Source organism: Klebsiella pneumoniae (genome assembly GCF_000742135.1).
Classification (GTDB): Bacteria; Pseudomonadota; Gammaproteobacteria; order Enterobacterales; family Enterobacteriaceae; genus Klebsiella; species Klebsiella pneumoniae.
In genome coordinates, this window is record NZ_KN046818.1 from 4,014,903 (window position 1) to 4,126,695 (window position 111,793).

Genomic DNA, 111,793 nt, shown 5'->3' on the forward strand with positions numbered 1-111,793 from the left:
CCTCTCTCCGGCAGAGCGTGAAGAGTTCGCAAGTGACGCCGGCACGACCAGCCACTACATTCAGGTTCACCTGACTGGCCGTACAAGAATTCCACGTAAGCCTCTGTTAGAAAGACTGTTTAAAGCCTGCAAATCCCGTAAGTGGATAACCGCAAAATCCGACCTGGTCCTCTGGTTCCACGAACGTTAATCCTTAAAACTCACCCTCGCCGCCAACCACAGGCGGCTCCTGCCTCTCCCTGTGCACCAATTTGGTAACAATTATCCAAATACGGTTGATCTTTTTTTGGCTTGCTGCAAAATTACCGTAACCACAACCAGAGTGAGACAGGAACTATGGAGATCATTACTCGCGTCGAAGCGGCAAAGGCAGGACTAAAGCGCTACTACACCGGTAAGCAATGTAAGCACGGCCATGACAGTGAGCGATGGGTATACAACGGGCATTGTGTCGAATGCACCCTCGAGACTAACCGCCGCCGCCATGCTGAGATAAAACGGCTAATGCATGAGGCCTCAAGAGGTAATGCCGTGGAGGTGATCTGATGGCCCGCATTCGTACCATTAAGCCCGAGTTCTGGACCGATGAAGACATGGCAGAGGTATCAGAACCAGCCTGCTTGCTGGCTATTGGTCTGCTCAATTACGCAGATGATGAAGGCTATTTCAATGCAAACCCGAAGCTTATCAAAGCTGCAGTTTTCCCTATCCGAGAACCATCCGTTCCTATTCCGGTACTAATACGGGAGCTTTCCAACTGTGGCTATTTATCCATGTTTTCCACCCCTGATGGAAAGCATTTTGGGGTCATAACGAATTTCCTTAAACATCAGGTAGTGAATAAGCCAAAAGAAAGCAAAATCAAATGTTTACCCTTAGTACCGTATGAGTACGGTACTGATACGGTACAAGTACCATTAGGAATGGATCAGGGATCAGGGATCAGGGAAATAAAAACCCCTCTCTCTGCGCGCGAAGTAATTCAAGTCCCTCCGGTTGTCGTTGATGGTATCGGAGAGCCAATTGGCAAATTCACCATGCATGAAAACTGGAAGCCGTCAGAGGACTTTGTCATGCGCGCCAGAACATGGGGCCATGCGCTACCAGCTGACGGTTACAAGAAATCAGACCTGATCGAATTCATCACCTACTGGATGGCAGAAGGCAATGTGATGCAACACGTGCAGTGGGAGCAGAAGTTTGCCCGGCTGCTGATGAACAGGAAAAAAAGAGCGGCAGGAAAGCGCGGTGAAAGCTCTGACGATGAAGTACCACACTGGAACAGCCCTGAAGGCTGGAAGGATTTCTTATGAGTAACGTATTCGCAGCAATTCAGAATCGTGATGCCGGCGCCCTGGCTCGCATGATGGGTCCGGACAATCACCAGGCTCAGCAAGACAATGTTGTGAACATCAGCGCAGAGAGACTTGTCGATGCCCTGTTTAAACAGCTCAAGCAACTGTTTCCGGCAGCAGAGCAGACCAACCTTAAGACCGCACAGCAGGAGACCGACGCTAAGCGCCAGTGGATCGCCGCGTTCGCCGAAGGTGGTATCCGTACCCGTGAGCAGGTATCAGCAGGAATGCGCCATGCCCGTGCCAGTGAATCACCGTTCTGGCCGTCACCAGGTCAATTCATCAAGTGGTGCAAAGACAGCAAGATGGTGCTTGGCGTGAGTATCGAAGATGTGATGGGGGAGTTTCACCGCTATGCCAAGGAGAAAAGCCTACAGCCTGGCGGACCAGAACAATTCCCGTGGCGCCACCCTGTCATGTACTGGATTGTGTGCGATACCAGGCGTGCGATGTACCAGCGTCAGTTGAGTGAGATTGAGGTTGAGAAACATGCGCGTAAGCTTCTGGACGAATGGGCGTCGAAGGTCGCGGCAGGGCATCAGATACCCGATCCGATTCTGAGCATCCAGGCGAATCCAGAGCCTATAAATACCCCTCCAGACCCCGGTGGCAATACCTACCATCCGCCAGGTCGAAGTTTCGGATGTATGCCTAACGCGGCGACACTCGGAGGTATAACCCCGGCACAGTGGCTGATGGAGGAATACCGGCGAGGGAAGGCAGCAGGACTCATCAAGTAATACCGGCGCGGAAGCGCGTTTTTTTACGCCTCAATGTTTACCAAAAGGGTAATAAAATATGCGCAATACTATTGATATTGATCCGTTTATGGTTATAAATTACCAATAAGGTAAAAATCATGCGAAAGACACTACAGGCACTTGGCCGGCTTAAAGCGGGCCAGATGAACAAAACCGAAACGGCGTATGCGCAAGAGCTTGAGCTGCGTAAGCGCTACGGGGAAATCGCCTGGTACCGGTTCGAAGGCATCAAGCTGCGTCTGGCTGACAACACGTTCTACACGCCTGACTTCGCCGTGATGCTGGCAAACGGCCAGATGGAATTGCATGAGGTGAAAGGGTTCTGGACTGACGATGCCAGGGTGAAAACCAAAGTCGCAGCCGATCAGTACCCATTCAGGATCATCGGAGTAACGAAGCTCCCGGCAAAAGCCGGCGGCGGGTGGAAGGTCGAAGAGTTCTAAAACAACGATCTTCATTGATATCAATTGAATCAATAAGTTAAACGGGTAAGCGGGGGTAAGTATGGATTTTGATTTCGTGAATTACAGCCGGCGGTCACTGCTGCTGTTCGTGATGGTGGCAAACATCATTGGGTGGGTGGCAATCGTCGCCATCCTGTATGTGGCTTATCTGGCGATCGAGTGGGTGACAGCATGAACATCGAAACAGTAAACGAGCTCATCGCTTCCCTGGAGAGCGCAGGCGAGCTTTCGATCAGAGAGCAGAAGTTCCTGAAGCTGGCGAAAGCGTACCAGCAACTGGCTGCGGAGAATGTGGGGCTGAAGGCAGCATTTAGCCCGGAAGAAATTCCAGCTGAAGCTGTCGACGCGTTCATGGATACCGCCGTCATGGACCACGACTGGAATGATACTTCCGAATGGTCGTGGGTTGAGAACGAAGCCGAAGTTATCCGTGCGGTGCTGGATGCACTTAAACCAGAAACCCCCGCCACCGATCGCATCGTAGCCGGGATTAAGGCTGATGGGGTGGATGAGTTTGTCGAAAAATGCCGAGAAAAATCCAAGCAGGCCATTTCTTCAGATATCAGGGACAACTGGTGGCTTGCCGGTGAGCACGCTGATGACTTCGCCAAGCAGCTGCGCGAGGGGGCCGACAAATGAGCAAGCACCTAAAACTAACTGACGCTCAAATCTTCACGCTTCGCCGTATGTATAACGGAACACGGTATTTCATGCGCGGCGACAAACAAAAAGGTGAGCAAGATAAAATCTCCCACCGCGTTAATTGCCCCTCTATTCCGGTGCTTTTTCGTGAGGGGCTAGTGAATTGGCGTAATCCAGCGTGCAGAAAATTTGATGGCCTGTATTACAGCGTGAATTTAACCCCTTCAGGCTTCGATGCAGTCGTAGATGGAAAAACCAGCAAGGAGCGTGCCGCATGACAACTGATATCACCGCACTGGCGAAGAGCCTGAAAGCGGCGGCCAATACAACTGCCGATGCTATCGACCGCCTAAAAGCATTCCCAGGCGACGAAATAATTGACCTTTCACAGCATGAGGATGAACAGATCGACATTGATATCACAACGATCAACGAGTGGTACGAGTTATCAAGTCCTGCCAACATCCTCGCGCTGGTAGAGGTGCTGGAGAAGGCGCAGCGCTATACCGAAGAATTGCGGGAATGGAATGCTGGTCTGGCGCAGGAGTCATGCGAGCCTGTGGCGTGGATGCACAACAATAACGACATTGGCATACCAGCGATAACTGTAAGCCAAAAGGTAGGCCATTACTGGATGGCTGAATTTGAGAATGTACAACCGCTCTATCGCCACGCGCAGTCAGCGCCGGAACTGACCGCGATTGTTGATCGCCTTAACGGCAGCGGTTACGAGTATGAAGGCTGGGAAGTTACTCCGCAAAATGCTGCCGCCGTGGTCAATATTCTCCTGCAACAGCTTGATGACGCTGTACAAAGTGCAAACAGCAAGCCAGTGAAACGGGTTAACGCTGACCAGATGCAGCGAGTTTGCCTGGAGGCTAATCGTCACTTGGACAAATACGGCGCAATGGCGAGGGAAGTGAACAAGCTACTTGGGCATATCCCCGCGCAGCAGCCAGCGCCGGTAGTGATGGATGATAGAAAATTAAGGGCGCTATTTGACTCCTGGTTTGCTTCTGATTGTTCTTTTGACCTGTCCCAGGAAGCCTCAGAGGCAGATAACATCGCCTGGCGAGAATCCTACTGGTACGTATGGAAACGTTGCCGCGCCGCCATGCTCGCAGCCGCGCCGCAGTCACCCGGTAGTGAACCCGCTACCGTGCCGGGTAAATGGATTCCAGTAAGCGAGCGGATACCTGAAAAAGGGCAGGCGGTGCTTGTGTACAGGCCTAAAGCGCATGAAGGTGGCGACTCGGATGTAAGGATTGCTGTATACGGTAGACATAATTTTGAGCATGGTTTTGGTTGCTATTGGGAGCCGTCGCACTGGATGCCATTGCCAAATCCGCCTAAGGAGTAACTCATGAAATTCTTACCAGTTGTTGGTTGGGAAGGTATTTACCAGGTTAATGAGTGCGGAGATGTCATTAGTCTGCCAAGAGTGATTTTGAGGAGGGATGGAACTAAGCAGCGCTTTAATGGCGGACCGCTAAAACAATTTCTTAATACCAATGGATATTGCGTTGTTAGGCTGAGTGATGCTTCAAATGGGAGGAGGGAAATTGCAAGAGTGCATAGACTAGTTGCAGAAGCATTTCTACCGAATCCTTATGGTAAGCCCGAGGTAAATCATATAGACGGAAATAAGGCCAACCCACACCTAATAAATCTTGAATGGGTCACGCCACAGGAGAATAGAAAGCATGCATGGGAAGCAGGGCTGAGAAACAGGTCACATCTTCCGGCATATAAAGGGGAAATGCAGGCCAACTCAAAGCTAAACAACCAAAGCGTAAGTGAAATAAGGATGTTAAGGGGGTTGGGCGCCTCTTTTGGGTCGCTAGCCAAAATGTTTAACGTTTCCAAAAGAACAATTAGGAGAGTGGTTAGTGGTGAGTCGTGGTCTCATGTATCGCTGCCAGCCGCCCCGCAGGAGGTTAGTGATGCCTAAATCCCCCGCAGAACGTAAAGCCGCGCAGCGCGCGCGGCAGTCCGCCGCCGGTGAGCGTAAAATTGAACTGGTGCTGGATGAGCAGGAGCAGGAGATGCTGGCCCGTAACTGCGCCGCCCGGCGCCCTGGTCGCGATCCCTACGAAATGGCCGAGTACATCGCGTTGCTTATCCGCCAGGATGATGCCCGGGTGCGCGGCCGGATTAACGCCATCAGCAAGCGGCGCTGCGGAAAGTGCGGCGATCAACTGCCGGTGGCATCCTGCCCTTGCGCTGGTGACTCTCAGTGCTGGGCCACTCTTGGCTGGCACGAAACGAAATTAATAGTGTGACATGTCACGAGTAGATTATGCATGATGAATTTGATGTGTTTTGAATACTGCCGCCAACTATGGCGGCTTTATTTTGCATGGTACTATTACCACAACGGTAACTATTACCACGGTGGTTATGATGCCTGCTGAACCTAAAACCTATAAACGCAAATCAACGCAATTTAAGCCACTAACAGCAATGCAGGAGGCTTATTGCCAGTCATACATCAAAACGCCTGAAAACCAGACTCAGGCAGCGATTAACGCAGGATTCTCCCCAAATACAGCGGCAGTTAAAGCCAGCGTCATGATGCGCGATGAACGCATTCAAAAACGGATTGCCGAGTTGATGGAAGAGCGCAACAAACGAATGCGCGTCAGTGCTGATTACGTTCTCATGCGCCTGGTGGAGATCGACCAGATGGATGTGCTGGATATCCTGAACGATGACGGCGGGATGAAGCCGATCGCTGAATGGCCGAAGGTCTGGCGTACCTCTCTCAGTGCTATGGATATCGCTACCATCAAGACGACCCAGGCTTCTCTGCAAAAAGAGAATGGCGAGGCTGATCTCTCTGTTGAGGATGTCGAGCATATCCTGAAGAAGGTGAAATGGCCCGACAAGGTGAAGAACCTCGAGCTAATCGGTAAGCACGTCGACGTTAACGCGTTCAAAGAGCGCATGGAAGTTAACGTGAACGTCACTATCGCCGACCGCATGGCCGCCGCGCGCAAGCGCCTGAAAGAGCGCAATGGTGGTGACCAGTGACAGACGCCGATTTATCCCCGGAAGAACAGCTGATCGACGATATCGCCAGCTTCACCCATGACCCGCTTGGCTATGCGCTGTATGCGTTCCCGTGGGGTGAGGATGGCACCGAACTGGCGCACGCCTCCGGGCCGCGACAGTGGCAGGCTGACGCATTCCGCGAGATAGGCGAGCACCTGCAGAATCCCGCGACACGTCACCAGCCGCTGATGATTTCCCGCGCATCCGGCCACGGCATCGGCAAATCTGCATTCATCTCGATGCTGATTAACTGGGCCATGTCCACCTGTGAAGATTGCAAGGTGGTGGTGACCGCCAACACCGACAACCAGCTGCGCACGAAGACCTGGCCGGAAATCATCAAATGGTCGAACCTGGCTATCACGAAAGAGTGGTTCACCTGCACTGCCACCGCGATGTACAGCAACGATCCGGGCCATGACAAACGCTGGCGCGCCGATGCTATTCCATGGTCTGAGCACAACACAGAGGCGTTTGCAGGCCTGCACAACGAGCGTAAGCGCATCGTTGTGGTATTCGACGAAGCATCCAACATCGCAGATCTTGTCTGGGAGGTTGCCGAGGGCGCGCTGACGGACGAAGACACCGAAATCATCTGGGTGGCATTCGGTAACCCGACGCGCAACACTGGGCGATTCCGCGAGTGCTTCCGCAAATACAAGCATCGCTGGAAGTGCGCGCAAATCGACAGCCGCACCGTCGAAGGCACCAACAAGCAGCAGCTGCAGAAATGGGTGGACGACTACGGCGAGGACAGCGACTTTGTGAAGGTCCGCGTGCGCGGGATCTTCCCGGATGCTTCAGAGCTGCAGTTTATCCCTACCGGGCTGACTGATGAGGCGATGAAGCGTGTAGTGACCGCTGCGCAGGTGGCGCACGCCCCGCGGATAATCGGCGTCGACCCGGCTTATTCAGGCGTGGATGATGCAGTGATCTATCTCCGCCAGGGGCTGCACAGCAAAGTGCTCTGGACCGGCAACAAGACCACGGACGATCTGATTATGGCGAAGCGAATCGCCGACTTTGAGGACCAGTACCAGGCTGACGCGGTGTTTATCGACTTCGGTTACGGTACCGGGCTGAAGTCCATCGGTGACGGCTGGGGCAGAACGTGGCAGCTTGTGCCGTTCGGCGGCGCATCGGCAGACCCGCAGATGCTGAATAAGCGCGGAGAGATGTTCAACGCCTGTAAGACGTGGCTCAAGCTCGGCGGTGCGCTGGATGACCAGGAGACAGCAGACGACCTGTCCGCGGCAGAGTACAAGGTGAGGGTGGACGGCAAGATCGTCATGGAGCCGAAAGAGGATATCAAAGAGCGTTTGGGCCGGTCGCCTGGCAAGGGTGATGCGCTGCTTCTGACGTTCGCATACCCGGTGACGAAGCGTTCAGATTTCCCTGCTGCCGGCGGAAAGCAGCCCAACGTGATCAGCGAGTACGACCCGTGGGCGTAAAAAAGCCCGCTCAACGGCGGGCTGATTGTGACATGTCACGGCGTTATTGTTCGCTTAATTTCTGCTTCAGCAGATAGCCTTCCAGCGGCCAGATCTTCGCCACCGCATTCTCGCGGGCAATCTTACGCCCGATCTCCTCGTCGAAGTTTTCCGGGCTGGCGCAGGCGCTTTCGCCGGTGACGGTAAAGCCGTTTTGAAGCACCAGGACACAGAAGGTAATCAAATCTAAAGACCGTACTGATTTATCGCTAGGTGCGCTGCCAACGTAAACGTCATCGTTGTTTTTGTAGGCACCCAGTACACCATCAGAGCCAGTGAAGTAATGCTCGCTGGCAATAATGCTTTCGATATGGTTGGGCGTAACGCGGGGCGCCGTTAAGCCTTTAGCCTGAATTTCAGATTCAATGTCTTTGTCACTCATAGTCTAATCTCACCTTAAAAAAATGCCCGGCGAACCGGGCGAAACAGGGATGATGGAAAGTGCCGTCCTTGGCTGGGTGTCACAGGGTTTACAGCATGAAGTCATTGCAATGGCGTCCTGCTGTAAAAAGGGCGGTGGTCATAAAGGGAATAACTGCCACCGCCAAACTTGCACTTGAACTACGGGTATCACGGTCCTGAGGCGTGATTTTGTATGTGATGGCTGGAGTCGAACCAGCTTCCATCGGTGCGCTGCCGATTGGGTTACGCGCATCCTGCGGTTAGTTATCTAGAATCTTCACCGCAAAACTATTCCCTAGCTCGCCGTTGAGCTTCACCACAACGAAGAGAGTACTTAGCCAGTTAAGGCGCCACACTTTGTCGCGGCTCCATAAATACTCTCTCCTGTTGTGCCCTCGTCTCTTCCGAGGTGTCACACCGTACCGCCACGATGGTGAGTCGCTGTCGTGCATGCAGGGCATGGCTTGCACATTCCGGCTACCCGCTGGGCCATGTACCAAGGAGCCCCCGGACCGCTATCGACGCATGTGCCATACGCCGGATGCTTTCACACCTGGAAGCGCACTCCGCCATCTGAGTAACGACAAAGCCACCAATGGAAGGGAATGGGGTGCGCTTTCATGTTGTGTTTACCAAAAAGGTAATAATTTATCGTCAAAAGGTCAATACACTACGACAAATAAATCATATATGGTTAAATTGGTAATAATTTAAACGCGTATGGAGCGCAGCAAAATGTGCATCAGCAAGCCGAAAGTGAGTTCTCCGCAGGTTCAGGCGGCGCCGCAGGTTTCCGATTCTGCTGTACAGAACGCCGCTGATAGCGATCGTCGTCGCCGCGCCGCAGCGGGCGGGCAGAAATCAACAATCCTGACGTCGAGCCAGGGTGTAACGCAGCCTTCTGGCGGTACTCAGGGTAAGACCCTGCTCGGGGCGTAATCCATGGCCGAACTCTCTCCGAAACAGCATTACCTCAAACACCTGGGGCAGCTCAAAAATGAGCGCACCAGCTTTGAGGAGCACTGGCGCGAACTGGCGGAATTTATTGATCCGCGCAGCACGCGCTTTCTTACGACGGAGAGAAACAACGGCAGCAAGCGTAATACCCGCATCGTTGACCCTACCGCCTCCAAAGCTGCCCGCACTCTGCAATCAGGCATGCTGTCAGGTATCACCAGCCCAACCCGCCCATGGTTTAAGCTGGCAACGCCGGATCCGGAGATGATGCAATATGGACCGGTAAAACGCTGGCTTGATGTGGTCATGACCAGGATGAACGACGTCATGAACCGCTCTAACGTCTACCAGTCCCTGCCGATTATCTACCGGCACCTTGGTGTTTTTGGTACCGCGGCTATGGCGGTTCTCGAAGACGACGAAGATGTGATTCGTACTCATCCTCTGCCGATCGGAAGTTACTACCTGTCAAACTCGCATCGTTTGTCAGTCGATACCACGTATCGCGTTTTCTCCATGACTGCCCGCCAGATTGTTATGCAGTTTGGCCTGGACAACGTCAGTAACGCCGTGCGCGGCGCCTGGGATAACGCGAACTATGAAGCATGGTTCGATGTGGTCCATCTGACAGAGCCCAATATCGATCGTGTGAATGGCAAGCTGAACTCCCGCAACAAGGCATTCAAATCGGTGTATTTCGAGTTGTCCGGAGACGGTGACAAGCTCCTTCGTGAGGCTGGTTTTGATGAGCCGCCGATCCTTTCACCGCGCTGGGAGATTAACGGGGAAGACGTTTACGGGAGTAACTGCCCGGGAATGATGGCGCTCGGTACTGGTAAGGCTCTGCAGCTGGAGCAAATTCGCAAAGCTAACGCGATCGATAAGCTTGTTAACCCGCCAATGGTGGCCCCGACAGGTCTTAAAAATAAGCTGATCAACCTTGCCCCTGGCGGAGTTACTTATGTCGATGAAGTTGATGCTACCAAGCTAGTGCGTCCGGCTTACGCCGTCAGCCCGCAGCTTAATGACATGCTCGGCAGCATTGCTGATGACCGCCAAATGATTGAAGCCTGCTTCTTCTCTGACCTGTTTAACCTGTTCAGCACCATCAACACCAGGAGCATGCCAGTGGAAGCTGTGGCCGCAATGCAGGATGAGAAACTCCTGCAGCTTGGTCCAGTACTTGAGCGACTTAATGATGAATTCCTTGATCCTTTCGTTGATCGCACATTCAACATCATGGCGCGCCGCAACCTCTTTCCTGAGCCTCCGGAAGAACTGCAGGGCACTCCTCTGAAAGTTGAATATGTCTCCATTTTGGCACAGGCCCAAAAATCCATAGGGATCAGCAGCGTTGAGCGCTTTGTTGGCTTTGTTGGGAATCTTGCAAAAGCCAATCCTGCGGCGCTCGACAAACTCAATATCGACCAGACGATTGACGAGTACGGAAATATGCTCGGCGTCCCGGCCACGATCGTTAACTCTGATGATGAGGTGCAAGCTACGCGCGAGCAGCGTGCTCAAATGGAGCAACAGCAGCAGATGATGGCTATGGCCCAGCAAGCTGGCGCAACCGCTAAGACCCTGAGCGATACCAACACCGCTGACCCTAGCCTGTTAAAAACCCTCTCTGATGCTGCTCAGCAGCCGGCGGTGACGCAATGACTGATTACCTGAGCGAAGAAGAGCGTGAAGAACTGGCAGCAGATGAGCTCAAAAGGCAGCAGTTACGGCGCGAGAACGAACTTAATGACCTGCGCCTCATCTGCGAGACAGAACACGGCCGCCGTTTCATCTGGCGCCTGATTGAGCAGGCTGGAGTGTGGCGTACGACTTATACCGGTGAGGCGCTCTCGGCAGCCTTCGCCGAAGGAAAACGTAACACGGGACTGAAAGTCTTTTCCGACGTGATGGAGGCGTGTCCCGATCAGTATCTGGCAATGGCCAAAGAGGCCAGCGAGGAATAGCGATGAATTTATTTGAGCGTCTGATGTATCGGCGTTTGTGCAATGAGCAGCCTGCAGATGGTGGGGCAGCTCCAGCAGCATCCGAACCATCCCCGGCTCCTGCGGCTGAGCAATCTGAAGCAGCGCAACAACCAGCAGCAGATCCAGAACCTTCGCCAGCTGATGGTGATAAACCTGAGCCGACTGGCGATAAGCCAACTCCTTCTGCTGAACCATCGGTTCCAGAAAAATATGAACTAACGGCACCTGAAGGCACTGAGCTGGACTCAAAAGCTGTTGAGTTGTTTGAGCCCGTGGCGCGCGAGCTTGGTCTTTCTAATGACCAGGCGCAGAAGTTGGCTGGACTGTGGCCACAACTGCAGGAGCAAATCCAGAACCGCCAGGCTGAGTCGTGGGGGCAGCAGGTTGAACAGTGGGCAGCTGACACGAAGGCTGACAAAGAAATCGGTGGCGACAAATTAACGGTATCCGTAGGGCACGCGCAGAAGGCGCTGGATACCTTCGCATCGAAAGAGTTCCGCGAATTCCTTGACTCGACCGGCCTGGGTAACCACCCGGAAATGGTTCGGGCGTTCGCAAAGGTAGGCAAGTTGATGAGTGAAGACAGTTTCGTCACTGGCCAGGGTAACGGATCGCCGAAAAACGATCTGGTCGAAGCGTTTTATCCAAGCAAAAAATAGTGAGGTGTAATCATGGCTTTAATTGGTCAGACGCTGCCTTCTCTTCTTGACGTGTACAGCCGTACCGACAAGAACGGGCGGATCGCTAAAATCGTCGAGCAACTGGCGAAAAGCAACGATGTCATTACCGATGCGATTTACGTGCCGTGTAATGACGGTTCCAAGCACAAAACCACCATTCGTGCCGGTATTCCCGAGCCGGTGTGGCGCCGTTACAACCAGGGCGTGCAGCCTACCAAAACCCAGACCGTCCCGGTGACTGACACTACCGGTATGCTGTACGACCTTGGCTTTGTGGACAAAGACCTGGCCGATCGCTCCGGTAATGCGGACTCGTTCCGCGTGTCCGAGAACATGGGCAAGCTGCAGGGCTTCAACAACAAGGTTTCCCGCTACACCTTCTACGGCAATACCGATGCTGAGCCGGAAGCGTTCATGGGCCTGGCTCCGCGCTTCAACACTCTGAGCACTTCCAAAGCGGCCAGCGCGGAGAACGTATTCAGCGCCGGTGGTAGTGGTTCTACCAATACCTCCATCTGGTTCATGTCCTGGGGTGAGAACACTGCGCACATGATCTATCCGGAAGGTATGGTCGCCGGGTTCCAGCATCAGGATCTGGGTAATGACCTGGTCAGCGATGCGAACGGCGGTCAGTTCCTGGCTTACCGTGATGAGTTCAAATGGCATCTCGGCCTGTCAGTCCGTGACTGGCGTTCGATCTCGCGCATCTGCAACATCGATGTCACCACGTTGACTAAAGACGCAGCCAGCGGCGCAGACCTCATCAGCATGATGGTCGATGCGTACTACGCGCGTGATGTAGCAATGCTGGGCGATGGCAAAGAGGTCATCTACTGCAACAAGACCATCCATGCCTGGCTGCACAAGCAGGCTATGAATGCGAAAAACGTTAACCTGACGATCGACGAATATGCCGGTAAGAAAATCGTTTCTTTCCTGGGCATTCCGATCCGTCGCGCTGACGCCATCCTGAATACTGAATCAGCCGTAACGGCGTAAGGGGGGGATCATGCTGCTCGACCAGCAAGCGCTTTTTTCCGCAGCTCAGGCCATTACGGCCACGGCTGCTTCGACTAACGTCATTGATACCGGCAGCAATAAAGATGTCGGTAAATATGGCGATATCCCGCTGCTTATCCAGGTGGTTGAAGGTTTCAACAACCTGACCAGCCTGACTGTGACGGTGCAAACCGATGACAACTCTGCATTCAGTTCCGCTGCGGACGTGCTGTCCATGACGATCCCACTGGCATCTCTGGTGCTGGGCTATAAGTCGCCGGTTATCACGTTGCCGATGAAGATGGAACGCTACATCCGTCTGAACTATACGGTGACTGGTACTGCGCCGACCACTGGCAAAGTCACTGCGGGTATCACCGGAGGCGTGCAAACCAATGCCTGAGTACAAAGTCGCTAAGCGGTCATTCATCAATGGCCGCCTGCATGAGCCGGGCGATATCGTTACCTACGACGGTGAGCCGGGAAGTAATCTGGTTTCCGTTGATGCCAGCCTGAGCGAAAAGATTATTCCGGTCAGTGCAGAAGAGTTAACCGAGCTTGATGATTTGCGCAAACAGTATGAAGAAATGTTCGGCGAAGCGCCGCATTTCAATACCAAAGCGGAAACTCTGAAGGCGAAGATCGCCGAAAGGCGGAAAGAACTCGGGGTGTAAGCCCTCATAGCCAAAGGGGCGAAAGCCCCTTTTTAGTTGGTGGATGATATGGCATCAGTGATCAATATCTGCAATATCGCGCTGGCACGTATAGGCAACAGCCGGACGATTAATAGCCTCACCGAAAAGACCAAAGAGGCATATACCTGCAACCTGTTTTACGAGTCCATGCGCGACGCAGTTCTGGCAGACAACGACTGGAACTTTGCCATGTCGCGCGTTGTCCTGGCTGACCTTGGCGACCCCGCGCCGGGATGGTTGTTCCGGTATCAGTACCCGACCGACTGCGCGCGTATATCTGCCATATTACCGAAGTGGTTCACTGGGTCTCATATCGTTCTGCAGGATAAGCCTGTTTTTGAAGTTGGCAGCAATGAAGATGGCACTGGCCGCGTCATTCATACCAATGAGTCTCAGGCGGTACTGCTATACGTGAAAAGCATCACTGACCCGACGATGTTTGATGCCCTGTTCGCTGATGCTCTTTCGTGGCGTATGGCGGCAGAGATAGCCATGCCGATCGCGGCAAATGCCAGTCTCGGTCAGCAGGCAATGGCCAATTATCAGCAGGTGCTTACGGCGGCCATGCAACGCTCTCTTGATGAGGCTCATGAACCGCAGCAGGCGATGTCAGACCTTGCCAGTGCGAGGATCTGCTGATGGCTTATTCACTGGTGCAGCCGTCGCTTGCCGGCGGCGAGATATCGCCTTCACTGTATGCTCGAATCGATCTTGAAAAATACCAGACGTCATTGCGCCGCTGCCGCAATTTCATCGTCCGGCAGTCAGGCGGCATTGAAAATCGTCCCGGGTTCCGGTTCCTGGGGAGCGCGAAATATGCAGACCGTTACTGCCGGCTAATACCTTTTCAGTTCAGCGTATCGCAAACCTATGCGCTCGAGCTCGGCGATCACTATTTCCGTGTCTGGTCTAACGGCGCGCTGGTTACGGACGGCGGCAGCCCTGTTGAAGTGGCTACCCCATGGCCGGTGAGCGTCATCTCTGAGCTGAAATTTACGCAGTCTGCCGATGTGATGACAGTGTGCCACAACGATTATCCGCCGCTTGAGATCCGGCGTTACGGAGAGGCTGACTGGCGCACCGCCGCAGTGACAACAACCAGCGGGCCATTCCAGGACCTGAACACAGACGACTCGGTAACTGTGTACGCCTCAGGCCGAACTGGATCCGTAACGTTGACTGCCAACAGCCCGATTTTCAAAAGCCAGCACGTGGGAAAACTGTTCTACATGGAACAGAAAGCGGTAGATAGTGTTGGTCGGTGGGAAACCGACAAAGACATCGGGATCGGTGACGAGTGCCGATATCAGGAGAACTTTTATCGCTGTGTTGACGGCGGTTCTAATGGCACCACCGGCACTGTTGCTCCGACCCATACAACGGGAGATTCCTGGGATGGCTGGGGGCTTGGTGGCCGTAACGGTGTGTTGTGGCGCTATCTGCATAGTGGTTTTGGCGTGTGCCGTATTACCGCCGTCGCCGGAGATGGACTAACTGCAACGGCCGACGTTGTGCCACGTCAGGATGGTGAGATCGAGCTGCCAGCGCAAGTGGTAGGTAGCACCTTCGCCACTTACAAATGGGCGCATTATGCCTGGAACGATACAGACGGCTACCCGGGTACAGTTACCTATTACCAGCAGCGGCTGATTTTCGGCGGCAGCCGGGCATTTCCTCAAACTATATGGTGTAGCCGTACCGGTGATTATCACAACTTCTATCGCAGCAACCCGAAGGTTGACGACGATGCGATCACCTATAACTACGCCGGTCGCCAGCTGAACAAAATCCTGCACCTTCTCGATGTCGGTCAGCTTATCGTGCTGACCAGCGGCGGAGAGTTCAAGGTGACAGGCGACAGCAACGGCAACCTGACGGGAACCGGTGGCTTTGCGATGTCCGGTCAGTCGTTCAACGGTAGCAGCGATCTGGCGCCAATCAACGTTGGCAGCGTTGCACTGTACGTTCAGCAGAAGGGCTCCATCATCCGCGACCTGTTTTACTCATTCGACCAGGACAGCTATCAATCCAGTGATCTGACCCTCCTTGCCAGTCATCTGTTTAACGGTTACAGCATCAGGGATTGGGCCTTGTCTGTACAGCCGTTCAGCGTTGCATGGTGTGCGAGGAGTGATGGCATGCTTCTTGGGCTGACTTATCTCCGTGAGCAGCAGGTATATGCCTGGCATCCGCACCCGATGACTAATGGCTATGTCGAATCGATCTGCAGTATTAGCGAAGGGCAGGAAGATGCGGTCTATGCGCTTATTCGCCGTACGGTGAATGGATCGACAGTTCGTTATGTTGAGCGACTGAATACCCGGCAGTTTACAGAGCAGCAGGATGCATTTTTCGTAGATTCCGGGCTGTCATACAGCGGAGAAAATACCGATTCGACACGCACGATGACGATTAGCACCGCTGGTGGCTGGACATATCAGGATGAGCTAACCCTGACCTGCAGCACTGCAATTTTCGATTCCTCCAGTACCAGCCAGGAAATTCACATTCCGTATACAGAGGACGGAATCAGTAAGTCGATGCGCATAAGCATTGCTGAAGTCGTTTCTTCAACCGTCGCTACCGTGCTGGTAAACCGTGATGTACCGGCAGCACTGCGCAATAGCGCGCAATCCACCTGGTCGATAGCACGTCGGACATTTGCGGGACTGTCTCACCTCGAGGGGCAGACGGTTAGCATTCTTGCCGACGGTAACGTTGAACCTCAGCAGGTTGTATCAGGCGGCGAAGTGACGATCGAAAACCACTCGTCAGTGGTGCATATCGGTTTGCCGGTAGCCGCGGTTATCGAAACGCTGGACGTGAACGTTGCAGGGCAGTCTACGCTGCTGGATAAGACCAAACTTATCAATCAGCTTTGCGTAATGCTCAACAGCGGGCGCTCGGTTTGGGCCGGAACAGATGATGCTCACTTACTGGAGTATACCCAGCGTGAGTGGGAATTCTACGACGACCCGGTAGGGCTAAAGACGGGCATCATCGATATGAACCTCGATGCAAACTGGGAGCGTAACGGGCGAGTTGTAATTAGCCATTCCGATCCGCTGCCGCTTGGCATTCTGGCCATTATACCACGCGTAACGGTAGGGGGCTGATATGCGAAAAGTTGAGATAGTCAGCGTTACTGACGAGCATATCAGCGCAATTCTCCCGCATGTCCGCCAGGCAGACCACGATGAGTTTATGGCTGCCGCTGGGATGACTCCGGCGGAGGTCATAACTCGCGCTATGAAAAGCGCTTCGGTAGCCGCTGCAGGGATGATTAACGGCGAGGTGGTAACCATCTTCGGTATATCTCCGGCATCGATCATTACCGGGCGCGGTATTCCGTGGCTTGTAAGCACCGACCACATTGAGCATCAGCCACTGACATTCCTCCGCCACTGCAGACCGATTCTTCGTGACATATCACGCGGATATCGCGTGCTTGAAAATTACGTAGATGCGCGTAACCACGCAGCAAAATCCTGGCTTCACTGGATGGGGTTCACGCTTGCTGACCCTGAGCCATACGGATTAAAGGGCATGCCATTTCACCACTTTACGAAGGAGATCGACCATGTGTGAACCAGCTACCGCAGCACTAGCCGTAACCGCAGTTGCTGGCGGTCTCAGTGCTTACAGTCAGATCCAGACAGGCCGCGCTAACGCCGCGCTGGCGAACGCTAACGCCGACGCTCAGGAGCAGGCCGCCCGCGACACTATCAACACAGCTAATGACCAGGCATACCAGCAGCGGCAGCAGGCCCGGCGGGTTGCCGGACAGCAAACCAATGCACTGGCTGCTAACGGCGCCGACCTGACGAGCGGTAACGCATTGGACCTGACAACTGAAACCATGCAGCAGGGCACGCTCGACGCGCTGACCACCATCAACAACGGCCAGCGACAGGCCGCCGGGTTGCAGTTCCAGGCTGATACCAGCCGCGCTCAAGGGAAAATTGATAAGCAGTCCGGAATGCTTGGCGCAGGTTCAACACTGCTCAACTCCACGCTGACCGGTCTTAATGCATACAAGACACTGGGCGGTACCTGGAAGCCGCTTTCCGCTAAGTAAAAGGAGCTGACTATGCCAACCGTTCCGCAATATCAACGCCAGAGCCAGACGCAAACCGCACCGGTGATGACGAGTAATCTTCGTGTCCCGGAAAATCCACTGGTGCAGGGCATCCAGCAGGCTGCTGATACGTCGATCAATATGATGGCTGATGCAAAGCGCAAGGCTGATGTAGCGCTTAGCCAGGATGCATCGCTGCAACTGACGCAGACCGCAAGCGATCTGATGACCAACCCGCAGAATGGCCTGCTTAACCTGCAGGGTAAAAATGCCCTCGGCAAGGGGCAGGAATACACACAGCTTTTTGACGCAAAGGCGCAGGAGCTGGCGATGCAGTTGCCGGAGTCGGCGCGTCAGGGATTCCTGCAGCAGGCTCAGCAGCAGCGCATCCAGTTTACGTCTCAGGCTGGCCGGCATGAGATAGGGCAGCTCAATGCGTATGAAGAAGGTCAGTTCCAGGCAACGCTGACCACCGGCGCCAAAACCGCTTCGGCAATGTATGGCGATAACGCCAACTATGTGCTGGCTAATCAGCAGGCGTTTCAGCAAATAGAAAGCTTCGGCGCTGCACATGGGTGGAGCCCTGAGCAGATCCAGGCCAAAAAGGTGGAATTCAAAGAGAAGGTAGCTGATGGCGCGCTTTCTCAGTGGTCAGCAAATAACGCGATCGGATTCATTCAGAGCAACGGTGAGCTGAGCGATACGGCCGCCGGTTCACGCCGTGCTGTCGCCGGCGGTGGTGAAGCATCAGCAGATGGCCCGCGAGGGGTACGCAACAATAACCCAGGGAACCTCGAAGCGAGTTCATCAAACCCGTGGATTGGCCAGACTGGTAGTGATGGCCGGTTTGCAAAATTCGAGACCCCTGAGCATGGGATACGCGCGCTGGGCCGCAACCTCATATCCTACCAGCGACAGGGGATTGATACCGTTGGCGAGATCATTAACCGCTTGGCACCGCCGTCTGACAATAACGACACGGCCGCATACATCAAAGCGGTTTGCGCGCAGCTCGGCGTCACTGCTAACCAGCCGCTTGACGCTTCCAATCCTGACACGCTGCAGGCGCTCTGTGCCGCCATCATTAAGCATGAAAACGGCAGTCAGCCATACAGCCAGGATCAGTTGTCCACCGGCGTCAGCGCCGCGCTGGGCCTCTCTCAGTTGCCAACCAGCAATAAACGCTACACCGGCAATGCAGCATTCGACGCCGCCACGCCGGAAGCGCAGGCCACTTTTCTGCGCCAGGCTGACCAGATCCGCCGGCAGCAGCAGGCCGAATACAGAACGGCTATCGATAGCCAGGTTCGTGATGCTACTGCCGCCTATATGCGCGGTGTAGAGTTTCCGGATCCTCCAGGAGAGAAGGAGTTTCTGGCGGCGTATGGCGTGCGAGAAGGTAACCAGAGATATACCGAGTTCAAAAATACGCAGATCGCCGGGCAGTACATTGGCTCATTCCGCAACATGCCGACCAGCAGCATCACAGCCTATGTTAAACAGCTTGAGCCGACTCCGGAGCAGACCGGGGAAGGGTATGCGTCGCGGGCCGCGCTTTATGACAATGTTGTCACCGCTGCTAACCAGGTGATCAAACAGCGTCAGGCCGATCCTATTCAGTTTTCTCTGTCTTCCGGCCAGAGTAAGCCTATAGACATGACCAACCAAAATAACTTTGGCCAGAGCATTGCGCTGCGTGCTTCTCAGGCAGCCGAACTGGCAAAATCATACGGCACGCCGTTAACTTTTTTTTCAAAAGATGAGGCCAGCCAGATCGGGACTTTCTTCCGCGATGCCCCATTTTCACAGCAGTCTGCATACCTTGATACGATCAGACAAAGCACCGGTGGAGGGCAGGTCTATATGGCTGCGCTGCAACAAATAAGTACCAACGCCCCTTCTGCTGCGGTCGCCGGTATCCTGATGGATAAACCTGGCGGGATTGTTGCAGAGAAAAGCTGGTTTAGTCCTGACGTCAATGTGTCTCCGGAATCGGCGGCACAAACTATTCTTTCTGGCTCAGCTGCACGCCGTGGTACCAAAGATGCTAAAGGCATTGCTATGCCGAAGGATACAGAATTACTCCCTGATTTTACTAACATAGTCAAAGACGCATTCGCTGGTGATGCCAATGGCGCATCAATGGCCTATGAGATCGCCAAAGATTATTACGCTGGAGTCATGGCTAAGAAAGGAGTTGTATCAGGTGAAGTTGATGCTGACACATGGAAGCAAGCTATTAACGTCGCTACTGGCGGCGTGCATGACTATAACGGCATGGGTAATGTCCTGCTGCCGTGGGGCATGTCTTCTGAGCAGTTCGATAAAGAGGTTAATCAGGCATGGGAAACGCAGGTTACCGGTGCTGGCGTTAAGGCTCCGCCTGGGCAGTACGGCCTGCAAAGCTACGGCGACAGCCAGTATCTTGTGAAACTTGGTACCGGATACCTTCTGAAACAGGACGGAACACCGGTAGTTATCGATCTCACGCAGCAGCGTCAGCGCTTCTCTGGAGATATCCCTCAATGAGTTACTTCGGACTTAACCCTGTAAACCAGAATCAGAAGCTGGACCAGGCCGCATCAAACCCAGTAGGCAGCCCTAAAAACGATGTTGGGTTTTTCGATGGATCAGTCAGCGGTGCCGCATCAGGTCTTTATTCCGGCCTTGTTGCAAAGCCTGACCAGCTTTTGTGGGCTGGTGTTGATGCCGTTGTATCACCCATCGCTCAGTTTGTTAATGACAATACATCGTTTCGTGACACGTCACCTGAATACATCGCCCGACAGAGAGAGCTTGCTGCATCACAGGTTAAACGCCTGACGCCGGATGCCGCCACTACAGGCACCGCCGGACAGGTGCTGTATGGTCTTTTCGATATGGGATCGCAGGCAGTAGTAAGTACGCTGGCAGCCGGTCCTGCTGGCGCCGCTGCTGCTGTGACCAGCTTGCAGGGGTTCTCCGAGTTTGAGCGACTGCGCGGCGAAGGCGTAGATTACAGCACCGCCCAGGAAGTGGCGCTGGTACACGGCCTTACAGCTGGTGCCGGTACAGTCATACCGATGAGCATCGGCCTGCGTGCTGGTGGCGCACTGGCTGAAGGTGTCGGCGCTCAGTTATCACGATCGGCGCTTGGGAATGCTGCTGGTACCGTTGTGCGAGCTGCGCCTGATATCGCTTATGCGGCAGGCACGAACGTCGCCTTTGGTATGGCTATGCGCGGCAGCACCGCCTCCATTCTGCGCAATAATGGCTATGAGGATATGGCCTCGCAGTATGACGTTTTCGATAAGCAGGCGATGGCGATCGATGCAGTTCTCGGACTGGCATTCGGCGGTGTAGGCCGGTTCGTAAACTCGCGTGGGGAAAATGTTCGCCCGCCTGATTTTATGCCTGCCGACGTCGATGCAGCTCTGGCGGCCAATGCTGCTCATCATGCTGAGTTTGATATCGCTCCAGGGATTCCGGTTAATGTGCTGTCACGCGATGCGCATACCCAGGCACTACGGCAGGCGATGCAGGATGTCAGTGCAGGCCGATCGGTTGATGTGGCGAGCATTGTTGAGCCGGCGGCATTCACCAGCATACCGGCACGGCGCAGCATTATATCGCAGGCACTGGATGAGATGCTTTCTCAGGCAGATGAGGGTGCAACATCCAGAGCTATTGAAATGCGGACGCTTGAGGATCAGGCTGCGCAAATTCTTCCGCGTGGCGACCGCAAGGTTTACCAGTCAGAAATAGCCAACAGCGAACGCATTATCACTAACCTCACTGAGCAGCGTAACCAGATACTGGCAGAGCAACCCGCGGGAAGCGGCAAAGCGCTGTCCCGTGCCCGAGCCGATAAGCAGGCAAGGCTGAGAGATGTCGATCAGCGGATCAGTGAAGCACAGGGGAGGCTGGAATTCTCTCGTAACGCACTGGCCCCGCATGAGCCCGGTGGTGAATTCTTCGAGGCAAGAGCAGAGATCGCCCGCATGCAGCAAGCAGAGGCCGAGCTTGATGCTCAGGCTCTTTCATTTTTCCGCACGGCAGAAGTGCGCTCCGCCGATGAAGTCGCACCGCTGGAGCCCAACGCGGCTCTCCGGGATATGGAAAGCGCGCCAGCGACAAGAACGGTAGAGAATCAGCAGGACATTGATGTGATGGCCGCTGAAGACTCGCTGGCATCATCGCCAGATATGGTGATCACCGTGCTTGACGATGAGGGAAATCCACAGTCAAGAAGCGCGCGCGAGGTGCTTGATGATGCCGCGCGGGAAAATGAGCAGGCTGTGCAGGACTCCAGACTTTTCGATGTCGCTGTTGCGTGTTTCTTAAGAGGATAAATTATGCGTCAGGAATGTATTAACGCCGTGCAGCAGGCCGCAAGCCGCCGACTCACGCAGCAGGAAATCCAGAATATTGAAGACCGTATTTACCGGAACATGCGACAACTGGCCCGCAATGATCCGGCATCCTGGCGGGCGATGACTGACGCTGAACGCCTGCGCCGGGCCGGGCAGTTAGCAGCGAACGAGCTGACCAACGAAGCAGCGCTTAAGAGGCGCCGCGTTGCGCTCACCATTGCGGCCAGGCAACGTCTCGACGCCTTCATAAAGACCTACCAGGGGAAAGACGGCAAGCTTGAGGCGCTTAACCGCACCATCGCTTTTCACGCTGACGGTAAATCAAATTTCCTGTCGGTAGAATCACGCGGCAAAGCCACCCGCGACTATGCACTAAGCCAGATTCAGGAAGCATTTGAAGCGGTAGACCCGCGATTCTTCCATCTGTTTGAGGACGAGGCCAGCGTGCGCGATCTGGTTTACGAGATGCGCGGGCAGGACACCGGAAACGTGAGAGCGAAGAAGGGCGCAAAAGCATGGGCTGGCGTTACTGAATTGCTGCGCCAGCGCTTCAATGACGCTGGTGGTGATATCGGCTACCTGGAAAACTGGGGCATCCCTCAGCACCACTCAATGGAGAAAGTCGGCAGGGTCTCACAGGATAAGTGGATTAGCGACGTCATCGGCAAACTGGATCGCAAGTACTACATCAAAGATGACGGCCAGCTGATGAGCGATGCTGAGTTGAAAACCTTCCTGGGCGAGGCATACAACACCATCGCCACCGGCGGGCTGAACAAATTAAGCGACACCGGCATGCGCATTTCCGGCGCGCGCTCTAATCGCGGTAATGCATCCCGTCAGATCCACTTCAAAGACGCAGACTCCTACCTTGAGTATCAGCGCGAATATGGCGATCGCTCTCTGTGGGAAGTAATGGTCGGGCACCTGGAAGGGATCAGCAAAGATATCGCTCTGGTTGAGACATACGGACCGAACCCCGATCACGTTTTCCGCTCAATCCTGGACGAGGTTACAGCTGAACAGGCCACTGCCAACCCTGAGCGCACAGGCAGGATTAAGCGCCTGGCCAACAGCACCGAGAACCTTTACAACTTTATCGCCGGTAAGACTCAGCCGATCGCCAACCCGCACATCGCACGGTGGTCGGATAATATCCGAAACTGGATGGTGGCGAGCCGACTTGGTTCCGCGCTGCTGGCTTCCTTCTCAGACCTTGGCACGATGTACATGTCGGCGAAGGTAGCGAACATCCCTATGAACCGGCTGTTTATGAACCAACTTGAGGCTATGAACCCGGCGAACCGCACGGAGCTTGCCCGCGCCCGCCGTGCTGGCCTGGCAATGGAATCGTTGCTCGGCAGCGTTAACCGCTGGGCGATGGATAACATGGGTCCTTCGGTTTCACGCTGGGCGGCAACGGCGGTGATGCGCGCTAGCGGCCTGACAGCATGGACCGATGCGCACAAACGTGCCTACGGCGTGACGATGATGGGAAGCCTTGGGGAAGTGGTCAGCAGGGCACCTGATCTGCGGAGCCTTGACGACAGCGATTTCCGCATACTGAAAAGCAAAGGAATCACCGAGCAGGACTTCAGTGTATGGAAGCTGGCGCAACAGGAGGACTGGGGTAACGGCAATACGACCATGCTCACTCCGGAAAGCATTATGCGGATCCCTGATGCTGCTGTAATGCACTTAGGGCCCCCGGAACGAGTAAGGTTTGAGGCCATGCGCCGGCTGCTGGCCGCAGTATCTGAAGAAGTCGACATGGCGGTGATTACGCCTGGCGCGCGTGAGCAGCTTTTTACTGGTGGTGGCCTGCAGCGCGGAACATGGAAAGGCGAGTTAACCCGCTCGGTTTTCCTATTCAAATCGTTTCCGATCTCTGTTGTGCTGCGGCACTGGACGCGTGCAATGGGCATGCCTTCCGCTGGCGGCCGGGCCGCTTATATCGCCGCATTCCTCGCCAGCACCACGATGCTCGGCGCGCTGTCTCAGCAGCTAAACGACATGGCATCCGGGAGGAATCCCCGAGAGATGGCCGGGAAGGATGCTGGTAAATTCTGGCTCGGCGCGCTGCTGAAAGGTGGTGGTCTTGGCCTCTATGGTGACTTCCTGCTTTCTGACCATACGCGCTACGGTGGTGGCGCGCTGGCGTCAATGCTGGGGCCTGTGGCTGGTCTGGTTGATGACGTAGTTAAGCTGGCGCAGGGCATCCCGCTTAATGCCGTTGAAGGAAAGCCGGAACAGACAGGTGGTGATCTGGTTAAACTCGGCAAGGGCCTTATCCCCGGTGCCAATCTTTGGTATGCAAAAGCTGCGCTTGACCATATGATATTTAACCAGCTTCAGGAATACTTTTCTCCTGGATATCTGCGCAAGGTAGAGCAGAGATCCAAGAAACAGTTCAACCAGACATACTGGTGGCGACCGCAGGACGTAACGCCGGAATAAGGGGGATCCTTGTTTTTAATTATTTTGTCTGTGATAGTTTCTGGTTGGTTGTTATTTGCTGACCGATACAAATATTTCCTTAGTCCCCCAGCGCAGGCTATCTGCTGGTTTATTTTTGTTGTGCAGGGAATAATTCTTGTGGCGAGCCTTATTCAAGGTAAACCTCTAATTTTTTCTGAATAAATAGGTGACTACATGCAAGCTATTGGCTTTATCGTTTACATCGTGGTGGGGATTTTCCAGTTAGCGGCTATTATGGCCGGCCTTGAGTCGTGGTGGGGCTTGCACTGGATAATAGCGGCACCGATTGCATTCATCGTCAGCTATATACCACTGGTTGGATCTATCGTGGGAATGGTTGGAGCCATGGACGTATGGCGCTGGGAGTGGTGGCAGGCTGGGCTTCTTTTCTTTGGTGGCCTGGTTTTTGCTATTGCCTGCGGAGGAATGTCTTCGTTCTTGGAATGGTTATCTTTCAGGAAAAGAGTGTGACATGTCACAAAGGCCGCTTTCGCGGCCTTATTTATCATTGCCCGCCGGGGCGAGAATCAGCAGAACGGCCGCCGCAGCGTGAGCCGTCAGCTGCAGTATCATCAGGATGCTGGCAGTTACCAGCGAAAGCCTGTGCGGAAGAACCCAGAGACAACAGAACAAACAGCACTGCTAATGCTTTTTTCATTTTCACTTACCATGTGTAGACCACTGAACCGTGGCTTTATGATTGTAGCGCTGTGCTCAGATTTCATCCATTAAAAAGCCCGCAAGGCGGGCTTAATTAATTTCTAGGATAATAGGATCCTTGGATTTGAAATCAGCCTTCCTCATTACGGTTACAACTGATTGCACTATCCATTTTTTCCCATATCTAAGGTCATGAACAACCGAGCAAGGAAAATGCAGTTTTGTCTTATTGCATTTAATTGTGAAAGTTGTTCCTTCCGGGTAGCTAAGCAACGTAGTGAGATGAATTTTTATGAATTCCTTGAAGACATCCTCAAGCTCATTAAGAGATATTGCGGGATTGTTTCGAGGATCATTAAGCCTTTCGTATGCTGCATGAAAGGTAAATTTAACCTCTGCACAATCCTCCTCAAGGATGTCATTTATCTCAGCTTCCAGATCAAGAATCGCCCGCTTTGTTATAGTCATAAGTACTGCTCAGCAAGATCTTTCAGTTTTGAGTTGAGCTCTTCATCTGTTTCTGCATGCACAGTAGCTACATGATGACTTTCACGCAAGGTCCCTACACGCACATCGAACTCAACATTGTCAAAGCTATCAACGAAAACAGCCTTTCCACTGTCTGGGTTGTAGAACGATGCGTAGTTCTGGTCGAGTTGCATGTCAAAGTTAAACATAAGATCCTCCCGTGCGGGATGAGACGTGCGCTGTCTCTTCATAATGTGGGGTTTCGTTTCCTGTCTATGCCAGGTCGCGACCTGCACACCAAGTATTCAACATTTGGTTGAGTACCGTTGATGTAAATATACCCACAGGTATTGTTGGTTGCAAGATGAGCAGAGCAATAAAAACGCGATATCAATAGATATGAATAGGTTACGCATCATGCTTTTTAAAGGCGCTTCCCTGCGCCAGCAACCTCAGTAACCCTTGGCCTTAGCCATCACGTACTGAGCATGCGTTTCTATGTCGCGCAGTACGGTGCCGATACCAACAATGTAGCTGAGCATGGCTGTGACCTCTGCGGCGGCGCCGGATACATCATGCCCGTCAGCATCGAGTTCGCGGAGCAGCTTCATCACCATTGAGCTTTTCGCCAGTTCGCGCAGGCCATCAGGTGAATGGATGTGATCCTGATAGCGTCGGTTAAGAGGGAAGGTGTAGTGCTTCTGCTCGACCTGCAGTGCATCCATGATCGCCGGCAACATGCTGCTGGTCATCTCCTGCGCCAGCATGCGGGCTTTATCAGCCTGGGAGAGTTCTTCCCGAACGTAGCGGCCAGTCTTGCGGATCTGCGGCAGCACCTCGCTGGTTACCCATTTGCGGAAGCGGTAGGGGATGGTGCCCGGCGTCACCGCATCGCGGCAGCGGAGGATAAGGGTGTAGAGGCCAGACTCGGAGATGATAACTGATTCTTGCTCACCACCAAGGGTGTCGGTTGAGCCGACGCCCTTCTCGTCATCATCAAGTTTGCGAACTGCATCACGATGGTTTGCGATGCCAATCGCGCGGCAAACATCGGATGCAAAAAACCAAGGATTGCCATCGATCATAATAGCGCGAATAGCTGAGTCTGATTCGAAATTGAAAATGGAAGGTTTGGTGTTCATTGTGATACCCCGCTTAGTAGAGTTATCACCACCGCAACGCCAATTACTGGTGGTGAACTGAACGGAGTTGGCGTACCGGCCTAAACGGATACCGGCGTCCTTTCGGACCCCCGCCCAGCCCACCATTGGATAGGTGCGTCAGAGCGCGTGCACAAAAAAAACACGCAGTGCGCGTGTTGTGCGCCGTTTAGTTATCCGGGACGCCAATCCCGGCACCGGATTTTGCCGATGCCCGATCACTATGGCACAAGGGAAATGGGTTGTAAATTTACCATTTTGGTAATAATTAAGCGAGTGTTATTACCAAAATATTAGGTATGGTGATTGAGGATCGAACCAGGAAGGAAGCCACAAAAAAGCCAGCGCCGCGGGCTTAATTCTTTTTCAACTTCTTCTTTTTCCACCTGGTAGCCAGCCATTCAAATTCTTGATAGGTAATTTCGGAGTTTATTTTTTCTCGTATGGCTCTAATCAACGGTTCAGCAATGTCCCAGGTTTCGATAACAGTTGTGTACGAAGTTCGTTTGATCATCTCTTCGTTATAGATACCTTGCCTGATGCTAACTGCAACGCGCTCATAAAAGTTAAGTATATACTGGAACTTACGGCGTTCATCCATTTCCTGTTCTGTTATAGAAGTGCCTTCTATGGGGAAAACATACGAACGGAATGATTTTCCTGACTGGTGGGCTTTCTTGAGGATATGCAGTGACTCGATGTAGTCTTTGTCTTTTCTGCTTTCGAACAGAAATACAGCGGTCTGTGTTTTCTTCGCTGTTCGCACGTTATAGACAATGGTGATTATGGCGACAAGAACGCCTATTAACACTATGATATTGCTAATTATTTGTAATGTAACTGCGTCTAGTGTCATGAAAAAAATCCATAAAAAAGGCGGGGAAATCCCGCCTAAGAGGTTAACCTGATTTAAAAACCATCAAATTCGTCAAACCACTTTTTCATGTTACCTCCTTTTCAACGTTACCAGACACCTTGTGGTGCCTCGTCGGAAGGAATTCAATGTTTGGTTGAATTACCTTATTGGTAATCTTACTCAAAAAAGATCAACGACGCAATGAAACTGAGTGAACCAGAATGAAACAGAGTGATACGGCATTAGCCAACTTTGTAGGGTCATCACGGTCCCATGCAGTAATTTTCAATCACTATCTGAGTTGCTGCCTGATCTGCATTGTGCAGAAATCCAGGTGTGTTTGCAGCTCCCGCATAGACAACTGCGAGCTTGTCACATAGTTAACCAGTGCCACCAGTTCCGCCGCCGCACCGCTGACATCGTGGCCGTCTCGCTCCATTTCCCTGAGCAACTCCATCAGCTGTGATTTTACAACCAGGGATCTGACCCCTTCCGGGGTGTGAATACGATCCGCAAAACCTTCGTCGACAGGATACTGGTACCGCTCTGGCATTAGGATTACTCCGATAAATACTGTATATATATACATATATCAAAAGGTAACAGGGTTTTCCAGAAGGTTTTTGTTTACCTTAATGGTAATGTTTTTGCTCGTTTCGATCTGTTTTATTCATATATGGTTTGATGGGTAATAGAATGCTTCTATGCACGCGCGCCAGCGCTGACCACTGGAGCAGACTATGACAGTTTCAACGCAGGTAAGCCGTAACGAGTACACCGGAAACGGCGCCACTACCCAATACGATTTCACGTTCCGCATTCTTGATAAAAGCCACCTGCTGGTGCAGACGCTGGATACCTCCGAAAGCATCGTGACGCTAACACTCGGTACCGACTACACGGTTACCGGCGTGAACCGTTACAACGGGGGGAAGGTGGTTCTGACATCAGCGCTGCCAGCTGGCTACAAAATCTCTATCGAGCGCAGCACGCCGGTTACGCAGGAAGCCAGCATCAGGAACCAGGGGGGCTTCTTTCCTGAGATCCACGAAGATGCTCTCGATAAGTTGACCATGCTGGTGCAGCAGGCATATGGGTGGTGGTCCGGTCTATCTCTCAGGAAGCCATCGTGGCTCGCGAACTATTACGACGCACTCAACAACCGTATTCGTAACCTGCGTGACCCGTCACAGGCGCACGATGCGGCCACGAAGAATTATGTTGATAACAGTATTGATGGGTCAAATGCACACGCAGATGATTTATTTAAAAAAACATTACGATTTCCTGATTATGTTGAAACAATGTCAGGAGTGCCAGGCAGGCGTGACAGTTTGCAGGGGTTTAATAATATAGGTAAACCTGTTCCAGTTTTTTCTTTTACAGAAACTGCTGATCTTTCTCTAAAGTTATCAGACACTGATGGCCTTCAATATATAGGTCAGTGTCCTGATATCAATACATTGCGCTCTACTGAATTCAGCTCAGTTAACCAGCAAATATTTGTTGTTGAGCACACAACAGGCACGGGGCAAGGTGGTGGTATTTTTTATTGCCACTCACTAACTAACGATTCATCTCTTATTGATGACAATGGATTTCAGATTATCAATGATGCTGGTCAGGTTATTCGCAGGAAAGACAGAAGTATAATGTCTGCTGAGATGTTCGGTGCTATTGGTGGACAAGATATATCTCCGGTATTGAATAATATGGTGCTGGCGTCTAAAACGTTCAACATACAAGAGGCCTACATCCCACATCCACTTAATAAAATAGATTACACTGCTACTGGTGGAAGTGTTGCCGACGTTACAGATGGAATAGGTTTCAATTTAATAGGAATTGAAACAGTAAATAAAGGTCCAGCGATAAATCATATCTCGAATAATATATTTTTTAGATTCAGGAAGAATGGGCCAGCATCGTCTAGTTTTTATGAGCAATGTAGTGTTACGGGGCTTCTCATCCGCGGGCGTAATGCCTCTAACACGGCAGCAGGCAATGACGGGTATGCTATAGAGGCCTCAGATATAATTGGTTTTCATTGTGATATATTTTGCACTGGATACACAAATACATATGCAGCAGCAGTATCATTATACAATGATACTAGTTTTACAGAGCAATCACGTATTAAATTACATATTCGAAATTGCTGTAATGGCGTTCATTTTCACCGTAATGCTTCAGCTGGTTCGACAAGTACAAACTCATTCATGGGAACTGATCTTGAATTATCATATCAGGCTGGTGTATCAGGAAAATCAAACAATGGAATTGTTGTTGGAAATCTTGATGGTACATCCACTTCAAACACCTTTGACGTAAATTTGTATGCATCAAAGTTAAAAGTAAAATACTGGGCAGAAGGCGGATCCTCTACTCGCGCAATTTTAGTGGTAGCTAAAGGCATAGTTCCAGAGTCAACCACATTTGATTTAATATCAGATGGATACGGATTTGGTACATCAGACACAGACACAACTACAGACCCGGCTACGCAGTTAATCAGGGTTGAGAATGGTGGGATATTCCGGGCCAAATGCACTGATCAGTCAATGCAGACAGGCCTGAGCCACCGATTAAACCAATTACAGCGTCTCCGTAACAGTATTTTTTCATTCCAGGACGATACGTACAAAGTGCCATATATTGATGCGCGACCTTACATTAACCCTATAGGGATGTCTTGTATTTGCTCTGGTACTATTGATGTGGCTACGCAGCAGGCCGGGGCGTCATGGCAGATATCAGGATTTCCAATGGGAATGCGGCTCAGGGTTACTATAAACCAATACCTTGAGGGAGAATCAGCTATTAGTGTCCAGGAGGTGTGGGAAGTTCTGGTACGTGGTGATGCGCAGTCAGTCATTTGCACACCTCTGGTGACGAATGATGTTCTTACAACGACTACCGGTTTGGCAGTAATAAATTCGTCATTTGCAACTGCTTCATTTCTTAAGTCAGTAGCAGCCGCATTCGGTAAATTCTGGCAAGGTGATTCAACAAGAACCCGTCTTACGGTACGTAATAATAATGACGATAACTCATTAACCACTGGAGCGTCTGATGGACGCAAGTTCAGGATATTCCTACCTATAAATGCATCTGCAAACAGCATTTTGCATTATTCAGTAAAACTCGAGGTGGTTTAATGCATGACTTAATCTGCACATCTGTAACAGGAATTGCCTCCAGTTACTTCGTCGTTGGTGAGACTTACAGCGCAGACGAAGAGTGGAGGCTTACAACTCCGAATCCTGATGGAAGCCTGGCTTTATGGACTGTTGAGGGGAATATGATATATGGAATTGTTGGCGATCATGACTCTGAGGTTTTAGCAAAATTCGAAGGTTTATAGCTAAACCTTTTTTGTTACCGTTTATGCAAATATGGATTATTGTGTATGATGAACTTACCAAACTAAGGAGGTTCATCATGCATAGTAAACGGTGGTCATCATGTCTGCATCGCTAACCGCTGATACGATAAATCAGGGGCTTAGCTATGGTGCGCTGGCAGCAGTAATCGCCGGCGTACCTCCTGAAGTGGCGCTGGGGTCGCTGGCCGGGGCGGTAATTTTTGTTACCTCTGCAGTTGAGTATCCGGTCAAGCGCCGCGTTCTCCTGGCGCTACTCAGCTTTCTCTGCGGTCTTCTCTTCTATAAACCCACAGCATCAATCCTTATCGGCGTTGCCAGCATGATCCCCACCATCACACAGGACTCGTTCGAGAGGGGTATTGTCTACTCCGCCGGCGCGTTCGTTGCGGCAATTGTCGCGGTGCGGGTCGGGATATGGCTGTATCACCGCTCTGACAATCCGCGCGATTTAATCCCGGGAGGAAAAGACGATGACAGGCCATGATCTGCTGCTGATCGCTAATGCCCTCATCTGCGGCGGGATAGCGCTGCGGGTGATGTTCTTCCAGCGCAACGGATCGCGCCACCGCCGCTGGGGCGGGTGGATCGCCTATTTCCTCATCGTGGCTGCGGCCAGTATCCCGCTGCGTACCGCGTACTCATACCTGTACCACTTCCCCATGACCGCAGATCTTTCTGAGGTCGTTATCAATGCTGTGATGTTCGCCGCGGTGCTGAAGACGCGCGGCAACGTCGTGCAAATCTTCAAGATATCGAGGTCGCAACATGGACATTAACGAGTTTCAGAAAGCTGCCGGCGTTAGCCTGGTGCTGGCCACACGCTGGCATCCGCACATTGTGGCGGCCATGAAAGAGTTTGGCATTATCAAGCCGTTGGATCAGGCGATGTTTATTGCCCAGGCTGGGCATGAAAGCACTGGCTTTACCCAGCTCGTTGAGAGCTTCAATTACAGCGTGGCGGGGCTGGCTGGTTTCGTCCGTGCCGGGCGGCTGACGCAGGGCCAGGCTAATTCCCTAGGGCGCCGGCAGGGTGAACCATCGTTGCCACTGGAGAGGCAGCGAGCCATAGCCAATCTGGTGTACAGCAAACGCATGGGGAATAACGGGCCAACCGACGGTTGGTTTTACCGCGGGCGCGGACTCATCCAGACCACCGGACTAAACAACTACCGCGATTGCGGGGCTGCCCTGAAGGTGGATCTGGTTAAGCAGCCGGAGCTGCTGGCGCAGGACGAGTATGCGGCGCGGAGCGCGGCGTGGTACTTCGTGAAATATGGATGCCTGAAGTACACCGACGACCTGATGCGCGTCACGCAGATCATCAACGGCGGGCAGAATGGCATCGACGATCGCCGTGTGCGTTACCTGTCGGCCAAGAAGGTACTGGCATCATGATCACGGCATTCGTGAAAGCGTACTGGAAACAGCTGCTTATCGTGTCGATGCTTGCTGTTCTGGTGGCCGGAGGCGTTGTAGCCTGGAATATTCACGGTGACAGGCAGTACGACGCCGGGTATGCGCAGGCGAAGGCAGACCGCAAAGCAGAAGATGATAAAGCCCGTCAACATGACGAACAGGAGAAAGCAACCAATGAACGTGAAGCGCAGCAGAGGATCGACCAGGCGCGCAATGATGCTCTTGATGCTGCCGCTCGTGCTGGCCGGCTGCAGCAGCAGCTCGTTGCCATCCGTGAGCAGCTCAGGCAGTATAACGCCACTGTCGGCGCTGGGTCGTCAGCCGCAGACACCGGAATTTTGCTTACCAACGTGTTCGAAAAATCTCTCGAACGAAACCGACAACTGGCAGAATACGCTGACCGGGCAGCTGAAGCCGGAAGAGTCTGTGAACGGCAATATGACGAACTGACGAAGCGGGGCACAATTTCCCGGTGACGGTATATAAAACGGTACGCAGAATTTATCGTTTCATAAACTTGTTTTCAGTCAATTGGTTACGAGTTCTGTAAATAATTGAGTGGGAAATCCCCGGCGTTAGCTGAGTAAAACGAAACCCTCTGTGTTTACAGAGGGTTTTTTTATAGCTGCTACATTAAGGTCTCCCACCTGACGGCAAGCGCTAATCGCGCATATATTGATGCATCTGGGCCGCCGTCAGATCCCATTGGCTTCCTTCAAACGGGGGCATATAGCTGCCATCATCTTCGCCAATCTCAGCGGCAGTGAGCTGATTGAGTTTATCGTTCATTGTCATTAACAGATCCCGGTATTTCTCTGGCTCCCGGGCGAGGTTATGATTTTCTTCGGGGTCGTTAACCAGATCGAAAAGTTCAACATCATTATTCTCCAGCAGCTCGGCCAGGGTAGCAGGAATATGATGCTGCTTGAGCGAAAAGTAGCGGGCAAATTTATAGTGTCCATCGTTGATCATACGGATCCCTGAGCGATGGGAAAAATCAGGATGGAGTGACGCGATCGCTTTTTTAAATTGATCGTGCGGGAGTTTTTCTCCAGCCAGCTTTCTGAATTTTGCCGTGTATTGCGCATCCATATACAGGATCATGCCGTAACAATAAAGCGAACCCGGACGCAGCGCATTTAAGCCCGCTTGCTCAGGATGCACCAGTAATGGGCTCATATCCCGGCCTTTTCTGCCCTCCAGGACTTTCTCTCGCAGCGACCGATCGCGTCCAGTCAGACCAATCAGGGTCGGTACTAAATCCAGATGATTAGTCAAACTGTTGCAGCGGATGTTTCCCGGATACGCCGGATGGCGAATGATCATCGGCACATGGATCTGCTCTTTGTACACCGAGGAACCTTTACCATGCATCTGGTGGGAGCCTCCGAGTTCCCCATGGTCGGCGGTAAAGACGATAATCGTATTTTGCGTCAGTTGAAGATTATCAAGTTCATTGAGAATCGCCTCAAGATGCTGGTCATTATCGCGAATACAGTTGAAATAATAATCCAGTAATTTGCGCCAGCGCCGGTCTTCATCGGGGAACTGTCCCTCCATCACCGCCCTGGCATTCTGGTACTCTTTATGGGCGGCAGGTCTGCCAGGCTCATCGAGCGGCTGATGGCGGTTTGCAGGCAGCGGATAGTCTGGCCAGCTTTGCTGATAGATTTGGTTGTGCGGGGGTTGGGTTGGCAGCAGGGTGTGGTTTTCTTTATCCATTGGCCCTTTCCACTGCACCTGCTCACCATGCTCATCGGTGTCGATAAACATGACATCGTGGGGGTTAACCAGGTTTACTGCCGCGAACCAGGGTTTATTTTCATCATTCAGCGGGCGGCCGGTGTTACGTAGCCAACTAATGGTCTGCCCCGTGGTGACTGAATCAAAGAAATAGCCGCCCTTACTTTTCCCGATGACATCGCCAATGCCGTGATAATCAGAGAAACCATACTTTTCCATAATTTCATGCAGTCGCGGCGTCGGGATCTCGCCCAGGTCCATTTCTTCTACCGATTTACCAGCGACCGGCTGATCGATCTCCCGGGTAAGATGCCATTTACCTTTATACGCCGTGTAATAACCCAGTTCACGCATCATATGGCCCACGGTACGTAATTCCGGGTCCAGATCGTAATTCATCCAGGGGAAGCCAAGATTATCAAACATCCGGGTGTGCGGCATATGGAGCCCGGTGTACATGACAGAGCGCGATGGCGTACAAACGTTGGCCGTGTTCTGATGATTGGTAAAAGTGATACCCGTTTTCATCAGGCGTTCCCGGCCCGGCACCGGAAAGGGATACCGCTCGAAATAACGTTCCTGATCGCAGGTTATGAGTAAAATATTGTAGCCTTCGGGCAGTGTGTCAGGGATTTCGCCGGTGAAAGGAATATCCCATGCCGCTTTCGGGGCGGCATTATTTTGTGCGGCGTTTCCCGTCTCTGGTAACAGGCTCACGACAGCGGCAATCCCCAGACCTTTGAGGAGATCGCGGCGATTTCCATCTATTTTATTTGGTTCTTTCATCTTCAGACTCCGTTAATTGTAATATATTTTGCCGAATCTCCGGGATAAGACTCATAATGAGCGCGGGCGGATGGCAATCTAATAAAAGGCTTCGCATGACGTTCATATAGGGCGTGATATGGCCGAAAAAGGCTAAATAGCCGCTGCACAGGTAATTCTGTGCTTCGTCGTCATGGATGGTAAAACGGTGTTTAGGGCATCCCCCATGGCAGGCAAAGCGCCAGTGGCAGCTCTGACAGCGGGCAGAGAGTTGGCCCTTTTGCTTCCCGAACTGTTGCTGAAATGGCGAGCTCGCCATCGCTGCCATAGCATCTTGCTTCAGATTACCCAGCTTATATTCCGCTGAGACAAAGTGATCGCAGCTGTAGACATCGCCGTTTTGCTCCACCAGTAAACTCTGCCCACAGACAGGCTGCATGGTGCAGAGCGTGGCGGGCTGGCCGGCCCATACGCCGAGCAGATTATCAAAGTACTGGATAAACACCCTGCCAACATCGTTTTCCAGCCAGTCGTCGAAAACACTGCACAAAAATTTGCCCCAGCCCTCAGGGGTAACTGACCAGGGAGCAGGGGAGTCAACGAGAGGAATAAACTGGAGATGGTGAAGGTTTAGCTCGCGGCTCAGGCAGCGATAGAGACTTTTCCCCTGGCTTGCAGACTGGCGGCTGACCACCACCATGGCATTCACCGGAACGTCATGCTGCTGCAGGCAGCGTATGGCCTGCACAACTTTTTCCCAGGTGGGTTTTCCGCAGCCCGTCGTACGCCAGGTGTCGTGGAGTGACGCAGGGCCATCAATGGATAATCCGACCAGAAATCCATGACGACGCAAAAAACGAGCCCATTTATCGTTCAGCAAGATGCCGTTGGTTTGCAGGCTGTTGGCGATGATTTTGTTACCACGGTAACGCTGCTGGAGCTCGACCACCTTTGCAAAAAAATCCAGCCCGCATAAGGTAGGCTCACCGCCCTGCCAGCAAAACTCGACGTTTTGCGAGGGGGTCGATGAAATGGTGTTGTGAATGTATGCTTCCAGCGTGAGGTCGTCCATGGTGGCATACCCTGGACGCGGAACCTCGTTTTCCAGATAGAAACAATACCGACAGGCCAGATTGCATCGATTGCCGCCGGGTTTTGCTACGGTATTAAAATTAGCGCTCATTCTTTGCTATGCTCGAACGGTTTCGATGAGGAAGAGAGTAAGGCTAATTGTGTTACCGGAGGTGTGGCTAATGTTACCGATGGCGACTGGCTTTATTTTTTGGATCATTATGCAAGCGAAAAATACAGGCGGTATCGTTATTTTTCGCAGGTGACAGCATGCCCTGCTATTCTCTTAAAAATTTCATCATTGATTTGGTGAATGTATTTTCATTAAAAATTTATAATATGAATAATGCCTGCCATATGGCTATAAGGGCAGGCGTAAATTATCAAGGGCGTAGTGATCCACGTTTACTCTTCAGCAAGGTTGTTTTTGGCTATCGGTTGGTCAACGGCCGCTGCCGGATATTCTACATTACGTTCATCCTGCGCCTTACCCGCCTCGCGCACAATCGCCAGCGCCAGTCCGGCAACGATCAACGTTAACCCGGTGGACACCCACATTCCGCCGATAATGCCCAGCCGGTGGTTCAGCCATGCGTAGGCAAAGGGTGAAACAGCTGCCATCAGTTGCCCGGGGATCAGCAGGAGACCCGTGCGGCTGGCGTAGCTTTCTGCGCTAAACAGCGCCAGCGGCAGCGTCGCTTTGACAATCGTCACCAGCCCGTTAATCGCGCCATAGCCCAGCACAAACCCGGCTGCGCATCCGGCAAAGGTCGTGCTGCTCAATCCAAGGAGAAAACAGAGCGGCATGGCGAGCGCAGTAAAACGCGTTAGCGTGAGTGAGGTGACCCGGGGACCGGCCAGCACTTCCCCCAGCCGGGCGCCGGTCTGGCCGAATCCCCACAGCATACCGACGGCAACCGGCAGACCAAAGTGGCTGATAAACTCCGGCAGATGGGTAGAGGTACCGTTAGAGATGAAGGTGATCAGCGCAATAAAGATCGCGTAACGCGCCCCGTTACGCCGGTCGCCCTCTGCTGTCGCTGGCGAGGCTGGTGATTTCGCCGCTGAATTGAGCCGCTGGCGAGGCAGTTGATAACTCAGCCATGCGCTCAGCAGGCCAAACAGTGCATAGATCCGCAGGGCATTCTGCCAGGGCATGATGGTTAATAACGCCTCGCCCAGCGGCCAGAAGAGGGCAGAGGCCAGACCGCCAGCGAGAGTGATATGAGAGATAGTTTTCCGCGCCTGCTGACCGTACAGATTCACCACTGCGGCGAACAGCGCATCATACAGTGAGAGCCGCATGCCGATGCCGGTCAGCAGCCAGGCGCCGTACCAGCCGGCCAGCGAAGGGCGCCAGGCCATCATGGCGCAGCTGGCGGCTATCAGTAAGGTACCGCTGGTGACCACCAGTCTTCCGCCAAAGCGAGCCAGCAGCCTGGCAACGAACGGGGAGACAGCGGCCATCATCAGCATCGCAAGCGTCAGGCCGAGATAGATCTGCGGCAAGGACCATCCTTTGTCGGCGGCGATAGCCCCGGCAAAGGTGCCGGGCATATAAAAAGAGATCCCCCAGTTGATGAGTTGCTGACCGCCCGCGGTGAAGGCAAGGCGTCGGGGAATAGCGTTTATTTCCATGGTTTTTCATTCCGTTAAGACAGTTGTCCTGAGCATACCCGGCAGGCTATTGTTCTGGCAGAGCGGCCACCTTATGCGCGGTATAAGAGAAACTTTTATGACAACACTGAACCTGGGAAATCTGGCGACCTTCCGGCTGGTCGTACAGCGCGGCAGCTTTTCTGCCGCCGCCGACGCGCTGGGGATCTCCCAACCTGCCGTCAGCCTGCAGGTACGTCAGCTGGAGCAGTTTTTACAGACCAGGCTGCTGGAGCGAACCGGACGTGGGATCAAGGCGACGGCGGCGGGAATGGCATTGCTGGCCCACAGCGAGCAGATCGATCGGGTGGTGAATAGCGCGGTGCAGTCGGTCAGCGCATTCAGTCAGGAGGTTAATGGATCGTTGACGCTGGGGACAGGCGCGACGGCCTGCATTCATCTTCTTCCACCGCTGCTGCAGCATCTTCGTCAGCAGCACCCGCTGCTGACGGTGGGGGTGACCACCGGCAACACGCTGGATATCGTCCGCGCGGTGGAAGAAAACCGGCTCGATCTCGGGCTGGTCACGCTGCCCGTGCAGGGGCGCAGTCTGGCGGTGACTGCGATGTTAGATGAGGAGTTCGTGACCATCTATGCCAGCCGCGAGACGGAGATGCCGGCGGTTTATACTCCCGCCGAGCTGCAGGCGCAGCCGCTCATTGCCTTCGAGGCGGGTAGCGGCACGCGGGATCTGATTGACCGCTGGTTCCGCTCGGCGGGACTGGCGGTGACGCCGGTAATGCAGTTGGGGAGCATCGAGGCGATTAAGCGCATGGTGCGGGCAGGGCTGGGCTACAGCATCGTGCCCCGCATGGCGGTGGAGCGGGTGGAGGATCGCGACGGATTACGCGTACACTCGCTGGCGCCGCGGCTATACCGACAGCTGGCGGTAGTCATGCGTCAGGACAAAATTGTGACAAAAGGTATCGCTGAAATGCTGCGCCTGCTGCATACCGTGCGCTTATAAATCGCCGACGGCAAAATTACCGCATCAAATACAGTACTTCAGCAGCGAGCGGCTCTGCCTGCGGAGTGTGGCGCTTGCAGTATTAGAATCAAAGGATTACTCGCGGGGGGAGGGCTCGACGGTGAGCGATGACTCCTGCGACGCTTTTTTATCCTGATGATGGTACCAGGCGCCGATGGAGGAGTAGACAAAGCGTCCAAAGAAGAAGAGAAAGCTGATAAGCAGTACGATACGGGTCATGCGACGGTTAAATCGATGTCGTTTACGCATACTGGGTGCCTGACTCACAAAAGGATCCTTGAAGTATACCCGAAGATGGGCGATGGGGGTATTAAGGCACAGGAACGAGATGGGGTCAATTGATGCAGATGTAAAAGTGCGGCAGTGAAAACATTAATTAATGTTATATAAGATAATCGTCGTATTTACATGCTCACTTTATTAGCCGTGAAATGTCGGGAAAAATAAGATTTATTAATGTTGGCGTCAGCATTTGTTGATTTATATCAATAGTCTCCTTCTCTTGGCCACTAAAATCAGCGGACGTTACCGTATCGTTATTATTTACGCGGTCAGCATGGGTGGTTGGATGCCTGCCTGAATATGCCTCGCGGGAGCAGAGGCACTCTGTAGAGCACCTATGAATTTATTAAAATACTATCAACAATATCGCGACAAGTGGTGGGCTTTACCGCTCGTTCTGCCTGCGCTGTTATTACCGGTCGCCAGATGGGCGAATACCTACACCATGCTCAATGGTCATATGGTATTTTTGTATTATCTTCCCCTGGCGCTGGTGCTCAGCCTGATGATGTTTTTTGGTTGGGCGGCGATCCCTGGCATTATTATTGGCCTGCTGTTAACTCTGGCCCACGGCATGTTGCTTGAGCAGTCCATCGGTGTACTGTTCCATTTCCTTATCCCCTGCGTGCTCTGCTGGGGCGGCTACCGCATTTTTGTCCCCCAGCGTCAGCAGGTCTCACACGGCAACGTCCGACTGATGCCGCATCGTCTGTTCTGGCAAATGCTGCTCCCCTCGGTCATTTTTCTGATTTTGTCACAGATTGCCGAATATCTTGGACTCCATCCGCGCACAACGGAAATGACCGGCGTTACGCCATTTAGTTTACGTTCATTAATCACCTTTCAGGCGCTAATGGTAGGGTGCCTGACCGGCATGCCGCTGTGTTATTTTGTGTTACGGGTCATTCGTAATCCTTTTCATTTACGCGGCTTTATTTCTCAGGTTCGCTTACAAATTGATCCAAAAATAAAAAAAATTGAAATCATTTGCTGGGCGACGGTATTAATTCTGCTACTGTGGCTATTATTGATGCCGCTTAATGATAGCAGCACCATATTTAGTACGAATTATACGTTGTCATTGCTGATGCCGGTGATGCTCTGGGGTGCCATGCGTTTTGGCTATCGCTTTATCTCACTGATCTGGACGCCGGTGCTGATTGCCGTGATCCATTTTCATTACCGTTACTTACCAATTTACCCAAGCTATAACACCCAGTTGGCGATCACGTCATCAAGCTATCTGGTATTCTCGTTTATTGTCGCCTATACGGCGATGCTGGCGACACAGCAGCGGCTGATCTACGCTCGCGTCCGGCAGATGGCCTTCCTCGACCCGGTGGTTCATATGCCGAACTTGCGGGCGCTGAGCCGGGCGCTCAACGGCACGAGCTGGTCGACGCTCTGTTTTCTGCGCATTCCTGAGCTTGAACTGCTGGGGCGCCACTATGGGGTACTTTTGCGAATCCAGTATAAGCAAATGCTGGCGAACCATCTGAGAACGCTGCTGCAGCCCAACGAAGCGGTATATCATCTTGCCGGTCACGATTTAGTGTTCCGTCTCAATAGCGAAGGGCACCAGGCGCGCATTCACTTAATTGACCGCTCCCTGCGACAGTTCCGTTTCCACTGGGACGGGGTCCCCCTGCAGCCGCGGATCGGCATGAGCTATTGCAGCGTTCGCTCGCCGGTCAAGCATCTGTATTTACTGCTTGGCGAGTTGAACACCATTGCCGACATGTCGTTAGCCAGCGGCCATCCGGAAAATTTACAGCGCCGCGGCGCGGGCCATGTTCAGCAGGATCTGAAAGATAAAGTCGTGATGATGAACCGCATTCTCAAAGCGCTGGAACATGACCATTTTGTCCTGATGGCGCAGCCTATCCAGGGCATTCGCGGCGATCGCTATCATGAAGTGCTGGTGAGGATGGAAGGGGAGTCGGGTGAGCTAACGGGGCCAAACGAGTTCTTGCCGGTGGCGCACGAGTTTGGGCTGTCAACGCGGGTGGACCAGTGGGTTATTGAGCATACGCTGGCCTTTATGGACGCCAACCGGCGGGCGCTGCCCGGTCTGCGGCTGGCGATCAATCTTTCTCCGGTGTCGCTGAGCCGCAGCCAGTTTCCTCAGGAGGTCGAAGCGCTGCTGCAGGCCTACAACATTGAGCCATGGCAGATTATTTTCGAGCTGACCGAGAACTACGCGCTCAGCAATCCCGAGCTGGTCTGTCAGACTTTAGAGCATCTGCGGGCGCTGGGCTGCCGGGTGGCGATCGATGATTTTGGTACCGGCTACGCCAGCTACGCCCGGTTAAAAACAATGAACGTCGACATTCTTAAAATCGACGGCAGTTTTATTCGCAATCTGCTTGCCAGCAGTCTTGATTACCAGGTCGTGGACTCTATTTGTCGTCTGGCGCGTATGAAGAACATGCAGGTGGTGGCCGAATATGTGGAGTCGCCGGAAATACGTCAGGCGGTCATCACGCTGGGGATCGATTATATGCAGGGCTATGATATCGGGGTACCGGTACCTCTGACGCAGTTGGCGGAGGAGATGACCGGCTGAGCAGCAAAAAGCCGGGCGTAAGCGCCCGGCTCGGTTGATAGCCAAAGATACGATCAGGCGTCTGGCTCTTCTTCAGCAATCTTCAGCATCCATTCCGGCACGCCTTCCCAGTACTGTTGCTCTTTTTCCAGATCCAGCAGCACCAGCGCATTCTGGCTAAACCAGTTGTGCGGAAACGTCAGCGTCCAGTGGTGAGCTTCCGTCTGCAGGCGCAGCGTCGGCGGCGTAGTGGTAGCCTGACGCTGGTTATTCAGCAGTACGCCCAGGCGCAGTAGCTGAATTAGCGGCAGAAACTGCTTTTTCCTGAATAGCGTAAAGCGCGGCAGATCGTCGAGCTTGATCGCTTTGCGATGATAGCGTACGAGGGTGGCCATCAGCATCTGCTGCTCCTGATTGAAGCCCGGCAGGTCGCTATTTTGGAGAATGTAGGCCGAGTGACGATGCATGCCGCTGTGGTTGATATTCAGCCCTACCTCATGGAGCATCACCGCCCATTTCAACAGCGCCGCGAGGTGCGGATTGGCCAGCTTGGGATTCTGCTCCTGCCACTGCTCCAGCATCTGGGTGGTAGTTTCCAGTACCCGGCGCGCCTGTTCGCGATCGATGTTGTACTGATTTGCCAGACTCTGTGCCGTGCGGCTACGAATATCCTGGTGGCGGAAGCGGCCTTCCATCTCGTACAGGACACCTTCGCGCAGCGCGCCATCGGACAGACGAAGTTCTTTGATGGCCAGCGCGTCAAACACACCGCAGAGGATCGCCAGCCCAGGCGCAAAGACCGCTTTACGGTCTTCTGAGAGACCGGGCAGACTGAGCGCGTCGAAGTTTTTATGCTTCAGCAGCTCACTGACCAGCATTTCGAGGCGTTCCGGCGTAATAAATCCGTCCTTCTCGCCCATCGCCACCAGCACTTCCTGGGCGGCTTTAATGGTGCCGGAGGCGCCCAGCGCCACGGTCCATCCCTGAATACGGAACTGCCAGGCCAGCGTCTCCAGCTTCTGCACCGCCGCCAGGCGCGCGCGCTGGAAGTTTTCTTTATTGATAACGCCGCCAGGGAAATAGGCCTGCGAGAAGCTCACGCAGCCCATGCGGCGGCTTTCCACCAGGCGGGGCTCAAAATCTTCGCCAATGACCAGCTCGGTTGAACCGCCGCCGATATCAATCACCAGCTTGCGGCCGCGCTCCGGCTGCGTGTGCTCAACGCCCATAAAAATCAGGCGCGCTTCTTCATTACCGGAGATGATCTCGATCGGGTAGGGGATCACTTTTTCCGCGCGTTTAAGAAACTCCGCCGCGTTGGTCGCCTGACGCAGCGTATGCGTCCCGACGATACAGACGCTGGAGGGGGAGAACCCCTGCAGGCGTTCGGCAAACAGCGACAGGCAGTTCAGCCCACGGGTCATGGCTTCTTCGCTCAACACCGAGTTTTCATCGAGGCCATCGGCCAGATGTACGCGCTGTTTCAGGCGTCCGATGATCTGCATGGCGCCGTCGACGACACGGGCGATCACCATATGAAAACTGTTCGAACCAAGGTCAACCGCAGCGAACTCCTGCGGCCGAGGGGTGTTATCGTTTATTGGCATAGGTTAGTCGGGTTGTTCGAGTGATTTGAGATAATCGTAAATCGCCATTTGCGCGCGCACTTTACGGCGATTGCCGCGCGGCACATAGCGGTTACTCAGTTCTTTATCAAGATAGCGCGCTTTTACCGTATCGTTGAACAGGATATCAAAAATATCCAGCACCCGCTGCTTCAGACGCGGATCGAGCAGCGGAGCGGCAACTTCGATGCGATAATCGATGTTACGCGTCATCCAGTCGGCAGAGGAGAGCCAGACCTGTTTATCGCCACCGTTTTCAAAACAGTAGACCCGGTCGTGCTCGAGGAAACGGTCCACAATACTGATGACGCGGATATTTTCGCTGATACCTTCCAGACCCGGGATCAGCGAGCACATGCCGCGGATCAGCAGATTAACCGGCACGCCGGAGCTGGAGGCGGCATACAGTCGGTCCACCAGACCTTTATCCACCAGGTTGTTCAGCTTCAGCGTAATCCCGGACGGTTGCCCGTTTTGCGCATTGGCGATCTCGCGATCGATCATCTCATACAGCAGACGACGCGAGTTCTGCGGCGACACCAACAGGTAGTCGAAGCTAACCGGACGATAGGGGTTCTCGATAAAGTTAAACACCCGGCGGACTTCATTGGTAATGCGCGCATCGGCGGTTAACAGCGAATAGTCGGTGTAGATCCGCGCCGTCTTCTCGTTAAAGTTACCGGTGCCGATGTGGGCGTAGCGCACCACCTCATCGCCTTCTTTACGCGAGATAAGGAACAGCTTGGCGTGGATCTTCAGACCTGGCGCAGAGAAGATAACGTGGACTCCCGCTTCCGTCAGGCGTTTCGCCCAGTGAATGTTAGCCTCTTCATCGAAGCGCGCCTGCAGCTCCACCACTACGGTGACTTTCTTACCGTTGTGGGCGGCGTGGATCATCGCGTCAATAATGCGCGAATCCTTGGCCACGCGGTAAATGTTGATTTTGATCGCCAATACGCTGGGGTCGAAGGAGGCCTGACGCAGCAGCTCCAGCACGTGCTCAAAGGTGTGATAGGGATAGTAGAGCAGCACGTCGCGTTCGCGAATGGCGTCGAAGCCGTTGCGGAATTTATCAAACCACAGATGACGCAGGCGTGGCATGGGTTTATTGACCAGATTGGCCTTACCGACGTTCGGGAAGCCGATAAAGTCTTTAAAGTTGTGATAGCGGCCGCCCGGCAGCATTGAGTCGTAGTTGGAAATGGAGAGCTTATCGCGCAGCATTTCGACCATCGCATCCGGCATATCGCGCTGGTAGACGAAGCGAACCGGCTCGGCGGTCAGGCGCTGCTTGAGGCTGGAGGACATCAGCTCCATCAGGCTCGACTCCATCTCATGCACCAGATCGTACTCGGCGTCACGGGTCATCTTCATCGAGTAGGCGTTCAGCGCATCGTAATCAAAGAAGCCTTTAAAAATATCGTCCAGGCAATAGCGCAGGATGTTATCCAGGAGGATCATTGGCTTGCGGCGACGCGGCGCTTCCGGCGGCAGGTTCACGAAGCGCGGCACTTTATCCGACGGTATTTCCAGCAGAGCATAGTTGATGTTTTCCCCGCGGATAATCTCCACCGCCAGATAGGTGTAATCATCTTTCAGGAACTGCACGAGGTCCGTTTCGCGGTTGATCAGGATCGGCGAGATATGCTGGCGTAAATACTGCTTGAAGTAGTTGCGCAGCCAGGCCTGCTGATTGACGGACAGCTGGCGCTCGTTGATCAGGAAGATCTGGTTACGCGCCATCTCCAGCAACAGTTCATTATACAGACTATCGAATTCCTGATCGGCCTTCAGAACGCGGGCCTGAATTTTGCCTAACAGGTGGCGAGAATGGGCGGTACTGCCTTGTTCTTCACTGATAATAATCCGGCGCTTCAGCTCAGCGAAGCGCACTTTGTAAAACTCATCCAGGTTGTTGGAGTAAATCCCTAAGAAGCGCATGCGCTCAATCAGCGGGTTACTCTTGTCCGCCGCTTCCTGCAGCACGCGTTCGTTAAAAGACAACCAGCTGAGTTCTTTTTCGATGTATAGCTTTTCCTGGCCCATTACCGCTCACACTCCGTTTTACTCACAGGACGTAGACTATTATGACGAATTTTTCTGCATAGCGATTTACTGTGTCACAACAATATGACAGTAAGAAGAATTATTTCTGTGAGATGTTTGATTAGTAAACACTTTTAATTAAAAAAAAGCCCCGCGATGTGCACATGCGGGGCTGGTTGTTCATTCGTCGGCGGCATAGCCCTGCGGGGGAAGCTGTCGCTCATCCAGCCAGGCGTGGTTGCCTGCCATGCGCAGACGTCCATCGACGAACCAGCTGATGACCAGCGGATAAATGGCATGTTCCTGGGCCTGAACCCGCGCCGTGATTTCCTCCTCGCTGTCGCCAGCGAAGACCGGCACCTTGGCCTGCAGGATAACCGGCCCACCGTCCAGCTCATCGGTGACGAAGTGCACCGAGGTACCGTGCTCCTCGTCACCGTTCTCCAGCACCTGACGATGAGTATGCAGGCCAGGATACTTCGGCAGTAGCGAGGGATGGATGTTCAGCAGACGTCCCTGATAGTGGCTGACGAACGCCGGGCTAAGGATACGCATATAGCCTGCCAGCACCACCAGATCCGGGGCGTAGGCGTCGATTTCATGCATCAGCTGACGATCGAACGCTTCCCGGTCGGCAAACTGACTTTGCGCCAGCGCATGGGCCGGGATGCCGGCCAGGCGCGCGCGCTCAAGGCCGAACGCATCAGCCTTGTTACTGAATACCGCACGCAGGGTGCCGTTTATCTGTTTCCGGCCGCAGGCGTCGATGATCGCCTGCAAATTGCTGCCGCTACCGGAAATCAGCACCACGATGTTTTTCATGCAATGACCACACGCTGTTCGGAATCGGAGGCTTTGATATACCCGATTTTCCACGCGTTTTCACCTTTGTCATTCAGCAGGGCAATCGCTTTGTCCGCTTCCGCTGCCGGCAGGGCGATAATCATCCCTACGCCGCAGTTAAAGGTACGGTACATTTCATGCTGGCTGACGTTACCGGCGGCTTGCAGCCAGTTGAAGACGGATGGCCACTGCCAGGAGGACTCATCGATGATCGCCTGGGTGTTATCCGGCAGCACGCGCGGAATGTTTTCCCAGAAGCCGCCGCCGGTCAGGTGGGCAATAGCGTGGACGTCAACGCTGGCGATCAGATCAAGCACCGATTTCACATAGATGCGGGTTGGCGCCAGCAGATGGTCGGCCAGCGGTTTACCGTCAAGGTCGGTAGTTTGTGGGTCAACGCCGCTAACCTCAATGATCTTACGCACCAGCGAATAGCCGTTAGAGTGCGGGCCGCTGGACGCCAGCGCCACCAGCACGTCGCCATCGGTCACTTTGCTGCCGTCGATGATTTCTGATTTTTCCACTACCCCGACGCAGAAACCCGCCACGTCGTAATCTTCGCCGTGGTACATCCCGGGCATCTCTGCGGTTTCACCACCGACCAGCGCGCAACCGGACTGCAGGCAGCCTTCGGCGATGCCGTTGATGACGCTGGCTGCGGTATCGACGTCCAGTTTACCGGTGGCGTAATAATCCAGGAAAAACAGCGGCTCAGCGCCCTGAACCACCAGGTCGTTCACGCACATGGCGACCAGGTCGATACCGATGGTGTCGTGACGCTTCAGATCCATTGCCAGACGCAGCTTGGTACCGACGCCGTCGGTGCCGGAGACCAGTACCGGCTCGCGGTATTTCTGCGGCAGTGCGCACAGCGCGCCGAATCCGCCCAGTCCCCCCATCACTTCCGGGCGACGGGTTTTCTTCACCACGCCCTTAATACGGTCGACGAGAGCGTTGCCTGCATCAATATCCACGCCGGCATCTTTATAGCTGAGAGAGGTTTTATCGGTCACTGCGAAGTCTCCACGCGTTTGCGGTAAGCAAGAAAAATCGGCGCAATTCTAACAGGGAAAGCAAACGTTTGCGAGCCTGCTTTACAGTTGGCGTAAAACCGCTGATGAATGGTTAAATTTGATACTGCTCACGAAAATGAAACCGGGTACAGTCTGGTGCTTGCCTCTACGTAAAGGAATCCCCATTATACGACTGAAACCGGTTTCCGTGTTGGTTTGCCACGCATTTTGTCGGTGATTGACGCGGGTCAGGAGAGGGATGAATGAAGATTGCGGCATTTGATATCGGTGGCACCGCGTTAAAGATGGGCGTGATGGCCCGCGACGGCAGGCTGCTGGAAACCGCCAGGCAGTCAATCAATGACAGCGATGGCGATCGGATCTTACAGGCAATGCTGTCGTGGCTGGCGGCCCATCCGTCGTGTGAAGGAATAGCCATCAGCGCGCCGGGCTATATCGATCCGCACAGCGGTTTTATCACCATGGGCGGCGCTATCCGTCGATTTGATAACTTCGCCATGAAATCGTGGCTCGAGACGCGAACCGGGCTGCCGGTCTCGGTGGAAAACGACGCCAACTGTGTGCTGCTGGCCGAGCGCTGGCAGGGCAAAGCGGCGGAGATGGCCAATTTTCTGGTGCTCACTATCGGTACTGGCATCGGTGGGGCGATTTTCTGCCAACACCAGCTGATCAACGGGGCGCGTTTTCGTGCCGGCGAATTCGGCTACATGCTTACCGACCGTCCCGGCGGACGCGATCCTCGTCGCTATTCGATGAATGAGAACTGCACTCTGCGGGTGCTGCGCCATCGCTATGCGCAATATATTGGCGCGCCGCTGGATAGCGTGACAGGCGAACTGATTTTCGACCGCTATGACGCCGGCGACCCGGTTTGTCAGCGTCTGGTCGCCGAGTTCTTCAATGGCCTGGGCCATGGCCTTTATAACCTCGTCCATATCTTCGATCCGCAGACCATTTTTATCGGCGGCGGCGTTGTGGAACGCCCAGGATTTCTGACGCTACTGTGCCAGCATCTGGCCTGGTTCGGCATTGCCGACTATCTCGATACCGTCAGTCACGGCAACGATGCCGGCCTGATTGGCGCGGTTTACCATTTTAATCAGCTGTATCGTTCGCCAGACGACGATCGACATTAGGGAGAGACTATGTCCGGATTTAAAGCAGGTTTTCTGTGGGGCGGCGCGGTCGCAGCGCATCAGTTAGAGGGCGGCTGGCAGGAGGGCGGCAAGGGGATCAGCGTGGCGGATGTGATGACCGCCGGCGCCCACGGCGTGCCGCGGGAAATTACCGACGGCGTGGTGGCCGGGAAAAACTACCCGAACCATGAGGCGATCGATTTTTATCATCGTTATCCACAAGACCTGGCGCTGTTTGCCGAGATGGGCTTCAAATGTTTTCGCACCTCGATTGCCTGGACGCGTATTTTCCCGCAGGGCGATGAGCTGGAGCCCAACGAGGCTGGCCTGAAGTTTTATGATGATCTGTTCGACGAATGCCTGAAACACGGCATTGAGCCAGTCATTACGCTGTCGCATTTTGAAATGCCTTATCATCTGGTCACCGAGTACGGCGGCTGGCGCAACCGCAAGCTAATCGACTTTTTCGTGCGCTTTGCCAGGGTCGTCTTCACCCGCTATCAACATAAAGTGAAGTACTGGATGACCTTTAACGAGATCAACAACCAGGCCAACTTCCATGAGGACTTTGCCCCCTTCACCAACTCCGGTTTGAAATATTTGCCGGATGAAGACCGGGAACCGGTGATGTACCAGGCCGCGCACTATGAGCTGGTGGCCAGCGCCCTGGCGGTGAAAGCGGCGCGCGAGATCAACCCGGCGCTGCAGATTGGCTGCATGATCGCTATGTGCCCCATCTATCCGCTGACCTGCGCCCCGGACGATATGATGATGGCGATGAACGCCATGCACCGCCGTTACTGGTTTACCGACGTCCACGTGCGCGGTCGCTATCCGCAGCATCTGCTCAACTATTTTGCCCGCCGCGGCTTTACTCTGGATATCACCGAAGCCGATCGTCAGGCGTTAACCGAGGGCTGTGTCGACTACATTGGCTTTAGCTACTATATGTCGTTCGCTACCAAAGCCACCGAAGACAACCCCTTGCTTGATTATGATGAAACCACCAGCCTGGTCTCCAACCCGTACGTCAAAAAGTCGGACTGGGGCTGGCAGATTGACCCGGTCGGCCTGCGCTATTCGCTGAACTGGTTCTGGGATCACTACCAGCTGCCACTGTTTATTGTCGAAAACGGCTTTGGCGCGATTGATGTCCGCGAAGCGGACGGCAGCGTCAATGACCAGTATCGTATCGATTATCTCTCCGCCCATATCGCGGAGATGAAAAAGGCGGTGGTCGAGGATGGCGTCGATCTGATGGGCTACACCCCCTGGGGCTGTATCGATCTGGTTTCCGCCGGCACGGGGGAAATGAAAAAACGCTACGGCTTTATTTATGTCGATAAAGATAATGAAGGCAATGGCACGTTGGCACGCAGCCGGAAAAAGTCCTTTGCCTGGTATCAGCAGGTAATTGCCAGCAACGGGGAGAAGCTGTCGTAGTCGGGTGGCGCTAACGCTTAACCGACCTACAATACACGTAGGCCCGCGTAAGCGTATGGACTGCACCCCGCACCCAAGCCGGAGCCTCGCCTCCGGTTTTTTTGTCTCTAAATCACTTTGCTTGATATACGTCAAGCAAGATGGGTATGGCACAATCCGCAAAAAGCGGTATAATCCCGCGATTTTTTTTGTGGCTGCCCCTCAGAGGAGAAAGAGAATGAAGATTGTGGAAGTCAAACACCCACTCGTCAAACACAAGCTGGGCCTGATGCGCGAGCACGACATCAGCACCAAACGCTTCCGTGAACTCGCCTCAGAAGTGGGCAGCTTACTGACTTATGAAGCCACCGCCGATCTGGAGACTGAGAAAGTCACTATTGAAGGCTGGAACGGTCCGGTGGAAGTCGAGCAGATCAAGGGCAAGAAAATTACCGTTGTGCCTATCCTGCGCGCTGGCCTCGGCATGATGGAAGGGGTGCTGGAGCACGTGCCAAGCGCGCGTATCAGCGTGGTCGGTATCTATCGCAATGAAGAAACCCTCGAGCCGGTGCCTTACTTCCAGAAACTGGTGTCTAACATCGATGAACGTATGGCGCTGGTCGTTGACCCGATGCTGGCCACCGGTGGGTCGATGATCGCCACTATCGATCTGCTGAAAAACGCCGGCTGCACCAGCATCAAGGTGCTGGTGCTGGTGGCGGCGCCGGAAGGGATTGCCGCGCTGGAGAAAGCCCACCCGGACGTTGAGCTGTACACCGCCTCTGTCGATAAGGGACTGAACGAGCACGGGTATATCATTCCCGGTCTCGGCGATGCCGGCGACAAGATTTTTGGAACGAAATAAAATATACCGCGAAAAAAGCCGACTTTGAGAGTCGGCTTTTTTTTGAATAAAAGTAATCCACAGCAAATAACAGACGACTCTCAGAGGAATACACTATGACGCGCCGTGCCATCGGGGTGAGTGAAAGACCGCCGCTTTTACAGACAATCCCGCTTAGTTTGCAACATCTGTTCGCCATGTTTGGCGCAACGGTACTGGTGCCTATTCTGTTCCACATTAACCCGGCCACCGTCCTGCTGTTCAACGGCATCGGTACGCTGTTGTACCTCTTTATCTGTAAAGGCAAAATTCCCGCTTATCTGGGATCAAGCTTCGCTTTTATCTCCCCGGTGCTGCTGCTGTTGCCGCTGGGCTACGAAGTGGCGCTGGGCGGCTTTATTATGTGCGGCGTGCTGTTCTGCCTCGTCTCCTTTATTGTCAAAAAAGCCGGTACCGGCTGGCTGGATGTGATGTTCCCGCCGGCGGCGATGGGCGCCATCGTTGCGGTTATCGGCCTCGAACTGGCGGGCGTGGCGGCTAATATGGCCGGGCTGCTGCCGGCCGACGGCCAGTCACCGGACAGTAAAACCATTATTATCTCGATGGTGACCCTGGCGGTGACGGTGTTCGGATCCGTGCTGTTCCGCGGCTTCCTGGCGATTATCCCGATCCTGATCGGCGTGCTGGTGGGCTATGCGCTGTCGTTTGTGATGGGCGTGGTCGATACCACCCCGATCGCCGAGGCGCACTGGTTCGCGCTGCCGACTTTCTACACTCCGCGCTTTGAGTGGTTTGCTATCTTCACCATACTGCCCGCCGCGCTGGTGGTGATTGCCGAGCACGTGGGGCATCTGGTGGTGACCGCCAATATCGTTAAGCGCGATCTGATCCGCGACCCGGGCCTGCATCGTTCGATGTTTGCCAACGGCCTGTCGACGATCGTTTCCGGCTTCTTCGGTTCGACGCCCAACACTACCTACGGTGAAAATATCGGCGTGATGGCGATTACCCGGGTCTACAGCACCTGGGTAATCGGCGGCGCGGCGATCATTGCGATTCTGCTCTCCTGCGTCGGCAAACTGGCGGCGGCTATCCAGATCATCCCGGTGCCGGTGATGGGCGGCGTTTCCCTGCTGCTGTACGGGGTGATCGGCGCCTCGGGGATCCGCGTACTGATTGAATCGAAGGTGGATTACAGTAAAGCGCAGAATCTGATCCTCACCTCCGTGATCCTGATCATCGGCGTTAGCGGCGCTAAAGTGCACATTGGCGCCGCCGAGCTGAAAGGGATGGCGCTGGCGACTATCGTGGGCATCGCCCTCAGCCTGATTTTCAAGCTTATCAGCGTCCTGCGTCCGGAAGAGGTGGTCCTCGACGCGGCGGATAGCGAAGAGTTTAAATAACGATCGCCTGACCGGGCGGCGATCCCGCCCGGTTCTCTCCTGACCTAAATCTGTGGTAAACTCTTCGCGTTTTTCTGTAAGCCTATGTTGAGGTCCATCTGAACGCACCGGCACAGCTCTCTTTGCCACTGTATCTTCCTGACGACGAAACCTTCGCGAGTTTCTGGCCGGGTGATAATCCTTCCCTACTTGCCGCCCTCCAGAACGTACTGCGCCAGGAACACAGCGGGTACATTTATATCTGGTCACGTGAAGGGGCAGGTCGTAGCCACCTGTTACACGCCGCCTGCGCGGAGCTTTCCCAGCGCGGGGATGCGGTAGGCTACGTGCCGCTGGATAAACGGACGTGGTTTGTGCCCGAGGTGCTGGAGGGGATGGAACAGCTGGCGCTGGTGTGCATCGATAACATCGAGTGCGTCGCCGGCGATGAGCCCTGGGAGATGGCCATCTTTAATCTCTATAACCGGATCCTGGAATCAGGCAAAACCCGGCTGCTGATCACCGGCGATCGGCCGCCGCGGCAGCTGAATCTTGGCCTGCCGGATCTGGCCTCACGGCTGGACTGGGGGCAGATCTATAAGCTGCAGCCGCTGTCGGATGAAGACAAACTGCAGGCGCTACAGCTGCGCGCCAGACTGCGCGGCTTCGAGATGCCTGAAGATGTGTGCCGCTTCCTGCTGAAGCGGCTGGATCGCGAGATGCGTTCGCTGTTTATGACCCTCGATCAGCTGGATCATGCCTCGATTACCGCTCAGCGCAAGCTGACGATCCCCTTCGTGAAAGAGATCCTTAAGCTTTAGTCCGCCAGGGGAGTCAGCTCCTGCTCCGTCAGCCCGGTCAACCGGGCGACCAGGTCGCGCGGAAGGCCGCTGTGCAGCATAGCGACAGCGATGCGCTGCGCCTCTTCTTTCCGTCCTTCCTGACGGCCTTGCGCCAGGCCCCGCTCCAGCCCCTGTTGTTCCAGATATTCCGCAATCGTCATCAACGTCTCCTTATGCTGCGGCGTACGTAACGCCAGCTCGCGAATGAATTTAATCGGCTCGCGCGTGTTGCCTGCCTGCACCAGATAGTGCATCAGGGCTTGTACCTGCGATTCCGTCGCCAGTCCAGTCAATAATAATTCGCTCAGCTTGTCGAGGAGCTGCGCCAGATCGCGTTGTCGAATATGTGTTTGCAGTAACTCCAGCGTTGCCATGCGCTGGTGGGTGGCAATCTCGTCATCCGGAATGACGGTTATGTCCGCCAGCGGAAACGCCCCGTGATAAAGGTGACCGGCCAGCTCCGGAGCGACGAATTCATCGAGCCAGCGCAGAGAGAACGGATAGGGGCTCACCAGACCGTGGTAGAAGAGAACAGGGATCACCAGCGGCAGGCGATCGTGGCCGGCATCGAGATGGCGCTGCATGGCGGCGATGGCGTAGCGCATCAGACGAAAGGCCATATGCCGGTCGGGCGTGCTCTGGTGTTCGATAAGCGCATAAATATAACCGTCGCCCGCCGTGGTTTTCAGGGAATACAAAATGTCGGCGTAAAAGGGACGCAGATCGTCTTCGACAAAATGCCCGGACTCGAGATGCAGCGTACGCAGATCGCACACTTTAAGCAGCGTCTCGGGCAGATACAGCTGCAGGAAATCACGGGCGGTATCGGGATGGGAGAGGTAGGTCTTAAACACGGCGTCATGGGGCGTGGAGGTCGGCTTTTTCATGTTCATCCGTCCAGTGGATTGAGCGATGGATGAACAGTAGCACCGTCCGGCGGGCGGGAGATATTGGCGTGAAAGATCTGGAATCGCCCACGTAAAAAAAAGCGCCGCGCAAGCGCGGCGCGGGTGAGTTAGCTTACGATCTCAAGAACCTGTTCCGGCGGGCGGCCAATACGCGCCTGGCCGCGGCTGACGACGATAGGGCGCTCGATGAGTTTCGGATTGTCGACCATCGCCTGTATCAGCGCCGCGTTGCTGAGAGCCGGGTCGGCCAGATTGAGCGATTTATACAGCTCCTCTTTCTGGCGCATGAGCTCGCGGGGGCTCTCCATACCCAGCAGCTGCAGCAGCTGGCGCAGTGTCCCGGCATCCGGTGGCGTCTCAAGATAAAGCACCACCTCAGGATCGATGCCGCGACTCTGCAGCAGGCTCAGCGTTTCGCGGCTCTTGGAGCAGCGTGGGTTATGGTAAATTTTTACCGCGTCGGTCATGGGGTCTCCTTACATTTTTTGATAGGGACGGAAGCGAGCCTGCAGATCGCGTAGCTGATCGATACGGGCATCGTAACGTGCCTGCTGCAGGCTACCGAGTTTCACCTGCGAGCTGGCGCTGCTGAGCAGGGAAATCGCCTGCTCCAGCTGGCCGACCAGCGCCATGCTTTCAGCCCGCGCCGCCAGCTCCTGATCGCGATTGCCCAGCGCGCCTTCCGCCTGGGCCAGCAGGTCCCAGCCGTTGCCATCCTCTTTATAGGTAAAGGTATACCGGTTCAGAATGGTCGCCGCTTCCCCGGGCTGCCCGCCCTGCAGCAGGGCGTTGGCCAGGTTCAGCTGCAGCACCGGATTAGTACGCAGCTCGCGGGCGTTTTTAAGGCGATTGATGGCGTCGCTGGTTTTCTTCTGTCCGAGGTCGATATCAGTGGCCAGATCGAGATACCAGGCATTTTGCGGGTCGGCGTTGAGCAGCGGCTGCAGCGTTTTGCGTGCCTGGTCAAAGTTGTTGCTTTCCATCGCCAGCAGAGCGCGACCATACTGGGCGGCATGCTGTTGGCGGATATTGCCTTTATCCCAGGCGTTCAGCAGATCGGTGCCCAGCTTGTTGTCGCCGTTAGTGTACATCCCGAGGGTACGCGCCTTCGCCAGATAGAAGTCCGCCGAGGACTGTACCACCACCGGGCGCATCTGGTTGGCACGGTTACGGGCATCGGCCAGTCGGCTTTCCGGTAGGGGGTGGGTGAGCAGCATTTCCGGCGGTCGCGTCGAGTAGCGCGACTCGTCAAGCAGTTTACCCATAAACATCGGCATAGCCTGCGGGTCGAAACCCGAGCGCTGCAGAACCTGAATGCCAATCCGGTCGGCCTCTTCTTCGTTCTGGCGGGTGAAGCTGATCATACCCTGCTGGGTGCCGGCCAGCGTCCCGGTCAGGGCCGCCATTCCGGCCTGCGGGCTGGCCATCGCCAGCAGAATCGAACCCAGGGCACCGACCCAGGTCAGCGGCGCATTGCGTTTCTGATCTTCCATCGCGCGGGCGAGATGCCGCTGCGTCACGTGGGAGATTTCGTGCGCCATGACAGAGGCCAGTTCGCTCTCGTTATCAGAGTAGCGGAACAGGGCGGAGTGGAGGACCACATTGCCGCCGAAGAAGGCGAAGGCGTTGATCTGGTCGTTATTAATCAAATAGAAGTGGAACGGGGTACGCACCGAGTTGGCGTGAGCCACCAGACGCATACCCAGCCCGTTGATATATTGCACCAGCAGAGGGTCGTTGATCAGCGGCGCGCTACCGCGCAGTTGGCGGACGTAGTAATCCCCCATCTGCATTTCCTGACCGATTGACAGCGTGCTTCCTGCGGAGGTTCCCATGTCCGGCAGGGTATCTGCGGAGTCAGCAAAAGCAGGACCTATCGAACCCAGCGTCAGCGACGCGATCGCGATCGCCACCAGCGTTTTCTTCAACTGCCTGAACATAACCTCTGTCCTGTAATGTGGGTGTGCCAGTTTGACCGATTGTGCGGCGTAATGTTCCCTGGCCGCATCCCAGCGAGTTTAGCTGGCGTTGGCCGCCTTGAAAATATGTTCTTCATGGCGGAGAACGGTTTGACTGCGGCGCATCAAAAAGCGAAGTCTTTTTTGTGACATTTCGATACAATTCCCCGGATTGTCGCCGCTTGGCCCTTCAGGGAAGGTTTTATGCTTGAGATGTTAATGCAGTGGTACCGCCGTCGATTCAGCGACCCTGAGGCGATAGCGCTGCTGGTTATTTTGCTTGCCGGTTTCGGCATTATGTTCTTTTTCAGCGGCCTGCTGGCCCCGTTGCTGGTGGCTATCGTGCTGGCCTATCTGCTGGAGTGGCCGACCGTTCGTCTGGAGCGCATCGGTCTGTCGCGCACCTGGGCCACCTCGCTGGTGCTGATCCTCTTTGTGGGCATCCTGCTGTTGCTGGCCTTTGTGGTGCTGCCGGTAGCCTGGCAGCAAGGGATCTACCTCATCCGCGATATGCCGGGCATGCTAAATAAGCTCTCTGATTTCGCCGCCACGCTGCCGCGGCGCTATCCGGCGTTAATGGATGCCGGCATTATCGATGCGATGGCGGAAAATATGCGCACCCGGATGCTGACGGTGGGCGACTCGGTGGTTAAGTACTCTCTGGCCTCGCTGGTGGGGTTACTCACCCTGGCGGTCTATCTGGTGCTGGTGCCGCTGATGGTCTTCTTCCTGCTGAAGGATAAAGAGCAGATGCTCAACGCGGTGCGCCGCGTTCTGCCGCGCAATCGCGGGCTTGCCGGGCAGGTGTGGAAAGAGATGAACCAGCAGATCACCAACTACATTCGCGGCAAGGTGCTGGAGATGATTGTCGTCAGCGTCGCCACCTGGATAGGCTTTATTCTCTTTGGCCTCAACTACTCGTTGCTGCTGGCGGTGCTGGTGGGCTTCTCGGTGCTGATCCCCTATATCGGCGCGTTTGTGGTGACCATTCCGGTGGTGGGGGTGGCGCTGTTTCAGTTTGGCGCTGGCACCGAGTTCTGGAGCCTGTTTGCGGTCTATCTGATTATTCAGGGGCTGGACGGTAACCTGCTGGTTCCGGTGCTGTTCTCGGAAGCGGTCAATTTACACCCGCTGGTGATTATCCTGTCGGTGGTGATCTTTGGCGGACTGTGGGGATTCTGGGGCGTCTTCTTCGCCATTCCGCTGGCCACGCTGATTAAAGCTGTGGTGCATGCCTGGCCGGATGGTTTGGCGGTCGACGACTAAGGCAATGAGAATAAAAAAAGACGCCGGGCGAGGGCTTCCTCTCCCGGCGTCTTGCTTTGCATCAGGCGTTTTCTTTCAGCCAGTTCAGCACCACGTCGTGGTGATTGCTGGTTTTGAAATCATCAAAGACGTGTTCGATTTTGCCATCGGCATCGATGAGGAAACTAATCCGGTGGATCCCGTCGTAGGTTTTCCCCATAAAGGATTTTTCGCCCCAGACGCCAAACTGCTCGCAAACCTGATGGTTTTCATCAGACAGCAGCGTAAAGTTCAGCAGCTCTTTTTCGGCGAAACGGGAGAGTTTTTCCGGTTTATCGGTGCTGATGCCCAGCACTTCAACGCCGGCTTTTTTCAGGTCGTCCATATTATCGCGCAAGCCGCACGCCTGTACGGTGCAGCCCGGGGTCATGGCTTTCGGGTAAAAATAAACCAGGACACGTTGTCCCTGGAAGTCGGTTAAATTTACTTCCTCGCCGTCCTGGTCCGGTAAGCTAAATTTCGGTGCGATATCACCGGCTTTCAGTGGGGTCATGGGTTAAACTCCATCCTGTTCATCATGCTGTGAATAATTAACGATGTTAATACTGCCTTGTGCGTTCAGTTCTGTACATAGGGCTTTGAACGCTTGTTCGATATTTGCTGCATTTTGCGTCGCAGGACTGTGGGCAGTTATCTGAATAAAAAGCTGCGCGGAATCGCCGTCTCCCGGCTGCGTGCGGGACACCAGCTCCGCAATATTCATATTCCATGTATCGCACAGGGCAGTAAAGCGCTCGATGATATGCGGTGAGTCCGGCACCTCAACCTGGACCCAAACGGTGTTTGGCATGGCCTGCGGCGGGCGCGCAGTGGTGCGTTTCATCACGATCAACAGCTCCAGCTCCGCGCCTTTCAGCGGCAGAGTTGATTCGATCAGGTTAATCGCATTCCACGACCCGGAAAGCAGCATGATAAACGTAAACTCATCACCGAGCATGGCCAGCCGGCTGTCTTCGATATTACAACCGCAGCTGCTGACGTGGCGAGTGATCGTATTCACGATGCCGGGACGGTCAGCCCCCAGGGCGGTAATAACCAGATAGTGTTGTAATGAGGCTGTCAAACCTGTTCTTCCTTTAAAAAGGTGAGGTAACATTAGGAAAGCATAAAAAAAACCGCCATACAACATCCCTGATGGCGTCGGGTCTCTTGCTTTTATTACAGCTCCAAACGTAACATTGAGAATCTTGTCGCACTTCTGCTCTGAGGATGGCCCATGTTCACGGGAAGTATTGTAGCGCTTGTCACGCCGATGGATGAAAACGGTAATGTCTGCCGGACAAGCCTGAAAAAACTGATTGATTACCATGTCGCCAACGGAACCTCGGCGATCGTTTCGGTAGGGACTACCGGTGAATCCGCAACGCTGAGCCATGAAGAGCATGGCGACGTGGTGATGATGACGCTGGAGCTGGCCGACGGGCGTATTCCGGTTATCGCTGGAACGGGAGCCAATGCAACCGCAGAGGCGATTAGCCTGACCAAACGTTTTAACGATAGCGGTGTTGTTGGCTGCCTGACGGTCACTCCTTATTATAACCGTCCGACCCAGGAAGGCCTGTTCCAGCACTTTAAAGCTATCGCCGAACATACTGACCTGCCGCAAATTCTGTATAATGTGCCGTCCCGTACCGGTTGCGATATGCTGCCGGAAACCGTTGGCCGTCTGGCGGAAATTAAAAATATTGTCGGTATTAAGGAAGCAACAGGGAACTTAAGTCGCGTTCACCAGATCAAAGAGCTGGTTTCAGACGACTTTATTCTGCTGAGCGGTGACGATGCGACCGGTATGGACTTCATGCAGCTCGGCGGCGTAGGCGTGATTTCTGTTACGGCCAACGTGGCGGCGCGCGAAATGGCCGACATGTGCCGTCTGGCGCTGGCGGGTCAATTTGCCGAAGCTCGTGCGATTAACCAGCGTCTGATGCCACTGCATACAAAATTATTTGTCGAACCCAATCCTATCCCGGTGAAATGGGGATGCAAGGCGTTGGGTCTTGTGGCGACCGATACGCTGCGCTTGCCGATGACGCCTATCACCGATCATGGTCGTGAAGCCGTCACTGCCGCGCTGAAGCATGCCGGTTTGCTGTAAAGTTTAGGGAGATTTGATGGCTTACTCAGTACAGAAGTCGCGCCTGGCGAAGGTTGCGGGTGTTTCGCTGGTTCTACTCCTCGCGGCCTGTAGTTCTGACTCGCGCTATAAGCGTCAGGTGAGCGGTGATGAGGCCTATTTACAGGCATCACCGTTGAGCGAACTTCATGCGCCGGCGGGGATGATCCTGCCGATTCAGGTGGGTGATTACAATATTCCGGTGGCTAACAGCACCGGCGCGGTCGGTAAAGCGCTGGACATTCGTCCGCCGGCGCAGCCGCTGGCGCTGGTGAGCGGTGCGCGGACCCAGTTTAACGGCGATACCGCGACGCTGATGGTCGAGAACGGCCGCAGCGGTTCGCTGTGGGCACAGGTCACCAGTATTCTTCAGGCGAAGAACTACGTTATCGCCAAGCGCGATGATGCGAGCCAGACGCTGAACACCGACTGGGTTGAGTGGAACCGTCTTGATGAAGATCAGCAGTATCGCGGTCGTTATCAAATCTCCGTCAAACCGCAGGGTTATCAGCAAGCGGTGGTCGTTAAGCTGGTGAATCTGGAGCAGGCGGGTAAACCGGTTGCCGATCCGGCGTCTCTGCAGCGCTACAGCACCGCTATGCTGAACGTCATTTCGGAAGGCCTTGACATGAATGCCACCAGCGCCCAGAACGCCGCACAGCGCAGCGCGGGGGCCACCTTCGACGTGCAGAGCGCCGCCGACGATACCGGCCTGCCGATGCTCGTTGTTCGCGCGCCGTTTAACCTGGTGTGGCAGCGTCTGCCGGGCGCCCTCGAGAAAGTGGGGATGAAAGTGACCGACAGCACGCGCTCTCAGGGCAGCATGGCGCTGACCTATAAGCCGCTGTCTGACAGCAGCTGGCAGGAGCTGGGCGCACGTGACCCGCAGCTGGTCTCCGGCGACTACAAACTGCAGGTCGGCGACCTCGATAACCGCAGTAGCCTGCAGTTTATCGACCCGAAAGGCCACACCCTGACGCAGTCGCAAAATGACGCCCTGGTAGCCGTATTCCAGGCCGCATTTAACAAGTAATCAAAAGGGCTGGAGCAATCCGGCCCTTTTAATATATAGTGACGCAAACGTGTGCGTATACACATCATCCTTCAAATTGCCTCTTTGTTGGCCGCCTTCGTTCACCCCAGTCACTTACTTTTGTAAGCTCCTGGGGATTCGCTCAGTTGCCGCCTCGATGCACTTTGAATGATTTTGTGTATAGGTGGAAACGTATTTTTAGGCTCAATATCACTGGAGTAGTGAAAGATGAAAAAGCAAGCTGAGTTGTATCGTGGTAAGGCGAAGACAGTATACAGCACCGATAATCCGGACCTGCTGGTACTGGAATTCCGTAACGATACGTCAGCAGGTGATGGCGCGCGCATCGAGCAGTTCGATCGTAAAGGCATGGTGAACAACAAATTCAACCATTTCATTATGAGTAAACTGGCAGAAGCGGGCATCCCTACCCAGATGGAAGCGCTGCTTTCCGATACCGAATGTCTGGTGAAAAAACTGGATATGGTGCCGGTAGAGTGCGTGGTGCGTAACCGTGCGGCAGGCTCGCTGGTAAAACGTTTAGGCATTGAAGAAGGTATCGAGCTGAATCCGCCGCTGTTCGACCTGTTCCTGAAAAACGATGCTATGCACGATCCGATGGTCAACGACTCCTACTGCGAAACCTTCGGCTGGGTGAGTAAAGAGAATCTGGCGCGGATGCGCGAGCTGACCTACAAAGCCAACGACGTGCTGAAAAAACTGTTCGATGACGCCGGTCTGATTCTGGTGGACTTTAAGCTGGAGTTTGGTCTGTTCAAAGGCGAAGTGGTGCTGGGCGACGAGTTTTCGCCGGACGGCAGCCGCCTGTGGGATAAAAACACCCTCGATAAAATGGACAAAGACCGCTTCCGCCAGAGCCTTGGCGGCCTGATCGAAGCCTACGAAGAAGTGGCTCACCGCCTGGGCGTTAAGCTCGACTAACCCGCCCGCCGCCAGAAGATGGCCTCATCTTCTGGCGTCTCTTGCTGTTTCCTGTGGTAATCCTGCGCTGAACCGCCTACGATCTCTGCTATTGATACATAACAGGGAATGAGGTGCTTATGCGCTGGCAAGGGCGTCGCGAAAGCGACAATGTTGAAGATCGACGTGGACAATCAGGCTCGCCGTTTGGCGGCGGCGGGGGCGGCGGCTTCCGTCTGCCGAGCGGGAAGGGCGGCATTGTATTGCTGATTATTGTGCTGGTGGCGGGCTACTACGGCGTGGATTTGACCGGCATGTTGACCGGCGAACCGATGCCGCAGCAGCAGACCTCCACGCAGCGCTCCATCAGTCCGAAAGACGATGAAGCGGCGAAGTTTACTTCCGTCATTCTGGCTACCACCGAAGATACCTGGGGGCCGATCTTTGAAAAAATGGGCCGCCAGTACCCGCAGCCAAAGCTGGTGCTCTACCGCGGCGCGACCCGTACCGGCTGCGGCACCGGTCAGTCGGTGATGGGCCCCTTCTATTGTCCTGCCGACAGTACGGTCTATATTGACCTGTCATTCTACGATGAGATGAAAAATAAACTGGGCGCCGACGGCGACTTTGCCCAGGGGTACGTCATTGCTCATGAAGTGGGTCATCACGTACAAAAACTGCTGGGCATTGAGCCGAAGGTCCGCCAGCAACAGCAGCATGCCACGCAGGCCGAAGCCAACCGCCTGTCGGTTAAGATGGAGCTGCAGGCAGACTGCTTCGCCGGCGTCTGGGGTCATAATATGCAGCAGCAGGATATTCTGGAAACTGGCGATCTGCAGGAGGCGCTGAACGCCGCCGAGGCCATCGGCGACGATCGTCTACAGCAGCAGAGCCAGGGACGCGTGGTGCCGGACAGTTTTACCCACGGCACCTCGAAACAGCGCTACACCTGGTTCAAACGCGGTTTCGATAGCGGCGATCCGGCGCAGTGCAATACCTTCGGCAGCGCGCTGTAATCGTCCCCCATGATGGACGCGCTGCTTAACCTCACCGCGCAAATGGCGCGGGAGGGGATCCGTCGCCTGCTGGTGCTCAGCGGCGATGAGAGCTGGACGCTGCAGCAGGCGCAGGCGCTACGGGAGAGGCTCGGCGGCGATGGCCTGTGGGTTGGCCCCGAGCCGGTTTCTGCGCCCTGCGTGGCGCCCGGCGCGCTGAAAACGCTGCTGGGGCGGGAAGTGATGCACGCCTTTTTCGATGCCCGGCGCGGGTTTGATGTGGCCGCCATGGCGGCCCTGAGCGGCACGCTGCGGGCGGGAAGCTGGCTGGTGCTGCTGACGCCCCCCTTCGCCGACTGGCCGACCCGGGCGGATGAGGACTCTCTGCGCTGGAGCGATACGCCTGACCCTATCGTTACCCCTAACTTTGTTCACCGCTGCTGTCGGCAGTTTATCGCCGATCCGGAGGTGTTGCTCTGGCGGCAGTCGGACCGGCCACGTTTCCCGCTGGCCGCCCCGCGTCCCGACTGGCATCCCGCCGATGGCCGCCCGCAGGCCGAGCAGGCGGCAATCCTTGAGCAACTGATACGCCTGCCGCCCGGTATCGCGGCGGTGACGGCGGAGCGTGGACGGGGGAAGTCCGCGCTGGCGGGCATGCTCCTGCGCCAGCTTGGGGGCGAGGCCATCGTCACCGCCCCAACGCGTAGCGCTGTCGAGGTGCTGGCCAGCTTTGCCGGGGAGACGTTGCGCTTTATGGCGCCCGATGCGCTGCTGGCGTCGAAAGAAAAGGCGGCGTGGCTGATAGTCGATGAGGCCGCGGCTATCCCGGCTCCGCTTCTCCGGCAACTGGTGAGCCGTTTTCCCCGCACGCTACTCACCACGACGGTGCAAGGGTACGAGGGCACCGGTCGCGGGTTCCTGCTGAAATTTTGCGCCAGTCTGCCCCATCTGCAATCGTTCACCCTGAACGCCCCGATCCGCTGGGCGGCGGGCTGTCCGCTGGAGTCAGCCATCAGTCAGTTGCTTATCTTTAACGATGAGGCATTTCGCGACGCGCCGATGGGGGAGCTAGCCCTGGAGGCGGTCAATCAGTCCTGCTGGCAAACGCAGCCAGCGCTACCGGAGGCGATGTACCAGCTATTGTCCGGGGCGCATTACCGAACTTCCCCGCTCGATCTGCGGCGCATGATGGATGCTCCGGGCCAGGCTTTCCGCTGCGCTCGCGCCGGCGGCGCGGTAGCGGGCGCCCTGTGGCTGGTGGCCGAGGGGGGACTTTCTCGCGAACTGAGCCGGGCGGTATGGGCGGGTTTTCGCCGGCCGCGCGGGAATCTGGTCGCCCAGTCGCTGGCGGCGCACGGCGGCAGTCCCCTGGCGGCGACGCTGCGCGGGCTGCGGGTCAGTCGGATCGCTGTCCATCCCACCCGCCAGCGGGAAGGCCTCGGGCGGAAGATGATCGCCGATATCGCCGCCGATGCCGCTGGCTATGACTATCTCTCCGTCAGCTTCGGCTATACCGCTGAGCTGTGGCGCTTCTGGCAACGCTGCGGGTTTACCCTCGTACGGCTGGGTACCCATCGCGAGGCCAGCAGCGGCTGCTATACGGCGATGGCCCTCTATCCGTTGACCGCGGCAGGGCGCCAGCTGGCGCAGCGGGAGGCGCAGCGGCTGCAGCGCGATGAATACTGGCTTCGCCCGTGGCGAGAGGAATCCGCGCCGCTGCCGGCCGTCGCAGACGCTATGCTTAGTGATGAGGACTGGCTGGAAGCGGCGAGCTTTGCCTTCGCCCACCGCCCGCTGGCCGCGGCGCTGGGCTGCCTCAACCGCCTACTGATGCAGGCCGACATGCCGTTGCCGGCCCTGCGGGGACGACTGCAGGGCAAAGAGGAGGCCGCACTCTGCGCCGTGCTGCAGCTGACGGGGCGAAAAGCCTTGCAGGCGAGATGGCGTCGGGAGGCCGCTGACGCCTTGCGCTTCCTTGATGCAGCGCGCGCTGAGGCGCTGCGTCAGCAGGTGGCGCATCTGCAATTTTTTTAACTAACTCATTCAGTTAAATGGCATGGTCATATCTGGCGAGCGGCGTACACTGCCCGCAAACACTAAGGAGACAGCCATGAAACACGATCATTTTATTGTTCAAAGCCCTGCGGCGCCTGCGCAACAGCTGTTGCTGCTGTTTCATGGCGTAGGGGATAACCCGGTCTCCATGGGGCAAATCGGCAGCTGGTTCGCGCCGCAGTTTCCCGATGCGCTGATCGTCAGCATTGGCGGGGTGGAACCTTGCGGCCCCAACGGTCGGCAGTGGTTTTCGCTGCAGGGGGTGACGGAAGAGAATCGTCAGCAGCGCATCGACGCCATTATGCCGACCTTTATTGAAATTGTACGCTACTGGCAGGAAAAGAGCGGCGTCAGTCCACTGGCCACCGCGCTGATCGGTTTCTCTCAGGGGGCGATTATGTCGCTGGAGAGTATCAAAGCGGCGCCGGATCTGGCTTCGCGGGTCATCGCCTTTAATGGCCGCTATGCGACGCTGCCGGAGACGGCAACGACGGCCACTACCATTCACCTGATCCACGGGGGTGAAGATCGGGTTATCGACCTGGCGTGGGCGGTGTCGGCCGAGGAGGCGTTACAGCAGGCGGGCGGCGACGTGACCTTAGATATTGTCGACGATCTCGGGCATGCCATTGACGATCGCAGCATGCAGTTGGCGATCGAGCGTCTGCGTTATACCGTGCCGAAGCACTATTTTGATGAGGCGCTGAGCGGCAGTACGCCAAAAGGGGACGATATCATCGAAATGCTGTAACCCCGGTGAGCGGGGTTACAGGCGGGCGGTACCGCGATAAAGGCAAACTTACGGTTTCTTCGACTGGTCGTGCTTCGGCCAGTCGTCGTCGTCGTCCCATTTATCGTTAAAATCACGGTGCGGCGGCAGATCGGGTTTGTTGTTGAGGAATTTTTTGTGGTCAACGCGATTCAGATCTTTAATCACGTTGATAATTACCCCCACCAAAAAGACCAGCACCAGAATCCACCAGTGTTTAATAAGCCATTCCATGCGCGCTTCCTCTTTACGTCAATTCGTCAGGCGACCAGCTGTTCCATGACGCGTTGATACATCCGCGCCAGCAGCTGCAGGTCGGCGGCGTTCACACATTCATTAATTTTGTGAATCGTTGCGTTTACGGGGCCCAGCTCAACCACCTGCGCCCCCATGCGCGCGATAAACCGTCCGTCTGAGGTGCCGCCGTTGGTTAACAGCTGCGGTTTGATCTCATTATAGTGCTCAATCGCGTTGACGACCGCATCCACCAGCTTGCCCCGTCCGGTGAGGAACGGCTGGCCGGAGAGCCACCACTCCACGCTGTAACGCAGCTGGTATTTTTCCAGCAGGGCGATCACCCGGGATTTGATCATCTCGTCCGTCAGCTCCGTACTGAAGCGGAAGTTGAACTGGACGAACATATCGCCGGGGATCACGTTATTGCTGCCGGTGCCGGACTGCACGTTGGCGATCTGCATGCTGGTCGGCGGGAAGAACTCATTGCCTTTATCCCACTCGATATTGACCAGTTCCGCCAGCATCGGCGCCGCGCGGTGGACAGGGTTATCGGCAAGGTGCGGATAGGCGACATGGCCCTGCACGCCGTGAATAGTCAGGTTGCAGGTCAGCGAGCCGCGGCGGCCGTTTTTCACCACATCGCCGACCACTTCGGTACTGGAAGGTTCGCCGACCAGACAATAGTCCAGACGCTCGTTACGCGCCATCAGCGTCTCCACCACTTTGACGGTGCCGTTTTTGGCGCTGGCCTCTTCATCAGAGGTGATCAAAAACGCCAGTCGGCCCCTGTGGTTCGGGTACTGCGCGACAAAACGCTCTGCGGCAACCACCATCGCCGCCAGCGAGCCTTTCATATCCGCCGCTCCGCGGCCAAACAGCATCCCGTCGCGGATGGTCGGTTCGAACGGGGGATTGATCCAGCGGTCGGCGTCGCCTGCCGGGACTACGTCGGTGTGGCCGGCGAAGGCCAGCGTCTCGCCGTGGCCGCGCCAGGCCCAGAAATTCTGCGTATCGCCGAAATCCATCGGTTCAACGGTAAAGCCGATCGCACGCAGGCGTTCAATCATTAACGCCTGGCATCCCGCATCATCGGGGCTAAGGGAAGGGCGGCGAATAAGCTGCTGAGCCAGCTCAATGACCGGGCAAGACATAGACTATACCTCGTTAAACTGCTGATAACTTGCTTCACTAAAACCCAGCAGCATAGGACGACCGGGCGCGCAGAGCAATGGGCGTTTGATAATTGCCGGCATTTCCAGCATCAATGCGGCAGCGGCGTCGGCATTATCGATGCTATTGCGCAGCGACTCGTCGAGTTTGCGCCAGGTGGTGCCACGGGTGTTCAGCAGCGCCTGCCAGCCCAGCTCGGCAATAAAGGTATCCAGTTGCGCACGCTCAAGGCCATCGGCGCGGTAATCATGGAAGCGATACTCAATCTGATGCGCTTCCAGCCAGCGGCGGGCTTTTTTAATGGTATCGCAGTTTTTAATTCCGTACATGGTGAGCATAGATAAACCTTTTACATTCAATTAAGCGGTTAACTCAGATATTTCCGAATATATAAGTCTTACTGAAATAATACGTGATTCAGATGAATAAATATAACTTTTTACCGGGGATCTCATTCGATATATCGGGTGGTTAAACGTTGGCCACCTGTGGGCATGATGTGAGGGCTTTAACATTATTGCAAAAATGTTGTCTGAGGTTGCTCTACGTCACATTATGTTTACATACGAAGCGGCATAGTAGCGACAACCAGAGGTTTTATCTCTGTCAGCGGTCCATAAGACAATCAGAGCAATAGGGGAGCACAACTTCCCATCGGTAATGAAGTTATATAGAATCGACCATAATAATAAGAGAGGCTATTATGATTGAACATGAACTGGGGAACTGGAAAGACTTTATTGAAGGCATGCTTCGTAAATAAATTTCCGCAATGTGAGCAGGGGAATAACGCGAAGTAAATAAGCGCGCTAGGGTTCTGAACACATAAAGAAGGCGACCACCGTGGTCGCCTTTTCTGTTATTACGCCTCGCCGCCGAAGCTCGTCGGTTTATTGCGGACGCTCCTTTAGCGGAAAACGGCGACGCACCAGCACAAAGAACAGCGGCACGAAAAAGATCGCCAGCACGGTGGCGGAGATCATCCCGCCCATCACTCCGGTGCCGACCGCATGCTGGCTGCCGGAACCGGCGCCGGTGCTGGTCGCCATCGGCAGCACGCCGAAGATGAACGCCAGCGAGGTCATCAGGATGGGGCGCAGGCGCTGACGGCAAGCCGACAGCGTGGCGCTGAGCAGATCCTGGCCCTTCTCGTTGAGCTCATTGGCGAACTCGACGATCAGAATGGCGTTTTTCGCCGACAGGCCGATCACCGTCAACAGACCCACCTGGAAGTACACGTCATTCTCCAGCCCGCGCATCCAGGTCGCCAGCAGGGCGCCAATCACCCCCAGCGGCACCACCAGCATCACCGAGAACGGCACCGACCAGCTCTCGTACAGCGCCGCCAGGCACAGGAACACCACCAGCAGAGAAATCGCGTACAGGGCCGGCGCCTGAGCGCCAGAGAGGCGTTCCTGGTAGGACATGGCGGTCCATTCGAGGCCAAAGCCGGTGGGTAACTGCGCGGCCAGCTTCTCCATCATGTCCATCGCGGTACCGGTACTGATACCCGGCGCCGCCTCACCGACGATCTCGACCGCTGAGTAGCCATTGTAGCGTTCCAGCCGCGGCGAGCCGGTCTCCCAGCGCGAGGTGGCGAAGGCCGAGAATGGCACCATCGTGCCGCTGCTGTTGCGCACGTACCAAAGATTGATATCGTCAGGCAGCATCCGGTATTTCGCCGCCGCCTGGACGTAGACTTTCTTTACCCGGCCGCGATCCATAAAGTCGTTGACGTAGCTCGACCCCCACGCGGTTTGCAGCGTATCGTTGATGTCGTCAATGGAGACGCCAAGCGCCTGCGCTTTACGCTGATCGATATCGACCTGCAGCTGCGGACTGTCATCGAGCCCGTTATGCCGGACGCGGGTCAACAGCGGATTTTTCCCGGCCAGCTCAAGCAGCGTATCGCGCGCCGCCATCAGCGCATCGTGCCCCTTCCCGGCATGATCCTCCAGCTCCATATCGAAGCCTGCCGAACTGCCGAGGCCGCTGATCGCCGGCGGGCTGCTGGCGATAACCCGCGCTTCGTTAATCTGATTAAACGCTTTGGTGGCGCGTTCAATAATGGCAAAGGAGGTGCCGGTTTGCGGGTCGCGCTGGTCCCAGTCTTTGAGACGAACGAACATACGGGCCACGTTCTGCCCATTGCCGCCGGGGCCGGAGCCAACGGTAGCGAACACCGACTCGACGTTCTGCTTCTCGTTATTGAGGAAGTAATCTTCCGCCTTCTGCACCACCTTCAGCGTCTGCTGCTGGGTGCTGCCGCTCGGCAACTGGACCGAGGTGGTGAACATCCCGCGATCCTCCAGCGGCAGGAACGAGGTCGGCAAATGCAGAAACAGGAACACCATCCCGCCGAGCAGGACGACGTAGATCAGCATCCAGCGCAGCGAGCGGTGCAGTATTTTGCCGATGAAGGTTTCGTAGCGGCTGGCGCTGCGGTTGAAGGTGCGGTTGAACCAGCCGAAGAAGCCTTTTCTTTCATGGGATTCACCTGGCTTAACAGGCTTAAGCAGCGTGGCGCAAAGGGCAGGGGTGAGGATCATGGCCACCAGCACCGAGAGGACCATCGCCGCGACGATAGTGATTGAGAACTGGCGATAGATGGCGCCGGTGGTGCCGCCGAAGAAGGCCATCGGCACGAATACCGCCGACAGCACCATCGCGATCCCCACCAGCGCGCCCTGAATTTGTCCCATCGATTTGCGGGTCGCCTCGCGTGGCGACAGGCCCTCCTCGCTCATGATGCGCTCGACGTTCTCCACCACCACGATGGCGTCATCCACCAGCAGGCCGATCGCCAACACCATCGCGAACATCGTCAGGGTGTTGATGCTGTAGCCACAGGCATACAGCACCGCGAAAGTGCCCATCAGCACCACCGGCACGGCGATGGTCGGGATCAGGGTGGCGCGGAAGTTCTGCAGGAACAGATACATCACGAGGAAGACCAGCAGGATCGCCTCCAGCAGGGTTTTCACCACGTCGGTGATGGAAGCCTTCACGAAGGAGGTGGTCTCGTAGGCGACCTTATATTCCAGACCGTGGGGGAAAAACTGCGCCAGCTCATTGAGGCGATTGATCACGCGCTCCGCGGTGGCCATTTCGTTGGCGCCGGAAGCCAGCTTGATCCCGAGGCCTGAGGCCGGCTGGCGGTTGTAGCGGCTAAGATAGTCGTACTTCTCCGCCCCCATCTCGACGGTGGCGACATCGCCCAGCGTCACCTCTGAACCATCCTGATTGACGCGCAGAGTGATATTGCGGAACTGCTCCGGGGTTTGCAGCAGAGATTGCGAGTTGATGGTGGCGTTCAGCGCTTGCTTATCGACCGAAGGCGTCCCGCCAAGCTGGCCGACGGCAATCTGGGCGTTCTGCGAACTGATGGCGTCGGTAACATCCTTGGTGGTCATCTGGTAGCTGTTGAGCTTCGCCGGGTCGAGCCAGATGCGCATTGAGTATTGCGAACCGTAGGCGTCGATATCCCCCACGCCGTTGACGCGGCTGAGCGGGTCCTGGATGTTACTGGCGACGTAGTCGGCGATATCTTGTTTATCCATACTGCCGTCAGTGGAGACGAAGGCGAGCGTCAGGATATTGGTATCACCGGTCTTGCGCACCGTCACCCCCTGGTTTTGCACCGCCTGCGGCAGCTTACGCATCGCCGACTGTAGCTGGTTCTGAACCTGCTGCACGGCTTCATCCGGGTCGGTACCGGCGGTAAAGCTGAGGGTGATCGTCGCCTGGCCGGTGGCGCTGCTCTGGGAGGACATATACATCAGGTTATCGAGGCCGGTCATATTCTGTTCGATAACCTGAGTGACGGTATTCTCCAGGGTTTGCGCGGAGGCGCCGGGATAGTTGGCGGTGATCCGCACATTCGGCGGGGCGAGGTCGGGATACTGTTCAACCGGCAGCGACAAAATGGCAAGGGTGCCCGTCAGGCATAACAGGATTGCCAGCACCCATGCAAAAATGGGGCGATCGATAAAGAAATTCGCCATCAGAATAAAAACCTCATATGCACATTTTCTTGTTATTGCACAGCCTGTGCCACTTTAGCGCCAGCCTCTCCGGCAATCGTGGAGAAATTAAGGAGATAGTGTAATTTATCATGTTGCTTTTGCCGTATCGTAAAGAAACCTCGAGCTTTCCTGCCAGCAGGTAGCGAGTCTGCTTCGTCACCGCAGACCGGCGCATTATCCCTTGCCGGTGTGAAACCTCATTTCATTTAAGTCAAAAAAATTGATCCAAAACGGATTCTCTCCAGAAAAAGTTTATCCTGGGCAATTGGACATTGTTCCGGCGTCATCTTGTCGGGTAATAAATAGGCATGCGCATTGAGGGGTTATTCACCAAGAAGACAAAAGGAAGCCATGAACCACTTTATTTTGAGCGATAGCCGAAAGTGCATCGGCTGCCAGGCCTGCGAAGTGGCCTGCGTGATGGCGCATAACGAGGAGCAACACGTGCTGACCCCGCAGCGCTTTTTGCCACGTATCACCGTGATCAAAGCGGAGGGCCAGCGTAACGCCATCACCTGCCGCCACTGCGAGGACGCCCCCTGCGTCCGCAGTTGTCCCAACGACGCCATCGCCCAGTCCGGCGACAGCGTTCAGGTCCGTCAGGAGAAATGCATTGGCTGTAAATCCTGCATGGTGGCCTGCCCGTTCGGGGTGATGCAGGTGGTGGTGACGCCGCAGGCCGCAGGCCTGGTGAAAGCCAGCGCGCACAAGTGCGATCTATGCCAGGGCCGCGAGGCGGGGCCGGCCTGTGTGGAAAACTGTCCCGCGCAGGCGCTGACCCTCGCCGACGATGAGACGTTGATCACCCTGGCGAAGCAGCGGCGACTGCGCTCGGCATGCCAGGAGGTGCAGCCGTGGCAGCGCGCTACGCCGCTCTGCAGCCAGCCCAATGCTGGCGCGAAGGTCAGGCAAATGGCGATGACGCCCCCGCGCGGGGAGCCGGATAAGCTGGCGGCGGAGGTGCGTAAGAGCCACTTTGAGGAGATCTATCAGCCGTTCACCCCGCAGCAGGCGCAGCAGCAGGCCGCCCGCTGTCTCACGTGTGGGGAGCACAGTATTTGCGAATGGACCTGCCCGCTGCATAACCATATCCCGCAGTGGATCGAGCTGGTTAAAGCGGGGAATATCGCCGCCGCGGTCGCGCTTTCCCATCAGACCAACTGCCTGCCGGAGATCACCGGCCGCGTCTGTCCCCAGGACCGGCTGTGTGAAGGCGCCTGCACCCTGCGCGATGAAAGCGGGGCAGTCACCATTGGCAATATTGAGCGCTATATTTCCGACCAGGCGCTGGCCAGCGGCTGGCGTCCGGACCTTTCGCAGGTTAAGCCGAGCGGCAAGCGGGTGGCGATTATCGGCGCCGGGCCTGCCGGGCTGGCCTGCGCCGATATGCTGGTGCGCCACGGCGTCCAGCCGGTGGTCTTCGACCGTCATCCGGAGATTGGCGGTCTGCTGACCTTCGGCATTCCGGCGTTCAAGCTGGATAAATCGCTATTGGCCCGGCGGCGGGCGATCTTCAGCGAGATGGGTATCCGCTTTGAGCTCAATTGCGAGGTGGGGAAAGATATCTCCATGGCGACACTGCTGGCCGATTATGACGCAGTGTTCGTCGGCGCCGGAACCTATCGCTCCATGAAGGCGGGGCTGCCGAACGAAGAGGCCCCCGGGGTCTACGATGCGCTGCCGTTCCTCATCGCCAACACAAAACAGGTGATGGGGCTGGCGGCATCGGCGCAAGAGCCTTATGTCAACACCGCCGGGCTGAACGTGGTGGTGCTGGGCGGCGGCGATACGGCGATGGACTGCGTGCGCACCGCGCTGCGCCACGGCGCCCGCCAGGTGACCTGCGCCTATCGGCGAGATGAAGCCAACATGCCGGGCTCGAAAAAAGAGGTCAAAAACGCCCGCGAAGAGGGGGCGCTCTTTGAGTTTAACGTCCAGCCGGTGACGCTTGAGCTGGACGAGAACGGGCGGGTTAACGGGGTACGCTTTTTGCGCACCGAGCTGGGCGCTCCGGACGCCGGGGGAAGACGCCGTCCGACGCCGATCCCCGGCAGCGAGTTTGTTATGCCGGCAGATGCGGTGATCATGGCCTTTGGCTTCCACCCGCACCGCATGCCCTGGCTGGAAGCGGCGGGGGTGGCGCTGGACAGCCAGGGGCGTATTAAAGCCGGAGTGGAGAGCCGTTACCGTTATCAGACCAGTCAGGAGAAGATCTTTGCCGGCGGCGATGCCGTGCGCGGCGCAGACCTTGTAGTGACGGCGATGGCGGAAGGCCGTCACGCGGCGCAGGGGATCCTGGACTATCTGGCGCGGAAAACGACGCCGCTTCACTGACGACAAACCCGGCTCCGCAGCGTAGTATGAGGGCGTCCTTTTACGCTGTGGGGTCGGTATGTCACTCAATATTCACGTCATTAAAGATAAAATCCTCTCTGAGAACTGGTTCGTACTACGCAACATGACCTATGAGCTGACGCGGGCGGACGGCAGCGTCGTGCGCCACAAGCGCGAGGTCTACGATCGCGGCAATGGCGCCACCGTGCTGCTGTATAACCGCCATAAGCAGACGGTGGTCCTGGTGCGTCAGTTCCGTGTCGCCACCTGGGTCAATGGCAATCATGACGGCATGCTGATTGAAACCTGCGCCGGGCTGCTGGACAACGACGAGCCGGAAGCCTGCATTCGTAAAGAGGCGGTGGAAGAGACCGGCTACGAAGTGGGCGAGGTGAGAAAGCTGTTTGAGCTGTTTATGTCGCCAGGGGGCGTCACCGAGGTAGTGCATTTCTTTATCGCCGAGTACAGCGACGCGCAGCGAACCACCAGCGGCGGCGGGGTGGATGATGAAGCCATCGAGGTGCTGGAGCTGCCTTTTAGCCAGGCGCTGCAGATGGTCGCTGACGGGGAGATCCGCGACGGTAAGGCGGTCATTCTGCTGCAATATCTGCAAACCTCCGGCCTGATGTCGGGGAACTCTGACAAATCCGATTGAGTAACCCGCTGCCGTTGTCCAGGATAGGCGCCGTGGTCGGGTTTATCTGGGGTCGGGCGGTTCATGCTTTTTCGCGTCATCTTTTTCCTTTTTCTGGCGGTGCTGCCTTGCTCGCAGGCATGGTCGGCACCGACGCAGCAGCGCTTCAACGACTGGCTGGTCACCTGTAACAACCAAAATTTCTGCGTCACCCGTAACGTGGGGCTGCATCATGGCCTGGTGATGACCCTCAGCCGCAGCGCTGGGGCAGTCACTGACGCCAGTCTGCGTATCGAGCTGGGCGGCACCGGCAATCCAGTGGCGACGCTCGCGCCGATAGCGCCGCGCCTGCTGCTGGATGGTAAACCGCTGTCCCTGACCGACAAGCGCTGGCACATTGAAGATAAGCTCATTAAAACCGCCGACAGCGTGACGATCGATGCGTTTCTCCAGCAGGTTCAGGAGGGTAAAGCGCTCTCGCTGGCCAATGGCCTGCAGACCATCTCCCTGCAGGGGTTGAAAGCGGCTCTGTTTTTTATCGACGATCGGCAAAAGCGGGTAGGTAGCGAAACGGCCTGGGTCGGCAAAGGGGAAGAGCCGCCGCTCAGCGTACCGCCGGCGCCGGCGCTGCGCGCGGTGGCGAGCGCGGAAACGGCGCAGTCGCCGCTGGGGCGTGAGGAGCTCAACGATCTGATGGACTACGGTAATGAGCGGATGACCAACAGCCACTGCTCCCTCGATCCCTTCCGCCGTGAAATTCGCGTTACTGCGCTGACGGATGACAAAGTGCTGCTGATGACCAGCTGCGAATCCGGCGCCTACAACACCGTCTGGCTGGCCTGGCTGGTCTCCCGCCAGCGCCCCTATGTCGCCCGTCAGGTGCGGCTAACGTTGCCATTCCAGCCGCCGGGCGAGGCGCCGCGTGAGATTGAGCTGATCAACGCCAGCTATGATGACCGCCGCCATGAGCTGGTGACCCTGGATAAAGGCCGCGGGGCCGGCGATTGCGGGATCCAAACCCGCTGGCGTTTTGACGGCCAGCGGTTCAGCCTCTCCCGCTACGCGCAGCAGCCGACGTGCGACAACTGGCAGGGGCCAGATGCCTGGCCCACGCTGTGGATCACCCGTTAAGCACCTGTTCGGCGGTGGCGACGATATGGTCGACCGTAAAGCCAAAGAACGGGAACAACTGCTCTGCCGGGGCGGATTCGCCATAGCCGGTCATGCCGACGATCTTGCCTTTTAAGCCGACATATTTATACCAGTAGTCCGCTATCCCGGCTTCGACCGCCACCCGGGCGCTGACGTCCGACGGCAGCACCGATTCGCGCCAGGCCTCATCCTGGGCGTCAAACACATCAGTGGAAGGGAGCGAGACGACCCGCACATTTACCCCTTTGGCCAACAGTTTTTCCGCGGCCAGGACGGTGATCTCCACTTCCGAGCCGGTGGCGATGAGGATCAGGTCGGGCTTCCCGCCGGCATCCTTCAGCACGTAGCCACCCCGGGCGATATCCTGCACCTGTTCCGGGGTACGCGGCATCTGCGCCAGGTTTTGTCGCGACAGGATCAGCGCCGTCGGCCCGCCCTGTCGCGCGATAGCCGCCTGCCAGGCGACGGCGGTCTCCACCTGGTCGCAGGGGCGCCAGGTGCTGAAGTTGGGCGTCAGCCGCAGACTGGCCAGCTGTTCCACCGCCTGGTGCGTCGGCCCGTCTTCCCCAAGACCGATCGAGTCATGGGTATAGACCATGATCTGCCGGGCCTTCATCAGGGCCGCCATGCGCGCGGCGTTGCGGGCGTACTCCACAAACATCAGGAAGGTCGAGGTATAAGGAATAAAGCCCCCGTGCAGGGCAATGCCGTTGGCCACCGCGGTCATGCCAAACTCGCGCACCCCGTAGTGGATATAATTGCCCGCAGGATCTTCTTTAATCGATGTCGATCCAGACCAGATGGTCAGGTTACTCGGCGCAAGATCCGCAGAACCGCCCAGTAGTTCCGGGAGGTGCGGGCCGTAGGCGTTCAGCGCGTTTTGCGAAGCCTTGCGGCTGGCGATTTTCGCCGGCTCGGCCTGCAGTTTCGCCACGTAGTCGCGGGCGGTCGCGGCAAAGTCTTCCGGCAGGGCGCCATTCATACGTCGGGTTAGCTCAGCGGCCAGCTCCGGGAACTGCTGCTGGTAGGCGGCGAATTTCTCGTTCCAGGCGTGCTCCGCTTTTTCCCCGCGCGGACGCGCATCCCAGCCCGCGTAGATCTCTTTCGGGATCTCGAACGGAGGATATTTCCAGCCAAGCTGCTGGCGGGCCAGCGCTACCTCTTTTTCGCCCAGCGCCGCCCCGTGAGACTCCTCTGAGCCGGCTTTGTTGGGCGAACCGAAACCGATGATGGTCCGGCAGATAATCAGTGACGGTTTATCTTTCACCGCCTGCGCTTCCGTTATCGCCTGTTTGATAGCCTGCGGATCGTGGCCGTCGATATCGCCTATGACGTGCCAGTGATAGGCGCGGAAGCGTTCCGCCGTATCATCGGAAAACCAGCCTTCGGTTTTGCCGTCGATGGAGATGCCGTTGTGATCGTAAAAACCGATCAGCTTGCCCAGTCCGAGCGTGCCGGCCAGCGAACAGGCCTCATGGGAGATCCCCTCCATCAAACAGCCATCGCCCATGAACACCCAGGTGTGATGGTCAATGATCTCATGGCCGGGGCGATTAAACTGCGCCGCCAGCGTCCGTTCGGCGATGGCCATCCCAACGGCGTTCGCCAGCCCCTGGCCCAGCGGGCCGGTGGTGGTTTCCACCCCAGGGGTATAGCCATGCTCCGGGTGGCCGGGCGTTTTAGAGTGCAGCTGACGGAACTGCTTCAGTTCAGACAGCGGCAGATCGTAGCCGGTCAGGTGCAGCAGACTGTAGAGCAGCATCGACGCGTGGCCGTTGGACAAGATGAAACGGTCGCGGTCCACCCAGTCAGGGTTCTGCGGATTGTGCTTGAGAAAATCGTTCCACAGCACTTCGGCAATATCAGCCATCCCCATCGGCGCACCGGGATGGCCGGAGTTGGCTTTCTGCACGGCGTCCATACTCAGGGCGCGGATGGCGTTGGCAAGCTCTCTTCGGGACATATTTTTCTCCGTGAGACTAAAGTGACAGTTTGGCGGCAAGCAGATCTTCCAGTTTGCGCTGATCGACGGCGAACAGGCGGATCCCCTCCGCTAGCTTTTCGACCGCCATCGGATCCTGATTATGTTCCCAGCGGAACTCCGCTTCACTGAGCGGCACCGGACGCGGCAGGATCTGGCTGGCAGGGATCAGTTTGCGCACCACCGGGGTATCGCTGGCCTGCAGCTCTTTTAATAAAGGCGGGGCGATGGTCAACCGGTCGCAACCGACCAGCGCCAGGATCTGCTCGGTGCGGCGGAAGCTGGCGCCCATCACGATGGTGTTGTATTTATGCTGTTTGAAATAGTCATAGATATTGCGCACCGATTTCACCCCCGGATCTTCCTCAACCACGTAAGGATCCAGCGGTTTGCGCGCCTGATACCAGTCATAAATACGCCCAACGAACGGGGAGATGAGATAAACCCCGGCCTCGGCGCAGGCCCGGGCCTGGGCGAAGGAAAACAGCAGCGTCAGGTTGCAGTGGATCCCCTCTTTCTCCAGCACCTCTGCGGCGCGGATCCCCTCCCAGGTGGATGCCAGCTTGATCAGGATCCGCGACTTATCAATGCCCATCTCCTGATACAGCGCCACCAGGTGGCGAGCCTTCTCGATACTTTTCTCGCGGTTGAAGGAGAGCCGGGCGTCCACCTCGGTGGAGACCCGCCCGGGAATGCTTTTGAGGATCTCCGCGCCAAAATTGACCGCCAGCTTATCGCAGGCGTGAGTCACCTGCGCTTCGCGGCCGCCACCCTGTTTTTTGGCCCAGGCGATAGCGTCGTCGATGAGGCCGCTATAGGACGCCAGGCCGGCGGCCTTCAGCAGCAGAGAGGGGTTGGTGGTGGCGTCTTCCGGATGGTAGTGGCGGATGGATTCGATGTCTCCGCTGTCGGCGACCACCGTGGTGAACTGCTTAATGCTGTCTAACTGATTCATGGATAAGTCCTCCTGGAACAAGGTGTTACATGAGTGCTTGCCGGTATACGGTATAAACATTGATGAGGTACATAACCAAAAAGCATAGCAGACAGGGCTATTATTGGCGGCGATTCCGGGTAACATAACCGCTATAAATTGATAACAACAAAATCATAACGATGGCCAGAGTTTGGCGGTGTTCAAAGTTTATCGCCCCGCCAGGAGGGATACTGTCTGCCACTGAAAGGTGAACGACAGGATGGTCATCACGCTTTTCCCCTACGAACGATACGTGAAAGAAAGGAATAGAAAATGGATGAGCAGTTAAAACAGAGCGCCCTCGACTTCCACGAATTTCCGGTTCCCGGAAAAATCCAGGTCTCGCCGACCAAACCTCTCGCCACCCAGCGCGATCTGGCGCTGGCCTACTCGCCGGGCGTCGCAGCCCCCTGCCTGGAAATCGAAAAAGATCCGCTGGCCGCCTACAAATACACTGCCCGTGGCAACCTGGTGGCGGTCGTCTCCAACGGCACCGCGGTGCTGGGGCTCGGCAACATCGGCGCGTTGGCCGGTAAGCCGGTAATGGAGGGCAAAGGCGTCCTGTTTAAGAAATTTGCCGGTATCGATGTGTTTGATATCGAAGTCGATGAGCTGGATCCGGACAAATTCATTAACGTCGTCGCCGCCCTCGAGCCGACCTTCGGCGGTATCAACCTGGAAGATATTAAAGCGCCGGAGTGTTTCTACATCGAGCAGCAGCTGCGCGAGCGGATGAATATCCCGGTCTTCCATGACGATCAGCACGGCACGGCGATCATCAGCACCGCGGCGATCCTCAACGGTCTGCGCGTCGTCGAGAAGAATCTGTCCGACGTGCGGATGGTGGTCTCCGGCGCGGGCGCGGCGGCGATCGCCTGTATGAATCTGCTGGTGGCGCTGGGGATGCAAAAGCACAACATCGTGGTCTGCGATTCGAAAGGCGTTATCTATAAAGACCGTGAGCCGAACATGGCGGAAACCAAAGCCGCCTATGCGGTGGAAGACGATGGCAAACGCACCCTCGATGACGTGATCGACGGCGCCGACATTTTCCTCGGCTGCTCTGGCCCGAAAGTGCTGACTCAGGAGATGGTGAAGAAGATGGCGCGGGCGCCGCTGATCCTCGCCCTGGCCAACCCGGAGCCGGAAATCCTGCCGCCGCTGGCGAAGCAGGTCCGCGATGACGCCATCATCTGTACCGGCCGCTCCGACTACCCTAACCAGGTCAACAACGTACTTTGCTTCCCGTTCATCTTCCGCGGCGCGCTGGACGTCGGCGCGACGGCGATCAACGAAGAGATGAAGCTGGCGGCGGTGCATGCGATTGCCGAGCTGGCCCATGCCGAGCAGAGCGAAGTGGTGGCCTCCGCCTACGGCGATCAGGATTTAAGCTTTGGTCCGGAGTACATCATTCCGAAACCATTCGACCCGCGGCTGATCGTCAAGATCGCCCCCGCGGTGGCGAAGGCGGCGATGGACTCCGGTGTGGCGACGCGCCCGATCGCTGATTTTGACGCCTATATCGAGAAACTGAGCGAGTTCGTCTATAAAACCAACCTGTTTATGAAGCCTATCTTCTCTCAGGCGCGCAAAGAGCCGAAGCGCGTGGTGCTGGCGGAAGGGGAGGAGACTCGGGTGCTGCACGCCACCCAGGAGCTGGTGTCTCTGGGACTGGCCAAACCGATTCTGGTGGGGCGCCCGAGCGTGATTGAAATGCGCATCCAGAAGCTGGGCCTGCAGATCAAGGCCGGCGTTGACTTTGAGATCGTCAATAATGAATCCGACCCGCGGTTTAAAGAGTACTGGAGCGAGTACTACCAGCTGATGAAGCGCCGCGGCATTACCCAGGAGCAGGCGCAGCGGGCGGTGATTAGCAACACCACGGTGATTGGCGCCATCATGGTGCATCGCGGTGAAGCGGATGCGATGATCTGCGGGACTATTGGCGAGTACCACGATCACTACCGCGTGGTGCAGCCGCTGTTTGGCTATCGCGACGGCGTCAGCACCGCCGGGGCGATGAATGCGCTGCTGCTGCCGAGCGGCAACACCTTTATCGCCGATACCTATGTCAATCACGATCCGTCGCCGGAAGAGCTGGCGGAGATCACCCTGATGGCGGCGGAAAGCGTGCGACGCTTTGGTATTGAACCGCGCGTGGCGTTGCTGTCGCACTCCAACTTTGGCTCTGCCGACTGTCCGTCAGCCAGCAAAATGCGTAAAACCCTGGAGCTGGTGAAGGCCCGCGCCCCGGAGCTGATGATCGATGGCGAAATGCATGGCGACGCCGCGCTGGTGGAAAGCATCCGCAACGATCGCATGCCGGACAGCCCGCTGAAGGGGGCGGCCAATATTCTGGTGATGCCGAATATGGAAGCCGCCCGGATCAGCTATAACCTGCTGCGCGTCTCCAGTTCGGAAGGGGTGACCGTCGGGCCGGTGCTGATGGGGGTGGCGAAGCCGGTGCATATCCTGACGCCGATCGCCTCCGTACGCCGGATCGTTAATATGGTGGCGCTGGCGGTTGTTGAAGCGCAAACCGAACCGCTGTAATTTTCTATTTCCCCCGTTAACGCGCGGATCCGTTTCCGCGCGCAATATCAGGCAGGCCGGTGAGTAAAAAACGCTGAGCCTGCCTTTTTAATTCCGCCGCAATATTATTTTCTCTCCTGAGTGATCCACTTCACCTTTTAACCCCACTTGCCGAAATTTGTTATTTGCCGCGCTGAAATGTCGTCACCATGAGGACAGATTTCAGGGGGCAATCAGTCATGGATAAAGAACGCATTATTCAGGAATTCGTACCAGGCAAACAGGTCACGCTGGCGCATCTGATTGCCCACCCGGGAGCGGAGCTGGCGAAAAAGATCGGCGTACCCGAATCCGGCGCGATCGGCATTATGACGCTGACGCCGGGAGAAACGGCGATGATCGCCGGCGATCTGGCGATGAAGGCCGCCGACGTGCACATCGGTTTTCTCGACCGGTTTAGCGGCGCGCTGGTGATCTACGGCTCGGTCGGCGCGGTGGAGGAGGCGCTTCTGCAGACCATCTGCGGATTAGGCCGCTTATTAAATTATACCTTGTGCGAATTAACGAAAAGTTAATTGAGAGCGACCATGAAGCGTATTGCGATTGTCGGCGCCGTCGGTGCAGGAAAAACCACGTTATTTAATGCCCTGCAGGGGAATTATTCCCTCGCCAGAAAAACGCAGGCGCTGGAATTTAACGATCGTGGCGACATCGATACACCCGGGGAATATTTCAGCCATCCGCGCTGGTATCACGCCTTAATTACCACCTTGCAGGATGTGGACACCCTGATTTATGTCCATGCGGCCAATGATACCGAAAGTCGCCTGCCACCCGGGTTGCTGGATATTGGCAGCCGAAAGCACCTTATCGTGGCGATCAGCAAAACGGATCTGCCGGATGCCAACGTCGCCGCGGTGCGGCAGCTGCTGGACGGGATGGGGTTTCAGGCGCCGGTTTTCGCCCTCAACGGTTGCGATCCGCAAAGCGTTGCGCCGCTGGAAAATTACTTGAGTGAGCTCAGCCAAAAGGAGGAAGGGCCAGGTGAAGAAACTCATTACCGCTAACGATATTCGTGCCGCCCACGCGCGCGGCGAACAGGCGATGTCAGTAGTTCTGCGCGCCAGCATTATCACCCCGGAAGCGCGCGAAGTCGCCGAGCTGCTGGGATTCACTATCACCGAAGACGATGGCGCCGCGCCGGCGGCGACAGCGGCGGACAGCGACAAAACGGAAAGCCAGCGGATCCGGGAAACCATCCTGGCGCAGCTACCGGAAGGCCAGTTTACCGAAAGCCTGGTCGCGCAGCTGATGGAAAAGGTGATGAAGGAGAAGCAGTCCCTGGAGCAGGAGGCGATGCAGCCGGGATTTGAGGCAGTGACCGGCAAAGGCGGCATCAAAGTGATCGACGGCAGCAGCGTGAAGTTTGGCCGCTTCGACGGCGCCCAGCCGCACTGCGTTGGCTTAACGGACCTGGTGACTGACCAGGATGGCAGCAGCATGGCGGCCGGATTTATGCAGTGGGAGAACGCCTTCTTCCCGTGGACGCTGAACTACGACGAAATCGATATGGTGCTGGAGGGCGAGCTGCATGTGCGCCATCAGGGGGAAACGCTGGTCGCCAAAGCGGGGGACGTCATGTTCATCCCGAAAGGCTCCAGCATCGAATTCGGTACCCCGTCGACGGTGCGCTTCCTGTACGTCGCCTGGCCGGCAAACTGGCAATCGCTATGAACGATTTCATTACCGAAGCGTGGCTCAGAGCGAATCATACGCTCAGCGAAGGCGGTGAAATCCATCTTCCTGCCGATGCCCGCCTGACGCCCTCGGCGAGGGAACTGCTGGAAAGTCGGCATCTGCGGGTCAAATTTCTCGACCGCCAGGGGCGCCTGTTTGTCGAGGATGACGAACAGACGCCGCAGCCGGTGCATGTCCTGACCAGCAGCGACCATCCGCCCCAGGCCTGCTGCGAGCTTTGTCACCAGCCGGTGGGCAAAAAGCCGGACACCTTAACTCATCTGACGGCCGATACCCTGGTGGCGAAAAACGATCCGCGGCTGGCCTTCCGCGCGGTGCTGGACAGCACCATCGCCCTGACGGTGTGGCTGCAAATTGAACTGGCGGAGCCCTGGCAGCCGTGGCTGACGGATATCCGTTCGCGGCTGGGCAACATCATGCGCGCCGATGCGCTGGAGGAACCGCTGGCGGCGCAGTCGATAGCCGGATTCAGCGAGGCGCAGCTGCATCGTCTGTCCCATCAGCCGCTGCGTTACCTGGGTCACGATCACCTGGTGCCGGAGGCCCGCCATGGGCGCGATGTCGCGCTGCTTAATTTGCTGCGCGGCAAAGTGCGCGAGGCGGAGGTGACCGCGGCGCAGGTGTTTATTACGCCGCAATTTGCGGTCCAGCGTGCCGATATTCTACAGGCGCTCAACCGCCTCTCCAGCGCGGTCTACGTGATGATGATCCTGGGCGTGACGGACGCGCCGCCGGCGCTCAGCCAACTGCAGCAGCTGGGAGGTGAAGATGATCATTGACCAGTGTCGCAAACTGGCGCTGCGCGCCCCCGCCAGGGTGGTGTTCCCGGATGCGCTGGACGTCCGTGTGTTGAAGGCGGCGCATTATCTGCAGCAGCAGGGCCTGGCGCATCCGATCCTCGTCGCCAGCCCCTTCGCGCTGCGGCAGTTCGCCCTTGGCGAACGTCTGCCGCTGACCGGGGTGCAGGTCATCGATCCGCACAGCAACCTGGCGATGCGCAAGGCGTTTGCCGCCGCCTGGCAGGCGCGCGCCGGCGATAAAGCGCCCGCTGACGCGGTCGACAAGCTGGCCGACCCGCTGATGTTCGCCGCGGCGATGGTCAGCGCCGGGCAGGCCGAGGTGTGTATCGCCGGAAATCTCTCGTCAACCGCCAGCGTGCTGCGCGCTGGTCTGCGCCTTATCGGCCTGCAGCCGGGATGTAAAACGCTCTCTTCGCTGTTTCTGATGCTGCCGCAGTATGCCGGACAGCCGCTGGGGTTTGCCGACTGCAGCGTGGTGCCGCAGCCGACCGCGGCGCAGCTGGCGGATATCGCGATTGCCAGCGCCGAGACCTGGCGAGCGATCGCTGGCGAAGCGCCGCGGGTGGCAATGCTGTCCTTCTCGACACACGGCAGCGCCCGGCATCCCTGTGTCGCTAACGTCCAGCAGGCCACGGAGATCGTGCGTCAGCGGGCGCCGCAGCTGATGGTCGATGGCGAGCTGCAGTTTGACGCCGCCTTTGTACCGGACGTCGCTGCGCACAAAGCGCCCGGCAGCCCGCTGCAGGGCCGGGCCAATGTGCTGGTCTTCCCGTCGCTGGAGGCGGGCAACATCGGCTACAAAATCGCCCAGCGGCTGGGCGGATATCGCGCCATCGGGCCGCTGATCCAGGGCCTGGCCGCCCCGCTTCACGACCTCTCGCGAGGCTGTAGCGTAGAGGAAATTATCGAACTGGCGCTGGTGGCGTCGGTACCGCGCCAGACGGACGCAAGCCGGATCCCCGACTCGTCCACGCTGGTTGAATGAATGGTCCCCTTCAGGACCCCTTATGAGAGGAAAACACAATGGAAGCATTAGGAATGATTGAAACCCGGGGCCTGGTTGCACTGATTGAGGCCTCCGACGCCATGGTCAAAGCGGCCCGCGTCAAGCTGGTGGGAGTGAAACAGATCGGCGGGGGCCTGGTGACCGCCATGGTGCGCGGCGATGTCGCGGCGTGCAAAGCCGCGACGGATGCCGGGGCGGCGGCGGCTCAGCGTATCGGTGAGCTGGTCTCTGTACATGTCATCCCGCGCCCGCATGGCGATCTGGAAGAGGTCTTCCCGATTAGCTTCAAGGGCGACAGCAACATCTAACGGGGGAGGGGGTGCCGGAAAATTCTGGCCGGATAAGACGCCAGCGCGTCGCTATCCGGCCATGAAAAGGCATGAATGCCGGATGGCGTTGCGCTTTTCCGGCCTGCACATCACACGCGGAGACGGACATGAAGCTGGCTGTGGTAACCGGATATGTGGTCTGCACCGTACGCCATGAAGGTCTGGCCCACGACAAACTGCTGATGGTGGAGATGCTCAATGCCCGCGGCGAGCCCGACGGGCAATGTGCGGTCGCCATCGACAGCATCGGCGCGGGATGCGGCGAGTGGGTACTGCTGGTCAGCGGCAGCTCGGCGCGACAGGCGCACGCACACGGCGCCTCTCCGGTCGATCTGTGCGTGATTGGTATCGTGGATGAGGCTGCGGCCGATGGTCAGGTGCTCTTCCATAAGTAGGGTGAAAAATCATGAATCAACAGGACATTGAACAGGTAGTGAAAGCGGTACTGCTGAAAATGAAAGACAGCAGCCAGCCTGCCGGCACCGTTCATGATATGGGCGTTTTTGCCTCACTGGATGACGCTGTCGCGGCGGCAACGGTGGCCCAGCCGGGATTAAAGCGGGTGGCGATGCGTCAGCAGGTGATTCAGGCCATTCGTGAGGCGGGTGAAAAGTATGCCCGTGAACTGGCGGAGCTTGCGGTGACGGAGACCGGCATGGGACGCGTTGAAGATAAGTTTGCCAAAAACGTGGCGCAGGCGCGCGGCACGCCGGGCGTGGAGTGTCTGACTCCGCAGGTGCTCACCGGCGATAATGGCCTGACGCTGATTGAAAATGCGCCCTGGGGCGTGGTGGCCTCGGTGACGCCGTCCACCAATCCGGCGGCGACGGTGATCAACAACGCCATTAGCCTGATTGCCGCCGGCAACAGCGTGGTCTTCGCCCCCCATCCGGCGGCGAAAAAGGTCTCGCAAAGGGCAATTACCCTGCTTAACCAGGCGGTAGTGGCCGCCGGCGGCCCGGCCAACCTGCTGGTGACCGTGGCGAACCCGGATATCGACACCGCCCAGCGGCTGTTTAAGTACCCTGGCATCGGCCTGCTGGTGGTTACCGGCGGCGAAGCGGTGGTCGAGGCGGCGCGCAAACATACCAACAAACGCCTGATCGCCGCCGGGGCTGGCAACCCGCCGGTGGTGGTGGATGAGACTGCCGATCTACCGCGCGCCGCGCAGGCGATCGTCAAAGGCGCCTCGTTTGATAACAACATTATCTGCGCCGACGAGAAGGTGCTGATCGTGGTCGATAGCGTCGCCGACGAACTGATGCGCCTGATGGAAGGCCAGCAGGCGGTGAAACTCACGGCGGCGCAGGCCGAACAGCTCCAGCCGCTGCTGCTGAAAAATATTGACGAGCGCGGCAAAGGCACGGTCAGCCGCGACTGGGTCGGTCGCGACGCGGGCAAAATCGCCGCGGCGATTGGTCTGCAGGTGCCGGCGCAAACCCGCCTGCTGTTTGTGGAAACGCCCGCCAGCCATCCGTTTGCTGTTACTGAACTGATGATGCCGGTGCTGCCGGTGGTGCGGGTGGCGAACGTCGAGGAGGCCATCGCCCTGGCGGTGCAACTGGAAGGCGGCTGCCACCACACCGCGGCGATGCACTCCCGCAACATCGACAACATGAACCAGATGGCGAACGCCATCGACACCAGCATCTTCGTCAAAAATGGACCGTGCATCGCCGGGCTTGGGCTGGGCGGCGAGGGCTGGACCACCATGACCATCACCACCCCAACCGGGGAAGGGGTGACCAGCGCGCGCACCTTCGTTCGTCTGCGCCGCTGCGTGCTGGTGGATGCGTTTCGAATCGTATAAGGGATGAACATGGCGCACGACGAACAACGCTGGCTTTCGCCGAGACTACAAAAAGCCGCTGCCCTGTGTAACCAGGCGCCCGCCGCCAGCGAGTCGCCGCTGTGGCTGGGCATCGATTTGGGCACCTGCGACGTGGTGTCGATGGTGGTCGACCGCGATGGCCAGCCGGTTGCGGTATGCCTTGACTGGGCCGACGTGGTGCGCGACGGCATCGTCTGGGATTTCTTTGGCGCCGTCACCCTCGTGCGCCGACATCTTGCGACTCTCGAGCAGCAGCTGGGCTGCCGCTTCACCCATGCGGCGACCTCGTTTCCGCCCGGCACCGATCCGCGCATTTCGATCAATGTCCTGGAGTCCGCCGGGCTGGAGATCAGTCATGTGCTGGATGAGCCTACCGCGGTGGCCGATCTGCTGCAGCTCGATAACGCCGGGGTGGTGGATATCGGCGGCGGCACCACCGGGATCGCCATCGTTAAACAGGGCAGGGTGACGTATTCGGCGGATGAAGCCACCGGCGGCCACCATATCTCCCTGACTCTGGCCGGGAATCGCGGCATCGGGCTTGAGGAGGCGGAGCAGTACAAGCGCAGCCACGCCGGGGAGATCTGGCCGGTGGTTAAGCCGGTGTACGAGAAGATGGCCGAAATTGTCGCCCGACATATTGCCGGACAAGGGATTGTCGATTTGTGGCTGGCAGGCGGCGCCTGTATGCAGCCGGGCGTGCATGAGCTGTTTCGTCAGCGCTTCCCGGCATTACCGGTGCATTTGCCGCAGCACAGCCTGTTTATGACCCCGCTGGCAATCGCCAACAGCGGGAGGGAAAAAGCGGAGGGGATGTATGCAAGCTGAACTGCAGACGGCGCTGTTCCATGCCTTTGATACGCTGAATCTTCAGCAAATGAAAAGCTTCAACGTTCCGCCGTTGACGCTGCACGGCGTCGGCGCGCTGGCGGCCTGCGGTCCGCAAGCGCAGTCCCGGGGCCTTAGGCATCTGTTTGTCATGGTTGACAGTTTTCTCCATCAGGCGGGAATGACCGCCGGGCTGGAGCGTAGCCTGGCGATGAAAGGGATTGCTATGACTCTCTGGCCCTGTCCCGCCGGCGAACCCTGCGTCACCGATGTCTGCGCCGCCGTCGCCCAGCTGCGGGACGCGCGCTGCGACGGCGTGGTGGCCTTTGGTGGTGGATCGGTACTGGATGCGGCGAAGGCGGTGGCGCTGCTGGTCGCCAATCCTGAGCAGACGCTGGGGGAGATGACGGAGCACAGCGAGTTGCGTCCACGTCTGCCGCTGATCGCGGTGCCGACCACCGCTGGCACCGGGTCTGAAACCACCAATGTGACGGTGATTATCGATGCGGTGAGTGGACGCAAACAGGTGCTGGCGCATGCCTCGCTGATGCCGGATGTGGCGATCCTCGACGCCGCGCTGACCGAGGGCGTCCCGCCGCATATCACGGCAATGACCGGGATTGATGCGCTGACCCACGCCGTTGAGGCCTACAGCGCCCGCCACGCCACGCCGTTTACCGACAGTCTGGCGATGGGGGCGATAGCCATGATCGGCGAGGCGCTGCCGAAAGCGGTGGGCTGCGGTCAGGATCTGGCGGCGCGGGAAAACATGCTGCTGGCTTCCTGCATGGCGGGGATGGCGTTTTCCAGCGCCGGGCTGGGGCTATGCCATGCCATGGCGCATCAGCCGGGGACGGCGCTGCATATTCCACACGGTCTGGCCAACGCCATGCTGCTGCCAACGGTGATGGAGTTTAACCGCATGGTGCGCCGGGCGCGCTTCAGCCAGATCGGCCGGGCGTTAACCGGCAAGAAAACCGATGACCGCGAGGCTATCGCCGCCGTGCGCGAGCTGATCGCCGAGGTCGGTCTGACGATGCGGCTGACGGAGGCTGGCGCGACGTCCGCGCACTACGCCGCCTGGGCGCAAGCGGCGCAGGAGGACATCTGTTTGCGCACCAATCCACGCACCGCCAGCCGGGAGCAGATTATCGAGCTGTACGCGGCGGCGCGATAAATGCCGATTTTCCCGGAGGCGTGTGGCTGTGGCTTTCCCGGCTCGTGCTGCGCTTAGCCGGGCTACAGGATCACAGCCGTCTGCTATGCCGTAGCCCGGGTAAGGCGTTCACGCCGCGGCCCGGGAAAGTCGCCTGAGTGCGGCTAATGTCCCGGTATTCACAGTATCTACAAATCATAAATGACAGGGAGTAAGGGCTATGGGAATTAACGAAATCATCATGTACATCATGATGTTCTTTATGCTGATTGCCGCCGTGGACAGGATCCTGTCGCAGTTCGGCGGCTCGGCGCGCTTTCTCGGCAAACTGGGGAAAAGCATTGAGGGATCCGGCGGTCAGTTTGAAGAAGGGTTTATGGCGATGGGCGCGCTGGGCCTGGCGATGGTCGGGATGACCGCCCTGGCGCCAGTGCTGGCTCATCTGCTTGGTCCGGTGATTATTCCGCTGTATGAGATGCTCGGCGCCAACCCGTCGATGTTCGCCGGCACGCTGCTGGCGTGCGACATGGGCGGTTTCTTCCTCGCTAAAGAACTCGCGGGCGGCGACGTGGCGGCCTGGATGTACTCAGGCCTGATCCTCGGCTCTATGATGGGTCCGACCATTGTGTTCTCCATTCCGGTGGCGCTCGGCATTATCGAACCAACCGATCGCCGCTGGCTGGCGCTCGGCGTGCTGGCGGGCATTGTCACCATTCCCATCGGCTGTATCGCCGGCGGTCTGGTGGCGATGTATTCCGGGGTGGAGATCAACGGCCAGCCGGTAGAGTTTACCTTCGCGCTGATCCTGATGAATATGATCCCGGTGATCATCGTCGCCGTGCTGGTGGCGCTGGGGCTGAAGTTTATTCCGGAAAAAATGATCAACGGCTTCCAGATCTTCGCCAAATTCCTCGTGGCGCTGATCACCATCGGCCTGGCGGCGGCGGTGATCAAGTTCCTGCTCGGCTGGGAGCTGATCCCGGGGCTCGATCCGATCTTTATGGCGCCTGGCGACCAGCCCGGCGAGGTGATGCGCGCCATCGAAGTCATTGGCTCTATCTCCTGCGTGCTGCTCGGCGCTTATCCGATGGTGCTCCTGCTGACCCGCTGGTTTGAAAAGCCGCTGATGCGCGTTGGTAATCTGCTAAAAATCAACAATATGGCTGCCGGCGGCATGGTCGCTACCCTGGCGAACAATATCCCGATGTTCGGCATGATGAAGCAGATGGATACCCGCGGAAAAGTGATCAACTGCGCCTTCTCGGTGTCAGCGGCGTTCGCCCTCGGCGACCATCTCGGTTTTGCGGCGGCCAATATGAACGCCATGATCTTTCCGATGATTGTCGGCAAGCTGGTCGGCGGCGTTACCGCGATTGGCGTGGCGATGCTGCTGGTGCCAAAAGATGAAAACGTACCGGCGCCTGCCAACAACGAAGCGGAGGCGCACTCGTGAACACGCGCCAGCTGTTGAGCGTCGGTATTGATATCGGCACCACCACCACGCAGGTGATCTTCTCGCGCCTCGAGCTGGTGAACCGCGCGGCGGTTTCCCAGGTGCCGCGTTATGAATTCATCAAACGCGACATTAGCTGGCAAAGCCCGGTCTTCTTTACGCCGGTTGATAAGCAGGGAGAACTGAAAGAGGCCGAGCTTGAGGCGCTGATTCTGGCTCAGTACCGGGCAGCAGGGATCGCTCCACAAGCGGTGGATTCCGGGGCGATCATCATCACCGGCGAAAGCGCGAAAACCCGCAATGCCCGCCCGGCGGTGATGGCGCTCTCGCAGTCGCTGGGTGATTTTGTCGTCGCCAGCGCCGGGCCGCATCTGGAGTCGGTCATTGCCGGACACGGCGCCGGGGCGCAGACCCTGTCCCGGCAGCGGATGTGCCAGGTGCTCAATATCGATATTGGCGGCGGTACCTCGAACTATGCCCTGTTTGACGCCGGAAACGTCAGCGCCACCGCCTGCCTCAACGTCGGCGGCCGCCTGCTGGAAACCGACGCTCAGGGGCGCGTGGTCCACGCGCACCCGCCGGGGCAGCGGATTGTCGATGCGCTGTTTGGCGCCGGCACTAACGCCCTGGCGCTGACCGCCGGGCAGCTGGCGCAGGTGGCGCGCCGGATGGCGGCGCTGATCGTCGAGGTGATCGACGGCACCCTGTCACCGCTGGCGCAGGGGCTGATGCAAACCGAAGTACTGCCTGCGGGTATTCAGCCGGAGGTGATTACCCTTTCCGGCGGAGTGGGGGAGTGCTACCGCCATCAGCCCGCCGATCCTTTCTGTTTTTCCGATATCGGGCCGCTGCTGGCCACGGCCCTGCATGAGCATCCGCGCCTGCGTGAGATGAACGTGCAGTTCCCGGCGCAAACCGTGCGCGCCACGGTGATTGGCGCCGGGGCGCATACGCTGTCCCTGTCCGGGAGCACCATCTGGCTGGAGGGGGTTCCATTGCCGCTGCGCAATCTGCCGGTGGCTATCCCGCAGGATGCCGCCGATCTGCCGAACGCCTGGCTCCAGGCGCTGACGCAGCTCGATCTGGCCCCCGAGGCGGACGCTTACGTGCTGGCGCTTCCCGCTTCACTTCCGGTGCGCTACGCCACCTTACTGACCGTAATTGACGCCCTGCTGGCGTTTGTCGCCCGCTTTCCCAATCCCCGTCCACTGCTGCTGGTGGCCGAGCAGGATTTTGGCAAAGCGCTGGGCATGCTGCTGCGGCCACAGCTTCCACACCTTCCGCTGGCGGTCATCGATGAGGTGAGCATCCGGGCGGGAGACTATATCGACATTGGTACGCCTCTTTTTGGCGGATCGGTTGTGCCGGTGACGGTGAAATCACTCGCATTTCCTTCCTGAGGGAACGACTTATGAAACTAAAGACCACATTGTTCGGCAATGTTTATCAGTTTAAGGATGTAAAAGAGGTGCTGGCGAAAGCCAACGAACTGCGTTCGGGGGATGTGCTGGCGGGGGTAGCGGCGGAGAGTTCGCAGCAGCGCGTGGCCGCCAAGCAGGTGCTCTCCGATATGACGGTGGCCGATATCCGTAATAACCCGGTGATCCCGTATGAGGAGGACTGCGTTACGCGCCTGATCCAGGATGACGTGAACGAAACCGCCTATCAGCGGATTAAACACTGGACCATCAGCGACCTGCGGGAATACGTGCTCAACGACGAGGTCACCAGCGACGATATCGCCTTTGTCCGCAAAGGGCTGACCTCCGAGGTGGTGGCTGCGGTGGCCAAGATCTGCTCCAACGCCGATCTGATCTACGGCGGTAAAAAAATGCCGGTGATCAAAAAAGCCAATACCACCATCGGTCTGCCGGGGACCTTTAGCTGCCGCCTGCAGCCGAACGATACCCGCGACGACGTGCAGAGTATTGCCGCGCAAATCTATGAAGGGCTCTCCTTCGGCGCGGGCGACGCGGTGATTGGCGTCAACCCGGTCACTGACGACGTGGAGAACCTGAGCCGGGTGCTGGATACGGTGTACGGGGTGATCGACAAGTTTAACATCCCGACCCAGGGCTGCGTGCTGGCGCACGTCACCACCCAGATTGAAGCCATCCGCCGCGGCGCGCCGGGGGGGCTTATCTTCCAGAGCATCTGCGGCAGTGAAAAAGGGCTTAAAGAGTTCGGCGTCGAGCTGGCGATGCTCGATGAAGCGCGGGCGGTGGGGGCGGAGTTTAACCGCATCGCCGGGGAGAACTGTCTTTACTTTGAAACCGGGCAGGGCTCGGCGCTTTCCGCGGGCGCTAACTTTGGCGCCGATCAGGTGACCATGGAAGCGCGTAACTATGGCCTGGCGCGGCACTACGATCCGTTCCTCGTCAACACCGTGGTGGGCTTTATCGGGCCGGAGTATCTGTATAACGACCGGCAAATCATTCGCGCCGGACTGGAAGACCACTTTATGGGCAAGCTGAGCGGCATCTCAATGGGCTGCGACTGCTGCTATACCAACCATGCCGATGCCGACCAGAATCTCAACGAAAACCTGATGATCCTGCTGGCGACCGCAGGCTGTAACTACATCATGGGCATGCCGCTCGGCGACGACATCATGCTCAACTACCAGACCACCGCCTTCCACGATACCGCGACCGTGCGCCAGCTGCTGGGCCTGCGGCCGTCGCCGGAGTTTGAACGCTGGCTGGAAACGATGGGCATTATGGCAAATGGTCGCCTGACCAAACGGGCGGGCGATCCGTCACTGTTCTTCTGATGACGCGGGGATGACACATCATGGATCAAAAACAGATTGAAGACATTGTACGCAGCGTAATGGCGTCGATGGGACAACCACAGTCGCAGCCGCAGGCCCCCGCAGCGTCGACGCCGGCCTGCCATGCCGCCTGCGCCAGCGAAGCGGTGGTGGAAAGCTGCGCGCTGGACCTGGGCTCAGCGGAAGCGAAAGCCTGGATTGGGGTACAACATCCGCACCGCGCCGAAGTACTGACCGAACTAAAACGCAGTACCGCGGCGCGCGTTTGCACCGGCCGCGCCGGCCCGCGTCCGCGCACTCAGGCGCTGCTGCGCTTCCTGGCCGATCACTCGCGCTCGAAAGACACGGTGCTCAAAGAGGTGCCGGAAGCGTGGGTGAAAGCGCAGGGGCTGCTGGAAGTGCGTTCCGAGATTAGCGATAAGAACCTCTACCTCACGCGTCCGGATATGGGCCGTCGCCTCAGTCCGGAAGCGATTGATGCGCTGAAGGCGCAGTGCGTGATGGATCCGGATGTGCAGGTGGTGGTCTCCGATGGTCTGTCGACGGATGCCATCACCGCCAACTACGAAGAGATCCTGCCGCCGCTGCTTGCCGGCCTGAAACAGGCGGGTCTGAAGGTCGGGACGCCGTTCTTCGTGCGCTATGGCCGCGTCAAGATTGAAGATCAGATCGGCGAGATCCTCGGCGCGAAGGTGGTGATCCTGCTGGTTGGCGAGCGCCCGGGGCTCGGCCAGTCGGAGAGCCTCTCCTGCTACGCGGTGTACTCCCCGCGGGTGGCGACCACCGTCGAGGCCGACCGGACCTGTATCTCCAATATCCACCAGGGCGGCACCCCGCCGGTAGAAGCCGCCGCGGTGATCGTGGATTTAGCCAAACGCATGCTGGAGCAGAAAGCCTCCGGCATCAACATGAGCCGTTAAGGAGGCATCATGCCAGCATTAGATTTGATTCGACCCTCGGTTACCGCGATGCGCGTGATTGCCTCGGTGAATGACGGTTTCGCGCGCGAGCTTAAATTACCGTCGCATATACGTAGCCTCGGACTCATCACGGCAGATTCTGACGATGTGACGTATATTGCCGCCGACGAAGCGACAAAGCAGGCGATGGTGGAGGTGGTCTATGGCCGCTCCCTCTACGCCGGCGCGGCCCATGGTCCGTCGCCTACCGCCGGCGAAGTACTGATCATGCTTGGCGGCCCGAACCCGGCGGAAGTTCGCGCCGGGCTGGATGCCATGATGGCGCATATTGAAGGTGGGGCGGCATTCCAGTGGGCTAACGACGCGCAAGATACCGCCTTTCTGGCGCACGTGGTGTCGCGTACCGGCTCTTATCTTTCATCGGCCGCTGGCATCGCGTTGGGCGATCCGATCGCTTATCTGGTGGCGCCGCCGCTGGAGGCGACGTTTGGTATCGATGCGGCGATGAAGTCGGCCGACGTTCAGCTGGTGACCTACGTCCCGCCGCCATCGGAAACCAACTATTCGGCCGCCTTTTTGACGGGAAGCCAGGCCGCCTGTAAAGCCGCCTGCAATGCCTTTACCGATGCCGTTCTCGATATTGCCCGTCATCCTGTACAGCGTGCGTAATGGAGGGAGCGATGATCAATGCGCTGGGATTGCTAGAAGTGGAGGGCATGGTTGCGGCTGTAGACGCTGCGGATGCCATGCTTAAGGCGGCCAATGTGCGCCTGCTTAGTCATGAAGTGCTCGACCCGGGCAGGTTAACGCTGGTGGTGGAGGGCGACCTGGCGGCCTGCCGCGCCGCGCTGGATGCCGGGGCCGCCGCTGCCCGGCGGACCGGCTGCGTGATCAGCCGTCGGGAAATTGGCCGCCCGGAAGAGGATACCCAGCGGCTGATCGGCGGTTTTCAGCCACCGCCGCCAGCGCCCATGCCGCCTGCTGACCCGGCTTCATCGGAAGCCTTACTGACGCTGCTGGCTTCAGTTCGTCAGGGCATGACGGCCGGCGAGGTCGCCGCGCATTTTGCCTGGCCGCTGGATAAGGCCCGCCAGGCGCTGGAGCAGCTCTTTTCCGCAGGGACGCTACGAAAACGCAGTAGCCGCTATCGTCTCAAAAATCCATAACCTGTCGGAGGTGCCGGGAGCGGCTTGCCCCCGGCTTTAACGATTATGAAAAAGCGTCGTTCTGCAAATTTGCACCATCTCTGTTGCGAGGCGTTGCCGGAAGACACCAGGCTGACGCCTCAGGTTGAAATTGACAATATTCATCAACGACACACAACCGATGTGTATGAGCACGCCCTGACCATTACCGCCTGGCAACAGATCTACGATCAGCTGCATCCGGGGCAGTTTCGCGGCGAGTTTACCGAAATCCTACTCGATGAGATCCAGGTCTTCCGCGAATATACCGGGCTGGCGCTGCGCCAGTCCTGCCTGGTCTGGCCGAACTCCTTCTGGTTTGGCATTCCGGCGACCCGGGGTGAACAGGGGTTTATCGGCTCGCAGTGTCTGGGCCGGGCAGAAATCGCCACCCGTCCCGGCGGTACGGAGTTCGAGCTCAGCACGCCGGATGATTACACCATTCTCGGGGTAGTGATTTCGCAGGAGGTGATTGCGCGTCACGCCAGTTTCCTGCACCACCCGGAACGGGTGCTACATATGCTACGCAACCAGTCAGCGCTGGCGGTCCGCGAGCCGCATAAGGCCGCGCTGTGGGGGTTTGTCCAACAGGCGCTGGCCACCTTTAGCGAGCATCCGGATACCCTTCATCAGCCGGCCGTGCGTAAAGTCCTGCGGGATAATCTGTTGCTGGCGATGGGCACGATGCTGGAAGAAGCGCAGCCGATGGTAAGTGCAGAGAGCGTCAGCCACCAGAGCTACCGCCGCCTGCTGGCGCAGGCGCGCGAATATGTGCTGGAAAACAGCGCGGAGCCGTTAACCGTTCTCGATCTGTGCCAGCAGCTGTACGTCAGCCGTCGCACCTTGCAAAACGCCTTCCATGCGATACTGGGGATTGGTCCTAACGCCTGGCTCAAACGGATCCGCCTGAACGCCGTGCGTCGGGAGCTGATAAGCCCCTGGTCAGAGCGCGAGACGGTCAAGGAGGCGGCCATGCAGTGGGGATTCTGGCATTTGGGGCAGTTCGCCACCGACTATCAGCAGCTGTTTGCTGAGAAACCGTCGATGACGCTGCACCATCGCCTGCGCCAGTGGGTGTGAGGGAAGAGACTCCGCTACCGGGTGGCCAGCCGCCATCCGGCCGTTACAGCCAGTCGCGCACCTGAATAAACTCGCTCAGCGCCGCCTCGGGGCTGCCGGGCTCGGGCTGATAATCATATTCCCAGCGCACCAGCGGCGGCATCGACATCAGAATCGACTCCGTACGCCCGCCGGTCTGCAGGCCGAACAGGGTGCCGCGGTCCCAGACCAGATTGAACTCGACATAGCGGCCGCGACGGTAGAGTTGAAAGTGGCGCTCGCGTTCGCCGTACGGCGTGGCTTTCCGGCGTTCGACGATAGGTAAATAGGCGTCAGCATAGCCGTTCCCGACCGCCTGCATAAAGGCGAAGCAGTGGTCAAAATCCGGGGTGTTCAGGTCGTCAAAGAACAGGCCGCCGATGCCGCGCTGCTCCTGGCGGTGCTTGAGATAGAAGTAATCATCGCACCATTTTTTATAGCGCGGATAGACTTCCTCGCCGAACGGCAGACACAGATCGCGGGCGGTACGATGCCAGTGGACGGCATCCTCTTCAAAGCCGTAGTAAGGGGTTAAATCAAAGCCGCCGCCGAACCACCACACCGGGTCGGCGCCAGGCTTTTCGGCAATAAAGAACCGCACGTTGGCATGGCTGGTGGGCACGTAGGGGTTCAGCGGATGAACCACCAGCGAGACGCCCATGGCTTCAAAACTGCGTCCGGCCAGCTCCGGGCGGTGCGCGGTGGCGGAGGCAGGCATGGCGTCGCCATGGACGTGGGAAAAGTTGACCCCCGCCTGCTCGAACACCCGGCCTTCGCGCAGCACCCGGCTGCGTCCGCCGCCACCGCCTTCCCGCTGCCAGGCATCTTCAATAAACGGCGCGCCATCCACGGCGCTCAGCTGCTGACAGAGGCTGTCCTGGAGCTGGAGCAGAAAAGTTTTTACCTGCGCGGCATCGGGTTTCATTAACGTCTCTTCGAATGGGCTTTCTGGTTATCGAACCAGTGGAAATAGCTGATAATGCCGTTGGCAATCGCGGTGGCGATTTTCTGCCGGAAGGCGGTGGTGCCGAGCAGTTTCTCCTCGTTCGGGTTGGTGATAAACGAGGTTTCCACCAGCACGGACGGTATGGATGGTGACTTCAGCACCACGAACGCCGCCTGCTCGGTATTGCGGCTGTGCAGCTTATGTACCGGCTTGATCTTTTTCAGGATATGCGAGCCCAGCGTCAGGCTGTTTTTGATGGTGTCGGTCTGCACCAGATCGAACAGTACCTGCTGCAGCAGATGGTCTTTATCCGTCGCTTTCTTACCGGCGACCTCATCGGCGCGGTTTTCGCGATCGGAGAGGTATTTCGCCATGGCGCTACTGGCGCCGCGGTTTGACAGGGCGAACACCGAGGCGCCGGCGGCGCTCGGGTTGGTAAAACCATCGGCGTGGATTGACATAAACAGATCGGCGCCGTGCTGATGGGCGATCTCCACGCGGTCGTACAGCGGGATAAAGGTATCGCCGGTGCGGGTCAGGCGGGCGTCGATGCCGTTGCTGCGCAAAATGCTGCGCACGTTCTTAGCGATCGCCAACACCACATGCTTCTCTTTCGAGCCGTTATGGCCGATAGCGCCGGTATCGATGCCGCCGTGGCCCGGATCTAACATTACAATCCGGCGACCCCCGGCCTTTTTGGCGGCGGGTTTGCTATGTCCATTTGACGTTTTCAGTGGCTGTTCTTTTGCGCTGACCTGTGAGGCGACGCCGCTCAGCGTCATCGCAGCCAGCCCGGCTTTCAGCACCTGACGGCGCGAAGCAAGTATTTTTAAGGATTTAAAAGTGCTCATTCGGCCTGAATTGTAAACAAGTGATGTCCAATGTTATATCGTATCGCGTTTGCCGTTACGACCATTCAAAATAAGAATTGTTTTACTTTTCATTTCAATACATGACAAAGTCATATTATGCCATTTTTTGTCGCTGATTTCGCCTGATATTGGCTATCAGTTATATTCGCGCCATAATCACTGTTTTTAACCGTCAATGGTGGGGAATACCATGGAGATTCGCGTTTTTCGCCAGCAGGATTTCGAAGAGGTTGTGACGCTGTGGGAGCGCTGCGATCTGCTGCGCCCGTGGAACGATCCGGAGATGGATATTGAGCGCAAGCTGAATCACGACGTCAGCCTGTTTCTGGTGGCGGAAGTGAATGGCGAAGTGGTCGGCACGGTGATGGGCGGATATGACGGTCATCGCGGATCGGCCTATTATCTCGGCGTCCATCCGGAATATCGCGGCCGGGGTATCGCGAACGCGCTGCTCAACCGTCTGGAGAAAAAGCTGATTGCCCGCGGCTGCCCGAAAATCAACATTATGGTCCGTGAAGACAACGACGTGGTGCAGGGAATGTACGAGCGGTTGGGCTATGAGTACGCCGATGTCCTGACCCTGGGCAAGCGCCTGATCGAAGATGAAGAATACTGAGTTTATCCCCGCCGATTTTGATGCCCATGGCCGTCTGCGCCTGCCTTTGCTTTTCTGGTGCGTGCTGTTGTTGCAGGCCCGCACGTGGGTGCTGTTTTTGATGGCCGGCGCATCGCGCCAGCAGGGCGACGCGATTCTTAATCTGTTCTATCCCGATCACGAGCGCTTCTGGCTTGGTTTACTGCCAGGCGTGCCGGCGGTGCTGGCCTTTCTGCTTAGCGGCTATCGTCAGCGCCTGCCGCGCCTGTGGCGGGCAATGCGCTGGCTGCTGGTGCTATCGCAAGTGCTGCTGTTGCTGTGGCAGCCGATGCTATGGCTGAGCGGCGAATCTCCCTCCTCGTTGACCATTGCGCTGCTGGTCGCGGATGGCTATGCCCTGTGGTGGCTGTTAACCAGCCGTCGCCTGGGCGCCTGTTTTCACCAGACCACCTTTTAATGGCACTTTTTGCCGATCGTGAACTCCAACATGCGTTGAATGACTCAGAAAGGATTGAGATATGAAATCGCTACGTGTAATGCTCTGTGCACTTCCGCTGGCGCTGACCGGCTGCTCCACGATGAGCGCAGTCAACTGGTCGGCGGCCTATCCGTGGAACTGGTTTGGCGCTTCCACCGAGGTGACCGAGCAGGGAGTGGGTAAACTGACGGCCTCCACGCCGCTCAATGAACAGGCGATTAGCGATGCGCTGGGCAGCGACTACCGTTTACGCAGCGGAATGAAGACCGATAAGGGCAATATCGTCCACTACTTTGAAGCGCTGAAAAACAACAGCGTGGCGCTGACCATCAATGGCGACAACGGTGCTATCAGCCGGATTGACGTGCGTGATGCGGATATCAAAACCGCCAGCGGCGTGAAAATCGGCACACCGTTTAGCGACCTGTACAGCAAAGCCTTCGGCAACTGCCAGAAAGGCAGCCATGACAACGGGGCGGTCGTCGAGTGTCAGGCCGAGGGGAGCCAGCATATCAGCTATGCCTTCACTGGCCACTGGAGCGGTCCGGACGAGCTGATGCCCTCCGACGATACGCTGAAAAACTGGAAGGTCAGCAAGATTATCTGGCGTCGCTAAATTGATCTGAAGAGACACGACAGCTCTGAAAAACGGTTACAATGGCGCGTTAGCAACGCGACAGCGTTGTGGTTGCATCATTTCAGGAGGAGCGATGTCTCAGGTTCAGAGCGGCATTTTGCCGGAACATTGCCGCGCGGCGATTTGGATTGAAGCCAATCTCAAAGGGGACGTTAACGCCCTGCGCGAAGCGAGCAAAATTTTTGTCGATAACGTGGCCACCTTCCAGGCTAAATTCCCCGACGCCAAACTCGGTGCGGTGGTGGCGTTCGGCAATAACGTCTGGCGTCAGCTGAGCGGCGGCGAAGGGGCGGATGAGTTAAAAGATTTCCCGGTCTATGGCAAAGGGCTGGCGCCGTCCACCCAGTATGACCTGCTGATTCATATTTTATCCGCCCGTCATGAAGTTAACTTCTCGGTGGCGCAGGCCGCGCTGGCCGCCTTTGGCGACGCTATCGACGTGAAAGAAGAGATCCACGGCTTCCGCTGGGTGGAAGAGCGTGACCTCAGCGGCTTCGTCGATGGCACCGAAAACCCGGCGGGGGAAGAAACCCGCCGCGAAGTGGCGGTCATTAAAGACGGCGTGGATGCGGGCGGCAGCTACGTGTTCGTCCAGCGCTGGGAGCATAATCTCAAACAGCTGAACCGCATGAGCGTGCCGGATCAGGAGATGATGATCGGCCGTACTAAAGACGCTAACGAAGAGATCGATGGCGATGAACGTCCGGTCACGTCGCACCTGAGCCGCGTGGACTTAAAAGAAGATGGCAAAGGGTTGAAAATCGTCCGTCAGAGCCTGCCGTACGGCACCGCCAGCGGCACCCATGGCCTCTATTTCTGCGCCTACTGCGCGCGCCTGTATAACATCGAGCAGCAGCTGCTGAGCATGTTTGGCGATACCGACGGTAAACGCGACGCGATGCTGCGCTTCACCAAACCGGTGACCGGCGGGTATTACTTCGCGCCGTCGCTGGAGCGTATCCAGGCGCTGTAATTTTTCCCCTCACCCTAACCCTCTCCCCAAAGGGGAGAGGGGACGGTAAGGTGCGGCTATGGGATCTGCGTGCGGATTCTTTTACTCCCTCTCCCTCAGTCAGAGGGGAGGGGTGAGGGCATCGGCGACTCAGGCGCTTCAAGTATCGCCTCCATCACCGCATCTTCATGCTCTTCAAACTCATTATTCCAGAAGCGTAAAACACGCCATCCCTCGCTCTGTTGCCAGCGGGTGCGGCGTCGTCGTGTTGGCCGCCGTCCAGTTCAATCGCCAGCCGTATTGCGCAGCAGGCGAAACCGAGAATATAGGGGCCAACGGGGCGCTGGCGGCGAAACGTGTCGCTAGCAAAACGGCGGTTGCGCAGTCAGTACCCTGGTCGACGTTCTGCGGGCGTTAAGCTACGTCTGAGCTGACGAGCAAATATCTGTGTGTTTTTCATATAAACATAGTGCACGCCTGGCTGCCGTTTGTCACAATGACCCGTCTAATCTGCGAGCCGCTTTCAGCTAAGCTTTGCCAGTTGCTTATTCCCTTTTCGACTTCCAAATCGCCAAACGGTATATAAAACCGTTACTCCTTTCGTACCCGTTATAAATATGATGATCATCAGAAAATGTTCAACGTTGATAAGGGTGCGCAATGGCCGTTAAATCACTGAAAAAAGGATATCTGGCGCTGGCGGCTTCCATGCTGCTGGTGGCGCAGGCGCAGGCGACGGAGCTGCTGAACAGCTCCTATGATGTCTCCCGCGAGCTGTTTGCCGCCCTTAACCCGCCTTTTGAGCAGCAGTGGGCGAAAGACAATGGCCGGGACAAGCTGACCATCAAGCAGTCGCATGCCGGTTCATCCAAGCAGGCGCTGGCTATTTTGCAGGGCCTGAAGGCGGACGTGGTCACCTACAACCAGGTGACGGACGTGCAGATCCTGCATGACAAAGGCAACCTGATCCCAGCCGACTGGCAAAGCCGTCTGCCGAACAACAGCTCACCGTTCTATTCGACGATGGGTTTCCTGGTGCGTAAAGGCAATCCGAAAAACATTCATGACTGGAACGACCTGGTTCGCTCTGACGTTACGCTGATCTTCCCGAATCCGAAAACCTCGGGTAACGCCCGATACACCTACCTGGCGGCATGGGGCGCGGCGGATAAAGCTGATGGCGGCGATAAAGCTAAAACCGAACAGTTTATGACTCAGTTTCTCAAGAACGTCGAAGTCTTTGACACCGGCGGGCGCGGAGCGACCACCACCTTCGCCGAGCGCGGCCTCGGCGATGTGCTGATTAGCTTCGAATCGGAAGTGAATAATATTCGCAAGCAGTATGAGGCGCAGGGATTTGAAGTGGTTATCCCGAAAACCAACATTCTGGCGGAGTTCCCGGTGGCCTGGGTCGATAAAAACGTCAAAGCCAATGGCACGGAAAAGGCGGCGAAAGCCTACCTGAACTGGCTCTATACGCCACAGGCGCAAACTATCATTACCGACTACTACTATCGAGTAAACAACCCGAAAGTGATGGATGCTCTGAAGGATAAATTCCCGCAGACCGAGCTGTTCCGCGTGGAAGATAAGTTTGGCTCCTGGCCTGAGGTGATGAAAACCCACTTCGCCAGCGGCGGCGAACTGGACAAACTGCTGGCGGCGGGGCGTAAGTAATGTTTGCTGTGTCGTCCAAGCGCGTGCTGCCGGGTTTTACCCTGAGCCTTGGCACCAGCCTGCTGTTTGTCTGTCTGATTTTGTTATTACCGCTCAGCGCGTTGGTGATGCAGCTGGCGCAGATGAGTTGGGCGCAGTACTGGGATGTGATCACCAACCCGCAGGTGGTAGCCGCCTATAAGGTGACGCTGCTGTCGGCGTTTGTGGCCTCGATTTTTAACGGCGTCTTTGGTCTGCTGATGGCCTGGATCCTGACCCGCTATCGTTTTCCGGGCCGCACGCTGCTGGATGCCTTAATGGACCTGCCGTTTGCGCTGCCGACGGCGGTAGCCGGTCTGACCCTGGCCTCGCTGTTTTCGGTGAACGGTATTTACGGGGAATGGCTGGCGAAGTTCGATATTAAAGTCACCTATACCTGGCTCGGCATCGCCGTGGCGATGGCCTTCACCAGCATCCCGTTTGTGGTACGCACCGTGCAGCCGGTGCTGGAAGAGTTGGGGCCCGAGTATGAGGAAGCGGCGGAAACGCTGGGCGCCACGCGCTGGCAGAGTTTCCGCAAGGTAGTGCTGCCGGAGCTGTCGCCGGCGCTGCTGGCGGGCATTGCTCTGTCGTTTACCCGCAGCCTCGGCGAATTCGGCGCGGTGATTTTTATCGCCGGCAACATCGCGTGGAAGACGGAAGTGACGTCGCTGATGATCTTTATTCGTCTGCAGGAGTTTGACTATCCGGCGGCGAGCGCCATCGCCTCGGTGATCCTGGCCGCCTCACTGCTGCTGCTGTTTTCCATCAATACCCTGCAGAGTCGCTTTGGTCGACGCGTGGTAGGTCACTAATGGCGGAAGTTACTCAATTGAAACGCTACGACGCGCCCCGTATCAACTGGGGAAAATGGTTTCTGATTGGCGTCGGGATGCTGGTCTCCGCCTTCATCCTTGTGGTGCCGATGCTCTACATCTTTATCCAGGCCTTCAGCAAAGGATTGATGCCGGTGCTGGAAAACCTGGCGAACCCGGACATGCTGCATGCCATCTGGCTGACGGTGATGATTGCGTTGATTACCGTACCGGTGAACCTGGTGTTCGGTACCTTGCTGGCCTGGCTGGTGACACGTTTTACCTTTCCGGGGCGCCAGCTGCTGCTGACGTTGCTGGATATCCCGTTCGCCGTCTCGCCGGTGGTGGCCGGTCTGGTGTATCTGCTGTTTTACGGCTCTAACGGTCCGCTGGGCGGCTGGCTTGACGCGCATAATCTGCAAATCATGTTCGCCTGGCCGGGCATGGTGCTGGCGACCATCTTTGTTACCTGTCCGTTTGTGGTGCGTGAGCTGGTGCCGGTGATGATGAGTCAGGGCAGTCATGAAGATGAGGCCGCGGTGCTGCTGGGCGCGTCCGGTTGGCAGATGTTCCGCCGGGTGACGTTGCCCAATATTCGCTGGGCGCTGCTGTACGGCGTGGTGCTGACCAACGCCCGCGCCATCGGCGAATTTGGCGCGGTGTCGGTGGTTTCCGGCTCGATCCGCGGCGAAACGCTGTCGCTGCCGCTGCAAATTGAACTACTGGAGCAGGATTACAACACCGTCGGCTCGTTTACCGCCGCTGCCCTGCTGACGTTAATGGCTATTCTGACCCTGTTTTTAAAGAGTATGTTGCAATGGCGTCTGGCCAATCAGAAAGAACGCGCGCAACAGGAGGGAAATCATGAGCATTGAGATTGCCAATATTAAGAAATCGTTTGGTCGCACCCAGGTGCTGAATGATATCTCGTTGGATATCCCTTCCGGACAAATGGTTGCGCTGCTGGGGCCCTCGGGCTCCGGAAAAACCACCCTGCTGCGAATTATCGCCGGTCTGGAGCATCAGACCAGCGGTCATATCCGCTTCCACGGTACCGACGTCAGTCGGATGCACGCTCGCGACCGTAAAGTGGGCTTCGTTTTCCAGCACTATGCGCTGTTCCGCCATATGACGGTGTTCGATAACATCGCCTTTGGCCTGACCGTGCTGCCGCGCCGCGAACGCCCCAATGCGGCGGCGATTAAAGCCAAGGTGACCAAACTGCTGGAGATGGTGCAGCTGGCCCATCTGGCGGATCGCTATCCGGCGCAGCTGTCCGGAGGCCAGAAGCAGCGCGTGGCGCTGGCGCGCGCTCTGGCGGTGGAGCCGCAAATTTTGCTGCTGGATGAACCTTTCGGTGCGCTGGATGCGCAGGTGCGTAAAGAGCTGCGCCGCTGGCTGCGTCAGCTGCATGAAGAGCTGAAATTCACCAGCGTGTTCGTCACCCACGATCAGGAAGAGGCGATGGAAGTTGCCGACCGGGTGGTGGTCATGAGCCAGGGCAACATCGAACAGGCCGATGCCCCGGAGCGCGTATGGCGTGAGCCGTCTACCCGTTTCGTGCTGGAGTTTATGGGGGAAGTGAACCGCCTGCAGGGGGTCATCCGCGGTGGACAGTTCCACGTCGGCGCCCACCGCTGGCCGTTAGGCTATACCCCGGCATACCAGGGGCCAGTGGACCTGTTCCTGCGCCCATGGGAAGTGGACATCAGCCGGCGGACCAGCCTGGATTCGCCGCTGCCGGTGCAGGTCCTGGAGGCCAGTCCGAAAGGGCACTACACCCAATTAGTCGTTCAGCCTCTGGGGTGGTATGACGAACCGCTGAGCGTGGTGTTAACGGGCGATGAGGCGCCGTCCCGCGGCGAACGGCTGTTCGTCGGGCTGCAAAACGCGCGGTTGTACAACGGTACCGAGCGTATCGAGCCGCGCGGCGAGCTTGCTCTGGCGGAGTCGGCCTGATAGCTTAAATCAATGTGCTTTTGCCGGGTGAGGCTCTGCTTACCCGGTCTGGAATTATCACGCGTCTGCCAGGCCGGGTAAGCGAAGCGCCGCCCGGCTTTTTTATTGAGTAAAAATCGTGAATACACTCGAACAAACCATCGGCAATACCCCTCTGGTCAAACTTCAGCGTCTGGGACCGGACAACGGCAGCGAAGTCTGGGTCAAACTCGAAGGCAATAATCCGGCCGGCTCGGTGAAAGATCGCGCCGCGCTGTCGATGATCGTCGAAGCGGAAAAGCGCGGCGAAATTCAGCCCGGCGACGTGCTGATCGAAGCGACCAGCGGCAACACCGGTATTGCGCTGGCGATGATCGCCGCGCTGAAAGGCTACCGGATGAAGCTGTTGATGCCCGACAACATGAGCCAGGAGCGTCGGGCCGCGATGCGCGCTTACGGCGCCGAGCTTATCCTGGTCAGCAAAGAGCAGGGGATGGAGGGTGCCCGCGACCTGGCTCTGGAGATGGCCCAGCGCGGAGAAGGCAAACTGCTCGATCAGTTTAACAACCCGGATAACCCCTACGCCCACTACACCACCACCGGGCCGGAAATCTGGCAGCAGACCGCGGGGCGTATCACCCACTTTGTCTCCAGTATGGGGACCACCGGCACCATTACCGGCGTGTCACGTTTTCTGCGTGAACAGAGTAAACCGGTGACCATTGTTGGCCTGCAGCCGGAGGAGGGGAGCAGTATTCCCGGGATCCGCCGCTGGCCGGCAGAGTATATGCCGGGGATCTTTAACGCTTCGCTGGTGGATACGGTGCTGGATATTCATCAGCAGGATGCTGAGAACACCATGCGTCAGCTGGCGGTGCGGGAAGGCATTTTCTGCGGCGTCAGTTCGGGCGGCGCGGTAGCGGGCGCGTTACGCATAGCCCGCGAAAATCCTGGCGCGGTGGTGGTGGCGATTGTCTGCGATCGCGGCGATCGTTACCTTTCCACCGGCGTCTTCGGCGAAGAACACTTTAGCCAGGGGGCGGGCATTTAATCATCAAGCAGGTCGGTGCCGTAGGAGTTATCGACGGTGCACAGCCAGCGTTCGCCCTGCTTCTGAAAGACATAGGTGGCGCGTCGCGTAACCTGGGATATCCCGTCCGCCGTCGGGATATCCAGCCGGGTCTCCATAATCACCAGCGCATTGCCGCCGCCTTCAATAACCTCCATTTTCCCCTGAGTCACCACCAGTCGGTGCTGGAAATAGTCGGCAATGGCGATAAAGGCTTTGCGGATATTCTCTTTCCCTCTGACCACCATGCCCGGTTTGACGACCAGCGCGGCGTCTTCTGCGTAATAACTCATCAGGGTATCGTAATCTTCCTGCGAGATAGCGCTATCGCAGGCTTCAATGACCGCTTTCAGTGCCAGGTCAGGGTGATGCATCTCTGGTGCTCCTTGTTGTGAGCGATTTGTCCGCCTCGGCGATCAGGGCATGCAGGAAAGACTAGCCTGTTGTCGTTTATTTTTCATTAATTTGTCGGCAGCTGCCATCACTCCCCGATACGTTCGGTGGACTGCCTGCGTCAGGGGGCGTCTAAGGCCTGCGCAATATCGGCCGCCAGGCGGGAAATCTCAGCGTCACTCAGACGGCCCAGCGACAGGCGTAGCCCGTGGGAGGGCGTACGGATGCCAAACACCTCTCCCTCCCGGACCAGCCAGCCGGCGCGGGCCAGGCGTAAGGCGTAGGGCTGGCTCGCCGCTGGCAGCGGCAGCCAGAAATTGAGGCCATCCCCTGGCGTAGCATGGCTGAAGCCGTGCCGGGCCAGCGCCGCCGCCAGTTTCTCATTCTGCTGGCGATAGTGACGACGGGTCTCCGTCATCGAGGCGATAAACGCCTCGTCGGTCAGGCAGGCCAGCGTCAGGTCCTGCAGCAGATGGCTGACCCACTGGCTGCCGGCGTTAAGCCGCAGGCGCAGCGCCGCTGAAGTAGCGGCATCGCTGGCGATAAAGGCCAGCCGTAGGTCTGGTCCGAGGGTTTTTGACATCGAGCGCACCAGCGCCCAGCGTTGGGTGCTTGCAGGAAGAGGGGAGTGCCATGGCGTGGCCGACAGCAGGGCAAAATGGTCATCAACAATCGCCAGTACCTGCGGATAGCGGGCTAGCACCTCCCGCAGAGCATGCGCCCGGGTTTCCGTCAGGCTACAGCCGGTAGGATTATGCGCGCGCGGGGTTAAGATCATCGCCCGTGCTCCGTTGCGTAACGCCTCCTCCAGGTCGTCAGGATCCATCCCTTCGGCATCCACCGCCACCGGGCAGGGGGTAAAACCGGCGTAACGCACCATATTGATGCTGCTGAGAAAACAGGGATCTTCCACCACAACGCCGTCGCCGGGGAGCAGCAGAGCGCACAGCAGGCGCTCCAGGGCGTCTATCGCCCCGCTGGCGAGATTCACCGCAAAGGGAACGGCTATCTCTCTGGCAAACCACGCCTCGGCCCATTGGCCAAGCCGCGGCTCGATGGGCGCATCGCCATACAGGCGGGGCGTGCGGGCTATCTGGCCCAGATAGCGGGGTAAATCAGGCAGTCTGGCCGGATCCGGATTGCCGCTGGAGATATCGTTCAGCGGGGTCGTTGGGTCACCTCCCTCCAGCGCCGGCAGTGTGTCCCGCGCTTTAATGGCTGTACCGTTGCGTCCCTGACTGACGGCCAGCCCGGAGGTCACCAGCCGTTTATAGGCGGCGGCGACAGTGTTGCGATTCACTGCAAGCTGGCTGGCGAGTTCACGTACCGGCGGCAGAACCTCTCCGGGCTGCAACCCGCCGCTCTGCACCAGATGGCGGATGTTATCGAAGATTTCGCTGGCGGTTTTTCCGGCTAACATTATTGACCTATGACAAAATGGAATTTAGCATAGGACGAATCATAATCAGTGCGTGACCCGCTGTCCAGCGGGGGGAGAAAAGATGGGCCAGCAGGATGATATACAATCAGTGCTCTTTCACGACAAAAGCCGGGCGTCGGAAGTGGATATCGTCGCCGTGCAGTCGCAGGTAGTCTATGGCAGCGTCGGCAACAGCATCGCGGTTCCGGCGATTAAACAGCATGGTCTGCGCGTGCTGGCGGTGCCGACGGTGCTGTTCAGCAATACGCCCCATTATGAGACGTTCTATGGCGGCATTATTCCGGAAGAGTGGTTTGTCGGGTATCTGCAGGCGCTGGAGGAGCGCGACGCGCTGCGCGAACTGCGTGCGGTCACCACCGGCTATATGGGCAGCGCTGTGCAAATCGAACGCCTGGCGCAGTGGCTGACGCGCGTACGGGCCCGCCATCCCGGGTTGTGCATTCTGGTGGATCCGGTCATCGGCGATGTCGACAGCGGCATCTATGTCAAGGCTGAGATCCCGGACGCCTATCGTCAGCACCTGCTGCCGCTGGCGCAAGGGATCACCCCCAATCTGTTCGAACTGGAGACGCTGAGCGGCCAGCGCTGTCGCGATCGGCAGGAGGCGGTCGCCGCGGCGCGAAGCCTGCTGTCGGACACCCTCAAATGGGTGGTGATCACCAGCGCGCCGGGAGAGGCCGATTCAACGATCAATGTGCTGGTGGTGACGGCCGATGCAGTGGAAGTGGTGGTTCACCCGCGGGTGGAGACAGACTTAAAAGGAACCGGCGATCTGTTCTGCGCGGAGCTGGTGAGCGGGTTGCTTTCCGGACTGGCGCTGGGGGCAGCGACGCAGGCTGCTGCCCAGCGCGTGCTGGAGGTGATGAACTGGACTGCCGCCCAGGGGTGTGACGAATTGATCCTACCGCCGCTGGAGCAAAGCAGATGAAAAGCTATCGGTTAGTGATCCGCCAGCAGGGACGCATTGTTGGTCATTTTGATACGACAGGTGAGGCGGCGCTGGAGGATGCCTGCGTGGCGCGGTCGCTGTTCGGCCTGGCCGGTGGATATCAGTGCGAACTGCTGGTCGCTGACAGCGAGCGGCGAATTCTGGAGAGCACCCCGGAGGGATTGCGCGTCTTGTCCCGCGAGAAGTGCTATCGACCGGTAACCTGCGCGGTATAAAAAAATGGCGCCTTTCGGCGCCATTTTTATGCAGCAAGCATTACTTCTTGATGCGGATTACCGGGGTTTCACCCACGGTCACGCTACCGGACAGTTTGATCAGCTCTTTGATCTCGTCCATGTTGGAGATAACCACCGGCGTCAGAGTCGACTTGGCTTTCTCTTCCAGCAGCGGCAGATCAAATTCGATAACCGGATCGCCGACTTTCACGCGCTGACCTTCTTCAGCGATACGCTTGAAGCCTTCGCCTTTCAGTTCAACGGTATCAATACCGAAGTGAACGAACAGCTCGATGCCGCTATCAGATTCAATAGAGAACGCGTGGTTGGTTTCGAAAATTTTACCAATGGTACCGTCTACCGGCGCGACCATTTTGTTGCCAGTCGGTTTGATGGCAATCCCATCGCCCACAATTTTTTCCGCAAAAACCACATCCGGCACGTCTTCAATGTTGACGATCTCACCGGAGAGGGGAGCAACAATCTCAATAGTTCCGGTGTCTTTCTTGTCATCAGAAACCAGAGATTTCAATTTATCAAACAAACCCATGATCTTCTCCTAAGCAGTAATTTGGGCCGCGCATCTCGTGGATTAGCAGATTGTTTTTTCTTCAATGAACTTGTTAACCAGCGTCATTAACTCGTCCGTTGTCGGTTGAGCAAGAGCCTGCTCTGCTAATACTTTCGCATCTTCGAAGTTCGTATTACGAATAATCTTCTTGATGCGCGGGATGGAAATGGCGCTCATAGAGAATTCGTCCAGCCCCATACCCAGCAACAGAAGTGTAGCACGTTCATCGCCCGCAAGCTCACCGCACATGCCAGTCCATTTACCTTCAGCGTGAGAAGCATCAATAACTTGCTTAATCAGATTCAGTACAGACGGTGACATCGGCTGGTAAAGATGTGAAATCATATCATTACCACGGTCAACTGCCAGAGTATATTGCGTTAAATCATTGGTGCCGATACTAAAGAAATCAACTTCTTTGGCCAGATGACGAGCAATAGTCGCCGCAGCCGGTGTTTCCACCATCACGCCGATCTCAATGGATTCGTCAAATGCTTTACCTTCGTCACGCAGTTCCTGTTTGTAGATTTCGATCTCTTTCTTCAGCGCACGCACTTCTTCAACAGAGATGATCATCGGGAACATAATGCGCAGCTTACCGAAAGCGGAGGCACGCAGGATGGCGCGAACCTGGTCGCGCAGGATCTCTTTACGATCCATCGCAATACGCACGGCACGCCAGCCGAGGAACGGGTTCTCTTCTTTCGGGAAGTTCATGTACGGCAGCTCTTTGTCGCCGCCGATATCCATGGTACGGACGATAACGGCCTGAGAACCACAGGCCTCAGCCACCGCTTTATAAGCCGCAAACTGTTCTTCTTCAGTTGGCAGCGCGTCACGGTCCATGAACAGGAATTCGGTACGATACAGACCTACGCCTTCGGCGCCGTTGCGCTCAGCACCTTCGACATCGCGAACGGTACCAATGTTGGCGCAGACTTCAACCTGATGGCCGTCGAGGGTAATCGCCGGCAGATCTTTCAGTTTCGCCAGTTCGGCTTTTTCTTCCGCAACCTGAGCCTGCAGACTACGCAGCGCTTCAATTTGCTCGTTAGACGGGTTGATCAGAACCTGGTTGTTCACCGCGTCGAGAATCAGATAGTCGCCATTTTTCACCTGCGCCGTGATGCTGCCGGTGCCCACGATGGCCGGCAATTCCAGGGAACGCGCCATGATAGAGGTGTGGGAGGTACGACCGCCCGCATCGGTGATGAAACCCAGCACTTTTTTCAGGTTCAGCTGTGCGGTTTCAGACGGGGTCAGATCGGCGGCGACGAGGATGACTTCATCCTGAATCGCACTCAGATCGATGATTGCCAGACCAAGGATGTTGCGCAGCAGGCGCTTACCGATATCACGTACGTCAGCCGCACGTTCTTTCAGGTATTCATCATCCAGCTCTTCCAGGGCAGTGGCCTGACCGTCGATAACTTCATTGGCTGCCGCGTCGGCAGTCATGTGCTTATCTTTAATCAGGGCTATGATTTCCTGCTCAAGCTCCTCATCTTCCAGCAGCATAATATGCCCTTCGAAGATGGCTTCTTTTTCTTCACCGAAAGTTTCACCAGCTTTGGTTTTGATGACCTCCAGCTGGGCGGAGGCCTTGGCGCGGCCGCTCAGGAAACGTTCGACTTCCTGATCAACCTTATCGGCAGAAATTTTCTTCCGGTCGATGACAATTTCATCTTCCTTCAGCAGCAATGCTTTGCCGAAGGCGATACCCGGGGATGCTAAAATGCCTGAAATCATAACCCTACCTTACTTGTGACTGATATGAAAAAGAACCCGTGAACTTACTCGAGTTCAGCCATCAGTTTAACCAGATGCTCAACAGCTTTCTGCTCATCTTCGCCTTCAGCGGAGAGGGTCACTACGGTGCCCTGGGTCAGGCCCAGAGTCTGCAGTTTGAACAGGCTTTTGGCGCTGGCGCTTTTGCCGTTGGAGGTTACAGTGATCTCAGAAGTGAAGCCTTTAGCTTCTTTAACAAACTGAGCAGCAGGGCGGGTGTGCAGACCGTTCGGAGCGGTAATGGTAACTTCTTGCTGGAACATTATATTTCCCCAACTTATAGGTTTAGTGTTGTGGACCTAAAGTCTAGTCTAACGACTCGACTTTAGCCTGTATTGTTAGCGCCGGCGTTACGTTTCCGGCCTTGGCGTCGGCAGCGCCTGGCGCTGCGAAGACCTGCGGGCCATTGACGTCTAGCACGTCATTAAACATTATGCCGCGAAAGGAAGACTTGAACCAAATCATAAAATCGATTCAGCTGGCGGAAATCCTCTTCTGAATAATTTCGCGCATCAAAATAAATGTGCTGGTTAAATACCAGACCCTACGAGGTGAATCAATGCCAGGAGGGGTAAAACTTTGACGTGTGCCACAAAAAAGCACCCGAAAAGGTGCTTTTTTACACATTATTTACAAGCTGGCACTACTGTTGCAGCTCTTTCTCAGTGAAGAGATCGGCGAACAGCGCGGTGCTTAAATAACGCTCACCTGAGGAAGGCAGGATAACCACAATATTCTTATTGGTAAAGGCCTCATCTTCCTGCAGCTTCAGCGCGGCGGCAACGGCGGCCCCGGAAGAGATACCCGCCAGGATGCCTTCTTCTTCCATCAGGCGGCGCGCCGTGGAGATAGCTTCCTCGTTGGTAATGCCGATCACTTTGTCGACCAGCTTCAGATCCAGGTTGCCAGGAATGAAGCCGGCGCCGATACCCTGAATTTTGTGCGGACCCGGCTTGAGCTCTTCCCCCGCCAGCGCCTGGGCGATCACCGGGGAATCGGTCGGTTCAACGGCGACGGTGATCAGATCTTTTTTACCTTTGGTGTTTTTGATATAGCGGCTGACGCCGGTCAGCGTTCCGCCGGTACCTACGCCGGAGATAAACACATCCACCTGACCATCGGTATCTTCCCAGATTTCCGGGCCGGTAGTCTTCTCGTGGATTTCCGGGTTAGCCGGGTTGCTGAACTGCTGCAGCAGCAGGAATTGTTCCGGGTTGCTGGCGACAATCTCTTCCGCTTTCTGGATAGCGCCTTTCATGCCTTTGGCGCCTTCGGTCAGCACCAGGTTGGCGCCCAGGGCTTTCAGCAGCTTACGACGCTCGATGCTCATGGTTTCCGGCATGGTTAGCGTCAGTTTGTAGCCGCGGGCCGCCGCCACGTAGGCGAGGGCGATACCGGTGTTGCCGCTGGTCGGCTCGACCAGTTCCACGCCAGGTTTCAGAACGCCGCGCTTTTCAGCATCCCAGATCATATTGGCGCCGATACGGCATTTTACGCTAAAGCTCGGGTTACGAGATTCTACCTTTGCCAGGATACGGCCATTACCGATGCGGTTCAGTCGTACCAGCGGCGTATGACCGATAGTCAGGGAGTTGTCTTCAAAAATCTTACTCATGGCCCGTCCTTAACTGTATGAAATTT

117 protein-coding genes and 1 pseudogene (1 of these 118 running past the window's edge) are annotated in these 111,793 nt (G+C 56.7%); 83 read left to right on the forward strand and 35 right to left on the reverse strand.

Going from position 1 to position 111,793, the window contains the following annotated elements:
• The 14 genes and pseudogenes from DR88_RS28475 to DR88_RS06645 all read left to right on the forward strand — a co-directional run.
• Positions 1-190, forward strand: partial view of a hypothetical protein gene (locus tag DR88_RS28475; protein ID WP_025860555.1) — the 3' portion only. The gene continues 44 nt to the left of window position 1, outside the view; 190 of the gene's 234 nt are visible here — the last part of the coding sequence; the start codon falls outside the window, past its left edge; the stop codon is at positions 188-190.
• A gap of 146 nt (positions 191-336) precedes the next feature.
• A complete protein-coding gene (locus tag DR88_RS06675) occupies positions 337-546 on the forward strand; it encodes a hypothetical protein (protein ID WP_023301592.1) in 210 nt (69 codons plus the stop codon).
• Complete coding sequence (locus DR88_RS06670; RefSeq protein ID WP_025860560.1) at positions 546-1,313, forward strand: DnaT-like ssDNA-binding domain-containing protein; 768 nt, start codon at positions 546-548, stop codon at positions 1,311-1,313. The genes DR88_RS06675 and DR88_RS06670 overlap by 1 nt, the downstream gene beginning before the upstream one ends.
• Positions 1,310-2,095: a replication protein P gene (locus DR88_RS06665; RefSeq protein ID WP_032443965.1), complete on the forward strand. Its 786-nt coding sequence runs from the start codon at positions 1,310-1,312 to the stop codon at positions 2,093-2,095. The genes DR88_RS06670 and DR88_RS06665 overlap by 4 nt, the downstream gene beginning before the upstream one ends.
• A 119-nt stretch (positions 2,096-2,214) precedes the next feature.
• Positions 2,215-2,559, forward strand: coding sequence for a DUF1064 domain-containing protein (locus tag DR88_RS06660; protein WP_004197334.1), 345 nt, complete (start codon positions 2,215-2,217; stop codon positions 2,557-2,559).
• 61 nt (positions 2,560-2,620) lie between these two features.
• On the forward strand, positions 2,621-2,755 hold the full coding sequence (locus tag DR88_RS31645) for a hypothetical protein (RefSeq protein WP_255212405.1): 135 nt from the start codon (positions 2,621-2,623) through the stop codon (positions 2,753-2,755).
• On the forward strand, positions 2,752-3,219 hold the full coding sequence (locus DR88_RS06655) for a dynein light chain family protein (protein ID WP_025860564.1): 468 nt from the start codon (positions 2,752-2,754) through the stop codon (positions 3,217-3,219). The genes DR88_RS31645 and DR88_RS06655 overlap by 4 nt, the downstream gene beginning before the upstream one ends.
• Positions 3,216-3,500 carry a hypothetical protein gene (locus DR88_RS0126455; protein WP_223175068.1) on the forward strand — a complete coding sequence of 95 codons (285 nt, stop codon included), beginning with the start codon at positions 3,216-3,218 and terminating at the stop codon, positions 3,498-3,500. The genes DR88_RS06655 and DR88_RS0126455 overlap by 4 nt, the downstream gene beginning before the upstream one ends.
• Positions 3,501-4,336: 836 nt before the next feature.
• Positions 4,337-4,436, forward strand: a pseudogene (locus tag DR88_RS31765) (DUF551 domain-containing protein); the annotation flags it as partial.
• Positions 4,437-4,441: 5 nt separating this feature from the next.
• Positions 4,442-4,582 (forward strand): DUF551 domain-containing protein, encoded by a 141-nt coding sequence (locus DR88_RS31770; RefSeq protein WP_371920578.1) that lies wholly within the window; start codon positions 4,442-4,444, stop codon positions 4,580-4,582.
• Between the two features lie 3 nt (positions 4,583-4,585).
• A complete protein-coding gene (locus DR88_RS27310) occupies positions 4,586-5,173 on the forward strand; it encodes an HNH endonuclease (protein ID WP_050511149.1) in 588 nt (195 codons plus the stop codon).
• A complete protein-coding gene (locus DR88_RS06650) occupies positions 5,166-5,504 on the forward strand; it encodes a hypothetical protein (RefSeq protein ID WP_025860568.1) in 339 nt (112 codons plus the stop codon). Before DR88_RS27310 ends, DR88_RS06650 begins: the two co-directional genes overlap by 8 nt.
• Positions 5,505-5,544: 40 nt before the next feature.
• Complete coding sequence (locus DR88_RS0126470; protein WP_025860570.1) at positions 5,545-6,255, forward strand: terminase small subunit; 711 nt, start codon at positions 5,545-5,547, stop codon at positions 6,253-6,255.
• Positions 6,252-7,727, forward strand: a complete 1,476-nt coding sequence (locus DR88_RS06645) for a hypothetical protein (RefSeq protein ID WP_004149315.1) — start codon at positions 6,252-6,254, stop codon at positions 7,725-7,727. Before DR88_RS0126470 ends, DR88_RS06645 begins: the two co-directional genes overlap by 4 nt.
• 43 nt (positions 7,728-7,770) lie before the next feature.
• Here DR88_RS06645 and DR88_RS06640 read toward each other — a convergent pair whose 3' ends face one another.
• Positions 7,771-8,148 carry a Gp49 family protein gene (locus DR88_RS06640; protein ID WP_025860573.1) on the reverse strand — a complete coding sequence of 126 codons (378 nt, stop codon included), beginning with the start codon at positions 8,146-8,148 and terminating at the stop codon, positions 7,771-7,773.
• A 755-nt stretch (positions 8,149-8,903) separates the two neighbouring features.
• Here DR88_RS06640 and DR88_RS06635 point away from each other — a divergent pair.
• From DR88_RS06635 to DR88_RS06560, 15 genes are all read left to right on the forward strand, one after another.
• The gene (locus DR88_RS06635; protein WP_004152472.1) at positions 8,904-9,107 is read left to right on the forward strand and encodes a hypothetical protein; all 204 of its coding nucleotides are present in this window, start codon (positions 8,904-8,906) and stop codon (positions 9,105-9,107) included.
• Between the two features lie 3 nt (positions 9,108-9,110).
• Positions 9,111-10,790 carry a portal protein gene (locus tag DR88_RS06630; protein WP_004149313.1) on the forward strand — a complete coding sequence of 560 codons (1,680 nt, stop codon included), beginning with the start codon at positions 9,111-9,113 and terminating at the stop codon, positions 10,788-10,790.
• Positions 10,787-11,092, forward strand: coding sequence for a Bbp19 family protein (locus DR88_RS06625; protein WP_004152470.1), 306 nt, complete (start codon positions 10,787-10,789; stop codon positions 11,090-11,092). Before DR88_RS06630 ends, DR88_RS06625 begins: the two co-directional genes overlap by 4 nt.
• A 2-nt stretch (positions 11,093-11,094) precedes the next feature.
• A complete protein-coding gene (locus tag DR88_RS31325; protein ID WP_025860575.1) occupies positions 11,095-11,772 on the forward strand; it encodes a peptidase in 678 nt (225 codons plus the stop codon).
• Between the two features lie 12 nt (positions 11,773-11,784).
• Positions 11,785-12,792, forward strand: coding sequence for a major capsid protein (locus DR88_RS06610; protein WP_004149311.1), 1,008 nt, complete (start codon positions 11,785-11,787; stop codon positions 12,790-12,792).
• Between the two features lie 10 nt (positions 12,793-12,802).
• On the forward strand, positions 12,803-13,195 hold the full coding sequence (locus tag DR88_RS06605) for a Bbp16 family capsid cement protein (protein ID WP_004152466.1): 393 nt from the start codon (positions 12,803-12,805) through the stop codon (positions 13,193-13,195).
• A complete protein-coding gene (locus DR88_RS06600) occupies positions 13,188-13,466 on the forward strand; it encodes a hypothetical protein (RefSeq protein ID WP_004152465.1) in 279 nt (92 codons plus the stop codon). The genes DR88_RS06605 and DR88_RS06600 overlap by 8 nt, the downstream gene beginning before the upstream one ends.
• 48 nt (positions 13,467-13,514) lie before the next feature.
• Positions 13,515-14,126 (forward strand): phage connector family protein, encoded by a 612-nt coding sequence (locus DR88_RS06595; protein WP_025860577.1) that lies wholly within the window; start codon positions 13,515-13,517, stop codon positions 14,124-14,126.
• Entirely contained in the window at positions 14,126-16,603 is a 2,478-nt protein-coding gene (locus DR88_RS06590) for a phage tail protein (RefSeq protein ID WP_004149310.1), read from the forward strand. The genes DR88_RS06595 and DR88_RS06590 overlap by 1 nt, the downstream gene beginning before the upstream one ends.
• Position 16,604: 1 nt before the next feature.
• Positions 16,605-17,075 carry a hypothetical protein gene (locus tag DR88_RS06585; RefSeq protein ID WP_025860585.1) on the forward strand — a complete coding sequence of 157 codons (471 nt, stop codon included), beginning with the start codon at positions 16,605-16,607 and terminating at the stop codon, positions 17,073-17,075.
• Entirely contained in the window at positions 17,068-17,565 is a 498-nt protein-coding gene (locus DR88_RS06580; protein ID WP_025860587.1) for a hypothetical protein, read from the forward strand. The genes DR88_RS06585 and DR88_RS06580 overlap by 8 nt, the downstream gene beginning before the upstream one ends.
• Before the next feature lie 12 nt (positions 17,566-17,577).
• A complete protein-coding gene (locus DR88_RS31525) occupies positions 17,578-20,094 on the forward strand; it encodes a hypothetical protein (protein WP_004149308.1) in 2,517 nt (838 codons plus the stop codon).
• Positions 20,091-21,896 (forward strand): AAA family ATPase, encoded by a 1,806-nt coding sequence (locus tag DR88_RS06570; protein WP_004149307.1) that lies wholly within the window; start codon positions 20,091-20,093, stop codon positions 21,894-21,896. Before DR88_RS31525 ends, DR88_RS06570 begins: the two co-directional genes overlap by 4 nt.
• A gap of 3 nt (positions 21,897-21,899) precedes the next feature.
• Complete coding sequence (locus DR88_RS06565) at positions 21,900-24,374, forward strand: hypothetical protein (RefSeq protein WP_004149306.1); 2,475 nt, start codon at positions 21,900-21,902, stop codon at positions 24,372-24,374.
• Between the two features lie 195 nt (positions 24,375-24,569).
• A complete protein-coding gene (locus DR88_RS06560; RefSeq protein ID WP_025860590.1) occupies positions 24,570-24,866 on the forward strand; it encodes a hypothetical protein in 297 nt (98 codons plus the stop codon).
• A gap of 34 nt (positions 24,867-24,900) precedes the next feature.
• Here the strand turns inward: DR88_RS06560 and DR88_RS31690 are convergent, their stop codons facing one another.
• The 6 genes from DR88_RS31690 to DR88_RS31530 all read right to left on the reverse strand — a co-directional run bounded on the left by DR88_RS31690 (position 24,901) and on the right by DR88_RS31530 (position 28,128).
• On the reverse strand, positions 24,901-25,053 hold the full coding sequence (locus DR88_RS31690; RefSeq protein WP_071531380.1) for a transmembrane anchored protein: 153 nt from the start codon (positions 25,051-25,053) through the stop codon (positions 24,901-24,903).
• 92 nt (positions 25,054-25,145) lie between these two features.
• Positions 25,146-25,523 carry a hypothetical protein gene (locus tag DR88_RS06555; RefSeq protein WP_004149303.1) on the reverse strand — a complete coding sequence of 126 codons (378 nt, stop codon included), beginning with the start codon at positions 25,521-25,523 and terminating at the stop codon, positions 25,146-25,148.
• Positions 25,520-25,732, reverse strand: a complete 213-nt coding sequence (locus DR88_RS06550; protein WP_025860592.1) for a hypothetical protein — start codon at positions 25,730-25,732, stop codon at positions 25,520-25,522. The genes DR88_RS06555 and DR88_RS06550 overlap by 4 nt, the downstream gene beginning before the upstream one ends.
• Positions 25,733-25,975: 243 nt before the next feature.
• Positions 25,976-26,665, reverse strand: coding sequence for a BRO-N domain-containing protein (locus DR88_RS06545; RefSeq protein WP_004152433.1), 690 nt, complete (start codon positions 26,663-26,665; stop codon positions 25,976-25,978).
• A 373-nt stretch (positions 26,666-27,038) separates the two neighbouring features.
• Complete coding sequence (locus DR88_RS06540) at positions 27,039-27,539, reverse strand: DUF4760 domain-containing protein (protein ID WP_024622826.1); 501 nt, start codon at positions 27,537-27,539, stop codon at positions 27,039-27,041.
• Between the two features lie 292 nt (positions 27,540-27,831).
• A complete protein-coding gene (locus tag DR88_RS31530) occupies positions 27,832-28,128 on the reverse strand; it encodes a hypothetical protein (protein WP_025860594.1) in 297 nt (98 codons plus the stop codon).
• Between the two features lie 151 nt (positions 28,129-28,279).
• Here DR88_RS31530 and DR88_RS28490 point away from each other — a divergent pair, with 151 nt between their 5' ends.
• The 6 genes from DR88_RS28490 (at position 28,280) to DR88_RS0126480 (ending at position 32,816) form a co-directional block, all read left to right on the forward strand.
• A complete protein-coding gene (locus tag DR88_RS28490) occupies positions 28,280-30,697 on the forward strand; it encodes a putative phage tail protein (RefSeq protein ID WP_004149297.1) in 2,418 nt (805 codons plus the stop codon).
• Positions 30,697-30,903, forward strand: a complete 207-nt coding sequence (locus tag DR88_RS29960; protein ID WP_128972065.1) for a hypothetical protein — start codon at positions 30,697-30,699, stop codon at positions 30,901-30,903. Before DR88_RS28490 ends, DR88_RS29960 begins: the two co-directional genes overlap by 1 nt.
• A 100-nt stretch (positions 30,904-31,003) precedes the next feature.
• Entirely contained in the window at positions 31,004-31,408 is a 405-nt protein-coding gene (locus DR88_RS06530; RefSeq protein WP_004146394.1) for a putative holin, read from the forward strand.
• Positions 31,395-31,700: a phage holin family protein gene (locus tag DR88_RS06525; RefSeq protein ID WP_004146393.1), complete on the forward strand. Its 306-nt coding sequence runs from the start codon at positions 31,395-31,397 to the stop codon at positions 31,698-31,700. Before DR88_RS06530 ends, DR88_RS06525 begins: the two co-directional genes overlap by 14 nt.
• A complete protein-coding gene (locus DR88_RS06520) occupies positions 31,690-32,319 on the forward strand; it encodes a glycoside hydrolase family 19 protein (protein WP_025860598.1) in 630 nt (209 codons plus the stop codon). The genes DR88_RS06525 and DR88_RS06520 overlap by 11 nt, the downstream gene beginning before the upstream one ends.
• Positions 32,316-32,816: a DUF2514 domain-containing protein gene (locus DR88_RS0126480; protein WP_032443968.1), complete on the forward strand. Its 501-nt coding sequence runs from the start codon at positions 32,316-32,318 to the stop codon at positions 32,814-32,816. Before DR88_RS06520 ends, DR88_RS0126480 begins: the two co-directional genes overlap by 4 nt.
• 184 nt (positions 32,817-33,000) lie before the next feature.
• On the opposite strand, the gene DR88_RS06515 is transcribed toward DR88_RS0126480, so the two are convergent.
• From DR88_RS06515 to DR88_RS06505, 3 genes are all read right to left on the reverse strand, one after another.
• The gene (locus tag DR88_RS06515) at positions 33,001-34,869 is read right to left on the reverse strand and encodes a sulfatase family protein (RefSeq protein WP_004149294.1); all 1,869 of its coding nucleotides are present in this window, start codon (positions 34,867-34,869) and stop codon (positions 33,001-33,003) included.
• A complete protein-coding gene (locus DR88_RS06510; protein WP_004149293.1) occupies positions 34,853-36,031 on the reverse strand; it encodes an anaerobic sulfatase maturase in 1,179 nt (392 codons plus the stop codon). The genes DR88_RS06515 and DR88_RS06510 overlap by 17 nt, the downstream gene beginning before the upstream one ends.
• 293 nt (positions 36,032-36,324) lie before the next feature.
• On the reverse strand, positions 36,325-37,557 hold the full coding sequence (locus tag DR88_RS06505) for an MFS transporter (RefSeq protein WP_004149291.1): 1,233 nt from the start codon (positions 37,555-37,557) through the stop codon (positions 36,325-36,327).
• Positions 37,558-37,630: 73 nt separating this feature from the next.
• Here DR88_RS06505 and DR88_RS06500 point away from each other — a divergent pair, with 73 nt between their 5' ends.
• Complete coding sequence (locus DR88_RS06500) at positions 37,631-38,542, forward strand: LysR family transcriptional regulator (RefSeq protein WP_073901078.1); 912 nt, start codon at positions 37,631-37,633, stop codon at positions 38,540-38,542.
• A gap of 96 nt (positions 38,543-38,638) precedes the next feature.
• Here DR88_RS06500 and DR88_RS06495 read toward each other — a convergent pair whose 3' ends face one another.
• Positions 38,639-38,812 (reverse strand): YfgG family protein, encoded by a 174-nt coding sequence (locus DR88_RS06495; RefSeq protein ID WP_004174861.1) that lies wholly within the window; start codon positions 38,810-38,812, stop codon positions 38,639-38,641.
• 370 nt (positions 38,813-39,182) lie between these two features.
• On the opposite strand from DR88_RS06495, the gene DR88_RS06490 reads away from it, so the two are divergent.
• A complete protein-coding gene (locus DR88_RS06490; protein ID WP_004149290.1) occupies positions 39,183-41,411 on the forward strand; it encodes a sensor domain-containing phosphodiesterase in 2,229 nt (742 codons plus the stop codon).
• Between the two features lie 53 nt (positions 41,412-41,464).
• Here DR88_RS06490 and ppx read toward each other — a convergent pair whose 3' ends face one another.
• The 4 genes from ppx to purM form a co-directional block, all read right to left on the reverse strand.
• The gene (ppx, locus tag DR88_RS06485) at positions 41,465-42,997 is read right to left on the reverse strand and encodes an exopolyphosphatase (protein WP_004149289.1); all 1,533 of its coding nucleotides are present in this window, start codon (positions 42,995-42,997) and stop codon (positions 41,465-41,467) included.
• Positions 42,998-43,000: 3 nt separating this feature from the next.
• Positions 43,001-45,061, reverse strand: a complete 2,061-nt coding sequence (gene ppk1, locus DR88_RS06480) for a polyphosphate kinase 1 (protein WP_002913838.1) — start codon at positions 45,059-45,061, stop codon at positions 43,001-43,003.
• A 180-nt stretch (positions 45,062-45,241) separates the two neighbouring features.
• A complete protein-coding gene (purN, locus tag DR88_RS06475) occupies positions 45,242-45,883 on the reverse strand; it encodes a phosphoribosylglycinamide formyltransferase (protein WP_004145656.1) in 642 nt (213 codons plus the stop codon).
• Positions 45,880-46,917 carry a phosphoribosylformylglycinamidine cyclo-ligase gene (purM, locus tag DR88_RS06470; protein WP_004149288.1) on the reverse strand — a complete coding sequence of 346 codons (1,038 nt, stop codon included), beginning with the start codon at positions 46,915-46,917 and terminating at the stop codon, positions 45,880-45,882. Before purM ends, purN begins: the two co-directional genes overlap by 4 nt.
• A gap of 263 nt (positions 46,918-47,180) precedes the next feature.
• On the opposite strand from purM, the gene bglK reads away from it, so the two are divergent.
• The 5 genes from bglK (at position 47,181) to DR88_RS06445 (ending at position 52,543) form a co-directional block, all read left to right on the forward strand.
• Positions 47,181-48,074: a beta-glucoside kinase BglK gene (gene bglK / locus DR88_RS06465; protein WP_025860605.1), complete on the forward strand. Its 894-nt coding sequence runs from the start codon at positions 47,181-47,183 to the stop codon at positions 48,072-48,074.
• A gap of 9 nt (positions 48,075-48,083) precedes the next feature.
• On the forward strand, positions 48,084-49,517 hold the full coding sequence (locus DR88_RS06460) for a 6-phospho-beta-glucosidase (protein ID WP_004149286.1): 1,434 nt from the start codon (positions 48,084-48,086) through the stop codon (positions 49,515-49,517).
• Positions 49,518-49,734: 217 nt separating this feature from the next.
• The gene (upp, locus tag DR88_RS06455; RefSeq protein ID WP_002913827.1) at positions 49,735-50,361 is read left to right on the forward strand and encodes a uracil phosphoribosyltransferase; all 627 of its coding nucleotides are present in this window, start codon (positions 49,735-49,737) and stop codon (positions 50,359-50,361) included.
• Positions 50,362-50,456: 95 nt separating this feature from the next.
• Positions 50,457-51,743, forward strand: coding sequence for a uracil permease (gene uraA, locus DR88_RS06450; RefSeq protein WP_002913824.1), 1,287 nt, complete (start codon positions 50,457-50,459; stop codon positions 51,741-51,743).
• Between the two features lie 98 nt (positions 51,744-51,841).
• A complete protein-coding gene (locus DR88_RS06445) occupies positions 51,842-52,543 on the forward strand; it encodes a DnaA inactivator Hda (RefSeq protein WP_020947395.1) in 702 nt (233 codons plus the stop codon).
• Here DR88_RS06445 and DR88_RS06440 read toward each other — a convergent pair.
• The 3 genes from DR88_RS06440 to bepA form a co-directional block, all read right to left on the reverse strand.
• Positions 52,540-53,451 carry an Rpn family recombination-promoting nuclease/putative transposase gene (locus DR88_RS06440; protein ID WP_025860608.1) on the reverse strand — a complete coding sequence of 304 codons (912 nt, stop codon included), beginning with the start codon at positions 53,449-53,451 and terminating at the stop codon, positions 52,540-52,542. The two genes, DR88_RS06445 and DR88_RS06440, sit on opposite strands and share 4 nt — an antisense overlap.
• 128 nt (positions 53,452-53,579) lie before the next feature.
• Positions 53,580-53,939: an arsenate reductase (glutaredoxin) gene (arsC, locus tag DR88_RS06435; protein ID WP_004174871.1), complete on the reverse strand. Its 360-nt coding sequence runs from the start codon at positions 53,937-53,939 to the stop codon at positions 53,580-53,582.
• A 9-nt stretch (positions 53,940-53,948) separates the two neighbouring features.
• Positions 53,949-55,412: a beta-barrel assembly-enhancing protease gene (bepA, locus tag DR88_RS06430; protein ID WP_004149282.1), complete on the reverse strand. Its 1,464-nt coding sequence runs from the start codon at positions 55,410-55,412 to the stop codon at positions 53,949-53,951.
• 51 nt (positions 55,413-55,463) lie between these two features.
• On the opposite strand from bepA, the gene DR88_RS31035 reads away from it, so the two are divergent.
• Both DR88_RS31035 and DR88_RS06425 read left to right on the forward strand, forming a co-directional pair.
• Positions 55,464-55,580: a hypothetical protein gene (locus tag DR88_RS31035; protein ID WP_004221267.1), complete on the forward strand. Its 117-nt coding sequence runs from the start codon at positions 55,464-55,466 to the stop codon at positions 55,578-55,580.
• 54 nt (positions 55,581-55,634) lie between these two features.
• On the forward strand, positions 55,635-56,696 hold the full coding sequence (locus DR88_RS06425; RefSeq protein WP_002913806.1) for an AI-2E family transporter: 1,062 nt from the start codon (positions 55,635-55,637) through the stop codon (positions 56,694-56,696).
• A gap of 61 nt (positions 56,697-56,757) precedes the next feature.
• Here DR88_RS06425 and bcp read toward each other — a convergent pair whose 3' ends face one another.
• Both bcp and DR88_RS06415 read right to left on the reverse strand, forming a co-directional pair.
• Positions 56,758-57,228, reverse strand: a complete 471-nt coding sequence (bcp, locus tag DR88_RS06420) for a thioredoxin-dependent thiol peroxidase (protein ID WP_002913805.1) — start codon at positions 57,226-57,228, stop codon at positions 56,758-56,760.
• A 3-nt stretch (positions 57,229-57,231) separates the two neighbouring features.
• Entirely contained in the window at positions 57,232-57,798 is a 567-nt protein-coding gene (locus DR88_RS06415) for a glycine cleavage system transcriptional repressor (RefSeq protein ID WP_002913804.1), read from the reverse strand.
• Positions 57,799-57,951: 153 nt separating this feature from the next.
• Between DR88_RS06415 and dapA the strand changes: the two genes are divergently transcribed.
• From dapA to ypfH, 6 genes are all read left to right on the forward strand, one after another.
• Complete coding sequence (gene dapA, locus DR88_RS06410; protein ID WP_002913803.1) at positions 57,952-58,830, forward strand: 4-hydroxy-tetrahydrodipicolinate synthase; 879 nt, start codon at positions 57,952-57,954, stop codon at positions 58,828-58,830.
• Between the two features lie 16 nt (positions 58,831-58,846).
• A complete protein-coding gene (bamC, locus tag DR88_RS06405) occupies positions 58,847-59,881 on the forward strand; it encodes an outer membrane protein assembly factor BamC (RefSeq protein ID WP_004149279.1) in 1,035 nt (344 codons plus the stop codon).
• 228 nt (positions 59,882-60,109) lie between these two features.
• Positions 60,110-60,823, forward strand: a complete 714-nt coding sequence (gene purC, locus DR88_RS06400; RefSeq protein WP_002913801.1) for a phosphoribosylaminoimidazolesuccinocarboxamide synthase — start codon at positions 60,110-60,112, stop codon at positions 60,821-60,823.
• A 119-nt stretch (positions 60,824-60,942) separates the two neighbouring features.
• Positions 60,943-61,818, forward strand: a complete 876-nt coding sequence (gene ypfJ, locus DR88_RS06395; protein ID WP_002913800.1) for a KPN_02809 family neutral zinc metallopeptidase — start codon at positions 60,943-60,945, stop codon at positions 61,816-61,818.
• Positions 61,819-61,827: 9 nt separating this feature from the next.
• On the forward strand, positions 61,828-63,831 hold the full coding sequence (locus tag DR88_RS06390; RefSeq protein ID WP_004149277.1) for a tRNA(Met) cytidine acetyltransferase TmcA: 2,004 nt from the start codon (positions 61,828-61,830) through the stop codon (positions 63,829-63,831).
• 76 nt (positions 63,832-63,907) lie between these two features.
• Positions 63,908-64,603 carry an esterase gene (gene ypfH / locus DR88_RS06385; RefSeq protein WP_015958790.1) on the forward strand — a complete coding sequence of 232 codons (696 nt, stop codon included), beginning with the start codon at positions 63,908-63,910 and terminating at the stop codon, positions 64,601-64,603.
• Between the two features lie 48 nt (positions 64,604-64,651).
• On the opposite strand, the gene DR88_RS06380 is transcribed toward ypfH, so the two are convergent.
• From DR88_RS06380 to DR88_RS06370, 3 genes are read right to left on the reverse strand one after another with little or no spacing between them, the layout of a single operon-like run.
• On the reverse strand, positions 64,652-64,855 hold the full coding sequence (locus tag DR88_RS06380) for a YpfN family protein (protein WP_002913768.1): 204 nt from the start codon (positions 64,853-64,855) through the stop codon (positions 64,652-64,654).
• A gap of 26 nt (positions 64,856-64,881) precedes the next feature.
• Positions 64,882-66,009, reverse strand: a complete 1,128-nt coding sequence (gene dapE, locus DR88_RS06375) for a succinyl-diaminopimelate desuccinylase (RefSeq protein ID WP_002913766.1) — start codon at positions 66,007-66,009, stop codon at positions 64,882-64,884.
• A 3-nt stretch (positions 66,010-66,012) separates the two neighbouring features.
• Positions 66,013-66,366, reverse strand: a complete 354-nt coding sequence (locus DR88_RS06370; RefSeq protein ID WP_002913764.1) for an ArsC family reductase — start codon at positions 66,364-66,366, stop codon at positions 66,013-66,015.
• A 365-nt stretch (positions 66,367-66,731) separates the two neighbouring features.
• On the opposite strand from DR88_RS06370, the gene ypfM reads away from it, so the two are divergent.
• The gene (gene ypfM, locus DR88_RS29965; protein WP_100181659.1) at positions 66,732-66,791 is read left to right on the forward strand and encodes a protein YpfM; all 60 of its coding nucleotides are present in this window, start codon (positions 66,732-66,734) and stop codon (positions 66,789-66,791) included.
• Between the two features lie 127 nt (positions 66,792-66,918).
• Here the strand turns inward: ypfM and acrD are convergent, their stop codons facing one another.
• Positions 66,919-70,032 carry a multidrug efflux RND transporter permease AcrD gene (gene acrD / locus DR88_RS06365; protein ID WP_032443970.1) on the reverse strand — a complete coding sequence of 1,038 codons (3,114 nt, stop codon included), beginning with the start codon at positions 70,030-70,032 and terminating at the stop codon, positions 66,919-66,921.
• Positions 70,033-70,404: 372 nt separating this feature from the next.
• Between acrD and aegA the strand changes: the two genes are divergently transcribed.
• The 3 genes from aegA to DR88_RS06350 all read left to right on the forward strand — a co-directional run bounded on the left by aegA (position 70,405) and on the right by DR88_RS06350 (position 74,152).
• A complete protein-coding gene (gene aegA / locus DR88_RS06360) occupies positions 70,405-72,387 on the forward strand; it encodes a formate-dependent uric acid utilization protein AegA (protein ID WP_004145639.1) in 1,983 nt (660 codons plus the stop codon).
• A 58-nt stretch (positions 72,388-72,445) separates the two neighbouring features.
• Positions 72,446-73,042, forward strand: a complete 597-nt coding sequence (gene nudK, locus DR88_RS06355; protein WP_002913754.1) for a GDP-mannose pyrophosphatase NudK — start codon at positions 72,446-72,448, stop codon at positions 73,040-73,042.
• 63 nt (positions 73,043-73,105) lie between these two features.
• On the forward strand, positions 73,106-74,152 hold the full coding sequence (locus tag DR88_RS06350) for a DUF1176 domain-containing protein (RefSeq protein ID WP_004149270.1): 1,047 nt from the start codon (positions 73,106-73,108) through the stop codon (positions 74,150-74,152).
• Here the strand turns inward: DR88_RS06350 and tkt are convergent.
• Entirely contained in the window at positions 74,142-76,136 is a 1,995-nt protein-coding gene (tkt, locus tag DR88_RS06345) for a transketolase (protein ID WP_004149269.1), read from the reverse strand. The two genes, DR88_RS06350 and tkt, sit on opposite strands and share 11 nt — an antisense overlap.
• A 16-nt stretch (positions 76,137-76,152) precedes the next feature.
• Positions 76,153-77,109, reverse strand: coding sequence for a transaldolase (tal, locus tag DR88_RS06340; protein WP_025862051.1), 957 nt, complete (start codon positions 77,107-77,109; stop codon positions 76,153-76,155).
• 294 nt (positions 77,110-77,403) lie between these two features.
• On the opposite strand from tal, the gene maeB reads away from it, so the two are divergent.
• The 18 genes from maeB to eutR all read left to right on the forward strand — a co-directional run bounded on the left by maeB (position 77,404) and on the right by eutR (position 94,780).
• Positions 77,404-79,683, forward strand: a complete 2,280-nt coding sequence (gene maeB, locus DR88_RS06335) for an NADP-dependent oxaloacetate-decarboxylating malate dehydrogenase (protein WP_002913731.1) — start codon at positions 77,404-77,406, stop codon at positions 79,681-79,683.
• 218 nt (positions 79,684-79,901) lie between these two features.
• Entirely contained in the window at positions 79,902-80,237 is a 336-nt protein-coding gene (eutS, locus tag DR88_RS06330; protein ID WP_025862050.1) for an ethanolamine utilization microcompartment protein EutS, read from the forward strand.
• A 12-nt stretch (positions 80,238-80,249) separates the two neighbouring features.
• A complete protein-coding gene (gene eutP / locus DR88_RS06325; RefSeq protein ID WP_002913727.1) occupies positions 80,250-80,729 on the forward strand; it encodes an ethanolamine utilization acetate kinase EutP in 480 nt (159 codons plus the stop codon).
• The gene (gene eutQ / locus DR88_RS06320) at positions 80,707-81,396 is read left to right on the forward strand and encodes an ethanolamine utilization acetate kinase EutQ (protein ID WP_004185056.1); all 690 of its coding nucleotides are present in this window, start codon (positions 80,707-80,709) and stop codon (positions 81,394-81,396) included. The genes eutP and eutQ overlap by 23 nt, the downstream gene beginning before the upstream one ends.
• A complete protein-coding gene (eutT, locus tag DR88_RS06315) occupies positions 81,393-82,199 on the forward strand; it encodes an ethanolamine utilization cob(I)yrinic acid a,c-diamide adenosyltransferase EutT (RefSeq protein ID WP_002913723.1) in 807 nt (268 codons plus the stop codon). Before eutQ ends, eutT begins: the two co-directional genes overlap by 4 nt.
• Positions 82,189-83,205 carry a phosphate acetyltransferase gene (pta, locus tag DR88_RS06310; RefSeq protein WP_004149263.1) on the forward strand — a complete coding sequence of 339 codons (1,017 nt, stop codon included), beginning with the start codon at positions 82,189-82,191 and terminating at the stop codon, positions 83,203-83,205. The genes eutT and pta overlap by 11 nt, the downstream gene beginning before the upstream one ends.
• Positions 83,206-83,243: 38 nt before the next feature.
• Complete coding sequence (gene eutM / locus DR88_RS06305) at positions 83,244-83,534, forward strand: ethanolamine utilization microcompartment protein EutM (RefSeq protein ID WP_000387720.1); 291 nt, start codon at positions 83,244-83,246, stop codon at positions 83,532-83,534.
• 128 nt (positions 83,535-83,662) lie between these two features.
• A complete protein-coding gene (gene eutN / locus DR88_RS06300; protein WP_002913719.1) occupies positions 83,663-83,950 on the forward strand; it encodes an ethanolamine utilization microcompartment protein EutN in 288 nt (95 codons plus the stop codon).
• A gap of 11 nt (positions 83,951-83,961) precedes the next feature.
• Positions 83,962-85,365: an aldehyde dehydrogenase family protein gene (locus tag DR88_RS06295; protein WP_032443971.1), complete on the forward strand. Its 1,404-nt coding sequence runs from the start codon at positions 83,962-83,964 to the stop codon at positions 85,363-85,365.
• Between the two features lie 9 nt (positions 85,366-85,374).
• Positions 85,375-86,214, forward strand: coding sequence for an ethanolamine utilization protein EutJ (gene eutJ / locus DR88_RS06290; RefSeq protein ID WP_004180842.1), 840 nt, complete (start codon positions 85,375-85,377; stop codon positions 86,212-86,214).
• The gene (eutG, locus tag DR88_RS06285; protein ID WP_004149261.1) at positions 86,204-87,391 is read left to right on the forward strand and encodes an ethanolamine utilization ethanol dehydrogenase EutG; all 1,188 of its coding nucleotides are present in this window, start codon (positions 86,204-86,206) and stop codon (positions 87,389-87,391) included. The genes eutJ and eutG overlap by 11 nt, the downstream gene beginning before the upstream one ends.
• A gap of 199 nt (positions 87,392-87,590) precedes the next feature.
• Entirely contained in the window at positions 87,591-88,823 is a 1,233-nt protein-coding gene (gene eutH / locus DR88_RS06280) for an ethanolamine utilization protein EutH (RefSeq protein WP_004149260.1), read from the forward strand.
• Positions 88,820-90,223, forward strand: coding sequence for an ethanolamine ammonia-lyase reactivating factor EutA (gene eutA / locus DR88_RS06275; protein ID WP_004149259.1), 1,404 nt, complete (start codon positions 88,820-88,822; stop codon positions 90,221-90,223). Before eutH ends, eutA begins: the two co-directional genes overlap by 4 nt.
• A gap of 11 nt (positions 90,224-90,234) precedes the next feature.
• Positions 90,235-91,596 (forward strand): ethanolamine ammonia-lyase subunit alpha, encoded by a 1,362-nt coding sequence (gene eutB, locus DR88_RS06270; RefSeq protein WP_004152001.1) that lies wholly within the window; start codon positions 90,235-90,237, stop codon positions 91,594-91,596.
• Between the two features lie 20 nt (positions 91,597-91,616).
• Positions 91,617-92,516: an ethanolamine ammonia-lyase subunit EutC gene (gene eutC / locus DR88_RS06265; protein WP_004174901.1), complete on the forward strand. Its 900-nt coding sequence runs from the start codon at positions 91,617-91,619 to the stop codon at positions 92,514-92,516.
• A 9-nt stretch (positions 92,517-92,525) separates the two neighbouring features.
• On the forward strand, positions 92,526-93,185 hold the full coding sequence (eutL, locus tag DR88_RS06260) for an ethanolamine utilization microcompartment protein EutL (protein WP_004174905.1): 660 nt from the start codon (positions 92,526-92,528) through the stop codon (positions 93,183-93,185).
• 11 nt (positions 93,186-93,196) lie between these two features.
• The gene (gene eutK / locus DR88_RS06255; RefSeq protein WP_004151997.1) at positions 93,197-93,682 is read left to right on the forward strand and encodes an ethanolamine utilization microcompartment protein EutK; all 486 of its coding nucleotides are present in this window, start codon (positions 93,197-93,199) and stop codon (positions 93,680-93,682) included.
• 45 nt (positions 93,683-93,727) lie between these two features.
• On the forward strand, positions 93,728-94,780 hold the full coding sequence (eutR, locus tag DR88_RS06250; protein WP_002913642.1) for an HTH-type transcriptional regulator EutR: 1,053 nt from the start codon (positions 93,728-93,730) through the stop codon (positions 94,778-94,780).
• Positions 94,781-94,823: 43 nt separating this feature from the next.
• On the opposite strand, the gene hemF is transcribed toward eutR, so the two are convergent.
• Positions 94,824-95,723: an oxygen-dependent coproporphyrinogen oxidase gene (gene hemF, locus DR88_RS06245; RefSeq protein WP_004145617.1), complete on the reverse strand. Its 900-nt coding sequence runs from the start codon at positions 95,721-95,723 to the stop codon at positions 94,824-94,826.
• Positions 95,723-96,595 (reverse strand): N-acetylmuramoyl-L-alanine amidase AmiA, encoded by an 873-nt coding sequence (gene amiA, locus DR88_RS06240; RefSeq protein ID WP_025862293.1) that lies wholly within the window; start codon positions 96,593-96,595, stop codon positions 95,723-95,725. Before amiA ends, hemF begins: the two co-directional genes overlap by 1 nt.
• 211 nt (positions 96,596-96,806) lie before the next feature.
• Here amiA and DR88_RS06235 point away from each other — a divergent pair, with 211 nt between their 5' ends.
• The 4 genes from DR88_RS06235 (at position 96,807) to DR88_RS06220 (ending at position 99,299) form a co-directional block, all read left to right on the forward strand.
• Positions 96,807-97,232 (forward strand): GNAT family acetyltransferase, encoded by a 426-nt coding sequence (locus DR88_RS06235; protein WP_002913637.1) that lies wholly within the window; start codon positions 96,807-96,809, stop codon positions 97,230-97,232.
• Complete coding sequence (locus DR88_RS06230) at positions 97,219-97,668, forward strand: DUF2919 domain-containing protein (RefSeq protein WP_002913635.1); 450 nt, start codon at positions 97,219-97,221, stop codon at positions 97,666-97,668. The genes DR88_RS06235 and DR88_RS06230 overlap by 14 nt, the downstream gene beginning before the upstream one ends.
• A 61-nt stretch (positions 97,669-97,729) precedes the next feature.
• On the forward strand, positions 97,730-98,305 hold the full coding sequence (locus DR88_RS06225; RefSeq protein ID WP_002913630.1) for an RpoE-regulated lipoprotein: 576 nt from the start codon (positions 97,730-97,732) through the stop codon (positions 98,303-98,305).
• Between the two features lie 94 nt (positions 98,306-98,399).
• Positions 98,400-99,299: a Dyp-type peroxidase gene (locus DR88_RS06220; RefSeq protein ID WP_004145614.1), complete on the forward strand. Its 900-nt coding sequence runs from the start codon at positions 98,400-98,402 to the stop codon at positions 99,297-99,299.
• Between the two features lie 154 nt (positions 99,300-99,453).
• Here the strand turns inward: DR88_RS06220 and DR88_RS31775 are convergent, their stop codons facing one another.
• The gene (locus tag DR88_RS31775) at positions 99,454-99,663 is read right to left on the reverse strand and encodes a DUF559 domain-containing protein (RefSeq protein WP_371920579.1); all 210 of its coding nucleotides are present in this window, start codon (positions 99,661-99,663) and stop codon (positions 99,454-99,456) included.
• A 275-nt stretch (positions 99,664-99,938) separates the two neighbouring features.
• Between DR88_RS31775 and cysP the strand changes: the two genes are divergently transcribed.
• The 5 genes from cysP to cysM all read left to right on the forward strand — a co-directional run bounded on the left by cysP (position 99,939) and on the right by cysM (position 104,777).
• Complete coding sequence (gene cysP, locus DR88_RS06215; protein WP_032443972.1) at positions 99,939-100,955, forward strand: thiosulfate/sulfate ABC transporter substrate-binding protein CysP; 1,017 nt, start codon at positions 99,939-99,941, stop codon at positions 100,953-100,955.
• The gene (gene cysT / locus DR88_RS06210) at positions 100,955-101,788 is read left to right on the forward strand and encodes a sulfate/thiosulfate ABC transporter permease CysT (RefSeq protein WP_002913626.1); all 834 of its coding nucleotides are present in this window, start codon (positions 100,955-100,957) and stop codon (positions 101,786-101,788) included. The genes cysP and cysT overlap by 1 nt, the downstream gene beginning before the upstream one ends.
• Positions 101,788-102,663, forward strand: a complete 876-nt coding sequence (gene cysW / locus DR88_RS06205; RefSeq protein ID WP_002913625.1) for a sulfate/thiosulfate ABC transporter permease CysW — start codon at positions 101,788-101,790, stop codon at positions 102,661-102,663. The genes cysT and cysW overlap by 1 nt, the downstream gene beginning before the upstream one ends.
• Positions 102,653-103,747, forward strand: a complete 1,095-nt coding sequence (gene cysA / locus DR88_RS06200) for a sulfate/thiosulfate ABC transporter ATP-binding protein CysA (protein WP_002913623.1) — start codon at positions 102,653-102,655, stop codon at positions 103,745-103,747. The genes cysW and cysA overlap by 11 nt, the downstream gene beginning before the upstream one ends.
• A 118-nt stretch (positions 103,748-103,865) precedes the next feature.
• The gene (gene cysM / locus DR88_RS06195; protein ID WP_004145610.1) at positions 103,866-104,777 is read left to right on the forward strand and encodes a cysteine synthase CysM; all 912 of its coding nucleotides are present in this window, start codon (positions 103,866-103,868) and stop codon (positions 104,775-104,777) included.
• Here the strand turns inward: cysM and DR88_RS06190 are convergent.
• Both DR88_RS06190 and ptsJ read right to left on the reverse strand, forming a co-directional pair.
• Positions 104,774-105,169 (reverse strand): YybH family protein, encoded by a 396-nt coding sequence (locus DR88_RS06190; protein ID WP_004890521.1) that lies wholly within the window; start codon positions 105,167-105,169, stop codon positions 104,774-104,776. The two genes, cysM and DR88_RS06190, sit on opposite strands and share 4 nt — an antisense overlap.
• A gap of 140 nt (positions 105,170-105,309) precedes the next feature.
• Positions 105,310-106,608: a MocR-like B6 salvage transcription factor PtsJ gene (ptsJ, locus tag DR88_RS06185; RefSeq protein WP_004149250.1), complete on the reverse strand. Its 1,299-nt coding sequence runs from the start codon at positions 106,606-106,608 to the stop codon at positions 105,310-105,312.
• Between the two features lie 82 nt (positions 106,609-106,690).
• On the opposite strand from ptsJ, the gene pdxK reads away from it, so the two are divergent.
• Together pdxK and DR88_RS06175 are read left to right on the forward strand one after the other, a co-directional pair.
• A complete protein-coding gene (pdxK, locus tag DR88_RS06180; protein ID WP_004174917.1) occupies positions 106,691-107,557 on the forward strand; it encodes a pyridoxine/pyridoxal/pyridoxamine kinase in 867 nt (288 codons plus the stop codon).
• Positions 107,554-107,793, forward strand: a complete 240-nt coding sequence (locus tag DR88_RS06175; RefSeq protein WP_002913605.1) for a hypothetical protein — start codon at positions 107,554-107,556, stop codon at positions 107,791-107,793. The genes pdxK and DR88_RS06175 overlap by 4 nt, the downstream gene beginning before the upstream one ends.
• A gap of 40 nt (positions 107,794-107,833) precedes the next feature.
• Here the strand turns inward: DR88_RS06175 and crr are convergent, their stop codons facing one another.
• The 4 genes from crr to cysK all read right to left on the reverse strand — a co-directional run bounded on the left by crr (position 107,834) and on the right by cysK (position 111,767).
• Positions 107,834-108,343, reverse strand: coding sequence for a PTS glucose transporter subunit IIA (gene crr, locus DR88_RS06170; RefSeq protein ID WP_000522253.1), 510 nt, complete (start codon positions 108,341-108,343; stop codon positions 107,834-107,836).
• A 42-nt stretch (positions 108,344-108,385) separates the two neighbouring features.
• Positions 108,386-110,113: a phosphoenolpyruvate-protein phosphotransferase PtsI gene (ptsI, locus tag DR88_RS06165; RefSeq protein WP_002913506.1), complete on the reverse strand. Its 1,728-nt coding sequence runs from the start codon at positions 110,111-110,113 to the stop codon at positions 108,386-108,388.
• Between the two features lie 44 nt (positions 110,114-110,157).
• A complete protein-coding gene (gene ptsH / locus DR88_RS06160; protein WP_002913505.1) occupies positions 110,158-110,415 on the reverse strand; it encodes a phosphocarrier protein Hpr in 258 nt (85 codons plus the stop codon).
• A 380-nt stretch (positions 110,416-110,795) separates the two neighbouring features.
• Positions 110,796-111,767: a cysteine synthase A gene (cysK, locus tag DR88_RS06155; RefSeq protein ID WP_002913498.1), complete on the reverse strand. Its 972-nt coding sequence runs from the start codon at positions 111,765-111,767 to the stop codon at positions 110,796-110,798.
• Positions 111,768-111,793: the final 26 nt, after the last annotated feature.

Excerpts from the sequence above, each read along its gene's own strand:
- DR88_RS06675 (WP_023301592.1), top strand. The coding sequence starts at position 337 with ATGGAGATCATTACTCGCGTCGAAGCGGCAAAGGCAGGACTAAAGCGC.
- DR88_RS06670 (WP_025860560.1), top strand. The coding sequence starts at position 546 with ATGGCCCGCATTCGTACCATTAAGCCCGAGTTCTGGACCGATGAAGAC.
- DR88_RS06665 (WP_032443965.1), top strand. The coding sequence starts at position 1,310 with ATGAGTAACGTATTCGCAGCAATTCAGAATCGTGATGCCGGCGCCCTG.
- DR88_RS06660 (WP_004197334.1), top strand. The coding sequence starts at position 2,215 with ATGCGAAAGACACTACAGGCACTTGGCCGGCTTAAAGCGGGCCAGATG.
- DR88_RS31645 (WP_255212405.1), top strand. The coding sequence starts at position 2,621 with ATGGATTTTGATTTCGTGAATTACAGCCGGCGGTCACTGCTGCTGTTC.
- DR88_RS06655 (WP_025860564.1), top strand. The coding sequence starts at position 2,752 with ATGAACATCGAAACAGTAAACGAGCTCATCGCTTCCCTGGAGAGCGCA.
- DR88_RS0126455 (WP_223175068.1), top strand. The coding sequence starts at position 3,216 with ATGAGCAAGCACCTAAAACTAACTGACGCTCAAATCTTCACGCTTCGC.
- DR88_RS27310 (WP_050511149.1), top strand. The coding sequence starts at position 4,586 with ATGAAATTCTTACCAGTTGTTGGTTGGGAAGGTATTTACCAGGTTAAT.
- DR88_RS06650 (WP_025860568.1), top strand. The coding sequence starts at position 5,166 with ATGCCTAAATCCCCCGCAGAACGTAAAGCCGCGCAGCGCGCGCGGCAG.
- DR88_RS06640 (WP_025860573.1), bottom strand. The coding sequence starts at position 8,148 with ATGAGTGACAAAGACATTGAATCTGAAATTCAGGCTAAAGGCTTAACG.
- DR88_RS06635 (WP_004152472.1), top strand. The coding sequence starts at position 8,904 with ATGTGCATCAGCAAGCCGAAAGTGAGTTCTCCGCAGGTTCAGGCGGCG.
- DR88_RS06630 (WP_004149313.1), top strand. The coding sequence starts at position 9,111 with ATGGCCGAACTCTCTCCGAAACAGCATTACCTCAAACACCTGGGGCAG.
- DR88_RS06625 (WP_004152470.1), top strand. The coding sequence starts at position 10,787 with ATGACTGATTACCTGAGCGAAGAAGAGCGTGAAGAACTGGCAGCAGAT.
- DR88_RS31325 (WP_025860575.1), top strand. The coding sequence starts at position 11,095 with ATGAATTTATTTGAGCGTCTGATGTATCGGCGTTTGTGCAATGAGCAG.
- DR88_RS06610 (WP_004149311.1), top strand. The coding sequence starts at position 11,785 with ATGGCTTTAATTGGTCAGACGCTGCCTTCTCTTCTTGACGTGTACAGC.
- DR88_RS06605 (WP_004152466.1), top strand. The coding sequence starts at position 12,803 with ATGCTGCTCGACCAGCAAGCGCTTTTTTCCGCAGCTCAGGCCATTACG.
- DR88_RS06600 (WP_004152465.1), top strand. The coding sequence starts at position 13,188 with ATGCCTGAGTACAAAGTCGCTAAGCGGTCATTCATCAATGGCCGCCTG.
- DR88_RS06595 (WP_025860577.1), top strand. The coding sequence starts at position 13,515 with ATGGCATCAGTGATCAATATCTGCAATATCGCGCTGGCACGTATAGGC.
- DR88_RS06590 (WP_004149310.1), top strand. The coding sequence starts at position 14,126 with ATGGCTTATTCACTGGTGCAGCCGTCGCTTGCCGGCGGCGAGATATCG.
- DR88_RS06585 (WP_025860585.1), top strand. The coding sequence starts at position 16,605 with ATGCGAAAAGTTGAGATAGTCAGCGTTACTGACGAGCATATCAGCGCA.
- DR88_RS06580 (WP_025860587.1), top strand. The coding sequence starts at position 17,068 with ATGTGTGAACCAGCTACCGCAGCACTAGCCGTAACCGCAGTTGCTGGC.
- DR88_RS31525 (WP_004149308.1), top strand. The coding sequence starts at position 17,578 with ATGCCAACCGTTCCGCAATATCAACGCCAGAGCCAGACGCAAACCGCA.
- DR88_RS06570 (WP_004149307.1), top strand. The coding sequence starts at position 20,091 with ATGAGTTACTTCGGACTTAACCCTGTAAACCAGAATCAGAAGCTGGAC.
- DR88_RS06565 (WP_004149306.1), top strand. The coding sequence starts at position 21,900 with ATGCGTCAGGAATGTATTAACGCCGTGCAGCAGGCCGCAAGCCGCCGA.
- DR88_RS06560 (WP_025860590.1), top strand. The coding sequence starts at position 24,570 with ATGCAAGCTATTGGCTTTATCGTTTACATCGTGGTGGGGATTTTCCAG.
- DR88_RS31690 (WP_071531380.1), bottom strand. The coding sequence starts at position 25,053 with ATGAAAAAAGCATTAGCAGTGCTGTTTGTTCTGTTGTCTCTGGGTTCT.
- DR88_RS06555 (WP_004149303.1), bottom strand. The coding sequence starts at position 25,523 with ATGACTATAACAAAGCGGGCGATTCTTGATCTGGAAGCTGAGATAAAT.
- DR88_RS06550 (WP_025860592.1), bottom strand. The coding sequence starts at position 25,732 with ATGTTTAACTTTGACATGCAACTCGACCAGAACTACGCATCGTTCTAC.
- DR88_RS06545 (WP_004152433.1), bottom strand. The coding sequence starts at position 26,665 with ATGAACACCAAACCTTCCATTTTCAATTTCGAATCAGACTCAGCTATT.
- DR88_RS06540 (WP_024622826.1), bottom strand. The coding sequence starts at position 27,539 with ATGACACTAGACGCAGTTACATTACAAATAATTAGCAATATCATAGTG.
- DR88_RS31530 (WP_025860594.1), bottom strand. The coding sequence starts at position 28,128 with ATGTATATATATACAGTATTTATCGGAGTAATCCTAATGCCAGAGCGG.
- DR88_RS28490 (WP_004149297.1), top strand. The coding sequence starts at position 28,280 with ATGACAGTTTCAACGCAGGTAAGCCGTAACGAGTACACCGGAAACGGC.
- DR88_RS29960 (WP_128972065.1), top strand. The coding sequence starts at position 30,697 with ATGCATGACTTAATCTGCACATCTGTAACAGGAATTGCCTCCAGTTAC.
- DR88_RS06530 (WP_004146394.1), top strand. The coding sequence starts at position 31,004 with ATGTCTGCATCGCTAACCGCTGATACGATAAATCAGGGGCTTAGCTAT.
- DR88_RS06525 (WP_004146393.1), top strand. The coding sequence starts at position 31,395 with ATGACAGGCCATGATCTGCTGCTGATCGCTAATGCCCTCATCTGCGGC.
- DR88_RS06520 (WP_025860598.1), top strand. The coding sequence starts at position 31,690 with ATGGACATTAACGAGTTTCAGAAAGCTGCCGGCGTTAGCCTGGTGCTG.
- DR88_RS0126480 (WP_032443968.1), top strand. The coding sequence starts at position 32,316 with ATGATCACGGCATTCGTGAAAGCGTACTGGAAACAGCTGCTTATCGTG.
- DR88_RS06515 (WP_004149294.1), bottom strand. The coding sequence starts at position 34,869 with ATGAAAGAACCAAATAAAATAGATGGAAATCGCCGCGATCTCCTCAAA.
- DR88_RS06510 (WP_004149293.1), bottom strand. The coding sequence starts at position 36,031 with ATGAGCGCTAATTTTAATACCGTAGCAAAACCCGGCGGCAATCGATGC.
- DR88_RS06505 (WP_004149291.1), bottom strand. The coding sequence starts at position 37,557 with ATGGAAATAAACGCTATTCCCCGACGCCTTGCCTTCACCGCGGGCGGT.
- DR88_RS06500 (WP_073901078.1), top strand. The coding sequence starts at position 37,631 with ATGCGCGGTATAAGAGAAACTTTTATGACAACACTGAACCTGGGAAAT.
- DR88_RS06495 (WP_004174861.1), bottom strand. The coding sequence starts at position 38,812 with ATGCGTAAACGACATCGATTTAACCGTCGCATGACCCGTATCGTACTG.
- DR88_RS06490 (WP_004149290.1), top strand. The coding sequence starts at position 39,183 with ATGAATTTATTAAAATACTATCAACAATATCGCGACAAGTGGTGGGCT.
- ppx (WP_004149289.1), bottom strand. The coding sequence starts at position 42,997 with ATGCCAATAAACGATAACACCCCTCGGCCGCAGGAGTTCGCTGCGGTT.
- ppk1 (WP_002913838.1), bottom strand. The coding sequence starts at position 45,061 with ATGGGCCAGGAAAAGCTATACATCGAAAAAGAACTCAGCTGGTTGTCT.
- purN (WP_004145656.1), bottom strand. The coding sequence starts at position 45,883 with ATGAAAAACATCGTGGTGCTGATTTCCGGTAGCGGCAGCAATTTGCAG.
- bglK (WP_025860605.1), top strand. The coding sequence starts at position 47,181 with ATGAAGATTGCGGCATTTGATATCGGTGGCACCGCGTTAAAGATGGGC.
- DR88_RS06460 (WP_004149286.1), top strand. The coding sequence starts at position 48,084 with ATGTCCGGATTTAAAGCAGGTTTTCTGTGGGGCGGCGCGGTCGCAGCG.
- upp (WP_002913827.1), top strand. The coding sequence starts at position 49,735 with ATGAAGATTGTGGAAGTCAAACACCCACTCGTCAAACACAAGCTGGGC.
- uraA (WP_002913824.1), top strand. The coding sequence starts at position 50,457 with ATGACGCGCCGTGCCATCGGGGTGAGTGAAAGACCGCCGCTTTTACAG.
- DR88_RS06440 (WP_025860608.1), bottom strand. The coding sequence starts at position 53,451 with ATGAAAAAGCCGACCTCCACGCCCCATGACGCCGTGTTTAAGACCTAC.
- arsC (WP_004174871.1), bottom strand. The coding sequence starts at position 53,939 with ATGACCGACGCGGTAAAAATTTACCATAACCCACGCTGCTCCAAGAGC.
- bepA (WP_004149282.1), bottom strand. The coding sequence starts at position 55,412 with ATGTTCAGGCAGTTGAAGAAAACGCTGGTGGCGATCGCGATCGCGTCG.
- DR88_RS31035 (WP_004221267.1), top strand. The coding sequence starts at position 55,464 with ATGTTCCCTGGCCGCATCCCAGCGAGTTTAGCTGGCGTTGGCCGCCTT.
- DR88_RS06425 (WP_002913806.1), top strand. The coding sequence starts at position 55,635 with ATGCTTGAGATGTTAATGCAGTGGTACCGCCGTCGATTCAGCGACCCT.
- bcp (WP_002913805.1), bottom strand. The coding sequence starts at position 57,228 with ATGACCCCACTGAAAGCCGGTGATATCGCACCGAAATTTAGCTTACCG.
- dapA (WP_002913803.1), top strand. The coding sequence starts at position 57,952 with ATGTTCACGGGAAGTATTGTAGCGCTTGTCACGCCGATGGATGAAAAC.
- bamC (WP_004149279.1), top strand. The coding sequence starts at position 58,847 with ATGGCTTACTCAGTACAGAAGTCGCGCCTGGCGAAGGTTGCGGGTGTT.
- purC (WP_002913801.1), top strand. The coding sequence starts at position 60,110 with ATGAAAAAGCAAGCTGAGTTGTATCGTGGTAAGGCGAAGACAGTATAC.
- ypfJ (WP_002913800.1), top strand. The coding sequence starts at position 60,943 with ATGCGCTGGCAAGGGCGTCGCGAAAGCGACAATGTTGAAGATCGACGT.
- DR88_RS06390 (WP_004149277.1), top strand. The coding sequence starts at position 61,828 with ATGATGGACGCGCTGCTTAACCTCACCGCGCAAATGGCGCGGGAGGGG.
- ypfH (WP_015958790.1), top strand. The coding sequence starts at position 63,908 with ATGAAACACGATCATTTTATTGTTCAAAGCCCTGCGGCGCCTGCGCAA.
- DR88_RS06380 (WP_002913768.1), bottom strand. The coding sequence starts at position 64,855 with ATGGAATGGCTTATTAAACACTGGTGGATTCTGGTGCTGGTCTTTTTG.
- dapE (WP_002913766.1), bottom strand. The coding sequence starts at position 66,009 with ATGTCTTGCCCGGTCATTGAGCTGGCTCAGCAGCTTATTCGCCGCCCT.
- DR88_RS06370 (WP_002913764.1), bottom strand. The coding sequence starts at position 66,366 with ATGCTCACCATGTACGGAATTAAAAACTGCGATACCATTAAAAAAGCC.
- acrD (WP_032443970.1), bottom strand. The coding sequence starts at position 70,032 with ATGGCGAATTTCTTTATCGATCGCCCCATTTTTGCATGGGTGCTGGCA.
- aegA (WP_004145639.1), top strand. The coding sequence starts at position 70,405 with ATGAACCACTTTATTTTGAGCGATAGCCGAAAGTGCATCGGCTGCCAG.
- nudK (WP_002913754.1), top strand. The coding sequence starts at position 72,446 with ATGTCACTCAATATTCACGTCATTAAAGATAAAATCCTCTCTGAGAAC.
- DR88_RS06350 (WP_004149270.1), top strand. The coding sequence starts at position 73,106 with ATGCTTTTTCGCGTCATCTTTTTCCTTTTTCTGGCGGTGCTGCCTTGC.
- tkt (WP_004149269.1), bottom strand. The coding sequence starts at position 76,136 with ATGTCCCGAAGAGAGCTTGCCAACGCCATCCGCGCCCTGAGTATGGAC.
- tal (WP_025862051.1), bottom strand. The coding sequence starts at position 77,109 with ATGAATCAGTTAGACAGCATTAAGCAGTTCACCACGGTGGTCGCCGAC.
- maeB (WP_002913731.1), top strand. The coding sequence starts at position 77,404 with ATGGATGAGCAGTTAAAACAGAGCGCCCTCGACTTCCACGAATTTCCG.
- eutS (WP_025862050.1), top strand. The coding sequence starts at position 79,902 with ATGGATAAAGAACGCATTATTCAGGAATTCGTACCAGGCAAACAGGTC.
- eutP (WP_002913727.1), top strand. The coding sequence starts at position 80,250 with ATGAAGCGTATTGCGATTGTCGGCGCCGTCGGTGCAGGAAAAACCACG.
- eutT (WP_002913723.1), top strand. The coding sequence starts at position 81,393 with ATGAACGATTTCATTACCGAAGCGTGGCTCAGAGCGAATCATACGCTC.
- pta (WP_004149263.1), top strand. The coding sequence starts at position 82,189 with ATGATCATTGACCAGTGTCGCAAACTGGCGCTGCGCGCCCCCGCCAGG.
- eutM (WP_000387720.1), top strand. The coding sequence starts at position 83,244 with ATGGAAGCATTAGGAATGATTGAAACCCGGGGCCTGGTTGCACTGATT.
- eutN (WP_002913719.1), top strand. The coding sequence starts at position 83,663 with ATGAAGCTGGCTGTGGTAACCGGATATGTGGTCTGCACCGTACGCCAT.
- DR88_RS06295 (WP_032443971.1), top strand. The coding sequence starts at position 83,962 with ATGAATCAACAGGACATTGAACAGGTAGTGAAAGCGGTACTGCTGAAA.
- eutJ (WP_004180842.1), top strand. The coding sequence starts at position 85,375 with ATGGCGCACGACGAACAACGCTGGCTTTCGCCGAGACTACAAAAAGCC.
- eutG (WP_004149261.1), top strand. The coding sequence starts at position 86,204 with ATGCAAGCTGAACTGCAGACGGCGCTGTTCCATGCCTTTGATACGCTG.
- eutH (WP_004149260.1), top strand. The coding sequence starts at position 87,591 with ATGGGAATTAACGAAATCATCATGTACATCATGATGTTCTTTATGCTG.
- eutB (WP_004152001.1), top strand. The coding sequence starts at position 90,235 with ATGAAACTAAAGACCACATTGTTCGGCAATGTTTATCAGTTTAAGGAT.
- eutC (WP_004174901.1), top strand. The coding sequence starts at position 91,617 with ATGGATCAAAAACAGATTGAAGACATTGTACGCAGCGTAATGGCGTCG.
- eutL (WP_004174905.1), top strand. The coding sequence starts at position 92,526 with ATGCCAGCATTAGATTTGATTCGACCCTCGGTTACCGCGATGCGCGTG.
- eutK (WP_004151997.1), top strand. The coding sequence starts at position 93,197 with ATGATCAATGCGCTGGGATTGCTAGAAGTGGAGGGCATGGTTGCGGCT.
- eutR (WP_002913642.1), top strand. The coding sequence starts at position 93,728 with ATGAAAAAGCGTCGTTCTGCAAATTTGCACCATCTCTGTTGCGAGGCG.
- hemF (WP_004145617.1), bottom strand. The coding sequence starts at position 95,723 with ATGAAACCCGATGCCGCGCAGGTAAAAACTTTTCTGCTCCAGCTCCAG.
- amiA (WP_025862293.1), bottom strand. The coding sequence starts at position 96,595 with ATGAGCACTTTTAAATCCTTAAAAATACTTGCTTCGCGCCGTCAGGTG.
- DR88_RS06235 (WP_002913637.1), top strand. The coding sequence starts at position 96,807 with ATGGAGATTCGCGTTTTTCGCCAGCAGGATTTCGAAGAGGTTGTGACG.
- DR88_RS06230 (WP_002913635.1), top strand. The coding sequence starts at position 97,219 with ATGAAGAATACTGAGTTTATCCCCGCCGATTTTGATGCCCATGGCCGT.
- DR88_RS06225 (WP_002913630.1), top strand. The coding sequence starts at position 97,730 with ATGAAATCGCTACGTGTAATGCTCTGTGCACTTCCGCTGGCGCTGACC.
- DR88_RS06220 (WP_004145614.1), top strand. The coding sequence starts at position 98,400 with ATGTCTCAGGTTCAGAGCGGCATTTTGCCGGAACATTGCCGCGCGGCG.
- cysP (WP_032443972.1), top strand. The coding sequence starts at position 99,939 with ATGGCCGTTAAATCACTGAAAAAAGGATATCTGGCGCTGGCGGCTTCC.
- cysT (WP_002913626.1), top strand. The coding sequence starts at position 100,955 with ATGTTTGCTGTGTCGTCCAAGCGCGTGCTGCCGGGTTTTACCCTGAGC.
- cysW (WP_002913625.1), top strand. The coding sequence starts at position 101,788 with ATGGCGGAAGTTACTCAATTGAAACGCTACGACGCGCCCCGTATCAAC.
- cysA (WP_002913623.1), top strand. The coding sequence starts at position 102,653 with ATGAGCATTGAGATTGCCAATATTAAGAAATCGTTTGGTCGCACCCAG.
- DR88_RS06190 (WP_004890521.1), bottom strand. The coding sequence starts at position 105,169 with ATGCATCACCCTGACCTGGCACTGAAAGCGGTCATTGAAGCCTGCGAT.
- ptsJ (WP_004149250.1), bottom strand. The coding sequence starts at position 106,608 with ATGTTAGCCGGAAAAACCGCCAGCGAAATCTTCGATAACATCCGCCAT.
- pdxK (WP_004174917.1), top strand. The coding sequence starts at position 106,691 with ATGGGCCAGCAGGATGATATACAATCAGTGCTCTTTCACGACAAAAGC.
- DR88_RS06175 (WP_002913605.1), top strand. The coding sequence starts at position 107,554 with ATGAAAAGCTATCGGTTAGTGATCCGCCAGCAGGGACGCATTGTTGGT.
- crr (WP_000522253.1), bottom strand. The coding sequence starts at position 108,343 with ATGGGTTTGTTTGATAAATTGAAATCTCTGGTTTCTGATGACAAGAAA.
- ptsI (WP_002913506.1), bottom strand. The coding sequence starts at position 110,113 with ATGATTTCAGGCATTTTAGCATCCCCGGGTATCGCCTTCGGCAAAGCA.
- ptsH (WP_002913505.1), bottom strand. The coding sequence starts at position 110,415 with ATGTTCCAGCAAGAAGTTACCATTACCGCTCCGAACGGTCTGCACACC.
- cysK (WP_002913498.1), bottom strand. The coding sequence starts at position 111,767 with ATGAGTAAGATTTTTGAAGACAACTCCCTGACTATCGGTCATACGCCG.